The 112,556-nt window shown below is 73.4% G+C and carries 100 protein-coding genes, 4 pseudogenes and 1 riboswitch (1 of these 105 running past the window's edge); of the genes and pseudogenes, 57 read left to right on the plus strand and 47 right to left on the minus strand.

Translation table 11 applies throughout. The features are described from left to right. From ACZ3YO_RS32965 to ACZ3YO_RS32975, 3 genes are all read left to right on the plus strand, one after another. On the plus strand, positions 1-1,194 hold a 1,194-nt coding region (locus ACZ3YO_RS32965; protein WP_465576788.1), incomplete at its 5' end, for an alkaline phosphatase family protein. Positions 1,195-1,350: 156 nt separating this feature from the next. Continuing rightward, positions 1,351-1,824 carry a VOC family protein gene (locus tag ACZ3YO_RS32970; RefSeq protein ID WP_465547118.1) on the plus strand — a complete coding sequence of 158 codons (474 nt, stop codon included), beginning with the start codon at positions 1,351-1,353 and terminating at the stop codon, positions 1,822-1,824. 4 nt (positions 1,825-1,828) lie between these two features. Then, positions 1,829-2,278: an SRPBCC domain-containing protein gene (locus ACZ3YO_RS32975; RefSeq protein WP_465576791.1), complete on the plus strand. Its 450-nt coding sequence runs from the start codon at positions 1,829-1,831 to the stop codon at positions 2,276-2,278. Between the two features lie 65 nt (positions 2,279-2,343). On the opposite strand, the gene ACZ3YO_RS32980 is transcribed toward ACZ3YO_RS32975, so the two are convergent. Beyond that, positions 2,344-3,624 carry an FUSC family protein gene (locus tag ACZ3YO_RS32980; RefSeq protein WP_465576794.1) on the minus strand — a complete coding sequence of 427 codons (1,281 nt, stop codon included), beginning with the start codon at positions 3,622-3,624 and terminating at the stop codon, positions 2,344-2,346. Between the two features lie 92 nt (positions 3,625-3,716). Further along, complete coding sequence (locus tag ACZ3YO_RS32985) at positions 3,717-4,457, minus strand: polyprenol monophosphomannose synthase (protein WP_465576797.1); 741 nt, start codon at positions 4,455-4,457, stop codon at positions 3,717-3,719. Positions 4,458-4,917: 460 nt separating this feature from the next. Here ACZ3YO_RS32985 and ACZ3YO_RS32990 point away from each other — a divergent pair, with 460 nt between their 5' ends. Further along, positions 4,918-6,729, plus strand: coding sequence for an APC family permease (locus ACZ3YO_RS32990; RefSeq protein WP_465547114.1), 1,812 nt, complete (start codon positions 4,918-4,920; stop codon positions 6,727-6,729). Between the two features lie 42 nt (positions 6,730-6,771). Here ACZ3YO_RS32990 and ACZ3YO_RS32995 read toward each other — a convergent pair whose 3' ends face one another. Continuing rightward, positions 6,772-7,041 (minus strand): GlsB/YeaQ/YmgE family stress response membrane protein, encoded by a 270-nt coding sequence (locus ACZ3YO_RS32995; protein ID WP_465547113.1) that lies wholly within the window; start codon positions 7,039-7,041, stop codon positions 6,772-6,774. Between the two features lie 262 nt (positions 7,042-7,303). Between ACZ3YO_RS32995 and ACZ3YO_RS33000 the strand changes: the two genes are divergently transcribed. Together ACZ3YO_RS33000 and ACZ3YO_RS33005 are read left to right on the plus strand one after the other, a co-directional pair. Beyond that, positions 7,304-10,426, plus strand: a complete 3,123-nt coding sequence (locus tag ACZ3YO_RS33000; RefSeq protein ID WP_465576801.1) for a phosphocholine-specific phospholipase C — start codon at positions 7,304-7,306, stop codon at positions 10,424-10,426. Positions 10,427-10,609: 183 nt separating this feature from the next. Continuing rightward, entirely contained in the window at positions 10,610-10,978 is a 369-nt protein-coding gene (locus tag ACZ3YO_RS33005) for a hypothetical protein (RefSeq protein WP_396322255.1), read from the plus strand. Positions 10,979-11,039: 61 nt separating this feature from the next. Here the strand turns inward: ACZ3YO_RS33005 and ACZ3YO_RS33010 are convergent, their stop codons facing one another. Further along, a complete protein-coding gene (locus ACZ3YO_RS33010; RefSeq protein ID WP_465576805.1) occupies positions 11,040-11,840 on the minus strand; it encodes a HEAT repeat domain-containing protein in 801 nt (266 codons plus the stop codon). A gap of 418 nt (positions 11,841-12,258) precedes the next feature. On the opposite strand from ACZ3YO_RS33010, the gene ACZ3YO_RS33015 reads away from it, so the two are divergent. Next, positions 12,259-14,388, plus strand: a complete 2,130-nt coding sequence (locus ACZ3YO_RS33015; RefSeq protein WP_465576808.1) for an MMPL family transporter — start codon at positions 12,259-12,261, stop codon at positions 14,386-14,388. 133 nt (positions 14,389-14,521) lie between these two features. Further along, the gene (locus tag ACZ3YO_RS33020; protein WP_465576810.1) at positions 14,522-14,992 is read left to right on the plus strand and encodes a MarR family winged helix-turn-helix transcriptional regulator; all 471 of its coding nucleotides are present in this window, start codon (positions 14,522-14,524) and stop codon (positions 14,990-14,992) included. 60 nt (positions 14,993-15,052) lie between these two features. Here the strand turns inward: ACZ3YO_RS33020 and ACZ3YO_RS33025 are convergent, their stop codons facing one another. Continuing rightward, on the minus strand, positions 15,053-15,772 hold the full coding sequence (locus ACZ3YO_RS33025) for a TetR/AcrR family transcriptional regulator C-terminal domain-containing protein (protein ID WP_465576813.1): 720 nt from the start codon (positions 15,770-15,772) through the stop codon (positions 15,053-15,055). A 177-nt stretch (positions 15,773-15,949) separates the two neighbouring features. Between ACZ3YO_RS33025 and ACZ3YO_RS33030 the strand changes: the two genes are divergently transcribed. Then, entirely contained in the window at positions 15,950-17,137 is a 1,188-nt protein-coding gene (locus tag ACZ3YO_RS33030) for an FAD-dependent monooxygenase (RefSeq protein WP_465576816.1), read from the plus strand. A 27-nt stretch (positions 17,138-17,164) separates the two neighbouring features. Here the strand turns inward: ACZ3YO_RS33030 and ACZ3YO_RS33035 are convergent, their stop codons facing one another. Next, positions 17,165-19,030, minus strand: coding sequence for a hypothetical protein (locus ACZ3YO_RS33035; protein ID WP_465576819.1), 1,866 nt, complete (start codon positions 19,028-19,030; stop codon positions 17,165-17,167). Positions 19,031-19,384: 354 nt separating this feature from the next. Here ACZ3YO_RS33035 and ACZ3YO_RS33040 point away from each other — a divergent pair, with 354 nt between their 5' ends. Continuing rightward, positions 19,385-20,017 carry a CBS domain-containing protein gene (locus tag ACZ3YO_RS33040; RefSeq protein WP_396322263.1) on the plus strand — a complete coding sequence of 211 codons (633 nt, stop codon included), beginning with the start codon at positions 19,385-19,387 and terminating at the stop codon, positions 20,015-20,017. A gap of 120 nt (positions 20,018-20,137) precedes the next feature. Then, positions 20,138-20,788 carry a LamG domain-containing protein gene (locus ACZ3YO_RS33045; RefSeq protein WP_465576822.1) on the plus strand — a complete coding sequence of 217 codons (651 nt, stop codon included), beginning with the start codon at positions 20,138-20,140 and terminating at the stop codon, positions 20,786-20,788. 57 nt (positions 20,789-20,845) lie between these two features. Here ACZ3YO_RS33045 and ACZ3YO_RS33050 read toward each other — a convergent pair whose 3' ends face one another. Next, positions 20,846-21,217 carry a hypothetical protein gene (locus ACZ3YO_RS33050; protein ID WP_465576825.1) on the minus strand — a complete coding sequence of 124 codons (372 nt, stop codon included), beginning with the start codon at positions 21,215-21,217 and terminating at the stop codon, positions 20,846-20,848. A 178-nt stretch (positions 21,218-21,395) separates the two neighbouring features. On the opposite strand from ACZ3YO_RS33050, the gene ACZ3YO_RS33055 reads away from it, so the two are divergent. Next, positions 21,396-21,749, plus strand: a complete 354-nt coding sequence (locus tag ACZ3YO_RS33055; protein WP_465576827.1) for an SHOCT domain-containing protein — start codon at positions 21,396-21,398, stop codon at positions 21,747-21,749. Between the two features lie 58 nt (positions 21,750-21,807). Here ACZ3YO_RS33055 and ACZ3YO_RS33060 read toward each other — a convergent pair whose 3' ends face one another. Continuing rightward, positions 21,808-22,218: an organic hydroperoxide resistance protein gene (locus ACZ3YO_RS33060; protein WP_396322267.1), complete on the minus strand. Its 411-nt coding sequence runs from the start codon at positions 22,216-22,218 to the stop codon at positions 21,808-21,810. A gap of 137 nt (positions 22,219-22,355) precedes the next feature. Between ACZ3YO_RS33060 and ACZ3YO_RS33065 the strand changes: the two genes are divergently transcribed. Both ACZ3YO_RS33065 and ACZ3YO_RS33070 read left to right on the plus strand, forming a co-directional pair. Further along, positions 22,356-22,868: a MarR family winged helix-turn-helix transcriptional regulator gene (locus ACZ3YO_RS33065; protein WP_465576830.1), complete on the plus strand. Its 513-nt coding sequence runs from the start codon at positions 22,356-22,358 to the stop codon at positions 22,866-22,868. A 180-nt stretch (positions 22,869-23,048) separates the two neighbouring features. Further along, complete coding sequence (locus ACZ3YO_RS33070) at positions 23,049-24,017, plus strand: DUF5996 family protein (protein WP_465576833.1); 969 nt, start codon at positions 23,049-23,051, stop codon at positions 24,015-24,017. Positions 24,018-24,022: 5 nt separating this feature from the next. Here ACZ3YO_RS33070 and ACZ3YO_RS33075 read toward each other — a convergent pair whose 3' ends face one another. Next, positions 24,023-24,382 (minus strand): UBP-type zinc finger domain-containing protein, encoded by a 360-nt coding sequence (locus ACZ3YO_RS33075; RefSeq protein ID WP_465576836.1) that lies wholly within the window; start codon positions 24,380-24,382, stop codon positions 24,023-24,025. A 394-nt stretch (positions 24,383-24,776) separates the two neighbouring features. Here ACZ3YO_RS33075 and ACZ3YO_RS33080 point away from each other — a divergent pair, with 394 nt between their 5' ends. From ACZ3YO_RS33080 to ACZ3YO_RS33105, 6 genes are all read left to right on the plus strand, one after another. Continuing rightward, a complete protein-coding gene (locus ACZ3YO_RS33080; RefSeq protein ID WP_148640780.1) occupies positions 24,777-24,968 on the plus strand; it encodes a hypothetical protein in 192 nt (63 codons plus the stop codon). Positions 24,969-25,381: 413 nt separating this feature from the next. Beyond that, positions 25,382-28,096, plus strand: a complete 2,715-nt coding sequence (locus ACZ3YO_RS33085) for a M4 family metallopeptidase (protein ID WP_465576839.1) — start codon at positions 25,382-25,384, stop codon at positions 28,094-28,096. A 589-nt stretch (positions 28,097-28,685) separates the two neighbouring features. Beyond that, complete coding sequence (locus ACZ3YO_RS33090; RefSeq protein WP_465547096.1) at positions 28,686-29,000, plus strand: hypothetical protein; 315 nt, start codon at positions 28,686-28,688, stop codon at positions 28,998-29,000. A 3-nt stretch (positions 29,001-29,003) separates the two neighbouring features. Then, complete coding sequence (locus tag ACZ3YO_RS33095; protein WP_465576842.1) at positions 29,004-31,133, plus strand: hypothetical protein; 2,130 nt, start codon at positions 29,004-29,006, stop codon at positions 31,131-31,133. Further along, complete coding sequence (locus tag ACZ3YO_RS33100; protein ID WP_465576844.1) at positions 31,133-32,122, plus strand: hypothetical protein; 990 nt, start codon at positions 31,133-31,135, stop codon at positions 32,120-32,122. The genes ACZ3YO_RS33095 and ACZ3YO_RS33100 overlap by 1 nt, the downstream gene beginning before the upstream one ends. Before the next feature lie 95 nt (positions 32,123-32,217). Next, positions 32,218-32,838 carry a 2'-5' RNA ligase family protein gene (locus ACZ3YO_RS33105; protein ID WP_465576846.1) on the plus strand — a complete coding sequence of 207 codons (621 nt, stop codon included), beginning with the start codon at positions 32,218-32,220 and terminating at the stop codon, positions 32,836-32,838. A gap of 54 nt (positions 32,839-32,892) precedes the next feature. On the opposite strand, the gene ACZ3YO_RS33110 is transcribed toward ACZ3YO_RS33105, so the two are convergent. Beyond that, on the minus strand, positions 32,893-33,324 hold the full coding sequence (locus ACZ3YO_RS33110; protein WP_465576849.1) for a helix-turn-helix domain-containing protein: 432 nt from the start codon (positions 33,322-33,324) through the stop codon (positions 32,893-32,895). A 74-nt stretch (positions 33,325-33,398) separates the two neighbouring features. Here ACZ3YO_RS33110 and ACZ3YO_RS33115 point away from each other — a divergent pair, with 74 nt between their 5' ends. Further along, on the plus strand, positions 33,399-34,259 hold the full coding sequence (locus ACZ3YO_RS33115) for a class I SAM-dependent methyltransferase (protein ID WP_465576852.1): 861 nt from the start codon (positions 33,399-33,401) through the stop codon (positions 34,257-34,259). A 96-nt stretch (positions 34,260-34,355) separates the two neighbouring features. Here ACZ3YO_RS33115 and ACZ3YO_RS33120 read toward each other — a convergent pair whose 3' ends face one another. The 11 genes from ACZ3YO_RS33120 to ACZ3YO_RS33170 form a co-directional block, all read right to left on the minus strand. After that, positions 34,356-34,922, minus strand: coding sequence for a DinB family protein (locus ACZ3YO_RS33120; protein WP_465576854.1), 567 nt, complete (start codon positions 34,920-34,922; stop codon positions 34,356-34,358). A gap of 101 nt (positions 34,923-35,023) precedes the next feature. Continuing rightward, on the minus strand, positions 35,024-36,526 hold the full coding sequence (locus tag ACZ3YO_RS33125; protein ID WP_465576857.1) for a serine hydrolase domain-containing protein: 1,503 nt from the start codon (positions 36,524-36,526) through the stop codon (positions 35,024-35,026). Positions 36,527-36,817: 291 nt separating this feature from the next. Continuing rightward, positions 36,818-37,861 carry a hypothetical protein gene (locus tag ACZ3YO_RS33130; RefSeq protein WP_465576860.1) on the minus strand — a complete coding sequence of 348 codons (1,044 nt, stop codon included), beginning with the start codon at positions 37,859-37,861 and terminating at the stop codon, positions 36,818-36,820. Positions 37,862-38,132: 271 nt separating this feature from the next. Beyond that, a complete protein-coding gene (locus ACZ3YO_RS33135) occupies positions 38,133-38,519 on the minus strand; it encodes a VOC family protein (RefSeq protein ID WP_396322279.1) in 387 nt (128 codons plus the stop codon). A 106-nt stretch (positions 38,520-38,625) separates the two neighbouring features. Continuing rightward, positions 38,626-39,711: an STM4011 family radical SAM protein gene (locus ACZ3YO_RS33140; protein ID WP_465576864.1), complete on the minus strand. Its 1,086-nt coding sequence runs from the start codon at positions 39,709-39,711 to the stop codon at positions 38,626-38,628. Then, complete coding sequence (locus ACZ3YO_RS33145) at positions 39,708-41,042, minus strand: STM4012 family radical SAM protein (RefSeq protein WP_465576867.1); 1,335 nt, start codon at positions 41,040-41,042, stop codon at positions 39,708-39,710. Before ACZ3YO_RS33145 ends, ACZ3YO_RS33140 begins: the two co-directional genes overlap by 4 nt. Continuing rightward, positions 41,039-41,968 (minus strand): STM4013/SEN3800 family hydrolase, encoded by a 930-nt coding sequence (locus ACZ3YO_RS33150; protein WP_465576870.1) that lies wholly within the window; start codon positions 41,966-41,968, stop codon positions 41,039-41,041. The genes ACZ3YO_RS33145 and ACZ3YO_RS33150 overlap by 4 nt, the downstream gene beginning before the upstream one ends. Positions 41,969-42,012: 44 nt before the next feature. Further along, positions 42,013-43,161, minus strand: coding sequence for an STM4014 family protein (locus ACZ3YO_RS33155; protein ID WP_465576872.1), 1,149 nt, complete (start codon positions 43,159-43,161; stop codon positions 42,013-42,015). Between the two features lie 30 nt (positions 43,162-43,191). Continuing rightward, entirely contained in the window at positions 43,192-44,145 is a 954-nt protein-coding gene (locus tag ACZ3YO_RS33160; RefSeq protein WP_465576875.1) for an STM4015 family protein, read from the minus strand. A 227-nt stretch (positions 44,146-44,372) separates the two neighbouring features. Next, on the minus strand, positions 44,373-44,582 hold the full coding sequence (locus tag ACZ3YO_RS33165) for a hypothetical protein (protein WP_465576878.1): 210 nt from the start codon (positions 44,580-44,582) through the stop codon (positions 44,373-44,375). Between the two features lie 249 nt (positions 44,583-44,831). Continuing rightward, a complete protein-coding gene (locus ACZ3YO_RS33170; protein WP_465576881.1) occupies positions 44,832-46,313 on the minus strand; it encodes a phosphatase PAP2 family protein in 1,482 nt (493 codons plus the stop codon). A 159-nt stretch (positions 46,314-46,472) separates the two neighbouring features. Between ACZ3YO_RS33170 and ACZ3YO_RS33175 the strand changes: the two genes are divergently transcribed. From ACZ3YO_RS33175 to ACZ3YO_RS33205, 7 genes are all read left to right on the plus strand, one after another. Continuing rightward, a complete protein-coding gene (locus tag ACZ3YO_RS33175; RefSeq protein WP_465576884.1) occupies positions 46,473-47,117 on the plus strand; it encodes a lysophospholipid acyltransferase family protein in 645 nt (214 codons plus the stop codon). A gap of 227 nt (positions 47,118-47,344) precedes the next feature. Then, positions 47,345-48,103, plus strand: a complete 759-nt coding sequence (locus tag ACZ3YO_RS33180) for a class I SAM-dependent methyltransferase (RefSeq protein WP_465576886.1) — start codon at positions 47,345-47,347, stop codon at positions 48,101-48,103. Between the two features lie 283 nt (positions 48,104-48,386). After that, complete coding sequence (locus tag ACZ3YO_RS33185; RefSeq protein WP_396322289.1) at positions 48,387-48,848, plus strand: DUF6325 family protein; 462 nt, start codon at positions 48,387-48,389, stop codon at positions 48,846-48,848. 62 nt (positions 48,849-48,910) lie between these two features. Beyond that, a complete protein-coding gene (locus ACZ3YO_RS33190; protein ID WP_396322290.1) occupies positions 48,911-49,195 on the plus strand; it encodes an SHOCT domain-containing protein in 285 nt (94 codons plus the stop codon). A 233-nt stretch (positions 49,196-49,428) separates the two neighbouring features. Beyond that, the gene (locus ACZ3YO_RS33195) at positions 49,429-50,406 is read left to right on the plus strand and encodes an ATP-grasp domain-containing protein (RefSeq protein ID WP_465576889.1); all 978 of its coding nucleotides are present in this window, start codon (positions 49,429-49,431) and stop codon (positions 50,404-50,406) included. Positions 50,407-50,543: 137 nt separating this feature from the next. Further along, a riboswitch (M-box (ykoK) riboswitch) is annotated at positions 50,544-50,717 on the plus strand. 354 nt (positions 50,718-51,071) lie between these two features. Continuing rightward, positions 51,072-52,244: a magnesium and cobalt transport protein CorA gene (locus ACZ3YO_RS33200; RefSeq protein ID WP_465576892.1), complete on the plus strand. Its 1,173-nt coding sequence runs from the start codon at positions 51,072-51,074 to the stop codon at positions 52,242-52,244. 317 nt (positions 52,245-52,561) lie between these two features. Next, on the plus strand, positions 52,562-54,070 hold the full coding sequence (locus ACZ3YO_RS33205) for a hypothetical protein (protein ID WP_465576894.1): 1,509 nt from the start codon (positions 52,562-52,564) through the stop codon (positions 54,068-54,070). A 132-nt stretch (positions 54,071-54,202) separates the two neighbouring features. Here the strand turns inward: ACZ3YO_RS33205 and ACZ3YO_RS33210 are convergent, their stop codons facing one another. From ACZ3YO_RS33210 to ACZ3YO_RS33220, 3 genes are all read right to left on the minus strand, one after another. Continuing rightward, positions 54,203-54,559, minus strand: a complete 357-nt coding sequence (locus ACZ3YO_RS33210; protein ID WP_465576896.1) for a hypothetical protein — start codon at positions 54,557-54,559, stop codon at positions 54,203-54,205. Positions 54,560-54,735: 176 nt separating this feature from the next. Continuing rightward, positions 54,736-55,185: an NUDIX domain-containing protein gene (locus ACZ3YO_RS33215; RefSeq protein WP_465576898.1), complete on the minus strand. Its 450-nt coding sequence runs from the start codon at positions 55,183-55,185 to the stop codon at positions 54,736-54,738. A 28-nt stretch (positions 55,186-55,213) separates the two neighbouring features. Then, on the minus strand, positions 55,214-55,918 hold the full coding sequence (locus ACZ3YO_RS33220; RefSeq protein ID WP_465576901.1) for an HAD family hydrolase: 705 nt from the start codon (positions 55,916-55,918) through the stop codon (positions 55,214-55,216). Between the two features lie 281 nt (positions 55,919-56,199). Between ACZ3YO_RS33220 and ACZ3YO_RS33225 the strand changes: the two genes are divergently transcribed. The 4 genes from ACZ3YO_RS33225 (at position 56,200) to ACZ3YO_RS33240 (ending at position 59,870) form a co-directional block, all read left to right on the plus strand. Next, the gene (locus ACZ3YO_RS33225) at positions 56,200-56,838 is read left to right on the plus strand and encodes a helix-turn-helix domain-containing protein (RefSeq protein ID WP_465576903.1); all 639 of its coding nucleotides are present in this window, start codon (positions 56,200-56,202) and stop codon (positions 56,836-56,838) included. 54 nt (positions 56,839-56,892) lie between these two features. Then, complete coding sequence (gene lepB / locus ACZ3YO_RS33230; RefSeq protein ID WP_465576905.1) at positions 56,893-57,915, plus strand: signal peptidase I; 1,023 nt, start codon at positions 56,893-56,895, stop codon at positions 57,913-57,915. 302 nt (positions 57,916-58,217) lie between these two features. Further along, positions 58,218-58,481 carry a hypothetical protein gene (locus tag ACZ3YO_RS33235; RefSeq protein WP_465576908.1) on the plus strand — a complete coding sequence of 88 codons (264 nt, stop codon included), beginning with the start codon at positions 58,218-58,220 and terminating at the stop codon, positions 58,479-58,481. A gap of 195 nt (positions 58,482-58,676) precedes the next feature. Further along, positions 58,677-59,870, plus strand: a complete 1,194-nt coding sequence (locus ACZ3YO_RS33240; RefSeq protein WP_396322300.1) for a trans-sulfuration enzyme family protein — start codon at positions 58,677-58,679, stop codon at positions 59,868-59,870. Between the two features lie 236 nt (positions 59,871-60,106). Here the strand turns inward: ACZ3YO_RS33240 and ACZ3YO_RS33245 are convergent, their stop codons facing one another. Beyond that, positions 60,107-60,697 (minus strand): TetR/AcrR family transcriptional regulator, encoded by a 591-nt coding sequence (locus ACZ3YO_RS33245; protein WP_465576911.1) that lies wholly within the window; start codon positions 60,695-60,697, stop codon positions 60,107-60,109. 78 nt (positions 60,698-60,775) lie between these two features. Between ACZ3YO_RS33245 and ACZ3YO_RS33250 the strand changes: the two genes are divergently transcribed. Beyond that, on the plus strand, positions 60,776-61,246 hold the full coding sequence (locus ACZ3YO_RS33250) for a cupin domain-containing protein (protein WP_465576914.1): 471 nt from the start codon (positions 60,776-60,778) through the stop codon (positions 61,244-61,246). Positions 61,247-61,289: 43 nt separating this feature from the next. On the opposite strand, the gene ACZ3YO_RS33255 is transcribed toward ACZ3YO_RS33250, so the two are convergent. Both ACZ3YO_RS33255 and ACZ3YO_RS33260 read right to left on the minus strand, forming a co-directional pair. After that, the gene (locus ACZ3YO_RS33255) at positions 61,290-63,101 is read right to left on the minus strand and encodes a SpoIIE family protein phosphatase (RefSeq protein WP_465576917.1); all 1,812 of its coding nucleotides are present in this window, start codon (positions 63,099-63,101) and stop codon (positions 61,290-61,292) included. Positions 63,102-63,263: 162 nt separating this feature from the next. Beyond that, on the minus strand, positions 63,264-63,734 hold the full coding sequence (locus ACZ3YO_RS33260) for a MarR family winged helix-turn-helix transcriptional regulator (protein WP_465547067.1): 471 nt from the start codon (positions 63,732-63,734) through the stop codon (positions 63,264-63,266). Between the two features lie 87 nt (positions 63,735-63,821). Between ACZ3YO_RS33260 and ACZ3YO_RS33265 the strand changes: the two genes are divergently transcribed. The 3 genes from ACZ3YO_RS33265 (at position 63,822) to ACZ3YO_RS33275 (ending at position 66,311) form a co-directional block, all read left to right on the plus strand. Beyond that, the gene (locus ACZ3YO_RS33265; protein ID WP_465576921.1) at positions 63,822-64,667 is read left to right on the plus strand and encodes an SDR family NAD(P)-dependent oxidoreductase; all 846 of its coding nucleotides are present in this window, start codon (positions 63,822-63,824) and stop codon (positions 64,665-64,667) included. A 138-nt stretch (positions 64,668-64,805) separates the two neighbouring features. Next, positions 64,806-64,943: a hypothetical protein gene (locus ACZ3YO_RS33270; protein ID WP_465576924.1), complete on the plus strand. Its 138-nt coding sequence runs from the start codon at positions 64,806-64,808 to the stop codon at positions 64,941-64,943. Between the two features lie 156 nt (positions 64,944-65,099). Continuing rightward, positions 65,100-66,311, plus strand: a complete 1,212-nt coding sequence (locus ACZ3YO_RS33275) for an ROK family transcriptional regulator (protein WP_465547064.1) — start codon at positions 65,100-65,102, stop codon at positions 66,309-66,311. Positions 66,312-66,469: 158 nt separating this feature from the next. On the opposite strand, the gene ACZ3YO_RS33280 is transcribed toward ACZ3YO_RS33275, so the two are convergent. Continuing rightward, positions 66,470-68,437: a calcium-binding protein gene (locus ACZ3YO_RS33280; RefSeq protein WP_465576927.1), complete on the minus strand. Its 1,968-nt coding sequence runs from the start codon at positions 68,435-68,437 to the stop codon at positions 66,470-66,472. Between the two features lie 485 nt (positions 68,438-68,922). Continuing rightward, positions 68,923-69,237 (minus strand): annotated as a pseudogene (locus tag ACZ3YO_RS33285) (LysR family substrate-binding domain-containing protein); the annotation flags it as partial. On the opposite strand from ACZ3YO_RS33285, the pseudogene ACZ3YO_RS33290 reads away from it, so the two are divergent. From ACZ3YO_RS33290 to ACZ3YO_RS33300, 3 genes and pseudogenes are all read left to right on the plus strand, one after another. Continuing rightward, positions 69,236-69,340 (plus strand): annotated as a pseudogene (locus ACZ3YO_RS33290) (RidA family protein); the annotation flags it as partial. The pseudogenes ACZ3YO_RS33285 and ACZ3YO_RS33290 sit on opposite strands and share 2 nt — an antisense overlap. Before the next feature lie 342 nt (positions 69,341-69,682). After that, a complete protein-coding gene (locus ACZ3YO_RS33295) occupies positions 69,683-70,978 on the plus strand; it encodes a glycosyltransferase 87 family protein (RefSeq protein ID WP_465576930.1) in 1,296 nt (431 codons plus the stop codon). Between the two features lie 981 nt (positions 70,979-71,959). Further along, positions 71,960-74,071 (plus strand): transglycosylase domain-containing protein, encoded by a 2,112-nt coding sequence (locus ACZ3YO_RS33300; RefSeq protein WP_465576933.1) that lies wholly within the window; start codon positions 71,960-71,962, stop codon positions 74,069-74,071. 323 nt (positions 74,072-74,394) lie between these two features. Here ACZ3YO_RS33300 and ACZ3YO_RS33305 read toward each other — a convergent pair whose 3' ends face one another. Beyond that, on the minus strand, positions 74,395-75,387 hold the full coding sequence (locus tag ACZ3YO_RS33305; RefSeq protein WP_465576936.1) for a GlxA family transcriptional regulator: 993 nt from the start codon (positions 75,385-75,387) through the stop codon (positions 74,395-74,397). 52 nt (positions 75,388-75,439) lie between these two features. Between ACZ3YO_RS33305 and ACZ3YO_RS33310 the strand changes: the two genes are divergently transcribed. Next, complete coding sequence (locus ACZ3YO_RS33310) at positions 75,440-75,835, plus strand: cupin domain-containing protein (RefSeq protein WP_465547055.1); 396 nt, start codon at positions 75,440-75,442, stop codon at positions 75,833-75,835. A 108-nt stretch (positions 75,836-75,943) separates the two neighbouring features. On the opposite strand, the gene ACZ3YO_RS33315 is transcribed toward ACZ3YO_RS33310, so the two are convergent. Together ACZ3YO_RS33315 and ACZ3YO_RS33320 are read right to left on the minus strand one after the other, a co-directional pair. Then, positions 75,944-76,153: a DUF397 domain-containing protein gene (locus ACZ3YO_RS33315; RefSeq protein ID WP_465576938.1), complete on the minus strand. Its 210-nt coding sequence runs from the start codon at positions 76,151-76,153 to the stop codon at positions 75,944-75,946. Continuing rightward, a complete protein-coding gene (locus ACZ3YO_RS33320) occupies positions 76,150-77,139 on the minus strand; it encodes a helix-turn-helix domain-containing protein (protein WP_465576940.1) in 990 nt (329 codons plus the stop codon). Before ACZ3YO_RS33320 ends, ACZ3YO_RS33315 begins: the two co-directional genes overlap by 4 nt. Positions 77,140-77,360: 221 nt before the next feature. On the opposite strand from ACZ3YO_RS33320, the gene ACZ3YO_RS33325 reads away from it, so the two are divergent. Both ACZ3YO_RS33325 and ACZ3YO_RS33330 read left to right on the plus strand, forming a co-directional pair. Further along, entirely contained in the window at positions 77,361-77,738 is a 378-nt protein-coding gene (locus ACZ3YO_RS33325) for an ATP-binding protein (RefSeq protein WP_465577033.1), read from the plus strand. Further along, positions 77,735-78,022 carry a hypothetical protein gene (locus ACZ3YO_RS33330; RefSeq protein WP_465576943.1) on the plus strand — a complete coding sequence of 96 codons (288 nt, stop codon included), beginning with the start codon at positions 77,735-77,737 and terminating at the stop codon, positions 78,020-78,022. The genes ACZ3YO_RS33325 and ACZ3YO_RS33330 overlap by 4 nt, the downstream gene beginning before the upstream one ends. A 226-nt stretch (positions 78,023-78,248) precedes the next feature. Here the strand turns inward: ACZ3YO_RS33330 and ACZ3YO_RS33335 are convergent, their stop codons facing one another. After that, positions 78,249-79,679 (minus strand): APC family permease, encoded by a 1,431-nt coding sequence (locus ACZ3YO_RS33335; RefSeq protein WP_465576945.1) that lies wholly within the window; start codon positions 79,677-79,679, stop codon positions 78,249-78,251. 268 nt (positions 79,680-79,947) lie between these two features. Between ACZ3YO_RS33335 and ACZ3YO_RS33340 the strand changes: the two genes are divergently transcribed. The 3 genes from ACZ3YO_RS33340 to ACZ3YO_RS33350 are packed head-to-tail and all read left to right on the plus strand — an operon-like array spanning position 79,948 to position 84,706. Next, complete coding sequence (locus tag ACZ3YO_RS33340) at positions 79,948-80,955, plus strand: chitinase (protein ID WP_465576947.1); 1,008 nt, start codon at positions 79,948-79,950, stop codon at positions 80,953-80,955. Positions 80,956-80,966: 11 nt separating this feature from the next. Further along, entirely contained in the window at positions 80,967-82,622 is a 1,656-nt protein-coding gene (locus ACZ3YO_RS33345; RefSeq protein ID WP_465576950.1) for a glycosyl hydrolase family 8, read from the plus strand. After that, positions 82,622-84,706, plus strand: coding sequence for a PQQ-dependent sugar dehydrogenase (locus ACZ3YO_RS33350; RefSeq protein ID WP_465576953.1), 2,085 nt, complete (start codon positions 82,622-82,624; stop codon positions 84,704-84,706). Before ACZ3YO_RS33345 ends, ACZ3YO_RS33350 begins: the two co-directional genes overlap by 1 nt. An 81-nt stretch (positions 84,707-84,787) precedes the next feature. Here the strand turns inward: ACZ3YO_RS33350 and ACZ3YO_RS33355 are convergent, their stop codons facing one another. Together ACZ3YO_RS33355 and ACZ3YO_RS33360 are read right to left on the minus strand one after the other, a co-directional pair. Continuing rightward, positions 84,788-86,305 (minus strand): MFS transporter, encoded by a 1,518-nt coding sequence (locus tag ACZ3YO_RS33355; RefSeq protein WP_465576955.1) that lies wholly within the window; start codon positions 86,303-86,305, stop codon positions 84,788-84,790. 246 nt (positions 86,306-86,551) lie between these two features. Beyond that, positions 86,552-87,004 (minus strand): nuclear transport factor 2 family protein, encoded by a 453-nt coding sequence (locus ACZ3YO_RS33360; RefSeq protein WP_465576958.1) that lies wholly within the window; start codon positions 87,002-87,004, stop codon positions 86,552-86,554. A gap of 243 nt (positions 87,005-87,247) precedes the next feature. Between ACZ3YO_RS33360 and ACZ3YO_RS33365 the strand changes: the two genes are divergently transcribed. After that, on the plus strand, positions 87,248-87,781 hold the full coding sequence (locus ACZ3YO_RS33365) for a hypothetical protein (protein WP_465576961.1): 534 nt from the start codon (positions 87,248-87,250) through the stop codon (positions 87,779-87,781). 126 nt (positions 87,782-87,907) lie between these two features. On the opposite strand, the gene ACZ3YO_RS33370 is transcribed toward ACZ3YO_RS33365, so the two are convergent. The 5 genes from ACZ3YO_RS33370 to ACZ3YO_RS33390 form a co-directional block, all read right to left on the minus strand. After that, on the minus strand, positions 87,908-88,078 hold the full coding sequence (locus ACZ3YO_RS33370) for a hypothetical protein (protein ID WP_465576963.1): 171 nt from the start codon (positions 88,076-88,078) through the stop codon (positions 87,908-87,910). 236 nt (positions 88,079-88,314) lie between these two features. Further along, positions 88,315-89,337 (minus strand): LacI family DNA-binding transcriptional regulator, encoded by a 1,023-nt coding sequence (locus ACZ3YO_RS33375; protein ID WP_465576966.1) that lies wholly within the window; start codon positions 89,335-89,337, stop codon positions 88,315-88,317. Positions 89,338-89,394: 57 nt separating this feature from the next. Continuing rightward, the gene (locus tag ACZ3YO_RS33380) at positions 89,395-90,222 is read right to left on the minus strand and encodes an ATP-binding cassette domain-containing protein (protein ID WP_465576968.1); all 828 of its coding nucleotides are present in this window, start codon (positions 90,220-90,222) and stop codon (positions 89,395-89,397) included. Next, positions 90,219-91,217 (minus strand): ABC transporter permease, encoded by a 999-nt coding sequence (locus tag ACZ3YO_RS33385; protein ID WP_465576970.1) that lies wholly within the window; start codon positions 91,215-91,217, stop codon positions 90,219-90,221. The genes ACZ3YO_RS33380 and ACZ3YO_RS33385 overlap by 4 nt, the downstream gene beginning before the upstream one ends. Positions 91,218-91,273: 56 nt before the next feature. Next, positions 91,274-92,287 (minus strand): substrate-binding domain-containing protein, encoded by a 1,014-nt coding sequence (locus ACZ3YO_RS33390; protein WP_465576973.1) that lies wholly within the window; start codon positions 92,285-92,287, stop codon positions 91,274-91,276. Positions 92,288-92,498: 211 nt separating this feature from the next. Here ACZ3YO_RS33390 and ACZ3YO_RS33395 point away from each other — a divergent pair, with 211 nt between their 5' ends. Together ACZ3YO_RS33395 and ACZ3YO_RS33400 are read left to right on the plus strand one after the other, a co-directional pair. Next, entirely contained in the window at positions 92,499-93,509 is a 1,011-nt protein-coding gene (locus ACZ3YO_RS33395) for a carbohydrate kinase family protein (protein ID WP_405366092.1), read from the plus strand. 91 nt (positions 93,510-93,600) lie between these two features. Continuing rightward, a complete protein-coding gene (locus ACZ3YO_RS33400; protein WP_465576976.1) occupies positions 93,601-96,186 on the plus strand; it encodes a GH32 C-terminal domain-containing protein in 2,586 nt (861 codons plus the stop codon). Between the two features lie 590 nt (positions 96,187-96,776). Here the strand turns inward: ACZ3YO_RS33400 and ACZ3YO_RS33405 are convergent. Continuing rightward, a complete protein-coding gene (locus ACZ3YO_RS33405) occupies positions 96,777-97,697 on the minus strand; it encodes an NADP-dependent oxidoreductase (RefSeq protein WP_465576978.1) in 921 nt (306 codons plus the stop codon). Positions 97,698-97,991: 294 nt separating this feature from the next. Between ACZ3YO_RS33405 and ACZ3YO_RS33410 the strand changes: the two genes are divergently transcribed. Together ACZ3YO_RS33410 and ACZ3YO_RS33415 are read left to right on the plus strand one after the other, a co-directional pair. Next, positions 97,992-98,522, plus strand: coding sequence for a hypothetical protein (locus tag ACZ3YO_RS33410; RefSeq protein ID WP_465576981.1), 531 nt, complete (start codon positions 97,992-97,994; stop codon positions 98,520-98,522). A 282-nt stretch (positions 98,523-98,804) separates the two neighbouring features. Next, positions 98,805-100,067, plus strand: a complete 1,263-nt coding sequence (locus ACZ3YO_RS33415) for a hypothetical protein (RefSeq protein WP_465576983.1) — start codon at positions 98,805-98,807, stop codon at positions 100,065-100,067. A gap of 68 nt (positions 100,068-100,135) precedes the next feature. Here the strand turns inward: ACZ3YO_RS33415 and ACZ3YO_RS33420 are convergent, their stop codons facing one another. Further along, entirely contained in the window at positions 100,136-101,044 is a 909-nt protein-coding gene (locus ACZ3YO_RS33420; RefSeq protein ID WP_465576986.1) for a LysR substrate-binding domain-containing protein, read from the minus strand. A gap of 269 nt (positions 101,045-101,313) precedes the next feature. On the opposite strand from ACZ3YO_RS33420, the gene ACZ3YO_RS33425 reads away from it, so the two are divergent. The 5 genes from ACZ3YO_RS33425 to aspA all read left to right on the plus strand — a co-directional run bounded on the left by ACZ3YO_RS33425 (position 101,314) and on the right by aspA (position 106,874). Further along, positions 101,314-102,102, plus strand: coding sequence for a gamma-glutamyl-gamma-aminobutyrate hydrolase family protein (locus ACZ3YO_RS33425; protein WP_465576989.1), 789 nt, complete (start codon positions 101,314-101,316; stop codon positions 102,100-102,102). A gap of 86 nt (positions 102,103-102,188) precedes the next feature. Next, entirely contained in the window at positions 102,189-102,866 is a 678-nt protein-coding gene (locus tag ACZ3YO_RS33430; RefSeq protein ID WP_465577036.1) for a FadR/GntR family transcriptional regulator, read from the plus strand. Continuing rightward, positions 102,863-104,302 carry an amino acid permease gene (locus ACZ3YO_RS33435; protein WP_465576992.1) on the plus strand — a complete coding sequence of 480 codons (1,440 nt, stop codon included), beginning with the start codon at positions 102,863-102,865 and terminating at the stop codon, positions 104,300-104,302. Before ACZ3YO_RS33430 ends, ACZ3YO_RS33435 begins: the two co-directional genes overlap by 4 nt. 108 nt (positions 104,303-104,410) lie before the next feature. Continuing rightward, complete coding sequence (locus ACZ3YO_RS33440; protein WP_465576995.1) at positions 104,411-105,427, plus strand: asparaginase; 1,017 nt, start codon at positions 104,411-104,413, stop codon at positions 105,425-105,427. Positions 105,428-105,464: 37 nt separating this feature from the next. Beyond that, positions 105,465-106,874 (plus strand): aspartate ammonia-lyase, encoded by a 1,410-nt coding sequence (gene aspA, locus ACZ3YO_RS33445; protein ID WP_465576997.1) that lies wholly within the window; start codon positions 105,465-105,467, stop codon positions 106,872-106,874. Between the two features lie 46 nt (positions 106,875-106,920). Here aspA and ACZ3YO_RS33450 read toward each other — a convergent pair whose 3' ends face one another. Next, entirely contained in the window at positions 106,921-107,382 is a 462-nt protein-coding gene (locus ACZ3YO_RS33450) for a MarR family winged helix-turn-helix transcriptional regulator (protein ID WP_465576999.1), read from the minus strand. Positions 107,383-107,463: 81 nt separating this feature from the next. Here ACZ3YO_RS33450 and ACZ3YO_RS33455 point away from each other — a divergent pair, with 81 nt between their 5' ends. Continuing rightward, positions 107,464-107,835, plus strand: coding sequence for a VOC family protein (locus tag ACZ3YO_RS33455; RefSeq protein ID WP_465577002.1), 372 nt, complete (start codon positions 107,464-107,466; stop codon positions 107,833-107,835). A gap of 115 nt (positions 107,836-107,950) precedes the next feature. Here the strand turns inward: ACZ3YO_RS33455 and ACZ3YO_RS33460 are convergent, their stop codons facing one another. Together ACZ3YO_RS33460 and ACZ3YO_RS33465 are read right to left on the minus strand one after the other, a co-directional pair. Beyond that, complete coding sequence (locus ACZ3YO_RS33460) at positions 107,951-108,169, minus strand: putative PEP-binding protein (protein WP_465577004.1); 219 nt, start codon at positions 108,167-108,169, stop codon at positions 107,951-107,953. Between the two features lie 53 nt (positions 108,170-108,222). Continuing rightward, positions 108,223-108,402: pseudogene (locus ACZ3YO_RS33465) on the minus strand (putative PEP-binding protein); the annotation flags it as partial. A gap of 283 nt (positions 108,403-108,685) precedes the next feature. Between ACZ3YO_RS33465 and ACZ3YO_RS33470 the strand changes: the two are divergent. Continuing rightward, positions 108,686-109,579, plus strand: a pseudogene (locus tag ACZ3YO_RS33470) (ribulokinase); the annotation flags it as partial. On the opposite strand, the gene ACZ3YO_RS33475 reads toward ACZ3YO_RS33470, so the two are convergent. Both ACZ3YO_RS33475 and xylA read right to left on the minus strand, forming a co-directional pair. Further along, positions 109,470-111,533: a beta-galactosidase gene (locus ACZ3YO_RS33475; RefSeq protein WP_465577007.1), complete on the minus strand. Its 2,064-nt coding sequence runs from the start codon at positions 111,531-111,533 to the stop codon at positions 109,470-109,472. The pseudogene ACZ3YO_RS33470 and the gene ACZ3YO_RS33475 overlap by 110 nt on opposite strands. A 181-nt stretch (positions 111,534-111,714) precedes the next feature. Further along, a protein-coding gene (gene xylA / locus ACZ3YO_RS33480; protein WP_465577010.1) for a xylose isomerase crosses the window boundary here: on the minus strand, positions 111,715-112,556 show its 3' portion. 331 nt of this gene lie beyond the right edge of the window; 842 of the gene's 1,173 nt are visible here — the last part of the coding sequence; the start codon falls outside the window, past its right edge; the stop codon is at positions 111,715-111,717.

A 112,556-nucleotide genomic window follows, 5' to 3' on the forward strand; every position in this document is an offset into this window, starting at 1 on the left:
ATGACCAAGTTCGACCCGGCCGCGTTCGACGCCCACTGCAAGGACGGCACCCTGCCGACCATCTCCTGGCTGGTCGCGCCCTACCTGTTCTCCGAGCACCCGGAGGCCGGGCCGGCGTACGGGGCGCACTGGGTCAACACGGCGCTGCAGTCGCTGATGTCCAACCCGGCGGTCTGGCAGCACACCGTCTTCCTCGTGATGTACGACGAGAACGACGGCTACTTCGACCACATGGTCCCGCCCACCCCGGAGGCGGGCACGCCCGAGGAGTTCACCCAGGGGCGGGCGATCGGCCTCGGCAACCGGGTGCCGCTCTGGGCCATCTCGCCCTGGTCACGCGGCGGATACGTCAACTCCCAGGTGTTCGACCACACCTCCGTGCTGCGCTTCATGGAGCAGGTCACCGGCGTCGCAGAGCCCAACATCTCCGCGTGGCGGCGGGCCGTCTGCGGCGACCTCACCAGCTGCTTCGACTTCGCCGCCCCGGACCTCTCGATACCGCGGCTGCCGGACACCAACGCCCTGATGGCCAAGGCCGACGCGGGCACCAAGCTCCCGGGCGTCCAACTCCCGGCCGTCGGCGCCCAGTCGATGCCCGTCCAGGAACGCGGCGAGCGCCCGCACCGCCACCTTCCCTACCAGCCCTGGGCCGACGTCGACGTGGACCGGAAGACCGGCAAGGTCACCTGCACCATGACCAACGACGGCACGGTCGCCTTCCCGTACACCGTCTACCCGAACATCGTGCTCCCGTTCGCCGGCACGCCCTACACGGTGGCCCCCGGTGCCACCGCCACCTACGTCTGGGAGGCCGCCGCGACCCACGGCCGCTACGACTTCACCGTCCACGGCCCCGACGGCTTCGTCCGCCGCTTCGCCGGCACCGTCGTCCGTGACGGCCGGAACGCCCCGGACGGCCCGGACGGCCAGAACGACGTCGGCGTGCCGATCGTGACGGCCGACCTGAGCAACTCCTCCCGGCTCACCCTCCAACTGGTCAACGACGGCATGACCGACGTCGCCTTCACCGCCGCGCCCAACGACTTCGCGGGCACCGCGCAGACCGTCTGGGTCAAGCCCGGCAAGCAGGTCAACCTGGCCTGGCCGCTGGACAAGCAGGGCCGCTACGACGTCGTCGTGACGGCCGCCACCGGCCTGCGGTTCACCCAGCGCTACGCGGGCTGGGTCCACTGACCACCCCTTGAGCGCGACCGCCCGCTGAACGCGGCCGCCTGCAGAGCGCGATCACCCGCCCCAAGCCCGGCCGCACCACCGTCCGGGGGCTCCGAACCGGTGACCCCCGGACGTGGCGCGGCCGCCCGGCCGGGCCACGCGGCTACCGTCGGGCGCATGCAGAAAATCATCACCTTCCTCTGGTTCGACGACCAGGCCGAAGAGGCCGCCCGCTTCTACACCTCGCTGTTCGCCAACTCCCGGATCACCGTCATCACGCACTACGGCGCGGACGGCCCCGGCAAGCAGGGCTCCGTCATGACGGTCGAGTTCGAGCTCGACGGCCAGCGCTTCGCCGCCCTCAACGGCGGTCCCACGTTCCACTTCACCGAGGCCATCTCGCTCCAGGTGGAGTGCGCCGACCAGCAGGAGGTGGACCGGCTCTGGACCGGGCTCCTCGCCGACGGCGGCGAGGAGAGCGCCTGCGGCTGGCTCAAGGACCGCTACGGCCTCTCCTGGCAGATCACCCCCCGCGTTCTGATCGACCTGATCGCCGATCCGGACCGGGCCAAGGTCGACCGCGTCATGGCGGCCATGATGCGGATGCGGAAGCTGGAGATCCAGCCGCTCCTCGACGCGGCGCGGGGGTGAGGCCGTGAGTGCCGCGCCCTACCGCTGCATCCTCTACCTCAGGGCCACCCCCGAGCACGTCTGGCACGCGCTCACCAACGCGGACGAGTCCGCCGTCTACTGGGGCCACCGCAACGTCTCGACCTGGCTGCCCGGCGCCCGCTGGGAGCACCGGCGCGCCGACGACTCCGGCACCGCCGACGTGGCCGGCACCGTCGAGACCGCCGAACGCCCGCACCTGCTGGTCACCACCTGGGCCGGTCCGGACGAGCAGCGCCCGGCCGGGCCCTCCTGGGTCACCTTCGAGCTCCAGGGGCACCTGGACCTCACCCGGCTCACCGTCACGCACGACCGGCTCGCCGACGAGGCCGAGCGCGCCGACGCCGAAGCCGGCTGGTCGGCCGTCCTGTCCAACCTGAAGACCTACCTGGAGAGTGGCCGGCCGCTCCCGCAGGAACCCTGGTCGATGCCCTGACACCCGGCCGCGGGGCGTGTCCGACCGTTCCCGCCCGGCGCACGACGCTCCCCAGGTCAGAACACCTAGGCCCGCTCGCCCGCCCGGTTGCCGCGCCAGAGCCGGGCCAGCCGGGCGGGCCGCAGCCGCCCGGAGCGCAGCCGCTCGCCGCGGGCGAGCCGGCGCAGCCACGCGAAGCGGGAGAACCGCTCCCGGTTCGCCACCGAGGCCCGGTCCAGCTCCTCCATCAGCCGCCGGCTGCGGTGTTCGAGGTCCAGCTCGTCCAGGATCCGGTCCACCTCGGCCAGCAGCGCGCCGTGCAGCTGCCACGCCTCCGGGTGCAGCTGCACCTGCCGCAGCAGCAGCTCCGCGACGTTCTCGCGGCTGGCCCAGGCGGCGGCCAGCTCCGAGGTGAGCCGCCGTTCGGCCTCCTCGGCGTTACTGCTCACCTGGGTGGTGACCAGCACCGCGAAGCTCACCAGGGCCCCGCCGACGTGCGCCAGCAGCTCCTCCAGCGCCACCGCGACGTCGGCCGGGAGGAGCCGCTCGCCCGGTGCGCGCCGCTTGGCCAGGTCGGTCAGCGAGCGGGCCAGCACCCGGATCACCACCACGCAGATCTCCAGCGTGTCCAGCCCCGTGCGCAGCACCAGCCGGGAGAGCAGGCCCTCGCTGATCCGCGGGTTGAGCCGCAGGCTGTCCTCGGCCTGCCGCAGCGCCCCGTCCACGTCGGCGATGGCCTGGTCCAGCCGCCGGGCCTCGTGCAGGCGCTCGGCCGCGCGCTCGACCGGAGTGGGCCGGCCGAGCTCCTCGGCGATGCCGTTCAGCAGGTGACGGGCGCGCCGGGCGAGGTCCTCGATCGACTCGCCGGCCGTGTCCACCCAGACCGGCGGCGCGAACACCAGGTTGAACAGCAGCCCGACGACGGCGCCGATCAGGGTCTCCAGCACCCGGTCCCAGGCCTGTGAGGTCACCTGCGAGACGCCCAGGATGAGCATCGCGCTGATCGCCACCTCCTGGACGAACTCGTCCACCCGGACGAACCGGCCGATCGTCAGCGAGGCCAGGATGATCAGCCCGAGGCTCCACCAGGAGAGCCCGACCACCGAGCTGAACCCGATCGCGATCAGCACCCCGACGACCACCGAGTTGACCCGGCGGATGCTGGTGGTCAGCGTCGAGTAGACGGTGACCTGGACCACCAGCAGCGCCGTCAGCGGCGCGGTCAGCGGGGCCGGCTCACTGCTCAGCTGGGTGGCCACCGCGTACGACAGGGTGGCGGCCACCGTCGCCCGGATCGTCTGGACGACGAAGGGTTCTCGGGCGCCGCGGCGCAGTGCGGTCGCGAAGGACTCCGGTAGTAGGGCCATGCCGCCCTTCTTCCCCCGTGACGCGGCCTCCACCGCCGAACCGCCGGACCGCTACCCGAAAGAGCCGCCCGCCGGCGCGGCCGGGGGTGGTGCTACGGCTGCTTGCGCTGGTCGCGGAGCAGCTTCCACGGCGCCATCGCCGACTCGACCTGCACCCCGAGGCTCATCTTCGACGCGCCCTTGATCCGCTCCTCGAAGCGGATCGGCACCTCCCGGATGGTCAGCCCGCGCTTGACGACGCGGTAGTTCAGCTCGACCTGGAACGAGTACCCGTTGCTGTTCACCGAGGGCAGGTCGATCGCCCGCAGGGTCTCCGCCCGCCAGGCCTTGAAACCGGCGGTGGCGTCGCGGACCCCGAGGCTGAGGATCGTGTTGACGTAGAAGTTCGCCCAGGCCGACAGGGCCTTGCGGTGCCACGGCCACTCCTCGGCGGTCGAGCCGCCGGGCACGTAGCGGGAGCCGATGACGACGGCGGTGTCGTCCGCCAGCAGCGTCTCCACCATCACCGGGAGCACCGACGCGGGGTGCGAGAGGTCGGCGTCCATCTGGATCACCACGTCCGCGCCCTCCTCCAGGGCCCGGGTCATGCCCGCGATGTACGCCCGCCCGAGGCCGTCCTTCTCGGTGCGGTGCAGCACGCCGACCGTGCCGGGGGAGTCCGCCGCGAGCTTGTCCGCGACGTCCCCGGTGCCGTCGGGGGAGTTGTCGTCGACCACCAGCAGGTTCAGGCCGGGCAGCTTGAGGTCCGCGAGCAGCCCGGCGAGGACCGGGAGGTTCTCCCGCTCGTTGTACGTGGGTACGACGACAACGACCTTGGGGGAGTCCTCGACCATGTTCTATCCCTCGCGCGATCCCCGGCCCGTGGCGCGCCGTCGGCGCCTGCACCCGGCCGGACAGTTGTTCATTTCGGTCGGGCGAGTCTAGCCGCGTGGGGATCGGCGGGTTCCACCGCGGGTGCCCGGTGGTAGACCCGGGGGCGCCGAGCGGGCGACGCGCGGGGGCGCGCCCGCCGCGTTCCCGGGTACCGGTGACCAGGTCACATAGCCTGACCGGGCCGTCCGTCCGGCGGCCAGTGGTCGGGAGCCGCACGAGGGTGGGCGGCCGGCGTCGTGGACAGGGGAGTACGTGGGCTCGTCAGCTTCGGCCGATCCGGGGGCCGCTCGGGGGCCCGCCCCGTCGGTACGACAGCGAATTCGCGCGTGGCTGCTCCAAGGCGCCGAGACGGCGACACAGCACCCGGGCCCCCACGCCCAGGCCCCCGTCGAGCACAAGGGCCAGCGCTGGTGGCGGGTGATGTGCCTGACCGGCTTGGACTACTTCTCCACGCTCGGCTACCAGCCCGGGATCGCCGCGCTGGCGGCCGGCCTGCTGTCGCCGGTGGCGACCATCGTGCTGGTGCTGGTCACGCTGTTCGGTGCGCTGCCGGTGTACCGGCGGGTGGCACAGGAGTCCCCGCACGGCGAGGGCTCGATCGCGATGCTGGAGCGGCTGCTGTCGTTCTGGAAGGGCAAGCTCTTCGTCCTGACGCTGCTGGGCTTCGCCGCGACCGACTTCATGATCACCATCACCCTGTCCGCCGCCGACGCCACCGCGCACCTGGTGGAGAACCCGCACCTGCACAGCGCGCTGAGCGGCCGGCAGGTGCTGATCACGCTGATCCTGGTGGCCCTGCTCGGTGGCGTCTTCCTGAAGGGGTTCAGTGAGGCGATCGGCCTGGCCGTGGTGCTGGTCGCGGTCTACCTGAGCCTGAACGTGGTCGTCGTCATCACCGGTCTCTGGGAGGTCCTCCGGGCCCCGCACCTGGTCACCGACTGGAAGGACGCGCTGATCGCCGAGCACGGCAACGCGATCGCGATGATCGGAGTCGCGCTGATCACGTTCCCCAAGCTGGCGCTCGGCCTGTCCGGCTTCGAGACCGGCGTCGCCGTGATGCCGCACATCGAGGGCGACCCGGACGACACCGAGGAGAAACCGACCGGCCGGATCCGCGGCGCCCGCAAGCTGCTGACCACGGCGGCGCTGATCATGAGCGTCTTCCTGATCACCACCAGCTTCATCACCACGCTGCTCATCCCCAAGCCGGCCTTCCAGCCCGGCGGCGCGGCCAACGGACGCGCCCTCGCTTACCTGGCCCACGAGTACCTCGGCAACACCTTCGGCAGCATCTACGACCTCTCCACCATCCTCATCCTCTGGTTCGCCGGCGCCTCCGCGATGGCCGGGCTGCTCAACCTGATGCCCCGCTACCTGCCCCGCTACGGCATGGCTCCGGACTGGGCCCGCGCGGTGCGCCCGACCGTCCTGGTGCTGACCGCCATCGGCTTCCTGGTGACGTGGCTCTTCGACGCCAGCGTGGACGCCCAGGGCGGCGCGTACGCCACCGGGGTGCTGGTGCTGATCAGCTCCGCCGCCATCGCCGTCACCATCGCCGCCCACAAGGCGAGGGAACGCAACTGGACGATCGGCTTCGCGGTGATCGCGGCGGTCTTCCTCTACACCACGGCGGTGAACATCGCCGAGCGGCCGGACGGCGTCAAGATCGGCGCCTGCTTCATCGCCGGCATCATGCTGCTGTCGCTGCTCTCCCGGCTCAAGCGTGCCTTCGAACTGCGGGTCACCGACGTCGTCCTGGACGAGGCGGCGGAACGTTTCGTCCGCGACTACACCCACCGGCCGCTGCGGCTGATCGCCAACGAGCCCAACAACCGCGACCTCGTGGAGTACCAGGAGAAGAAGCGGCAGATCCGGGCGGACAACGACATCCCGGCCGAGGACGACCTGGTCTTCGTGGAGGTCACCGTACGCGACCCCTCGGAGTTCGAGGCCGTGCTGCGCGTCCACGGCGAGGTGCTGCACGACCGCTACCGGGTGCTCTCGCTGGAGAGTTCCAGCGTGTCGAACGCGCTGGCGGCGCTGCTGCTGACGGTCCGCGACCGGACGGGGCAGCAGCCGCACATCTACTTCGAGTGGACGGAGGGCAATCCGTTCGCGCAGTTCCTGCGGTTCTTCCTGTTCGGCCATGGCGAGGTCGCCCCGGTCACCCGCGAGGTGCTCCGGGAGGCCGAGCCGGACCGGCGCCGCCGCCCCCGCGTCCACGTCGGCTGAGGCCTCGGCCGCTCCCGAGCGGCCCGCCCGGGCCCGGGGCCGTCACCTGCTGGGGCGGGACCTGCTCCAGGCGGGGGCGACGAGGGCGATCAGGGCGACGGCGAAGACGAGCTGGAGGAGGTGACGGATCCAGTCGATGCCGGAGGTGTGGCGGACGCCGACCCAGCCGGCCACCGCGTTGCCGAGCAAGGCACCGGCGGCGCCGAGCAGCATCGTCAGCCACCACGGGATCGCCTGCGGGCCGCGCAGGATCAACTTGGCGATCACGCCCAGCACGAAGCCGATGAGCAGAATCCACAGGAGCTGGAACATCGCATTCCACCTTTCGAGGCGCGTCGTCACATGATCGCCCGGATCGCCGGGCCCGGCACGTCGGAGCGGTGCGTGGCGGCCGCGCGCCCGGTGTCGGCAGGCCCGGAATCTGCGTCGAGTTGTCTGGACAGCTTGGGGTCGACGGGTCGTCACCGAGCCGACATGCGGCACTCTGGCGCCGTCCATCTGGGGCACGTAGACATAACGGGTCTGGGCCGAAACCAGCCCCCGCCCAGCGCCCGTGACAAGGAGCAAGCTCCCGATGAGTCCGATGCCCGAACTCTCGCGCCGCACGATCCTCGGCGGTGCGGCGGCGGCCGCCGTGCTGTCCGCCCTCCCGCTCAGCGTGCGCGAGGCGCTGGCCGCGCCGGCGAAGCCCGGCAAGCTGGCGGACATCCGGCATGTCGTGGTGTTCATGCAGGAGAACCGCGCGTTCGACCACTACTTCGGCACGCTGGCCGGGGTGCGCGGCTTCGGCGACCGGACGGCGGTGCGCGGGGTCAACGGGCGCACGGTGTTCCACCAGCCCGACCCGAGCCGCAAGGAGGGCCACCTGCTGCCCTTCCCGATGAACGCCGCGCACACCAACGCCTACCAGCAGGGTGCGCCGGCCTTCGGCTTCGTCGACTCGATGAACGCCTGGAAGGACGGCCTCGCCGACGGCTCGGTCACCCGCCGCTCCGGCGGCTGGCTCGGCCAGGGCTACTACGAGCCCGCCGACATGCCGTTCTACAACGCGCTCGCCTCCGTCTTCACCACCTGTGACGCCTACTACGCGTCCGTGCAGTGCAACACCAACACCAACCGCGACCACCTGATGACCGGTACCAGCGGCGGCACCGTGCGGGACACCCCGGTGACCGACAACACCGAGATCCCCGGCGGCTACGAGTGGACCACCTACGCCGAGCGGCTGGAGCGGGCCGGCGTCAGCTGGAGGACGTACCAGGCACTGGACAACTTCGACGACAACGCCCTCGCCTGGTTCGCGCCCTTCGTCAAGGCCAAGCCCGGCGAGCCGCTGTACGAGCGCGGCATGCGCGCGGTCGGCGACCCGGCGAGGAAGAACGACCCCTTCGCGATGGGCGACGCGCTGGTCGAGGCCTTCTCCGCCGACGTCCAGGCCGACCGGCTGCCGCAGGTCTCCTGGCTGGTCGCGCCCGCGGCGCTCTCCGAGCACGCCAACTACGCGCCGCCGAACGGCGAGCACCTGACGGCCAGGCTGCTGGCCGCGCTGGCGGCCAAGCCGGAGGTCTGGGAGAAGACCGTCTTCATCCTCAACTACGACGAGCACGGCGGCTTCTTCGACCACCAGCTGCCGCCCGTACCGCCGCTCGCCGCCGGGGGCGGCAAGTCGACCGTTCCGGTGGACGGCGAGGTCGTGGTCCGGGTGAGCAAGGGCGGCTCGACCTACCACCGGGTGGTGAGCCAGGACGGAACGTACCGGGTAAAGGCCGCCGACGGCTCGCCGGCCTGGTCCGACACCCTGCCGGCCGGGGAGACGCTGGTCTCCGGCCCGTACCCGATGGGCCTCGGCGTCCGGGTGCCGATGATCGTCGTCTCGCCGTGGACCCGCGGCGGCGTGGTCGACTCCACCGTCTACGACCACACCTCGGTGCTGCGGTTCCTGGAGCAGTGCTTCGGCGTCCAGGAGCCCAACATCAGCCCCTGGCGGCGCGCGATCTGCGGCGACCTCACCAACGTGTTCGACTTCTCCGGCCGCAATCCGGTCTGGCCGCAGCTGCCGGACACCAGCGGCAACCGGCAGAAGGTGGTCGACACCGGCAAGCTGCCCGCCCCGACCGTGCCCAGCCCGCAGACCTTCCCGCAGCAGCAGCGCGGCACCCGCACCGCGCGCCCGCTGCCGTACGACCTGCTGGTCAAGCCACGGCTGAAGGGCGACGAGCTGACGCTGGACCTCATCAACCAGGGCCGCCAGGGCGCCGTCCTCGCCGTCTACCCGGCGCCGGGCACTGCGCCGCGCCACTACACGGTGGGCGCGAAGTCCCGCCTCTCCGACGTCTGGACGGTCGGCCCGGACGGTTACGACCTGCGGGTGCACGGCCCGAACGGCGCGCTCTGGCACCTGCGCGGGGACGCCGCCTCCGCGTACGAGATCTCGCTCTCCGAGGAGCAGAACGGCAAGGTGCTGGAGGTGGACGTGATCAACCGCTCGCGGACCGCCCAGACCTTCCTGGTGGGCGACCTCGCCTACGGCGACGGGCTGCGCGAGGTCCGGGTCGCGGCCGGCGACGACAGGACCGTCAACGTCAAGGTCGGCCCCGAGGGCTGGTACGACGTCGCGGTCGGCGTCCGTGGAGACCTCGCCTTCCGCCGCCGGATCGCCGGGCGCTTCCCCTGGGACGGCGAGCACCTGCAGACCGACCCGGCGATGGGCCTGGCCGACCCGCTCTCCCTCGACGTCACCCTCAAGGCGGCCTCCGCCACCATCGACGAGGCGATCCTGCTGCCCGGCCGCCCGGCCCGGATCTCCGCCCGGTTCACCACCACCGCCGCGCTCACCGCGATCGAGGCGCAGCCGGTCGTCCCGGCCGGCTGGACGGTCGCCGCCGTCACCGCCCCGCCCGCCGCCCTGGCCGCGGGCGCCGTGGCGACGGCGGAGTGGGACGTCACCCCGCCCGCCCGGCTGCCCGACGGCGCCACCCACCGCATCCTGGTGACCGCCCGCGCCCTGGCCGGTGACCGCTTCGCCCTCGCCGACGGCGAACTCGCGGCCCGCACCGCCCCGGTGATGGCCGGCCACCTGCTCGGTGAGGACTTCGAGTCGCTGGCCGGCGCACTCCGGCCACTGGACGGCGTGCTCGGCTGGACGCAGCAGGCGCCGCAGGGCTGGTCGGTGGTCAACGCCCCCGCCATGCCGCAGGGCACCGTCCGCCTCCAGGGCTGGACCTTCCACACCAAACGCGCCTGGTCCACGCCGGCCGGCCAGGACCGCGGCAACTTCACCCGCGGCCTCGGCATCCTCGCCGTCGCCGACCCGGACGACTGGGACGACACCGGCGCTCCGTCCCGCAAGGGCGTCTTCGACTCCACCCTCGTCTCGCCCGCCGTCCCGATCCCGGCAGGCACGGGCACCCTGCACCTCGCCTTCGACTCCCACTACCGCCAGGAGGCCCCGCAGAAGGCGACGGTCACCGCCGTCTTCGACGACGGCACCGAGACCCGCCTGCTCGCCTACGGCAGCGACGCGACCGGAAACGACAACGCCGGCAAGGACGTCCAGAACACCTTCGTCACCAAGCAGTTCGCCGTCCCCGCCGGCGCCCGCACGGTGACCCTGAAGTTCCGGATGTACGACGCCGGCAACAACTGGTACTGGGCCGTCGACCACATCCGCCTCGCCCCCAGGCCCATCACCGCCTGACGCCTCGGCTGGCCCCGGCCCGCGCACCCCGCCCGCCCGGGGAGCGCGGGCCGCGCGCGTGGGGAGCGGATTCGCGCCGGGTGATCGCCGGATCGGGCCGGAAAGTCGCTGTGCGTCAATGCGGCGTCACGTCAGGATGTCATGGACGCGGACACGCCGCGTCGACGAGAGGAGCCGAGAGCCGTGATCCGTCTTAGGGCTGCCGCCCTGACCCTGGGCTGTACCGCTGCTGCGCTGACCCTGACGATGTCCACCGCGCACGCCGCGCCGGGGGACACCACCAACGTCTGCGGGTCCGTGCTCACCCCGAGCGGGTTCGTCGACGTGCAGTGGTGGAACAGCGCCGGCTGCGGGGCGGGCACCTTCAGCCCCAACTCCAAGAAGATCATGCAGCTCACCGGCTACCCGGTGGGCACCGTGGTCAACGCCTGCGCCTCCACCTGGCCGCCGGCGGGCTGGGTGCAGGTCAGCGACTTCTACAGCTCCAGCTGCAACTACTCCGCGGTGCCCAGCTTCAGCAAGAACTCCTGGCAGCTGAAGCGCGTCTCCTGACGCCCCGCCGCCAGGTCCTGTCCGGCCGGTCGTGCCGGGCGCGCGATCGACCGGACAGGACCTACTCCTCGCGGACGGCCGCCACCGCCTCGCGGACGTCCGGGTCGGCGTCGTCGGCGAGCCCGTCCAGCACCTCGGCCACGCCCGGGGTGGACCAGCGGGCGATGGTCCAGACCAGTTCCTCGCGTACGGCGGCCTCCGGGTGACCGGCCAGCCCGGCGAGCCGGTCCACCGGGCCGCGGCGGCGCAGGGAGAACCAGTGCAGGGCCTCGCGCAGCACCGCCGGATCGCCCGGATCGCCCGCCGCGGCGATCCGGGCGAGCAGGACGCGCACCGGCGGTGGCGGGCCGTCCAGCGGGTGCGGACGGCGCTCGCGCAGGCGGCGCCCGCCGTACTCGCCGCGGATCCGGCAGCCGGCACAGGTGCAGGGGCGGGTGCCGTGCGCATCCGGCCGGTAGCGCCAGCCCGCCACCTGCGGCGCGCTGCGGATCCGGTGCACCTCACGGGCCGTCACCGCGCGGGGCAGGAAGACCTCCCAGCCGCGCGGGTCGTCCAGGGCGGCGACCCGCCGGACCGCCTCGGCAGCCGGTACCAGCTGCTGGGTGCCCCGGGCGCGGTGCCCGTAGTGGCCGACCAGCACGGGCTGCTCGTCGTCCAGCCGGACGTGCACCGCGACCAGGCCGCCCCTCGTCCCGAACCCGGCCAGCTCGCGCAGCCACTGGTGGGTCAGCGTGTACGAGGGGAGCACCGGGAAGCAGTACACGCCGCGCGCCCCGCCCTGCCCCCGGCTGTCGGCCCGGATGCCGGCCCGCCGGATCCGGGCCGCGCTCGCCGCCGAGGCCAGATGTACGAAGATCGCCATGGAGCGGGATGCTAGCGCGCTGCCCAGGGCAGGGGGCTAGGGCAGGAGCGAGGGGACGAGGGGCCGGAAGTTCCGGAACGAATTCCTCCGGACGTGTCGAATCCGGCGGAGGAACCGCGCCGTACAGGGTGAGGCCGCGGACGCGTGCCGGGAGGCGATCCGGCCGACCGCCAACAGGGTCGAGCGGGCCGCACTCGCGCGGCGGCTGGGCGCCCTGCCGGGCTGACCGTGCCCGGCCCGCGCGGTCGGGCCTCGCGGCCGGTCAGGGCACCCGACCGGGCAGGCCGTCCGGCCGGGCACGACACCCGACCGGAGGGCCTCGCGGCAGGTCGGGTCTCTCGACCGGTCAAGTCTCTCGATCATTGAGATATATGATGCGACCGACCGTCACCGGCCCCGGCACGAAGGGCGCTTCACGATGCTCACCGGCAGCCCCACCGCCCGGCGCCGAGCCCGGCTGCTGATCCCGTTCGCCCTGCTGATCGTCTGGCTGGGCCTCGGCGGGGCGTTCGGCTCGTACGCGGGCAGGCTCTCCGAGGTCGCCACCAACGACCGGGCCGCCTTCCTGCCGCGCAGCGCGGAGTCGACCGAGGTGGCCCGGCTCGGGCAGGAGTTCCAGACCGCCGCCACGCTGCCGGTGATCGTGGTCTGGGAGAGCCGCACCGGGGCCGTCGGCGAGGCGCAGCGCGCCGCCGCCGAGCGCGCCCTGGCCGCGGCCGCCGGCGTCCCCGGCGCCACCGGGCGGGTGTCGCCCGCCGTGCCCGCCGGGGACGGCCGCGCCCTGCAGGGCGTCGTCCAGCTCCGTGCCGACCTCGGGCGGCAGACCGGCGACAGCGTCCGCGCGGTGCGCGAACTCGCCGCCCGGGTACCGGACACCACCGTCGGCCTGGCCGGCCCGGCCGCGGTCGCGGCCGACCTCGGCGCCGCCTTCGCCGGCATCGACGGACTGCTGCTCGGCGTCGCCCTCGGTGTGGTGCTGCTGATCCTGCTCGCGGTCTACCGGGCCGTCCTGCTGCCCCTGCTGGTCATCCTCGGCGCGGTGTTCGCCCTCGGGATCGCCTGCGCCCTGGTCTACCTGCTCGCCGGCCACGGCCTGGTCCGGGTGGACGGCCAGGTGCAGGGCCTGCTCTCGATCCTGGTGATCGGTGCGGCCACCGACTACGGGCTGCTGCTCTCCGCCCGCTTCCGGGAGGAACTGCACCTGCACGGCGACCGGTTCGCCGCGATGCGCACCGCCTGGCGGCGGTCGGTCGAGCCGATCGCCGCCTCCGGCGCGACCGTCGCCCTCGGGCTGCTCGTCCTGCTGCTCTCCGACCTGACCAACAACCGGGCGCTCGGGCCGGTCGGCGCGGTCGGGATCGGCTGTGCGGTGCTCTCCGCGCTCACCTTTCTGCCCGCCGCCCTCGCCCTGCTCGGCCGCGCCGCCTACTGGCCGGCCCGGCCGGCCGCCGACGGACGGGCTCCGGTGCACGCCGTCTGGGAGCGGGTGGCCGCCCTGGTCGGCCGCCGGCCGCGCGCCACCTGGGCGGCGAGCCTGGCGGTGCTCGCCGCCCTGGCCGCGTTCGCGCCCACCCTGGACTCCGGCGGCGTGCCGCAGAGCGAGCTGTTCGTCAAGGCCCAGTCCTCGGCGGCCGGCCAGCGGCTGCTCTCGGCGCACTTCGCGGGCGGCTCGGGCAACCCGGCCGTCGTCCTCGCCGAGGCCGGGCAGGCCGAGGCGGTGGCCGCCGCGGCCGCCGTCCCCGGGACGGCCGGCGTCCGGCCGTACACGGGTGGGGCGCCGGGAGGGGTGCCGGGGGGCGGTCCCAAGGTGGTGGACGGGCGGGTCCGGCTGGACGTGACGCTCGCCGACCCGGCCGACAGCGACGAGGCCATCGCCACCGTTCGCCGCCTGCGGCAGGCGGTGCACGCGGTGCCGGGCGCGGACGCGCTGGTCGGCGGGTACACCGCGCAGCAGTACGACACCCGGGTCACGGCGGAGCACGACCGGTCGTTCATCATGCCGGTGGTGCTGCTCTGCATCCTCGCCGTGCTCGTCCTGCTGCTGCGCTCGCTGCTGGCACCCGTCCTGCTGGCCGCCACCGTCGCGCTCTCCTACCTGGCCACGCTCGGCGTCAGCGCGCTGGTCTTCCCGCACGTCTTCGGCTTCACCGCCACCGACCCCTCGGTGCCGCTGTACGGGTTCGTGTTCCTGGTCGCGCTGGGCGTGGACTACAACATCTTCCTGATGACCCGGGTGCGCGAGGAGGCGCAGCGGGTCGGCACCCGGGAGGGGGTGCTGCGCGGGCTGACCGCGACCGGCGGGGTGATCACCTCGGCCGGGGTGGTGCTCGCCGCGACCTTCGCCGCGCTCGGCGTGATCCCGCTCGCGTTCCTTGCCCAGATCGCCTTCATCGTGGCCTTCGGAGTGCTGCTGGACACGCTGCTGGTGCGGTCTCTGCTGGTGCCCGCGCTGGTCCGCGACCTCGGGGAGGGGGTCTGGTGGCCCGCCCGGCCGGGCCGGGTGACGGCTCGTCCGGCGGTGCCGGAGCAGGTCGGCGAGCGGGTCTGACGGCGCCCGTCGGCGGGTGCCGTCGGCGCGCGCCGCGGGTGAGCGCCGCCCGTTAGGCTGAACGGGTCAGCACGCCGTACACGACCCGGAGCGGATGATCTTGTCGGAGCAGGAGCCGAGCACGCCCCCGACGATGCCCGTAGCGGCCGACACGCCGGCTCTCGGGCGGCTCCTCCAGGACCTCGCCTCCGAGCTGCACCTGCTCGGCCACGGCTTCGCCGCCGCGAGCGGCCTGCACGCCACCGACGTCCAGGCGCTGCTGGCCGTCATGCGGGCGGCGCCCGGGCAGGACGGCGGCCCCGGCGGGGTCACCCCCGGCCGGCTGCGCGAGGAGCTGGCCCTCACCTCGGGCGCCGTCACCGCGGTGCTGGACCGCCTGGAGCGCGCCGGGCACATCCGGCGCACCCGGGACGCCGCCGACCGCCGGCAGGTGCTGGTGCACTACCTGCCGGGTGCCGGGCTGATGGCCGCCGAGTGGTTCGCGCCGGTCGCGCGGCGCACGGAGGTGGTGCGCGGGGAGTTCACGGCGGCGGAGCTGGCCGCGGTGGCCCGCTTCCTCGGCCGGCTCACCGGCGAGCTGGAGGAACTGCGGCACACGCGCTGATCGCGCCACCCGCGCTGACCGCGCCACCCGCGCCCGCGCTGACCGTGCCCCCCGCGAGCTCTATCGGCCGAGCCGACGGGTGATCAGCGCGTCCAGACCGTCGAGGATGCGCTCCAGGCCGAACGCCAGGGCCTGGTCGTGGCCGTCCTGTGCCGTCATCGCCACCGCGAGCGCGGGGAAGCGGTCGGCGTGCTCCTGGACCAACCCGCCGAGGACGGCCAGCATCTGCGACTCGGGTTCGCCGCCCGGCCCGGCGGCCCGGGCCTGCTCGGCGATGCCGCGGACGTGGCCGGCCAGCAGGACGGCGGCGTCCATCCGCTCGGGCCCGGTCAACCCGTTGCCGTCCAGTGCGGCCACCACCCGCTCCAGCCAGGCGAGTTCCCTCGGGCCCATCACCCGGGGGCCGACGGGGGCGTCCAGCAGCCAGGGGTGGGCGCCGAAGACATCGGTCAACTGTGCGGACCAGTCGCGGAGTTGCTCGCGCCAGTCGGGTGCGCCGGTGGCCGCGGCGGGTTCGCCGACCGCCTCCTCGACCATCAGCGCGACCAGCTCCGCCTTGCCCGGCACATACCGGTAGAGCGACATCTTCGTGTAGTCGAGCCGTCCGGCCACCCGCTGCATCGAGACGGCGCCGAGCCCCTCCGCGTCCGCGATCTCGATGCCGGCCCGGGCGATCCGCTCCAGGGTGAGCGCCGGCTTGGGCCCCCGGGTCGGTTTCGGGTGGGGGCCCCAGAGCAGTCGTGCCGTGTCGGCCGCCCCGCTGCCGGATCCGCTGCTCAATTCCCGCTCCCGTCCTGCCTCCGGCGCCGGCTCCTTGCCGAACCGGCCCCACTGTGTCTACCGTACACAGCAGCAATCAGTGTCTGGCGGACACAGTTTCTGGCGGGCGACGGACCGCGCCGCGCCCCGCCGGCTTGCGGCGGGCCGCGGCGATCTCATCGGATGGAGCGGTTTCTCATGGGCACGAAGGTCCTCATCTCGGGGGCGAGCATCGCCGGGCCCGCGCTGGCCCACTGGCTGGGGCGGTACGGCTTCGAACCGACCGTCGTCGAGCTGGCCCCCGCCCTGCGCGGCGGCGGCCAGGCCGTCGACTTCCGCGGCGAGACCCACCTGACGGTGCTGGAACGGATGGGCGTGCTGGACGAGCTTCGCCGGATGGGCACCGGCGGCAGCCCGATGAGCTTCGTCGACCGGCGCGGCCGTCAGCTGCTCCACCTGCCGGCCGACTTCGCCGGAGGCGACGTCGAGGTGCCGCGCGGCGAGCTGGCCCAGGTGCTGTACCGGCACAGCCTGCCCACCACCGAGTACGTCTTCGGCGACTCGATCACCGCGCTGGAGGAGACGCCCACCGGCGTCCGGGCGGAGTTCCGGCACGGCGCGCCGCGCGCGTTCGACCTGGTGATCGGCGCCGACGGGCTGCACTCCAACGTCCGCCGGCTGGCCCTCGGGCCCGAGCGGCGCTACGTCCGCCACCTCGGCTACTACGCCGCCACCTGGCAGCTTCCCAACGACCTGGGCCTCGCGCCCGGTTCGGTCGGCCTCAATGTGCCGGGCCGGCTCGCCTCCGTCGGCGCGGACCACCGTGACCCGGCCAGGGCCGGCGCCTTCTTCCTCTTCGCCTCGCCCGAACTCGCCTACGACCGGCACGACGTCGAACAGCAGAAGACGCTGGTCAGGGACGCCTTCGCCGGCCTCGGCTGGGAGGTGCCCCGGCTGCTGGAGAGCCTGCGCGAGGCCCCGGAGCTGTACTTCGACTCGATCAGCCGGGCGGACGTGCCCGTCTGGTCCACCGGCCGGATCGCCCTGGTCGGCGACGCCGCCTGCGGCGCCACCATCGGCGGCATGGGCACCGGCACCGCCGTGGTCGCCGCGTACGTCCTGGCCGGTGAACTCGCCCGCGCCCGCGGTGACCACCGCGCCGCCTTCGCCCGGTACGAGAACACCGTCCGCGGCTACGCCGAGGGCTGCCAGAAGGGCGGCGACCGCACCGGCCCGTTCCTCGCCCCGGGGACGGCGGCCGGCCTGCGGGTGCGCAACGGGCTGCTGGGGCGGCGGTGGATCCTCAACCGGATGCTGGAGCTGGGCAGGAAGGTCGGCAGCACCATCGAACTGCCCGACTACGAAGCGGAGTCGGCGGCACACTGACCGGTGCGGCCCCGCCGTCCGGCGGGTTCATCTCATGGGCGTGATCCGGGTGCCGCCGTCCAGCACGGCCTCCACCGAGACGGTGGCCCGCGCCGGCCGTTCGACGGCGAGGGTGTGGTCGGGCGCGGGCCGGTCGGCCGTCCAGTCGGGGCCCTTGGCGGTGATCCGGGCGACCCGGCGGCTGCCCGCCGCCAGCAGGAACTCGGTGCCCTGCGGGGAGCGCCACCACGTCCAGCCGACGGTGTCCTGCTCGAACCGGCTGCACGCCCGCCCGGGCCCGCCCCCGGTGTGCTGCGGGCTGCGCGCCCCCGGCAGCAGGACGGCGGTCGCGGCGCTGCCCTCGCCGTTCCACCGGTCCGCCCGCAGACAGACCCAGGACGCCGCGCCCGCGTTCTGCGGCAGCTGCTGCACCGCGAACGCCCAGAGGTCCAGCTGCTTGACCCCCGGCGTGGCGTCCGGCACCGCGCAGCCGCCGTGCGCCCAGGCCTGGAGCGCCTCCGGGGTGACCGCCTCGCGGGGCTCGCGGTCCGGCTGGGTGCGGTCCGGCGGCGGGGTGTAGCTGAGATGGGCGGGGACGAGCCCGCCGAGGTCGGCCAGCAGGAAGGCGTGCTTCTCGGCGATCACGGGGGAGGAGTGCAGCTGGAGCACGGTGGCGCCCCGGCAGTCCGCGAGCGGCCCGGGGGAGCTGATGGCCGCCGGGGCCCCCGGGGCCGCGGCCGTCACCCCGTCCGCGCGGTCCAGCGGCTTGGCGGGAGCGTCCGGCTGGTCGATCCGCCGGGTTTCGGCCGCGTCGATCCAGGGGGCGAGCAGGTAGCGGGCGGAGGTGCCCTGGCGGCGCAGCGCCACCGCGCCCGCAGTGGTGACGGAGGAGTCGTCGGCCCGGGCGAGGTCGAGCCCGCCGCCGCGCCCGTCGCTGTAGCGGGCCAGCCGCCCGCCGTCGTACAGCACCACCACGGCCGTGCCGTCGACCGTGCCGGCGAACAGCAGGTGCGGCGTCCTGGTGGGCGGGGCGGTGTCCGTGCCCGGCTCGGCCCTGGTCTGCGGGCCGGGCCGGTCGGCCTGCGCCCAGGCGGTGAGCGCCCGCCCGAGCAGGGTGGTGTCGTCGCGGCGGTCGCCACGGGCGGGCCACGCGGAGAAGTCGAGCCGTGCGGTGTGCTGCCACTGGTCCGGCGCGACCCGGACCAGCCGGGCCGGGTCGGGCGCCGCCCCGGCCGGCGGCGCGGGGAGCGGGTGGCCGGCGGCCGGGCCGCCGCCGGCGGAGGATCCGGACAGCACGGCGGCCGTGGTGGTGAGCGCCAGCGCGGCCACCGCGAGCGAGGCGCCCACGCTGCGGCGGCGGCGCAGCAGGTCGGTCGGCTGGACACGGACGGCGCAGGGGTCGAAGGCGGGCAGTTCCGGCGTGGCGGTGGGGAGTCCGGCCGCCCGGTCGACGGCCCGGTCCGGCTCGGCGGCCCCGGCCGCTCGCAGCACCTCGGCGGCCTGCCCGGGCGTCAGGCCCTCGACCGCCAGCAGCGCGAACGCCGCCCGCGCGGACGCGTCCAGACCGGCCAGCTCCCGGTCGAGCGCCGCGTCTTCCTCCCCGCCGCCCGGGGTGAACAGCCGCACCCCCCAGACCCGTGGCGCGAGCAGCCGGTCCACGGGCCGCGGCCGCAGGGCGGCGCGGAGCACCCGCAGCCGGAGCGCGGCGTACACCTGGTCCTCGTCCGGGCCGGCCGGGGCGCCCGGGCCGGCGGGGCGGCGCCAGCGGGAGGGCAGGGCGCACTGGACGGCCGCGTGCGCGGCGAGGACGCGGCTGTGGCGGTCCCGGTCGGCGGGCAGGGCCAGGTACGCCAGCCGCACCAGCCGGCGGTAGTGGCGTACCAGGGCCGCCTCGGCCCGTGCCACCGGGCGCACGGAGGCGCCTTGCGGCGATGGTCCGGCTGTCCGTCCTGCCAACGCGTCCTCCCCGGAGCCGTGCGTGGTCGTGGTGGACGGTCCAACGAGTCGATCATGTGATGGTTGCGCCGTCCGGGGCGGGTCTTCGCGGTGCGGGCGGTGGCGGATCAGTGGCGGGGCCGGGCCGCGGGCCGTGAGGGGGGTGTTCGGCGGGCAGGGCCGTTGGTCCCCGATTTTCAGCCCGTTGGCCTCTGGCGGTGTGCCTGGGCAGGGGCGATGCTCCAGGTGTACCCGGCCGGACGACGGTCGTCCGGCCGACATCGTTCGCGGACGAGGTGAACCGGCGTGCGGCATGCCACCGTCGAATCTGTGATGACCAGCCCTGTGGTCCGGGTCGCGCCCGAGACCGGCTTCCGGGAGATCGTCGCGCTGCTGGCCGAGTACGACATCACCGGTGTGCCGGTGGTGGACGCGCAGGGGCGGCCGCTGGGCATCGTCTCGGAGGCGGACCTCCTGCTCACCCTGGCCGCGCAGGAGGACCCGGGCAGTCTCCTGCCGGCCCCCGAACTGCCCCGGACCGGGCCGGGCGGCGCCGTCACCGCCGCCGACCTGATGACCGGCCCGGCGGTCTGCACCACGCCGGGCACCAGCGTGGTCGCGGCGGCGCGGCAGATGCGCCGGCACGGGGTGAAGCGCCTGCCGGTGCTGGACGCGGAGGGCCGGGTGTTCGGCATGGTCAGCCGGGGCGACCTGCTGCGGGTCTTCCTGCGCGAGGACCGGGTGATCCGGCGGGAGATCGTCGAGGAGGTGCTCGGCCGGATCGAGGGCGTCAGCCCCGCCGAGGTGGGCGTGGAGGTGGACCAGGGCCGGGTGGTGCTCAGCGGCACCGTCCCGGAGCCGCACCTCGTCCCGATCGTGCTGAACCTGTGCCGTTCGGTGGACGGTGTCGTCTCGGTCACCGACCGGCTCGGCAGCAGCGGCGCGGCGCCGGCCCCGGTCGGCTGAGGGCTGCCGGTCGCGGCCCCGGAGGATCCGCTTCGCATATTGCGGAGCGTATCGGGTAAGTCACTCTGTGTACCGGTCGGCATCGGGCCGCCGGTATGCAGGGGCACCGGGGAGGCGGCCGTGGCAGTCGTGTTCGATGCGGACTTCACTTCGACCAGGCAGTGGACGGCGGGCCGCAGCAGCGCCTATCCCCGGATGGGGCCGACCAACCGGGGCGACCACAAGCTCGACTTCCTCGGCCGCGCCTACTGCCCGGGCGGGGTGTTCACCGCCACCCGGCGGCACGGCGGGGAGCTGTGGACGTGCAGCCTGCTCACCACCGAGGGGAGCGCGGAGGGCTTCCAGGTCCGCACCGGCGACGTGATGGCCGCGCGGGTCACTCTCCCGGTCGAGCTGGGTGCCTGGCCGGCCATCTGGACCTGGCGGGACGGCGGCAACGAGGTGGACGCCTTCGAGTACCACCCCGACCACCCGGACCTGCTGGAGATCTCCAACCACGTCCGCGGCGGCTTCCGGTACTGGCACGGCGGCGCCGCCGGCATAGCCCCGGGCGCGACCTTCGACCTGCGGACCGTGCTCGGGGCGTACTCGGTCGACTGGTTCGTCGACGGCACCCTGGTGCATGCGGACCGCCGCGGGGTCGGGCCGGACTGGCACGCGTACCTGATCGTCAACATGTCGGTGGCGGACGGCACCTACCACGACCGCCCGCCGGCCGACGGGCCGGACCGGCTCAGCTGGGTCTGCCACAGCCTGCGGGTCGAGCGCTGAGGCCGGAACCCGCGGGTCGAGCGCCGAAGCCGGCGCCCGCGGCAGGGCCGCCCGGCCTCAGGCGTCCGGCGGGAAGGTCGCGGTGATCAGGCCGCGCGGGCCGGAGCGCTGGAACCAGACCACCCGGCGGTGCGGACCGATGAACGCGGGGTGCGTCACGTAGAGGTCGTCGCGCGGGGCCTGCTCGTTGCCGGGGGCGAGGGCGGCGTCACGCGCGTCGTCGGCGATGGCGCGCAGCAGCGCGTGGGCGGTCGCGGTCGCCGCGGACGGGGCGATGGCGAGGGCGGTGAGCTCGTCCCAGAGGCGGGTCGAGACGTAGGCGATCGGCGAGCGGCCGAGGGCCGGGTGCGGGCGACCGTCCTCGTAGCGGCGCAGCACCCCGGCCGCGACGAGCCGCTCGCGGTCGTCCGCCGGCGGATGGTGGTCCATGGGTCGCAACGCTACCCGGTGGGCCTGACCGGCGGGGCGGGGAGCATTTCCGCGCATTCTCAGACAATCCTCACGTCCGCCCGGTCGCTTGCGGGCGCACGATGGTGGGTGGGGTGCCGCGGTGGACGGGGCGCCGGACACCTCGGCGGGCCCGGGCGGGCCGGAAGAGGAGGTCGTCATGAGGCACTGGTACGGACACGGGCACGGACACGCCCTCGGTGGCTGGGGCCTGGGGCTGATGGCGATCGCGATGCTGCTGGTCCTGGCGGTGCTGGTGCTGGCCGTCGTCGCGCTCGTCCGCCATCTGTCGCGGACGCCGCGGACGGTGCCGCCCGGCGCGTGGGGGCCGGGCGGGGTCGGGCCGGGCGGGGCGTCGGCGGAGCCGCCCGGGCGGGCGGCTCCGCCGACGGCGGAGCAGTTGCTCGCCGAGCGGTTCGCCCGCGGGGAGATCGATGCGCCGGAGTACCGCCACCGGTTGGACACGCTGCGCGCCGCCGAGGGGCCGGGGCCCGGCACGGGCGGCGGAGGGTGAACGGGCGGAGGGCCGCCGCGTCTCTGCGCGGCGGCCCTCCGGTCTGTATCAGGTGCTGTTACTCGACGACCAGCTCGACCGGGATGTTGCCGCGGGTGGCCCGGGAGTACGGGCAGACCTCGTGCGCCTGCTTGACGAGCAGCTCGCCGCTCTCGCCGGCGAGGGCGTCCGGCAGCTCGACGCGCAGGACCACCGCGAGGCCGAAGCCGGCGCCGTCCTTGCCGATGGAGACCTCGGCGGTGACCGAGATCTCGCCGGTGTCGACCCGCGCCTGCCGGCCGACCAGGCTCAGGGCGCTCGCGAAGCAGGCCGCGTAGCCGGCGGCGAACAACTGCTCCGGGTTGGTGCCCTGTCCGCTGCCGCCGAGAGCGGGCGGCATCGCCAGGGCGAGGTCCAGCTGTCCGTCGGAGCTGACGGTGCGGCCCTCCCGGCCGTTCGCGGTGGCCACTGCGGTGTAGAGCGCGTCCATGGGTCCGTTCCCTTCCGTCCTGCGTCGGTCGTGCTTCTGTCCTCGGCGGCCGGGTGGGCCGCCTTCCGGGTTCAAGTAGAGCACGCAATTCAATTGCGCACAACTGAATCGCGCATGCGGCCGGTACGATGGGGTTCATGGCCACGATCCCCGAGACCGATCGCTCCGACCCGACCGACGCGGACCTGCTCCGCGACGAGGAGCTGCTCCGTCTCGACCAGCAGATCTGCTTCTCGCTGAACGCCGCCTCGCGCGCCTTCGGCGGCGTCTACCGGGTGCTGCTCAAGGACCTCGGCCTCACCTACCCCCAGTACCTGGTCATGCTCGTGCTCTGGGAGCACGGCGACCTGCCCGTGAAGCGGATCGGCGAACGCCTGCGACTGGACTCCGGCACCCTCTCCCCGCTGCTCAAGCGGCTGGAGGCGGCGGGCCTGGTCCGCCGCGAGCGCAGCCCCGAGGACGAGCGGTCGGTGAACGTCAGCCTCACCGACGCCGGGCTGGTCCTGCGCGAGCGGGCGGGCCAGGTGCCGCGCCGGCTCCTCGCCGCGACCAGCCTCCCGGTCGAGGACCTCGCCGCCCTGCGCTCCCTGCTGGACCGGGTCACGGGCGCGCTCGACTCGGCCGTCCTCGCGGGCGGCGACGGCGCCTGACGCCGGCGACGTCGGCGGACCTGTGGAAACGGCGGCGGACCCCGGCTGACGCCGGCGGACCTGTGGCGACGGCTCAGGGCGTGTTGGCGGGGGAGCGGCGGTGAGTTGTGATCGGCTTGGCGGCGTGCTCGGGGCCCGCGCCCTGAGCGGACCTCGCCGGATGGATCAGAAGGGCCTGCGATGGAGCTGTTCCCGCCGATGCCGCTCGCCGGGTGGCAGGACACGAAGGAGACGCTGCACCGCTTCGCGCAGATCGTCGGCAAGATCCGGCTCGCGGCGAGTGTGCGGCGCAACCACTGGTGGAACGTGCCGTTCCACCTCACCGGGCGCGGGATGACCACCCGCCCGATGGGCCGGATCGACGGCATTCCGGCCGCCGGCGCGGTCTCCGGTCCGATCTTCACGATCGACTTCGACTTCGTCGAGCACCGGCTGGTCGTCGCCACGGTGGACGGCCGGACGGTCTCCTTCCCGCTGGCCGGCCAGTCCGTGGCGTCGTTCCACCGCGCGACCCTGGACGCCCTGGCGGCCCTGGGCGTCCAGGTCGAGATCCGGATCCCCCGCCCGTACGCCCTGCCCGACGCCGCCCGGCCGTTCGCCGAGGACGTCGAGCACGCGTCGTACGATCCCGACTGGGCCAACCGGTACTGGCGGGTCCTCGGCCAGGTGGCACTGGTGCTGGAGGAGTTCGCGGCCCGGTTCTCCGGCAAGGCCAGCCCGGTGCACCATTTCTGGCACAGCCTGGACATCGCCCACACGCGCTTCTCCGGGCGGATCGTCCAGCAGCCCCCGCAGGTGGACCCGGTCACCCGGGAGGCGTACTCGCGTGAGCTGATCAGCTTCGGGTTCTGGTTCGGTGACGCCGACCTGGGCGAGCCGGCCTTCTACTCGTACACGGCCCCCGAGCCGGCCGGGCTCGCCGAGGAGCCGCTCACGCCGGCCTCTGCGCGGTGGCTCGCCCGCAACGGCGGCCACCTGGCCGTCCTGCCCTACGACGCGGCGCGTGCCGAGGCCGATCCGGTGTCGGCCGTCCTGGCCTTCTACGAGAGCGCCTACCAGGCCGGGGCCGCGCGTGCCGGCTGGGACGCCGACGGCCTCGCCTGCCCCGGTGGCATCACGGACCCGCACCTGCCGGGTCCCTCGCTCTGAGGCGGTCAGTGCAGGTGGAGCTGCCAGTCGGCGGGCACCTTGCCGCGCGGTCCCGGCGTCGGCTGGGAGAGCGGGTGTGCGGCGGGCGGGGCCAGCTGCGGGCCCTCGTAGTACTCCTCGGTCTCGACGTTCCAGAACCACGTCTCGCCGGGTTCGAAGCTCGCCAGGAAGGGGTGCCCCGCCGCCCGGGCGTGCTTCGTGGCGTGCTGGGAGGGCGAGGAGTCGCAGCAGCCGATGTGGCCGCACGCGGTGCAGCGCCGCAGGTGCAGCCACCACCCCGGTCCGTCGTCCGTCAGGCACTCCACGCATCCGTCACCGCTCGGCCGCGCGGTGGGGTCGATGCCCGGGATGTCGTCATCGCTCATGTCGCATGCCTCCCTGGTCGGGCGCGGGCTCGGCTGCTGCGGCGCTCGCGGGCACTCCGGCGGCCCCGGGCACTCCTGCACTCCGGCCCCACGGCGGTCCGGCGCCGGGTGTACCGGGCCGTACTTGCATCGTAACGGCGGGAGGGGCTGGCCGGCGGACCCGTTCGGACGCAGTGCCCGAGCACCGCCGTCGGGGCGGGAGCGCGCCGCGCCGAGCGGCCGGGGCGGTCCCGCCGGGGTGGCGAGGCGCACCGTGTCCGGCACGCCGAAGTCCGGCGCGTTGGCACCGGAGGCGGTTCGAAGTGTCCGGTACGGGCGATATGGGTCCACACTCTAGGGAAGAGCTTGTCGCCCGTCCGGCGGCAGGCCCGCACTCCTCTCCCGGAGGTACTTCATGTCCAGGATCAGTGACAGCGACTCCATGCCCACGCCGGACCACCTGCTCCACACGGGGGCCGAGCACCCCGTCGACCCCGAGGACATGGTGCGCGCCTCGGGGCGCGAGCCCACTCCCGCGCTGATCGAGAAGGCCCGGCAGGACCTCGCCAAGTACGGAGCCGCAGCGGTGGAGCGCCTGCTCCCCTGACCCGCCACCTGCGGGAATGCCGGCCACCCCCCGAACGCCGGCACCCGCGCGAAGAGCCGGCACCCCCAGAAGGCCCCGCAGCGAAGCGGGGCCTTCTGGCATGTCCGGGGCCGTCGCCGGTGGAGCGCGTGAGGGCGATCGGCGCCACCTTCCGCGGGTGCCGCGGGTCTGCATATGCAGGTAGTCGACATATCTTGTCTGATGACTTATGGTCCTCATGTGGCGGCCCGTCAGCTACGGGCGTCCAGCGGCCCCGTGCCCGCCGACGCCCCTGCTCGCCGACCTCCGTGACCGCTGCCCCGGCGTGCTGGTCCGGCAGGTCGGGCGGACCGGCCACGACCGAACGCGAAGTGACCGTTCATCAGATGCCTGCGTGTCGCCGGCACAGATCCGTGTTCCACGAGAGGAGCGCAGTGCACCACCGTTCCCGCACGCCCAGGGTGTTCGGCGTCGGCATAACCGCCGCCCTGAGCCTGGCCCTGGCCGCGCCACCCGCGCTGGCCGGACCGGCCACGGACCCCGATCCCGTCCCCGGCCTGGTGGCCGGCCAGGGCACCGCCGCCCCGCAGCTGGTCACCGGCCTGGCCGAGCCGGCCTCCGGCAGCCCGGCCGACGCCGCCCGGGCCCATCTCGCGGCCCATCCGGACCGCTACCGGATCGATCCCGCTGAGCTGGCCGAAACCGGTACCGAGCGCAGCGCCGACGGCCGACGTACCGTCAGGTTCCAGCAGCACCACGGCGGTGTGCCGGTGCTCGGCGCGCAGTACCTGGTCCACCTCACCGGCGACGGTGCCGGGCAGAAGGTCGAGTCGGCCGGCGGCAAGTACTTCACCGGCCTCACCGCGCCGACCACCCCGGCCGTCCCGGCCGCGACGCTGCGCGACCTCGCGCTCGGCTCGCTCACGGACCCGCGCGTCCGCGCCGCGGCCACCGCCGAGGACGCCGGACTGGTGATCCTGCCCGGCGGTGCCGGCCGGCTGGCCCAGCACTTCACCCTGCGCGGCACCGACCCGGCCACCGGCGGGCGGCTGCTCCGCGAGGTCTTCGTGGACGCCACCGCCGGAGCGATCGCCCTGGCCTTCGACGCCCACGCCCCGTACGACGTCGGGGGCAACACGACGACGCGCGCCGCGGCGGCCGCCGTCGAACCCGCCACGGGCACCGCCCCGGACGCGTTCGGGCGCTCCGCCAAGGTGAACATCGGCCGCCTCCCGGACGGGAGTTACCAGCTGACCGACCTCACCCGGCCCGCCACCATCACCACCTACGACGCGGCCGGGCGGGACGCCGAGGACTTCCGGGGCACCATCCCCGCCGACGCCCTCCCGGCCCACTCCCCGACCCCGGACTTCCCGGCGGCCAGCGGCACCAGCGGCGCCACCGACGCCCACCTCAACGCCGCCACGGTGTACGACTTCTACCACGACCGCCTCGGCCGGGACGGTCTGGACGGAAAGGGCGGCCCGATCACCTCGGTGGTCAACGTGACGGCCGGCGGCGATCCGTTCCCGAACGCCTACTGGGACGGGAAGAAGATGGTGTACGGCGCCGCCGACGCGAAGTACCAGCCGTTCTCCGTCGCGCTCGACATCGCCGGGCACGAGATGACCCACGGCGTCGTCCAGAACACCGCCAACCTGATCTACGCGGGCCAGTCCGGCGCGATGGACGAGGCGCTGGCCGACTACTTCGGGAACGCCATCGAGGTGACCGCCCGCGGCCTGCAGATGAACGACCCGAAGGCCGCGCTGCTCGGCGAGAGCAAGTGCCGCACCGGTACCCCGGAGGCCTGCGCGGACCGCCGGCTGGACGACCGCCGCACCACCGGGGACGACTACGTCGGTGCGGGGCGCGGGCTCGACGGCGGCGGGGTGCACCTCAACTCGACGATCTTCTCCGGCGCGTTGTGGGACATCCGGCGCACCCTCGACCCGCTCACCGCCGACCGGCTCGTCTACCGTGCGCTCGCCGACTACCTCACCCCGCTCGACGACTTCGTGGACGGGCGCAACGCCGTGCTCGCCGCCGGGCGTGCGCTCGACCTCAGCCCGTCCCAGCTCCGTTCGGTGGCGCATGCGTTCGACGGGCACGGGATCCGGGCCGGCTGGCAGTCCCGGATCGGCCTGGACAGCCGCACCGTGCTGCCCGAGGTGAACAGCATGCTCGCCGCCCCGGCCGCCGCCAACGGCCGCTGGGTGATGTCCAACAGCGATAGGCTGGGTAAGACCGTGCCAGCCCTGTACACCGGGTCCGTCACCGGCGGCGGTGCCCCCACCCGGCTCAGCCCGGACGACGGCCGTTACCACATCGCGGCCGCCACCGACGGCACGTCCGCCGCGTGGCAGGTCCAAGGACTCGACTCCGAGCACCGGTGGGGGGCGGAGGTGCTGACCCGCTCGCTGTCCGGCGGCGAGATCCGCAGCCTGTTCCGCTCCTCGACCCAGCAGCCCAGCGAGGTCCGGATCTCCGGCAACGACATCGCCTTCATGGTGTCCGACTCCAACGGACAGTCCCGGGTCCACCTCTCCCACAACGGCGCCCCGGCGGTGGAACTCCCGCTGCCCGACGGTCACGCGCCGATGGGCCTCACCCTCAAGGACGGAACCCTCGGCTGGACCGAGTACTGGACGGCCGGGGAGGACCGCGTCTACGCGCCGACCGTCTACTCGATCGCCGCCGGCAAGGTCACCGCCCAGTACCTGCCGCAGGATGGGAAGGCGCGCATCGCCTCCACCGTGCTCGCGGGAGGACGGCTGCTCTGGGTGGAGACGCCCGGTGACCCGACCAAGCACACCTCCATCCGGTCCGGTGCTCTGGACGGATCCGGGGTGACCGATGTGCTGCCCGGAAACGCGCCGTATGCCGCGCCGAGCGCCACCATCACCGCCTCGGACCGGGCCGTCACCTACGAGTCCCCGAGCAGCAAGCCGAGCACCGGCTGGTCCAACGCCGCGCTGCCCAAGCTCTGGCAGATCCCGGTCACCGGCGGCACGCCCCAGCGGCTCTCCTGCAACCGGGGCGGCCAGTACCAGGCCGCGGCCGACCAGGGCACCCGGGTGATCTGGCTGGACGCCACCCCCGGCCGCACCGACCTGGTGGTCCGCGACCGTCCGGCCGGGGGCTGCTGATCCCTCCTGCTCCACGGCCGGCCGGCCGCCGAACCTTCGGCGGTCGGTCGGCCGACCGTCCGTCAGGCCGACCGACCGGCCGACCGCTGCCGTGCGATGCGCGCACCCCGATGCCGCCGCGAACCCGGCCGCCACGGTGTTCCGTCATGTGAGCGTCCCGGACCCCGAACCGGCCGACCGGTCAGCGCCGTGCTGCCCGCCCGTTGTGGTCGTGCAATCCGTGAATCCCCAGGTCAGGTGGATAGTAAGGGATGCTGCGCCGACGGCCGGTCGAGCGTCCGGGGGCGGGCGCGGGCGGGGCGGTGACTCCCGGGGCCCTCTGCGGTGAACCGGGCCGACGAACCGTCACCGAACCGTCACCGAGCCGTCGGTGCCCGCCGGTTGCTGCCGGCCCGCACCCCGCCGGTGCATCGCGAGCAGGGCCGAGTACGATCTCCGGCACGACTGAGTCGGGCACCCGCTCCGTGGACGAGGGGAGCGGCCGCCGCATGCGGTGGCACCCCGGGCAGGACTCCGGCCGTGCGTTGCGGCCGGGCTTCCCAGCGGGTGGCCGGCACTACGCACGGTTCGAACGGGGGAGCGAGCGGATATGACCACACCGGCAGGTAACGAACAGTTCAGCTTCAACAGCCAGGCCATGAACGGCGCGCAGTCGGCGCTGAACGGCATGGCACTGGACAGCAAGACGATCGGCGCGCTGGCGGACGAGTCGACCAACGCGGCCGCCGCGGCGCACAAGGGCTGGGAGACGGCGGGGGCGCTGCGGGCGGCGCTGACCGAGTGGCACGAGCAGGTGGACCAGCTGACCGCCCGTCTGCACCAGAACAGCGCGGCGATGCAGCAGACCACGTTCAACTACCACACCACCAACCAGTCCATCGCCGACGCGTTCAAGGTGAAGTGACCCATGCTCGGATATGAGGACGTCCTCAACGCCAACCCCGCCACCCTCTCCACCGCCGCCGTGAAGTGGCGGGAGATGGCCCAGAAGTTCCACACCATGGAAACCGACTTCGACCGCGACGTGCTGTCGGTGACCCGCAACGGGCTCTGGACCGGTGGCACGGCCGGCCTGGCCGACTTCCAGCTGATGATGACCAAGGGCCAGATCGCGGCCGCCCAGGTCGAGGCGAACGCCATGGCCTCGCTGCTGGACGACGCGCACGGGGACTTCGAGGCCGCGCAGAAGGAGGTTCGCGCGGCCGCGGAGGGCGCGGTCAAGGCCGGGTTCAAGGTCACCGGCACCGGGGTCGCCGTGCTCGACCCCAGCACGCTCGACCCGGGCACGCGCAACGACCTCCACCACGACGCCGACACCCAGCGGGCGTACCAGGAGGCCGCGGGCAAGTGGACCGAGGCCATCGAGGCCGGCATCCAGAAGGCCACCGACGCCGACCAGCGCGCCGCGCGCGCCCTGCGCAGCGCCTCGAAGGCGGGCAGCTCCGACAACACCTTCAACGCCCAGGCGGTGGGCGGCGGCGACAAGGCCGACGCGCAGCGGGCCGCCGACCTCGCCACCCGGATCGACAGCCTGAACGACGACGAGCGCGGGCAACTGGCGAACCTGATGAAGGCCAACGCGGACAGTCCCGAGTTCTCCCAGACGCTGCTGGACAAGCTCGGCCCCGAGAACACCCTCAAGCTCGCGGAGAAGCTCAACAACCCGGGCAAGGACGACGGGAAGAAGGGTACCTACCCGGGCCTGCAGACCGATCTCACCCGGGCCATCGCCTCCGCCACCCAGGACCCGAACACCGAGTTCTACAAGAAGTGGCGCGAGGGGCTGAAGGAGAACGGCACCAAGAACTTCGGCTCCAACACCGAGCCGGTCTACGGTTACCAGATCCTCAGCACCCTGATGACCAAGGGCGACGCGAAGTACTCCACGCCCTTCCTCACCGACCTAGCCGACGACATCGTCGACAGCGAGAAGAAGCACCCGGGCCTGTGGAGCTACCGCGCATCGCACGACGGCACCTCACTGGGCGCCGACCCGCTGGACGAGGTCCTCGGGGTGATGGGCCGCCAGCCCGAGGCGGCGACCTCCTACCTGGACCCGGGCGCGGACGCCTCCAACAAGCGGCTGCACTACCTGTTGAAGGAACGGGACTGGCCCGAGGGCTACCTCACCGGCTACACCGGCATGATCAAGATGGAGGACCCGCTCTCCCAGAGCGGCCTGGCCGCCGCGATCGAGGCCGCCTCCACCGGTGAGCGGGCCGGTACCGCCCACGACGGCAAGCACACCGAGGCGCAGGCCCGCGTCATGCACGACACCATCGTCACCATGGACGAGGGGCACGGTGGCGACAAGATCAAGGGCACCCTGCGCCAGCCGCTCGCCAACGCCCTCGCCGACTACGTCGGTGACACCCACGAGCTGCTGAACGGCCGCAACGACGCCTACAACGGCCACACCGGCCACGACTCGGTCTGGAAGGACGGAGACACCACCCGGATGGCCGTCGGCCAGGACAGCCTGGTCCGGTTCATGCGCGGTCTCTCCGAGGATCCGGCGGCGTACGGCACCCTGCACCAGGCGGAGACCGGGAAGATCGCCCAGGAGCTGGCGGCCATCGGGCCCAACCCCACCGAGTCCCAGATGAAGGACCCGATGGGCAAGGGCGCTGCCGCGCTCGGTGTCTTCGACGCCATCCGGGCCGACGCCGCGATGGACATGCGCGACGACAAGAACGCCCAGGCCGACTGGAAGGCCAAGGTCCTCTACCACACCATCGGCGCGCCGATCACCCCGATCGCCCCGCTCGGCGACGCCGCCCAGCGCATGGTGGACACCTGGACGTACGCCGTCAGCCTGGAGGAGAAGGACCAGAACAACACCGAGGCCAACGCGAAGATCTCGGACACCTACCTGGGCGCCAACCGCGAGATGTCCGACCTGGTCGGCATCTGGGCGCGGGACCGCGGCCAGAACCCGGACAGCCCCGAGATCAACTCGCTCCAGGACGACATGCTCAACAGCCGCAACCGCAGCAACGACGTCGCGAGCCGCTACCTCGGCCGGGGCAACGCCTGATGGTGTCCGCCCCCGTCTCCCGCCGCACCGCGGCCGCCGCCACCGCCCTGGTGGTGGTGGCCGCGGTCGGCGCGGGTCTGTGGTGGTCCGCCGGGCGTGACGACCCCGACCGCGACTGCGCCGGACTGCGCGGCGACGACCGCGTCCGCGCCGTGCTCGGCGCCTCCTGGCGGTCCGATCTGCCGTGCGGCGAACTCGCCGAGGGCCTGCGCCGGGCCACCGTCGGCGGCGACCCCGGCAGCCACACCCTGGAACAGGCCCACGCCCTGCGGACCGTCCTGCTGGCGGTCGCGGGCCGGGCGGACCACCGCGTCCACCCCGACGTCCGCAGGCCGCTCGCCGAGGCGCTCGCCGACTACGCCCCCGACACGCACGCCGTGCTCACCGGGATCAACGACGTCTACACGGCCCACGACGGGCCCGGCGCGGACGCCTGGCAGGACGGGAACGGCGTCCACGTCGCGGTGGAGAAGAGCCAACTGGTCCACGTGCTACGGGGCTTGTCGCAGGACCCGGCGGCCTACGCGGTCCTGCGGGCCGCCGACCTGCGGCAGGGGGCCCTCGGGATCGCCGCCATCGGCGCCGAGCCGTCCGGGCCCGCGATCGAGGACCCACTGGCCCGAGCCGCCGCACCCGCCGGAGTCTTCGACGGCATCGCCGACGCCGCCGTGCGGGACCGCGACGCCAAGGCCCGTACCGCCTGGCAGGACGCCGTCCTGACCGGCCTGGCCCCGGCCGCGGCGGTCCCGGCCTTCGCCACCGACCCCGCCGGCCACCTCACCCAGAGCTGGCTCCAGCAGGTGGCCGCCGCTCCCGACCGCTTCGCCCGCCTCCACGACCAGGCCGCGGGCCTCCTCGCCCTCTGGGTCGACGCCACCAACCGGGACAAGGAGAAGACCGGCCTGCCCGCACTCCAGGACCGGGCCCGCACCACCACCGACCGTGAACGGGCGGACACCGTCAAGCAGTTCGACCAGGGCAGCGCCTGACGCCCGGTCTCCCGGGTCAGCGTGGATAGCACCGGCGCCCGGACGACCGGCGCGCGGGCTACCGGGGCGGGCCGCAGAGGTGGGACTCTTCGGGTATGGACCGGGAGCCCGAGTACGGCGGAGCCGGGCCGGCCGGGGTGCTCGATGTCGCGCCGACGGCCCGTACGGCGCTCGCGTGGCTTCCGCCCGAGCAGTTGTGGCCGCCGATCCAGGACATCCGCTGGGAGCACGACCCACAGGTCCGCCGGTGGCCGCCGCACGTCAACCTGCTGTTCGGGTTCGTCCCGGAGTCCGAGTTCCGGCGGGCGGTCCCGGCCGTCGCCGCCGCGGTGGTGCGGACGCAGCCCTTCACGGCCCGCCTGCACGGGGTGCGCAGCTTCCGGCACCGGGCGTATGCGACGGTCTGGCTCGACCCGGCCGCGGCCGGTGCGGCACCGTGGACCGCGCTGTACCGGCTGCTGCTGGAACGGTTCCCGCGCTGCGGCGGCCGGCGCCCGGGGTTCACCCCGCATCTGTCCCTGGGCCGGACCCGGGATCCGCAGGGCCTCGCCGCCGAGTGCGCGGCCCGGCTCGGGACGGCGTCCGCGGAGGTGCGGGAGGTGGTGCTGCTCTCCCGCCGCGGCGGCGACGATCCGATGCTGCCCCGCGCGACCGTCGCCCTGGGCAGCGGCGAGGTCCGCTGGGCGCCCGGCCCCTCCCCGCCCGGAGCCGGCTGAGCGGCCCGGGCGACGCCGGCCGGGCTGCCCGTTGGCCCACGGCATCGGGCCGGCTCACGGCGGCAGCGGGGCCCTCCTGCCCTCCGCCCGGAGCCAGCCGGCCGAGGCGGCCCGCAGGACGCGGCGGAATTTCGGGCACTCCCGGTGGCTGGGCGCGGGGCAGTCGGCGGCGTGCTGCAGGGAGTCGCGCAGGGCGCTGAGTCTGCGGATCGTCGCATCCAGCTCCTGCGCCTTGGCGGCGAGCATCAGCCGGTCGAGGCGCGGCTGTCCGTCGGGCGCGAGCATGCCGGCGATCTCGTCGAGGGAGAACCCGGCGGCGCGGGCCAGGGCGATCAGTCCCAGCTGTTCGATGACGCCGGGATCGAACTGGCGGCGCAGGCCGCGCCGGCCGGTGGAGGCGATCAGCCCTTTCTCCTCGTAGAAGCGCAGGGTGGAGACGGGCACTCCGGTGCGCCGCACCACCTCGGCGATGTCCAGGTCTGTCATCTGTTGACCTCAAGTCGGCTTGAGGTGGAACGGTGTCATCCCCGGCCCGCGAAGGCAACCGACAGGAGACGGCCATGGAGAACACGCAGAACACGCAGAACACGCAGGACACCGCCGAGGACCAGGCGGCACGGTGGAACGGCCCCGGCGGCCGCGCCTGGGTCGAGGCCCAGTCCGTGCTGGACGCCATGCTCAAACCGTTCGGGGACCTGCTCCTGGAAGCGGTCTCCGTCGGAGCCGGAGACCGGGTGCTCGACGTCGGCTGCGGCACCGGCGGCACGACGGTGGCAATCGCCGGGCCGGCCGGCGCGCAGGGCCGCTGTGTCGGCGTCGACATCTCCGAGCCCATGGTCGCCGCCGCCCGGGCGCGCGCCGAGCGGGAGGGCTCGCAGGCCCGCTTCGTCTGCGCCGACGCGCAGGAGTACGCGTTCGAGCCCGCCGCCTTCGACGCGGTCGTTTCCCGTTTCGGCGTGATGTTCTTCGACGACCCCGTCCGGGCCTTCGCCAACCTGCGGCGCGCCGCGCGGGACGGCGCCGAGCTGCGGTTCCTCTGCTGGCGTGGCCTCGAGGAGAACCCGTTCATGACGACGGCCGAGCGCGCCGCGGCGCCGCTCCTGCCGGACCTCCCCCCGCGCCGGCCGGACGCGCCGGGGCAGTTCGGCCTCGCGGATCCGGACCGGATCCGCCGGGTGCTGGCGGAGAGCGGCTGGGCCGGGATCGACCTCCGGCCGGTCGACGTGGTCTGCACCCTGCCCGAGCGGGAGCTGGTCCCGTACTTCACCCGGTTCGGCGCGCTCGGTCCGGTACTGCCCGGGGTCGACGAGCGGACCCGCGCCCAGGTCGTCGAAACGGTCCGCGCGGCCTTCAGCCCCTTCGTGCACGGCCCGGAGGTCCGCTTCACCGCGGCCTGCTGGCTGGTCGGTGCCCGCGCCTAGCCGGCCTCCGGCGTCGGTCATGCGCCGCCCCCAGCGTCGGAGTGTGCAGGGGACGGCGCATGACCCGGGACGTCTCGCGGCCGGTCGCCGGCGGGGTCAGCCCATGGTCTTGGCGCCGTCCAGGGCCTCGCGGATGATGTCGGCGTGGCCGGCGTGCTGGGCGGTTTCGGCGCTGATGTGCAGCAGGACACGGCGGGCGGACCAGCGGGCGCCGGGTTCGAACCACGGGGCCTTGGGCAGCGGGTGGGAGGCGTCGAGGTCGGGGAGGACGGCGACGAGTTCGTCGGTGCGGCGGGCGGTGTCGGCGTAGTCGGCCAGTACGCCGGCGAGGGTGTCGCCCGGGAGCATCCGGAACTCGTCGGCGCGCCGGGCGAAGTCGGCTTCGGTCATGGCGCTGAAGTCGCCCATGGCCGTGGGGCCTTCGAGGATGAAGTCCACCCATCCGCGCTCGACCGAGGTGACGTGCTTGATGAGGCCGCCCAGGCAGAGCTCGCTGGCGGTGGTGCGGAGTCCGGCCTGCTCGTCGGTGAGGTCGCGGGTGGTGAAGCGCAGGAATCGGCGGTGCTGGCCCAGCACGGCCAGCAGGTCGGCGCGCTCCCCACCGACCGCGACGCCGCTCTGCTCGGGGGTGGTCGACTCGGGGGTGGTCGTGGTGTCGGTCATGGTCTCCGCCTTCGTTGGTCCTGTTCCGTGGCCAGGAACTACGGTAGGGGCCATGTGGGTCAGATCATGTCCTAGTTGACGAGTGATCGGGAGTCGGTTGCCTACGCCGGCCCGACCGTCCGGCGCACCGTCTCCAGCCCGACCAGCTCGATGTGCGGCGTGCCGTCGGCGTCCCGCCCCAGCCGGACGGGGTTCTGCACCAGCAGGCCACCGGTCATGACGTAGCCGCCGTCCTGCAGCGCGCCCAGCGGGAAGGTCCGCGGGCCGAGACGCAGGTTCAGCACGGGGCCGTCCTGGGTGAGCGTGTATCCGCCTTCGTAGTGGCCCAGGTACGGGGCCGTGACCGCCGGGTCGGCCGGGCTGGTCCGCTCGCCGAGTGCGCGCAGGGCCTGGACGGCGGCCCGGTGGTCGGCGCGGACCTTGGCCGGGACGCCCTTGTTCAGCCCGAACCGCTCGCTGAGCAGGAGGTTGAGAACGTACAGGTAGAAGTACTGGCCGGTCGGGGACGGGTTCATGGCGTTGAGCACGACCAGCCCGATGTCGCGTTCGGGCAGGAACCCGATGTACGAGGTGAAGCCGTCGATGCCGCCGTTGTGCCAGATGAGCGAGGTCCCGTCGCAGAACCGGTTGTGGATCCAGCCCATGCCGTAACCGGACTCCGCGACGTCGGGATCGAGCTCCGGCGACACCGGGACCGGGATGTGCGGCTTCCAGCATTCGGCGAGGTTCTCGGCCGACACCACCCGCCGCCCGTCCACCGAGACGCCGCGACGCAGTTGCAGGCGGACGTAGGCCGCCATGTCGTCCAACGATGCCAGCGTCCCGCCGGCCGGGGCGTAGCTGCCGACCGGCCCGTAGGCCAGCGGGGTGCTCGCACCCGTGAGGTCGGGCCCGTTGCCGCGGACGAACTCGGCGACCAGGCCGCGGGGGTCGTCCGCGACGAGGGCCCCGGTCATGCCGGCCGGCTCGTACACCCGGTGCCGCAGGTCGTCGGCGAACGCGCCGGTCAGCCGGTCGCCGGTGACGCCGGAGCGCAGCAGCGGGAGGTACCCGCCGGCGCAGTACACGGTGTTGTTGTAGATCCAGGTGGTGTTCGGCGGGGCCTGCACCGGCAGGTTGACGAGGGACTGGAGGAGTTGCGTGGCCGTGGGGTCGCCCTCGTGGAGTCCGGACAGGGCCGGGGGCTCGTCGATTCCCGAGGCCATGCCCAGGAGGTCACGAACCTTCAGGGTGTGTGTCAGGTCGTCCGTGGGGGCCCGGAAGCCCGGCCAGGCGTCGACGACCCGCTGGTCCCACGCCAGCTGCCCCTGGTCGACGTAGGTGGCCACCGACAGGGACGACATCGACTTCGTGGTCGAGGCCACCAGGAACCGTGCCGAGGACGTGACCGGCTCGCCGGTCCCTGGATCCCGGAGACCGAGCGGCAGGCTGAGCAGTACCTCGTCCCTGCTGACCACGGCCACGGCCGCACCGACCATGCCCATGGCCGTGAACTCCTCCCGGACCCGCCCTGCGAACTCCGCCCAACCGCCGGCGGCCGCCGCCGCCCGCGCCGAGGTCGCCGCCCGGCCGCCGAGCCCCGCCGCCAGCCCTCCCGCCGCCACCGCCCGCAAGACGGCCCGTCGCGTCGGTCCGCCCGGCATGGTTGTTCCGGCCGCGCTGAGATCCATCACTGTCCCTGGGGTGAGGTCCGGGGCGTCGGGGGGCCGGGGGTCGTCGGGCGACCGGCCTCGGCCGCCGACCACGGGCCCTCGAACGCCGGGGTGCTGATCGTCAGTATCAGGGGGCTGCCGTGAGCAAAACGAGAGGCCGGCGTGACGGCGTGTCTCCTACCGTCCGATCATCGGCCCGTGTGCGTGAGCGGTCCCGCTCCGGACGGTCGGCCGGGGCACGCCTCAGGAGAGGAAGCCGGCGTGGACGTGGTCGCGGTGGGTGGGGTCGGAGAAGAACTGGTTGGCGGTCCGGCCGCCGCTCAACTGCCGGGGCCCGCCCACGTTGTAGGAACCCGCGGCGGCCGCCGCACGCATGAAGCCGTCGACGAGTTCGGCCGGGGTGGCCGGATCGACGACCGGATGGCCGTCGATCTGCCAGGTGTCGAAGGCCCGGCCCTGCGGGTGGTCGCTGGGGCGGGTGGTGCCGAAGACGTCCAGCGGGTGGCCGGAGCGCACCACGCTGACCTGGAAGGTGTAGTCACGGGCGAGGGCCAGCATCGCCTGCAGCACCCTGTCGTGGACGGTGCCGCTGCGCAGGTCCGCGACGGCCGCCGGCGGCAGCTGGATGCGTTGCTCGGCGAGCACCTGCGCGGCGGCCGTCGGCAGGACGGCCGCGGCCTGCCCGGGCTCGGCCGGGTGCAGGGCGGTGACCGTCCAGAGCGGCTCGGCCCGGCTGAGCCGTACGTCCACCGTGGTGCCGCCCGGGGTGAGCGTGCCGTCGGCGGCCAGGGTCCACTGCCGGCAGACCACCAGCACGCTCGCCGAATCGGTGAGGATGCCGCCGTACTGGGCGTCGACCACCTGGAGTGCGGCCTGGGGCGCGGCGGGCAGCAGGGCCCCGGCCTGGTCCGCGAGGGCCGCCGGCAGCCCGAGTGCCGCCCCCCGCTGCTGCGCCGCCGCTACGCCCTGGCCGCCGGGGCCCCACGCGCCGAGCGCCTGGACGACCTCGACGGCACGGCGTTTGACCTCCGGACTGACCTCGCCCGGGCCGGGCTCCCAGGGCGTGGTGGCGGGAAGTGCCGCCGTGGCGGAGGGGGACGTGGAAGCAGCGGCGGGGGATGCGGAGGCATCGGGGGCCGCGGTGCCGGACGGGGCCGACGGGGCGGCCGGGGTGGCCGACGGGGCTGCGGAGTGGCCGCCGCTGCCGCAGCCGGCCGCGCCGAGCAGCACCGCCAGCCCGCCGGCCAGCACCGTCCGCCGCCCGGGGGTGCGGGGGAGGTCGCTCACGCCCCCACTATGGGCAAGAGGGCGCCCGCTGCGCGAGCGGACGCGGCCGGTGCCGCGCCGGCCGCGTCCGCGCGACGGGGTGGCCGGGGTGGCGGACGGGCTGCGGAGTGGCCGCCGCTGCCGCTGCCGGCATGCGGCCGGTGCCGGGCCGGCCGGCGCGGTTCCCCCGCCGTGGCAGGGCTGCCGCGCCCGGAGAGCAGGAGGCCGCCGGGGCGGTCCCGCGGTGGGCGGGACGGCCCGGCGGCCGGGTGCCGCGTGGGGCGGGCGGGGGTTACGTGGCGGTCCGCTCGTTCACGCAGAGGATGTTCCCTTCGCTGTCCTTGAACCAGGCCGCGCGCATGCCCTCGGCCTCCGCGACGCCGTTGACGGTCTTCAGCCCCGGCATGTCGTACTCCTCGAACGTGATGCCGCGGCCGCGCAGCGTCGCCATCTCGGCGTCGAGGTCCGAGACCTTGAAGCTCGCCAGCGTGTGGGCGGCCTGCCCGGCGCTCGGCGTCTCGTAGAGGCCGAACTCCGTCCCGCCGCACTCGAATGTGAGGTCCTGCGGGCTCTCCTCGCTGACCTTCAGGCCGAGAGTGTCCGTGTAGAACCTCCTCGCCCGGGCAATATCGGCGGCCGGGATGATGGCCACCAGCGGTGCGTCTCCAAGCATTGCCATCGCCTCCTCCTCCTTCCAGGCTAGGGACCTCGGCGCGGTGGCGCGCGGTGCCGGTGCGGAAGCCGTGGCGGGGCGGTCCGTGGGGCCCGGGTGTCCGGCTCGGGTGTCAGGCCATGGAGCCCGGCCGGGGAGAGGCGCCAGGGGGAGGACACCCCGGCGGTGCAGGCCGCCCGCGGAGGGCCCAGCCCCGCGGTACCCGTTCCAGCACACCCCCGGCGAAGACCTCGTAGAGCGGCAGCGTCTCCAGGTGCACATAGCCGATGTGGCAGTCGCAGACCGGCAACGGGCACTCCCGGGGCAGGAGTCGGGCGCGGTACGAGCCGTCGTAGAGGTTGCCGAGCACGTCGCGGACGAAGTGGCAGCGGCGGACGGTGCCCTCGCCGTCGACCGAGAGCACCGACTCGCCGGTGCGGCAGGGCCGGCCGGCGCTCGGGTGTGCGTGCCGGCTGTAGCCGAAGTGCGGGTCGAGCGCGTGCCAGTCGGCGGCCTCGGCGTCGGTGTAGGTGCGCCCCTCCTCGGCGTTGATCCAGAGGTAGACGGCGGGGGAGAGCGCGGCGCGCAGCCGGCGGGCCTCGGCGAGGTGCTCGGGCCGGCCGACCACGCCGACGCTGTAGCGCACGCCGAGCCGGTCGAGCTCGCGGCACTTGGCGAGGAAGCGGTCGTGGCCGACCTGCCCGGGGTGGTAGGTCACCCAGAGCGCCAGGGTGGCGAGGTCGGCCTCGGCGAGCCAGTCGGTGCGGCAGCTGAGGTTGGTCTGGATCGCGACCCGCCGTACGTGCGGCATCCGGCTCAGTTCGACCAGCGCCCGCCGGTACCAGGACCGCACCAGCCCCTCGCCCCAGGGCGTGAACAGCAGTGACAGCGTGTCGCCGGTGCCGGCCCGGCCGGCGGCCCAGCCGGTGAAGCGGTCCAGCGCGGCGCGGTCGGCCCGCAGCTGCCCGGGTGTGTCGCGCCGCTTGGCGAAGGGGCAGTAGGGGCAGTCGTAGTCGCAGGAGGCGAGCGGGCCCCGGTAGAGCAGGGTCAGGCCGAGCCCGCCGTCCGGGACCGGGGGAACGGCCGGGGCCGGGCCGTTGACCGGAGCCGGGCGGACGGGCGGGGCCGGGGGAACGGCCGGGGCCGTACGCGCGCCTGGGGCCGCGGTGACGGCGTCGTCCCCGTCAGGGCCGGTCGCGGGCATGCCGAGGAAGGTCATTTCACCTCGTATTCGGCCATCAGGCGGTGCACCTCGGGTGAGAACAGCATCGGACCGGCGAGGTCCGAGTGCGCCAGGCCCTCGGGGGAGAGCACCAGCCGCAGCGGGTCGGCGGCCAGCCAGCCCCGCGCCTCGAACTCGGCCAGCTCGGCGGGGAAGTCCTCGGCGGGTGTGGAGCCGAACCGGTCCCGGTACTCCGCCAGCGGCATTCCCTCGGCCTGGAGCAGCGACTGGACGAGGTGGCGCCGCCGCGCCTCCTCGGGCGTCGTGTACCGGCCCACCTCGGCGCGGTGGAAGTCCTCGGTGGCCACGTAGTCGTCGATGATGCCGCGCACCTCGGTGGCGTTGACCGCGTAGTCGAAGGAGTAGTGCAGCCGCGAGGTGTACGAGCGGGCGCCGCAGCCGAGGCCGACCATGCCGTCGGTCTGGCACGCGTACTCGCCGCTGCCGGCCTGCGGGGAGGCGGCGCGCCGGAACATCCGCATCGACACCTGCTGGTAGCCGTTCGCGAGCAGGTGGTCGCGGCCCGCCCGGTAGAGGGCGAGCCGCCGGGCGTCCCAGTCGGCCGGGCTCTCCTGCTCGCCGCGCCTGGCCAGCCCGGTCAGCGGCCGGACGTACAGCGGGTAGAGGTACAGCTCCTCGGGCCGCCAGGCCAGGGCGGCGTCCAGTGAGCGCAGCCAGCCGGCCTCGGTCTGGCCGTCGATGCCGTAGATCAGGTCGATGTTGAGCACGGGGAAGCCGGCGGCGCGGATCCGGCCGAGGGCGGCCTCGACCTCGGCGCGCTTCTGGGGGCGGACGGCCGAGCGGGCCTCCCGGTCGTCGAAGGACTGCACGCCCAGGCTCAGCCGGGTGGTGCCCCGGGCGGCCAGCACCTCCAGCCGGTCGGTGGTGGCGGTGGCGGGCGAGGCCTCCACGGAGAGCGGGACCGCCTGAAGGTCGGCGCCCATCCGCCGCTCGGTGATGTCGCAGAGCCGCTCCAGCTCGGCGGCGGTCAGGTACGTGGGCGTGCCGCCGCCGAACGCGGCCAGCGCGAACCGGGCGCCGCCGTCCATCGATCGGCGGACTGCGGCGGCCTGGCGGTCGAGCGCGTCCAGGTAGGCGGTGGTCAGGCCGTCAGGGCTGCCGATCCGGGTGAACAGGTTGCAGAAACCGCAGCGGACCTCGCAGAACGGGATGTGGAGGTAGAGAGAGAGCGCGTGCTGCGGCTCGCCGGCCCACAGCTCGCGCAGCGCCGGGCGCTCCGGCAGCGGCCGGTACGCGGTCTTGTGCGGATAGGCGTAGACGTACGAGCGGTAGGGGGACTCGGCCGGTCGGGCGGGCACCGTGGTCATGAGGTCTCCTCGGCGGTGGCCGTCGGGCGGGGCGGCTCGGCACCGCCGGCGGTGTCGGAGGGGCCGGTGCCGACGGGAACGGCGCGTACGGAGGCCGAGCGGGCCGCGCCGGAGGGGCCGGTGCCGGCGGGTATGGTGAAATGCGCGTACGGGACCGTCCAGACCACCTCGTGGCCGATCCGGTGGCCCGTGTAGCCGTCCTCGCCGTACGCCGTGCCGTGGTCGGAGCAGACGATCGCGAAACACGGCCGGCGGGCGCTCATCGCCGCGAAGAGCCGGCCGATGTGCGCGTCCACGTACACCAGGGCGGCCGCATGGCTCTCCCGGGAGTCCCCGTGCTCGCGCGTGGCGCCGGGCAGGTGGAACCAGTTGGGCTGGTGCAGCGCCGAGACGTTGACGAAGAGGAAGAGCGGTTGCCCGTCCGGCTGTGCGGCGGCGACCTGCTCGGCCCGGGCCACCTGAGTCTCGAAGGAGACGGGGGAGGGGACCCCCATCTCGGGCGCCCAGTGGCTCTCCTGGAAGAGCCCGGGCAGCACCGAACCGAGCGGCCCCTGCTTGTTGAAGAAGCCGACGCCGCCGATGCAGACCGTCCGGTACCCGGCCGTGGCGAGCGCGCCGGGCAGGTCGGGCGCGTCGAAGACCCAGGTCCGCGGCGCGGTGGTCTCCGAGCCGGCGAACCGGGCGGCGAACAGGCGCGGGTGCGGCCCGTCCGGGGAGGCCGGGGTCGGCAGGAACCCTGCCAGGATCGCCTGGTGCGCGGCGTAGGTGAAGCTGCCGGGGGAGTGCCGGCGCTCCCACCGGCCGCCGGGGAGAAAAGCGGCGAGGTTCGGGATCCGCCCGGCCGCCGCCAGCTCCTCGGCGACGTCGAACCGCAGCGTGTCGAGCGTGACGAGGAGCAGGTCGTGGCTGCCCACGACGGCGTTCATGTCGGGTGACGGTGCCGGAGGCGTGGGCCCGGGGTTCTGGTGGTTCATCGGATCGGGTCCCTGGGTGCGTTGTTCGCCGGCGCCGGAGGGCCGTCGAGGTGGTGGCGGCGGAGGAGGGCGGCGAGCTGGGCGCCGTACGTGTCGAGGCCCTCGGCGGGGCCGCCGGGCAGGCCGGTCAGGTTGCGCAGGAGGTCGCCGAAGGCGTTCACCTCGCCGACCAGCGCGCGGCGCCAGCCGGCGGTGGGCAGCACGTCGACGCCGACCATCGGGGAGTTCGGGAAGCAGGCCGCTGCCCGCTCCGCCGTCTCCAACAGCGCCGGCCAGGCGGCCCCGGCGGACTCCCGGGCCGATGCGAGGCTGCCGCGGGCGCCGCCGAGGTGGAGGTTGGTCATCGGCTGGGAGCTGGTGCGCACCACCGCGTGGGTGGCCCGCCCGGCGACCACCACCACGCGGAGGTCCGCCGAGCGGCCGGACTGCGAGGCCTTCGGAATCCACTGCTCGACGTGCAGGCCGTCCGGTGCGAGCCGGTCGACCAGCTCGGCCACCTGCCGCTCGCTCCGGTGACGCCGGACCCGCAGCGAGTTGTGCAGCTGCCCGCCCGCCGTCTCGGCCGACGTGGTGGCCAGGACCTGCCCGCGCGGGCCGAACTCCAGCGCCACCACGCCGGAGGCCGAAGAGCCGTGCGCGGGCTTGACGAACACCCGGCGCAGCCCGGCGGCGCGCAGCCGCTCCCGGAGGTCGTCCCAGCCGTCGACGGCCGCGCCGCCGAGCGCCCGGGGCACCGGCACCCCGGCGGCCGTCAGCAGGGCGTGCGCCCGGCGTTTGTCGAACATCACGGCGATCTCCTCCGGATCGCCGAGCAGCCGCACCCCCGGCAGCCGGGCCAGTCCGCGCAGGGCGGCCATCACCCCGGCGTACCAGGCCGCCCCGCCCTCCACCCTGGTCGGCGCGTAGGAGGGGCCGAGCGCGGGGCCGCGCAGCAGCTCGTCCACGGCCGCGTCCTCGCCGGGCGACTCGATCCGCACCACGCTCCCCTCGGGCAGGTGGTACGCGCCGCGCAGCACGTCGATCCAGGGCAGGACGGCGGGCTCGGGCAGCCCCGCCGCCCGGGCCGCGGCGGCGAACAGCGTGACCCGCCGGTTCCCGGGGTTGCCGAGCACCGTCAGGAGCGGACGTGCCGGCTGTGTGGTCATGTGCGGTACGGACATCAGGACTCCGCCCGGTTACTCGGCGACGGCGACGTACCGCCACTGGTCGTCCGGCTTGCCGGCCTCGGAGAGGTCGGTCGCGACCCCGGGCAGCGCTTGGCGCAGCCGCTGCTGCACGGCCTCCGTGAGGTAGTGGTGGTGCAGGTCGAGGGCCTTCAGATGGGTGAGCGGCTGCCCCTCCAGGAGGGCGGTGGCGCCCTGGTCGGTGAGCACGCCCATGGAGAGGCTGAGTGACTCCAGCCGGGCCACCACCGGGGCGTGGGCGACGGCGGCGGCGATGTCGTCCTGCCTCTCGCTGTCCTGCAGGCCGAGGTGGCGCAGCGCGGGGAACCGGGAGCCGTCGAGGAACGGCGCCAAGTCCTCCAGGGTGGAGTCGCCGCCGTAGTTCTCCACGCCCAGCCAGAACTCCAGCCGCTCCAGCGCCGGGAGCTCGCTGTCCGCGACCGCCCGCAGTACCGCGGCCGGCAGGCCGCCCGACTCGAACCGCAGCGCCCGCAGGCTCTCGTGCCGCACCGGCTTCAGGGAGAGGCCGTCACCCTCCACCATGTCCCCCGCGGCGCCGCGCACCACCAGCTCCTCCAGCAGCGGGAACGTCGTCAGCACCGGGGTGACGTCGACCATGTCGATCCAGGAGATCTCGCACTCCTCGTACGTGAGGTCCCCGAGGAAGAGGGCGCGCAGCGCCGGCAGGCGGCCGGCCGCGGCGAGGATGGCCGTCAGCGGCTCGGCGAAGCTCTCCGGCCCCTCCTGCGACCACTCGCCGACGACGACGGCGGTGACCCGCTCGGTGTCGACGGTGCCGAGGAAGTGCTGCCATTGCTCGACGAAGCCCTTCGGCGAGTCGTACTCGATGCCGATCTTCCAGGCGACCGCCGCCGCATCGGGCAGCGCGGCACCCTGCCCGACGGCCGGGACGAAGTCGAGGACGGGGAGGCCGTGGAACTGTTCGATGTGCTTGCCGACGGTCATGCGCTGCTCCTCCGGGGGGTCGGGACCGGTCAACTGTCTACCAGTCGGGTCCGACAATCCGGCGGCCGGGGCACATACCGGGCGCGCTCCCGGGCGGGTCGGCGAGGCGGTCGCGAGGCGGCCGGTGATCCACCACCCGGCGGCGTTCCGGCACAGCGGTGAGCTCCGCACGTGCGACACCGCCCGCGCCGGAGGGGGCGCGGGCGGTGGGTGGGTGCAACGCGTCGTCAGGAGGCCCCGTTGCCGTTGAAGGAGCCGACCACGTGGTCGCCGCCGGTGTTGGAGATGTCGGCGCCGGCGAGCTGGTTGGCGGTGCCGATGACGGTGATGGTCGTGGTGGTAACGGTCGGGCCGTCGGCGAAGGCCTGGGCCGGGACGGCCGCAGCGGCGCCGACGGCGGTGAGGAGGACGGCGAGGGTGCGGACGGTGCGGTACATGGCGTAATCCCTTCGTGGGCCAACTTGCCCCGCACACTAGGGACTCGTGTCGCGAACCCGGGGGGAATGTCACTCGGACGGGGTGTCTCGCGTGTCGTCCGCCGAGCGGCCGCCGCCACGGCGAGGAGGGTGGTGACGCCGGTGGGGCGGGGGCGGATCGGCGGCGGCCTCCGCCGCCCCGGCAGCCCCGGCCGCCCGGCGGCATCACCACCGCCGCGGAGCGGCCCGAGCGAGGCCCGGAAGCATGGTCTACAGGCCCGAAGGCCGGTACACCGTCAGGCCGTTGGGTGTTTTGGCGAGCCGGAGTGCGCCGGCCGCCGGGACGCTCTCGCCGTCGACGGCGATCCGGTCCGCGGTGCCGAGCGAGTCGAGGTCGAGCGCGGTCAGCCGGGCGGCGTGGTAGACGCGGGAACGGGAGAGGGTGCCGGAGAGGAAGGCGGCGGTGAGCCTGGTGCGGGCGAACGGGCTGCCGCCGTCGACCACCCGGATGTCGAGCAGGCCGTCGGCCAGGCCGGTCCGGCGGGTGGGGGCGAACCCGGGCGGGTCGTACGCGCCGTTGCCCGCGAACAGCAGCCAGACGCGGCGGGTGCGGCCGCCGGCCTCGACGGTGACCGGTTCGGCGACGGCCAGGGCTCGGGCGACGGCCACCGCCAGGGCCGGCCACTTGCCGAGGCGGTCCTCCAACGACTCGCGCAGCCGGACGAGTTCGGGGTAGACGCCGAGGCTGAAGGTGTTCAGGAAGACCCGCCGCCCGGTGTCGTCCACGGCCAGCCCGAGATCGACCCCGCACGCCGAACCGGTCGCCACCGCCTCCGCCGTCGCCTCGGGCGTGTCGATTCCGAGGTCCAGCGCGAAGTGGTTGAGCGTGCCGCCGGGGAAGACGGCCAGCGGCAGGTTGCGTTCCGCGGCCAGCGACGCGGCGAGGTTGACGGTGCCGTCGCCGCCGCAGACCCCGAGCGCGCCGCCGGCCGCGGCTGCCCGGTCGGCGGCCTCGGCGAGCAGCGCGGGCAGGTCGTCGTCCGGGCCGCAGAGCCGTACGTCGGCCCGCGGGAGCAGGGCGCGCAGCTCGGCCGCCGTCTCGTCCGGGTCGGCCGGCAGCAGCGCTCCGCTGCCGGAGCCGCTGTTCACCACCACCGACAGGCCCGCTCCCTCGGGCAGGGCCGGGGCCGAGCGGCGAGGCGGGCCGGCGGGCGGCGGACGGTCGTTCGACCGGGGCCACCAGCGCACGGTCACCGCCGCCAGGGCCGCACCGAGCCCGAGCCCGGCCAGCACGTCACCCGGGTAGTGCGCCCCGGTGTAGACCCGGGACGCCCCGACGGCGGCCGCCACCGGTGCCAGCGCGGCGCCCAGCAGCGGCGCCTCGATCGCGACGCCGGTCACGAAGGCCGCCGCCGAGGCCGAGTGCCCGGACGGGAAGGAGGTCGTCACCGGCTGCCGCAGCAGCCGCCGGACGGCAGGCACCTGGTCGAGCACCGGGCGGGGCCGCCGGGTCAGCTGCTTGGCGGCGATGTTGGCCGCCGTGGAGGCCAGCGCCAGCGAGCCGATCCCGCGCAAGGCCGCCCGCCGTCCCTCCCGCCCGCCGACCGCGCCGAGCACCGCCGCCGCGCCCAGCCAGAGCACCCCGTGGTCGGCGGCATGGCTCAGCCCGCGCAGCCACGGCCGGGTACCGCGCAGCCGTGCGAGCGCCACCCGGTCGAACAGGGCCCGGTCCACCGCATCGAGTCGCCTCATAGGGCGAGCCTAGGGCCGAGCGGCGCGCGTCGGCAGGTGCGGCGCCCTCCGGGGCCCGGGACGAGTACCCGGTTGAGTACGGGTACTCAGGTGCGGCGCGGTGGTGCGGCGGAGACTGGTCGGCAGCTCGCCCGCCCATCGGAGGATCACGTCACCGCCATGCTCAGCCGCACCGCATCCCTCCTCGTCCCCGCCGTCGGCACCCTGCGGGTCACCGTCGACCCGGGGGCCGACCTCCGGCCGGGGAGCATCGTCGCGGCGAACCACACCGCGCTCACCGACCCGGCGATCGTGCTCGCCGCCCTGCACCGCCTCGACGCGCGGCCGGTGGTGCTCGCGGCGGCCGGTCTCTGGCGGGTGCCGGTGCTCGGCCGGCTGCTGCGGCGGGACGGCCACATTCCCGTCCACCGTGGCACCGAGCGCGCGGCCGAGGCGCTCGACGCGGCCGCCGACGCGCTCGCCGCCGGGCGCGTGGTGCTGATCTACGGCGAGGGCGGGCTGCCGCGGCGCCGCGACTCCGGCGAGCGCCCGCCCGGCCCCTTCCGCAGCGGCGTCGCCCGCCTCGCGGCGGCCACCGGCGCGCCCGTCGTCCCCCTCGGCCAGGCCGGCGCCCGCCGGGTCGCGTCCGGCGGCCCGCTGAAGCAGCTGGCCGGCCTCGCTACCGCCCCCGCCCGCCGGCCGTCCCTGCACGTCCACCTCGGCGCGCCGCTGCGCCTCGGTGGCGACCCGGTCGCCGCGACGAGGGCGGCGCACGATGCGGTGACGGCGGCCTGGCGCGTGGCGGCGGGGGCCGCGGCCCGCTGAGGGGGCGGGCGGGAGGCGGTGCGGGCACTCGGGCGGCCACGCTGTCGCATCGCCGCGGGGCCGCACCGTTGCATCGCCGTATCGCCGTATCGCCGCATCGCCGCATCGCGGACACTGCGGACAGCGCGGCCGCGCCCCGTACACCGCTGCCGGGCCGCCGCCCGGCCGGCCCCGGCCGGGGCGAAAGCCGGTTGGCCGGGGCCTCCGGGTGCCGGGATGATGCGGGCATGTCGCGTACGTTCGAAGAGCTGATTGCCGAGGCCGAGGCCGTGTCCGTGGACGGCTGGGACTTCTCCTGGCTGGACGGGAGGGCCACCGAGCAGCGGCCGTCCTGGGGGTACCAGCGGCTGCTGGGGGAGCGGCTGGGGGCGGCCGCGGCGGCGTTGGACATCCAGACCGGCGGCGGCGAGGTGCTGGCGGGGGCCGGGAGCTTCCCGCCGGCCATGGTCGCCACCGAGTCGTGGCCGCCGAACATCGCCAGGGCGACGAAGCTATTGCACCCGCGGGGCGCGATCGTCGTCGCGGACCCGGACGAGCCGCCGCTGCCCTTCGCCGACGCGGCGTTCGACCTGGTGACCAGCCGGCACCCCGCGACGGTCTGGTGGGCGGAGATCGCCCGTGTGCTGCAGCCCGGCGGCACCTACTTCGCACAGCACGTCGGGCCGGCGTCGGTGTTCGAGCTGGTCGAGTACTTCCTCGGGCCGCAGCCCGAGGCGCGCGTGGGCAGGCACCCCGACGGCGAGAGCGCCGACGCACGGGCGGCCGGGCTGGAGGTGGTGGACCTGCGGTCGGAGCGGCTGCGCATCGAGTTCCACGACATCGGGGCGGTGGTCTACTTCCTGCGGAAGGTGATCTGGATGGTTCCCGGCTTCACCGTCGACTCCCACCGTGACCGGTTGCGCGAACTCGACGCGCTGATCCGGGCGGAGGGGCCGTTCGTCGCGTACTCCGCCCGCTTCCTGATCGAGGCCCGTAAGCCGGTCTGAGCCGGAACCCCCGGTGCCCCGGCGCCCGGGCGGGCCGGGTTCGGGTCGGCGGGCTAGCCTGGTGGGAGGGGCTGGCCTGACGGGTGGGTCCGTGTGGTTCCCGGCCCCCGGCCCGAACCGGTCGAGGCCGCCGGTCCGGGCAGTGGCGTGCGGATCAAGGGCGGGTGACCGAGGGCCCGCGGATGCGCCGGCCGCCCGCCACCGCGTGCCGCCCTTCGGCGGGGCCGCTCGCGCCCCCGGACCAGATCACCCGGCCTCACCGCTCAGGATTCCAGGAGCTGTTGTGAGCAACGAACCCAACGGATCGGGCGAGCTGGACGAACCCGGCCCCATCGACTACGTGGTCATCGAATTCCCCGGCAGCCGGTTGACCGGTGAAGGGATGCCGCTCCTGGTCGACCTGGTCGATCGCGGCATCATTCGTATCCTCGACCTGACGTTCGTCACCAAGCAGGACGACGGCACGGTGACCGGGCTCGAACTGGCCGACGTGACCGGCGACGGGAAGCTCGATCTCACCGTTTTCGAAGGTGCCTCCTCGGGACTGTTCGACGAGGGCGACCTCACCGAAGCCGGGTCCCTCCTCGCGCCCGGTGACTCCGCCGCCGTCCTCCTCTACGAGAACCTGTGGGCCGCGCCCCTGGCGGCGGCCCTGCGCCGCGCCGGCGCCCGCATGATCGCGGGTGGCCGTGTTCCCGTCCAGGACGTCATCGAGGCGCTGGAGGTGCTCGACTCCACGACCTGACCGGACCGAGACGACAGGTCCGATGCTCGTACCGTCCCCCTTCTCACCACTGGCAGGATGCCATGCCCGGACTACTTCGGGGAGTCGCCCGAACCGCGGTCGTCGCCGGAACGGCCACCGCGGTCTCCAACCGCGTCTCCCGCCGCCAGGCCGGCCGCTGGGCCCAGCAGGAACCGGCCGCGGCCCAGCAGCAGGCCTACAGCGAGCCGCCGCCTCCGGAGGCTGCGGCGCCCCCGTCCATGGACGACAAGATCGGCCAGCTCAAGGAACTCGCCGCCCTCAAGGAGCAGGGCGTCCTCACGGAGGACGAGTTCGCCGCCCAGAAGGCCCGCATACTCGGCGGCTGACACGGGGCGGGCAGAGCCGCCGGCCCGAGCCCCGCAGCACGTAGGGCCGGCGGCACCCGGCGGGCCCGCTCCGCGGAATCCGGCGCACCCGCCGCCCGCGGAACTCGCGTGCGGCCGGGCGCCGGACAGGGTGGTTTCGGCCAGCGGGAGGTGAACCGGCGGGATAGGCGGTCTTGCCGGGGCGGGCGGGGCGGCGCTTCCATGACGGCATGGGTCCACGCGAGCTCGTTCTGATGACCGATCACAGCTCGACCGAGGGTAGCCGGGAGACCCTGTCCGCCGCGGTACGGCTGCTCACCGGCCGAGCGCCCGTCGAGCTCGACGCGCGGCATTTCATGACCGGCGGTACCGGCCGCATCACCCGGGCGGGGCGGGGCGGCACCGGGGCGGACGGCACGGACGGCGGGGCGGACGCTGCCGGGCCGGACGGTGCCGGGCACGCCGGCGCGGTCCGTCTGGAGGTGCCCGCGGAGGGCATCGCGGTGACGGCGGAGGCGGTGCTCGTCTACGAGATCCCGCCGCACCGGCGCCGCGAATTCGAGTCGTGCCAGCGTCAGTTGCTTCAGTGCGGCGCCCGATCGCTCGGCACGGACACCGACGCCTGGCGGGCGGCCACCGAGAAAGACCGCACGGTCGAGCGGTTCGCCCGCGACGGCATCCCGCAGATGCCCACCATCGCGCTCTCCCGGCCGAGCCCCGAGGCTGCCGCCGAGGCGTTCGAGCGGCTCGGCGGCGACGTCTGGGCCCGCCCGACCGTTGGCATGGGCGGCAACGACGTCTTCCACGTCACCACCCGCGCCCAACTCGCTGCCGCCGCGCGTCACTACGCCGCGGCGGGTGCCGACTGGCTGCTCGCCCGTGACGCCGGGAACTTCACCGCGGACGGCCGGCGCCACCAGTACCGGGTGGTGGTGCTCGGCGGGCGGGTCGTCCGCGCGGTGGAGCATGTGCAGCCGGACCCGGACGCGCCCTGCAACGAGTGCCAGGGCGCCGTCTCCACCTTGCTGAAGGAGTCCGAACTCCCGGCCGGACTTGCCGAGTTGGCAGTATCCGCGACCAAGTCGCTGGGCCTTCCGCTGGCCGGGGTGGACCTCGCGGCGGAGAACGGCGGGGTGGTCTTCGAGGTCAACGTCCACCCGGTCTTCGGCACCGTCGGCGGCCTGGAGACCGTCGCCGTTCCGTACGCCGCCGCCCACCTCGCGCCGCGGTAGCAGGCCGGCCGCGAGGCGGAGTGCCGGGCCGGCCCGCCCCCGGCCGCGAGGCGGAGTGCCGGGCCTGCCCGGCTGCCGGCCGGAGGGAGGATGGTCGGAGGGAGGCCCGGGAGGGTACTAGACTCGGTGAGGTTGTGAAGGCACCTCGTTCGGTGAGGCGTCGCCACGGACACAGGCCACTGACCCCACGACGTCGAGAGACGCCCAGGTTCAGGACAGGTCTCCCCGGCCTAAGGGGTGACCCCAAGTGGCTGCACCTCCGGGTGCTACGCCGTGGCGTGCCAAAGCTCTGACGAGATCAGGGGTGCCCACCCGTCCCGCGGGCCCGCGTGCCCGTGGCCGCGCGGGGTGGATCCTCCTGATGGCCCGGTAACGGCGACCCGGTGTGCGGGCGCCCGACGGCGAGGAGGTGAGAGCTGTGGAGTCCAGTAGTCCGGGCCGAAGTCGGCCCCGTCCCAGGATGTCCCCCTCATCTCCTGGCACCCGGCAACCCTCCTCCCGTACCGCTCCCACCCCCTGCCGCCGCGCCGCCCGCTGACACCGACGGGCACCGCCGCGCGGCCGGGCGCCGTGCGCGGTGGAGGACGGCCGGGCGTCTCCCCTTCCTGCCCCGCCCGGCGACCGCGGTCCCCGGCGGCGGACACCGAACCGTGGAGGTACCCGCCATGTCCGACTGGCGTGTGCGCGCCGTGCGCGCGAGCAAGCGTCCGTTCTCCCGTCCCGTCACCGCCACCGCCGGCAGCGGTGACGGCCAGCCGGCACCCGAGCAGTCGATGGACCCGCGGCACGAGCAGCCCACCGAGCCGGTGACGCTGGAGCGTTCCGTCGTGGACGCCGCGGTCTACCGCGAGGGCCGCCGGGCCGGCGAGCCGGCCGGCCTGGCCGACGTCTACCGCCAGCTGCCCGGCAAGCCCGGCACGATGGCCTGGATCGGGCTGTACCGGCCCGCCGAGGCCCAGCTGCTGGAGGCCGCCGAGCGGTTCGGCCTGCACGAACTGGCCGTCGAGGACGCGATCGTCGCCCACCAGCGGCCCAAGCTGGAGCGCTACGGCGACACCCTCTTCGTCGTGCTGCGCGCCGCCCGGTACCTGGACGACGTGGAGGAGGTCGACTTCGGCGAGATCCACCTCTTCGTCGGCCCCGACTTCGTCCTCACCGTGCGCCACTCGCAGGCGCCCGACCTGTCCGCCGTCCGCAGCCGGCTGGAGGCCGACCCGGAGCTGCTCGCGCTCGGCCCCGAGGCCGTGCTCTACGCGGTGCTGGACGCGGTCGTCGACGGCTACGCGCCGGTGATCGCCGGGCTCCAGCACGACATCGACGAGATCGAGACCGAGGTGTTCGGCGGCGACCCGCAGGTCTCCCGGCGCATCTACGAGCTCTCCCGCGAGGTCATCGAGCTCCAGCGGGCCACCCGGCCGCTGCTGGAGATCATGAAGAGCCTGGAAGCCGGCTTCGGCAAGTACGGCACCGACGACGAGCTCCAGCGCTACCTGCGCGACGTGGCCGACCACGCCACGTATGCCGCCGAGCGGGTGGACGGCTTCCGGCAGATGTTGCAGAACATCCTCACCGTCAACGCGACCCTGGTCTCGCAGCGGCAGAACGAGGAGATGAAGCAGCTCGCCGAGGCCGGGCATGTGCAGAACGACGAGATCAAGAAGATCTCCTCGTGGGCCGCCATCCTGTTCGCACCCACGCTGGTGGGGACGATCTACGGCATGAACTTCGACAACATGCCGGAGCTGCACTGGGCGGCCGGGTACCCGTTCGCCATCCTGCTGATGGCGGCGGTCTGCACGAGTCTGTACGTGATCTTCAAGAAGCGGGACTGGCTGTAGGCGGCGGGGCGCCCGGCGGACCGGGCGCCCCGCGGGCTGTGGCACGTCGTCACCGACCGGAGCGCGTCCAGGGTCCGGCTCGCGTCAAGAAGGCGTCAAGAGGGGTGGCCGACGGCGTCAAGGAGGCGTCAGGGGCGGCCCGTCCCCCGATCACCGCGGCATAGCGTCGGCGGTGAGGAAACGGTTCCGCTTCTGCTTCGTGGGGAGTACGGGCGGGTCCGCTCTACGGGGGAGGGGGACGCGCGGCCATGGCCACGGCGGGCTCGGGTACATCGGGTTCAGGTGCGGCGGGTTCGGTCGCAGCGGGTGCGGGCACGGTGGCCGCCGGCCCGGGCAGGACGGGCTCGCCGGGGGAGGCGGGGCCCGGACCGACCGCCCCGGGGCCGCGGGCCGCGACCATCGCGCGCGCCCTGCGGCGGCGCGCCGGCCGGCCGCTGCCCTGGACCACCCCGCGCCTGGTCCGCGCCCTCACCGCGCTCTGCCTGGCCGCCCTGCTCGGCACGGGCGCCGCGGCCGCCGCCGTGCTGACCGGTGCCCGCGCCGACACCGACGCCATCGGCCACCGCGACGCCCCGCAGGCGGCCCGCGCCGCCGACCTCTACTTCGCGCTCAGCGACATGGACGCCCAGGCCGCCAACCTCCTGCTGCTCGGCGCCGACCCGGACTTCGCGCCGCTGCGCCGTCAGACGCTCGACACCTACGAACAGCGCCGCACCCAGGCCGACGCGGACCTCCAACAGGCCGCCGAGGCCGCCACCGGAGACCCGGCCGGACAGCGCGCGGTGCAGACCGTACTCGGCCAACTCGGCGGATACGAAGCGCTGGTGGCCCGCGCCGAACTGCTGGAGGAGCAGGCCGGCGCCCCGGCCGGGCAGCCTTCCCCGGCGGCGCTGGACGCCTACCGCCAAGCCACCGACCTGTTGCGGCAGCGGCTGCTGCCCGCCGCCGACGAGGTGGGCGCGGCGAGCGGCGCCACCGTGGACCGCGTATACGGCGGGGGCCGCGCCCACCTCGCCACCGGCCGCTGGTGGATCCTCGGGACCGGCCTGCTCGCGCTGGCCGCCCTCGCCGGGCTCCAGCGGCTGCTGGCGGTGCGCTACCGCCGCCTGGTCAACCCGCCGCTCGCCGCCGTCACCCTGTTGACCGTCGTCGCCCTGACGGTCGGGCTCCACCTGGTGACCCGGGCCGACGAGCATCTGGTGGTCGCCAAGAGCAGTGCCTACGACTCCGTGATCGCTCTCAGCCGGGCCCGCGCGGTCGCGTACGACCTGAACGCCGACGAGAGCCGCTACCTCACCGACCCGGCCCGCGCCGCCGCGTACCAGCAGAGCTTCCTGGACAAGACCCAGGCCGTCGCCCGGGTCGACGGTGCCACGCTCGCGGACTACAACGCCCGGCTGGCCACCGTCGCGGGCCGCCACCGCGCCGACCACGCGGCCGTCCCGTTCGGCGGCTTCCTCGGCACCGAGCTGCGCAACATCACCTTCCCCGGCGAGCAGGAGGCCGCAGAGCGCGTGCTCGCGGCGTTCCAGGCGTACCAGCTGGAGGACCGGCGGATCCGCGAACTGCGCGACGCCGGGCGGCTGAAGGAGGCGGTCACGCTCAACACCGGCCTGGCGCCCGGGCAGTCCAACTACGACTTCGAGCGGCTGGCCCGCGCGATCGGGGACACCCTCGATGTCAACGCGCGGGCGATGGACGAGGCGGTCGCGGAGACCGACTCGGACCTCGACACCACCACGGCCGCCCTCGGTGCGCTGACGCTGGCGGCGTCGCTCGCCCTCACGGCGTTGGGCGTCCGGCCGCGGCTCCGGGAGTACCGATAGGGGCCGACGGGTGGTCGGTAGGGAGCCGCCGGATGGTCGGTAGGGAGCCGACGGGTGGTCGGAGGGGAGTCGGACACCTCGAGCCGGAGGACGAGGGCGCGTTCCGCCGCGACCTCCCGCGCCCCTGGCTCGTCACCGGCATCCACCCAGGCGCGCGTACTCGGCCTCCGGATCGAGCTGGGCCCGGTAGCCGAAGTGCAGCCGTAGGGTGCCGTCCGGACCGGCGTGGGTGGTGAGCGGGGTCCGGCCGGCCGGGAGCAGGCGCGGCGCCGCCCACTGCTGGGCCAGGACGGCGAGCGGCGTGGCGTCGCCGGCCGTGGCGATCCAGGTGGCCCGCCCGCCGGCGACGGTGGCGAGGTAGCCGGCGGACAGGATCCCGTCGAGGAGCGACCGGACGGAGGTGTCGTCCGGCACGTCCCGCGTCCCGGCGTGTGGCGCCGCGACGTCGTCGCCCATCGCGACACTGTCCCGGGTCAGTTGGACTCGCACACCCGGCAGCCTAACCGGTCGTTCCGGATGAGACCGGGGCAATCGACGTCGAGTCGGCTGAGTTCCTGCGTGGAGTCACCGGAGCCGGACAGGCCGGCGAGCACCCGGGTCGCGCTGTCGGTGCTCGCCGGCCCGCCACCGGCCACGCGGCGGCGATGCCGCTGATCGTGCCGCGGTCAGCGGGCGGCAGCGAAGTGGGCGAGCGTCTCCGCGAGTTGGGAGTGCTGGGGCTGGGGCAGGTCCTCGAGGCCGAACCAGTCGAGGGCGTCGAACTTGTGGGGCTCGCCGATGACGACCTGAGCAGGGTCCACCTCGACGGCGAACAGGACCGCGACCCAGTGCGAGACCGGGGTGCCGCGCAGGATGTTGCGTACGCCCAGGGTCTCGACGGCCAGGGCCTCGGCGCCGTACTCCTCGCGGACCTCGCGCCGCACGGCCGACTCGAAGGACTCGCCGTGCTCCAGCGCCCCCGCTCCGGTGTCCCAGGTGCCCGGCTCGTCCCGGGCGCCGGCGCTGCGCCGGGCCAGCAGGATGCGGCCGTTGCCGTCGTGGCAGACGAAGACGCAGGACACCGTGGGGGCGGTGAGTGCCCTTTCGGCGGGGCGTTCGATCGAGGTGGGGTTCATGCGGTGGTGCCTCCGGTGGCGAGGACGGTCAGAAGTGGTCGAGGAGCTCACGGAAGGTGCGAAGCCGCAGGACGGCGTCGTCGGCCGGGTCCAGCTCGCTGTGCTCCAGCACCCAGGTGTGGTCGTTGGGGATGAAGACGGCGTTCATGCCTGCTGCCCGCGCCGGCAGGATGTCGGACTTCGGCGAGTTGCCGATCATCCAGCTGGTGGCGGGGGTGAGGCCGTGCTCCGCCACGAAGCCGCGGTAGGTCGCGGCGTCCTTCTCGTCGACGATGTCGATCGCCTTGAAGTGGTGCGCCAGTCGGGAGCCGTCGATCTTGCGCTGCTGCTCCTCCCGGTTGCCCTTGGTGAGCATCAGCAGCGTGTGCCGGCCGCTGAGGACGGAGAGGGTCTCGGCGACGTCGGCGATGAGTTCCACCCGGTAGCCGACCAGGACGGCGGCCAACTCCTCGATCTCGGAGAGCTCCTGGGCCGTGGCGGGCCTGCCGCGCAGCTTCTCGACGCAGTCACCGAGGCTGCGCAGCAGCATCCGGCTGCCGTACCCGTGGGTGACGGCGTTGGCCCTCTGGACGTCGTCGAGGACGGCCCGCAGCTGGGCCTGGTCGAGCGTGGGGTGCCGGAGCCAGTTCAGGTAGTCGTGGATCACGCGCTCGAACAGCACGTTGTTCTCCCACAGTGTGTCGTCCGCGTCGAAGACGAGTACCTGCCCGGTGTGCGGCATCAAGACCCCCAAGATCATTACACTGACTACCCGGTGACCCTAACCGGAATCGCGCCGGCCTGCCCGGATTTTCGGGAAGGGCTCCCCGGGCCGAACGGCCCTGCTCACCCCTCGGGTACGGGAGGAGCCGGCAGGCTCGGCCGGGCACCCGGCATCGCCGGGCCCGCCGGCGGATCCCAGCCGGACACCCCGCCCGCGGGCCCCGCCCACGGCCCCGCACTGCGGATGCGCCGCGCCTCGCCCAGGTGCTGCCCGTTTGACAAACCCGGTTGCCGGACCGGCAGATAGAAGGCATGGCCCATTCCCACCGCACCGACGATGCCGCGGACGGACCCGGTGTCACCGAGGAGCTCTCCACCGTCCTGGACGCGGTGGGTCCGCGGCTGCGGGCGCTGCGGCGTGAACGGGGGACCACGCTGGGCCGGTTGAGCGAGGCCACCGGGATCTCCCTGAGCACCCTCTCCCGCCTGGAGTCCGGTGGGCGCAAGCCCACCCTGGAACTGCTGCTGCCGTTGGCCCGGGAGTACCGCGTCCCGCTGGACGAGCTGGTCGGCGCCCCGGCCACCGGGGACCCGCGGGTCCACGCCCGCCCGTTCACCCGGGGTGGCCAGACCTTCGTCCCGCTCACTCGCCACCTCGGCGGGCTGCACGCCTACAAGCAGATCATGCCCCCGGGCTTCCGGGCCGGCCCCGAGGTGGAGCCCAAGGTGCACGAGGGCCACGAGTGGGTGTACGTCCTGGCGGGCCGGCTGCGCCTGCTGCTCGGCTCGCAGGACCTGGTGCTCACGGCCGGCGAGGCGGCCGAGTTCGACACCCGGATCCCGCACGCCTTCGGCAACGCCGGGCCGAACGCAGTCGAGTTCCTGAGCCTGTTCGGCGCCCAGGGCGAGCGCATGCACGTCCGGGCGCGACCGGGAACCTCCGATCGTTAGCTGACAAGCGGGGGTTCCGTCCGGGCCCCGCAGGCCGTCGGGAGGGGCCCAGGGATGAGTGGCGAGAACACTGCGGAGACCGGCGGGACGGCTGGGGCATCGGATGCGGGTGATGCGGCCGGCCGGAGCGAGGTGATCGTCACCGACGACCTGGCGCGCGGCGCCGCGGAGTCCGGGAGTACGGACGGGTCCGACGCCGGCGGGGAGCCTAAGCGCGGCCGGGCGGAGCGCAGGAAGCGCCCGTTCTGGCAGGAGCTGCCGATCCTGGTGGTGGTCGCCCTGCTGCTCTCACTGGGCATCAAGACCTTCTTCGTGCAGGCGTTCTCGATCCCCTCCGGCTCGATGCAGCACACCCTGGAGGAGGGTGACCGGGTCCTGGTCGACAAGCTGACCCCGTGGTTCGGCGCCACGCCCGAGCGCGGCGAGGTGGTGGTCTTCCGCGACCCGGGCGGCTGGCTGGAGACGGGGCCGGAGGAGTCCGGCAACTCCGTCGTCCGGGGCATCAGGAAGGCGCTCAGCGTGATCGGCCTGATGCCCTCGCAGGACGAGAAGGACCTGATCAAGCGAGTGATCGCGGTCGGCGGCGACACCGTCGAGTGCAATGCCGGCAGCCCGGTGAAGGTGAACGGCGTGGCACTGGACGAGCCGTACATCTACCCGGGGGCGACGCCCTGCGGCGAGGCGCCGGTCGGGACGGTCAAGGTTCCCAAGGACCGGATCTGGGTCATGGGCGACCACCGCAATGCCTCCCGCGACTCCCGCTACCACGTCAACGAGCCCGGTGGCGGCTTCGTGCCGGTGGACAACGTGATCGGGCGCGCCTTCGTCGTCGCCTGGCCGGTCGGTCACTGGGACACCCTGTCCGTCCCCGGCACCTTCGACCAGGAGGCCCTCGACAACCAGCAGGCACAGGCCGGTGCGGCTGCGGCGACCGGCGTCGGCGGCGCCGACCCGCTGGAGGAGTTGCCGGCCCCGGAGGCCGCCGCGCTCGCCGCCGTCGTTCCGCCGGCCCTCTGGCAGCGCCGCCGGGCCGCCCGGCGGACGGGTGCCCAGGAGGTGGACGGCGCGTCGTCCTGAGCTCCTCCGAGGGGTGGGGCGAACGGTTCTGCCCCGCCCCCACCGGCCGGTCCACACGGCGCACGCCGCCACCTGGTCCTGGTCCCTGGGCCGGGCGGACGGGGTGGGGCGCGGTGGGACGGGGCCGGGCGTGAGGGTGTGGCAGCTTGTGTCGCGTTCCGTCCCGCTGAGATCTACACCGCTGTGTTCCGTCCCGCTGAGATCTACACCGCTGTAGAGTCTGGCGGGTGAGCTGTACGTCCGGTCGCGCGGCCGTCCCGTTGCGGGGGCCGGCGGCCCGGTCCGGAACGGGAGGCGGAACCGTGGTGGAGAGTCGGCGCAGTCCGGTGCGGGACGGCGGGCACGGCGGTCCGGCGGTCGCGGAGGCGGACGTCGAGTGGGTCTACCAGCCGGTCGAGGTGCACTTCGGCGACGGCAGTTGGGCGCTCGGCCGGGTCAGCGGGTGGTGGCAGGACGCGGCCGGGCTGCGCTGGTGCCGGCTGCGGGTGGCCCGCAGCGGTTCCCCGGCGTGCTGGGAGCCGTTCGACCCGGCCCGGGTGGTGCTGCTGCCGGGAGGCGGTCTCTGAGCCGGGCGTTCTGATTCAGGCGTTCCGATCCCGGCGTTCTGAGCCGGGCGTTCCGGCTGGAACCGTGGCCGAGTCGGGGCCGAGCACGTGGCCGGGCCGGTCGCCGAACCCTGGCCGAGCCGGGGCCGCCGCCCGGTCCACTTGGCCGGGATTGGCCCTGGCCGCCGCGCCCCGCGTCCGCCGAGGATGGGCGGCATGAGTGACTTCCCCGGCGCGCTGCGCCCCGAGAGCCGGACCGTCCACCCTCCCGTCCAGGAGGTGACCGGCAGCCGCCCGCTGGGGGTGCCGCTGCACCAGGGACACCTGTTCGCCTTCGAGGACTCCGACTCGCTGGTCGAGGCCTTCGCCGCCCCGGACCAGGCCTTTTTCTACAACCGGTTCGGCAACCCGACCGTCCGTTCGCTGGAGGCCGCGGTCGCCGGTCTGGAGGGCGGCACCGGCGCGATCGCCACCGCCTCCGGCATGGGGGCGATCAACACCGTCCTGCTCGCCCTGCTGCGCTCCGGCGACCACGTCATCGCCCAGCAGAGCCTCTACGGCGGCACCTTCGCGATGCTCGCCGACCTGACCCGGCGCTGGGGCATCGAGGTCACCCACGTCCGCGGCGACGACCCCGCCGAGGTTCGGGCCGCGCTGCGCCCCAACACCCGGCTCCTGCACCTGGAGACCATCTCCAACCCGACCACCCGGGTCACCGACCTGCCCGCCCTGCTCGCGGTCGCCCGCGAGGCCGGGGTGGTCGGCGTGGTCGACAACACCTTCGCCAGCCCGCTGCTCTGCCGGCCCATCGAGCACGGCGCCGACATCGTGATCCACTCCGCCACCAAGTACCTCGGCGGCCACGGCGACGTCCTGGCCGGCGTCGCCGTCTTCGCCGAACCCGAACTGCACCGCACCGTCTGGCACTACGCCACCGAACTGGGCGCCTCGGCCGACCCGTACGCCGCCTGGCTGACCCTGCGCGGCATGCAGACGCTGGCGCTGCGGATGCGCCGCCACTGCGACACCGCGCTCGACCTGGCCGGCCGGCTCGCCGCGCACCCGGCCGTCACCGCCGTCCACTACCCGGGCCTGCCCGCCCACCCCGACCACGAGCTGGCCCGCCGACTGCTGCCCGAGGGCCACGGCGGCGTCCTCGCCTTCGACCTGGCCGGCGGCCGCGAGGCGGCCCGCGCACTCACCGAGTCCGTGCGGCTCGCCTCCCTCGCCCCCTCGCTCGGTGGCGTGCACACCCTGATCATCCACCCGGCCAGCACCTCGCACCGTCAGCTGGACGACGCCGAACTGGCCGCCGCCGGCATCGGCCCCGGCACCGTCCGCCTCGCGGTGGGCATCGAGCACCCCGAGGACCTCTGGACCGACCTCGACCAGGCACTCGCCAAGCTCTGAGCAGGCGTCAGCACGCCGAACCGATCGTCGCCGCGCCGCGCCGCGCGGGCGAGGCGCCGATCGCCGAGGCGACGATCATCGGCAGCGCCGGCCGGCCGGCCGGGTGAGCCGGTCCGGAGACACCCGAGCGGGGGCGGCGGGCGCCGTCCGGGCCCCACGGCGTCCGCTCCCGCTCGGGGGACTCGTGGTCGGGGGACTCGTGGTCGGGCGTCGCCGTCCCGGGTGGCGCATCCGCCTCAGGCGTCCCCGCGCGGGCGGATGCCGTCGAGGGCGAGTTCGATGAAGCGTCGCCAGTCGCCGTGGCCGGTGCGGATGACTCCGGACGTGCAGCCCACCAGGGTGTAGACATCCGCCACGGTGAGATCGTGCCGGAGGGTGCCGCTCGCGCGTCCCTGGTCGATCAGTGCCCCGACCGCGCTCTCGAGTCGGGTGAGCATCTCGCCCCTGGGCGCCGACGAGCCCACTGCCGCCGCGAGGGCCACGGACAGCCCCCGGTCCTCGGCGAGCAGCCGGCCGACATGGTGGAGGTACCGGACCAGCCCCTGTCCGGACTCGGGGTCGGACAGGCCTTCGGTGCGGGCGAACTCCAGGATCTCGGCGAACCGGTGCTCCGCCGCGGCCTCGACCAGGGCCTGCCGGGTCGGGAAGTGCCGGTACACGGTGCCCATGCCGACCCCGGCGGCGCGTGCCACCTCCGGCATCTGGACCTCGTCGCCGCGTTCCTCGAACAGGGCGCGCGCCGCTGCCAGGACGCGGGCGCGGTTGCGCTCGGCGTCGGCACGCGGCTTGCGGGCACCGGGTGTTGACGGCGTTGGCGGCGTTGACAACGCGACCACTCTCCTGCCTGAATGTAAACGGAAGCGGATTCCGGTTCCGATTATGCCATGCGAAGAGAGGCTGAGCTCATGTCCGAAGGCCGTTTCATCCTGCTCGGGCCGGGGGCCGCCCGCCCGGGGCGGGTCCCGCTGCCGCCCGCGTTCGCCGTCAAGGCGTCGACCGCCGACACCGAGGGCCGGCTCTCCCTCCTGGAGGTGACTCTCGCGAAGGACATCCCGCGGCACACCCACCACCAGGCGGACGAGTGCATCTACGTGCTGGACGGCGTCCTCGCGATCGAGTTCGACGACGTGACGCACTCGGCGCCGGAGGGCACGTTCGCCCTGCTGCCGCGCGGCGTCCCGCACGCGCTCCGCCGCGCCTCCGACCCGCCCCCGCGCGTCCTGCAGATCTCCTCGCCCGGCGGCTGGGAGCAGTACGTCGAGGACCTGATCGAGGCCGGGCCCACCGTCCTGACCGACGGCGAGCTGGATCCGGCGAAGATCAACCCGATCGCGGCCCGGCACCACATCGCCTACGACGAGGGCGGGCAGGACTGACCGCCCCGTACGAGGGCGGCCACCGTCGGTGCCCCGCAGGCGGTCAGCGCAGTGCGGCCGCCGCGGGCCCCGGCCGCGCCCGCGGGCGCGGCCGGGCCGCCAGGACGGCGATGTCGTCCTCGGCGGCCGGGGCGGTCGGCCCGGTGGGGGCGAGGGCGTGCAGGACGGCGTCCAGCAGGTCGTCCAGCTCACCGCCGGCGGGCAGGCGGAGGGCGGCGAGGCGGGCGAGGGAGGCGTCGATGTCCTCGTCCCGTCGTTCGACCAGGCCGTCGGTGTAGAGCAACAGCGTTTCGCCGGGCAGCAGTTCGCGGGTGGTCTGCTCGTAGCCGCCGAAGCCGGTGCCGAGGGGCGGGCCGGTGGGGATCTGCAGCAGTTCGGTCGGGCGGCCGGGGGAGATCAGGGCGGGCGGGAGGTGGCCGGCGCTGGAGAGGGTCCAGCGGCCCCGGCCCGGGTCGGCGAGGGCGAGCAGGCAGGTCGCCGGGCGGGCGGACTCGTTGGCGGCGATGACGGTGTCGAGCTGGCGCAGGATCCGGTGTGGCGGCAGGTCCATGCCCGCCACGTCGCGCAGGGTGGAGCGGTAGGTGCTCATGTCGACGGCCGCCTCGACGCCGTGGCCCATGACGTCGCCCATCACCAGCAGGGTCCGCCCGAACGGCAGCCGGACCGTCTCGTACCAGTCGCCGCCGACCACCGAACTGGAGCCGGAGGGCAGGTAGCGGGAGGCGAGTTCGAGGTTCTGGTGCGGGCTGCCGGGTTCGCTGAGCAGGGCCCGCTGGAGTTCGAGGGCGATGCCCTGGGAGCGGGTGTAGCGGCGGGCGTTGTCGATGCCGGTGGCGGCGCGGGCGGCGACGTCGCCGATGAGGGTGGCCTCGTCCGGGGTGAAACCGGGCGAGGCGGCGGTGCGGGCCAGGGTCAGCAGGCCGACCAGCCGGCCGCGGGCGGACAACGGCACCGCGAGCAGCGAGGTCAGCCCGGCGGCCCGGTGGGCGGCCAGGGCGGCCGGATCGGGCGCGGCATGGGCGAGTTCCTCGTCCGCGGGCCCGTTCACGAGTACCGCGACGCCCGCGGTCAGGGCGCGCGCGGCGGCCGATCCCTCCCGGTACCGCACGGTCTCGCCGGGCCCCGCGGGTGCCGCCGCCGCCTCGCTGAGGCGCCCGGTGCACTGGACGGCGGCGCGGTGGAGCCGCAGGCCGCCGGCCCGGCCGGTGTGGGCGGTGGAGTCGGGTGGCAGGACGTCGACGGTCACCAGCTCGGCGAGCCGGGGCACGGCGAAGGAGGCCAGTTCGGCGCAGGTGGTGCCGACGTCGAGCGTGGTGCCGATCCGCTCGGCGGCCGCGTCCAGCAGCGCCAGCCTGGCCCGGGCCTGCGCGAGTTCGCGCCGCAGCTCCTGCTCCGGACCGGGGTCGTCCAGCACGACGACCACCACGCCGGTGATGCGCCCGCCGGCCTCCAGCGGCCGGTAGCGGACCCGCAGGCCGGCCGGCACCGGGGCGCCCGCGCCGTCCGGCCCGCCGGTGGTCTGCTCGCGGCCCCGGCCGTCGGCCAGGACGTGGTGCAGTGTGCCGGCCGCGGCCGCGAAGGCCGTGCTCTCGACCGGCCGGCCGAGCAGGTCGGCGCGGCGCAGCCCGGTGGCGGTGGTGAACGCGGCGTTGAGGTACTGCCAGCGAAGCCGCTCGTCCAGCAGTGCGACCCCGACGGGGGCGGCGGCGAGCATCTCGCGGAGCAGATCCGGGTTGTCACCCACCGTGACGGACTCGCCGCTCGCGGCCAGGGCCGCCGCTGCCGCCGCGCGTGACCGGCTGTCCGGACCCGCGGGCGCGGCACCCTCTCCTCCGTTGCCGTACCGGAACCGCATACGCCCATGATCACGCGCCGGGCCGCGGCACGCCCACGGACCGGTGAAACTTTGACTCACCGGTGGCGATGTTGTAACCGGCCCGGGCCCGGTGTCAGGTCCGTTTCCGGAGCGCGGTGTCGCCGGTTCGGGCCTCGCCCGGCCGCCGGTCGGAGAGCGGGCTCAGGCTCCGCGCCCCGTGGGCGGCCGCTTCAGTTTGGCCCAGACGGTTTCCAGCGCGGCGATGTCCGCGTCGTCCAGCCGGTCGTCGAAGGCCTCGGCGAGCGTCGCGCGCCGGGTGGCGTCGGCCTCGGCGAAGAGCCGGTGCCCCTCCGTGGTGAGCGCGATGCGGACGGAGCGGGCGTCGGTGGGGGAGGGAGCTCGTTCGACCAGACCGCGGGCCTGGAGCGAGTCGGCGACCCGGGAGACCTGGCTGCGGCTGAGCAGGGTCTTCGCGCCGAGGTCGGAGGCGGCGACCGGCTCGTCCTGGCCGTGCAGCCAGAGCATCACCTCGAACCAGGAGAGCGGCAGGTCGTGGGCCTTGGCCAGGGCCTGGTCGACGCGCGCGCTGAGCGTGGCACCGGCCCAGACCAGGCCGTAGAAGGCGTGGTCGCGGGCGGTGAGGTCTCCCAGAGTGAGGTCGGTGCGCGCCATGCCCGGCACTCTACCTGTTTGCGTGTGCGCGCACACAGTGCCTATGGTGTGTGTGCACGCACATACCTGTCCCTGGGAGCGCTCCGCATGACCACCACCCGCACCGTCCTGATCACCGGCACCTCCTCCGGCATCGGCCTCGCCGCCGCCGTGGCCGCCGCCCGCGCCGGCTACCACGTCGTCGCGACCATGCGTGACCCCGGCCGTTCCGACGCCCTGCGCGCGGCCGCCGCCGAGGCCGGCGTGGCCGACCGGGTCGAGGTCGCCCGGCTGGACGTCACCGACCCCGCCTCCGTGGCCGACTGCCTGGCCGGAGTCCTCGGCCGGCACGGCCGCCTCGACGCCGTGGTGAACAACGCGGGTGCCGGCTACGTCGGCACCGTCGAACAGGACGGCCTCGACCCCGTCCGCGCCGCGATGGAGGTCAACTTCTTCGGCGTCGTCGACGTCACCCGGGCCGCGCTGCCGCACCTGCGGGCCACCGGCGGCCGGGTCGTCACCGTCACCAGCGTGGGCGGCGTCGTCGGCCAGCCCTTCAACGAGGCCTACTGCGCGGCCAAGTTCGCCGTCGAGGGCTTCATGGAGTCGCTCGCCCCGGTCGCCGCGACCGTCGGCGTCCACGTCACCGTGGTCGAACCGGGCGCCGTCGCCAGCGAGTTCGTCGCCAGCCAGGGCATCGACCTCCCCGCCCTGCTGACCGCCGCCGGCCCCTACGCCCCCGCGCTGAGCGCTTACGTCGAGCGCACCCGGGCCGCCTTCGACCAGGCCCAGACCTCCGCCGAGGCCGCCGAGACGGTACTCGACGCCCTGACCGCCGAGCAGCCGCCGTTCCGGATGCAGACCTCCGACCGGGCGCGCGCCTTCGTCGGTGCCAAGCTCGCCGACCTGGACGGCGCGGCCGTCCAACAGCTCACCGGCACCTGGGTCCGCTGACCGCAGACGGCTGCCCGCCGCGGGCTGACCGCTGCCGGCTGACCACCGCGGCCTGACCACCGCCGGCTGACGGCCGGTCACGTCCGGAGCCTCCGGCCTGCTCGGGCCGGCGTTGCTCCGGGCGGCAGTGGCCCCGGCATGACAGGCGATCACCGGCCGGGGCGCGCGGCCGACACCGTCGCCGCGATCGTCGACCACGCCGAACCGGCCGGGAGCATCCCGTCGGCCGCGCCGTCCCGGCTCACCGTCAACGGTGCCCCCCAACCCGGCGGCTGACGCGAGCGGCAGGTGTCCCACCCTGTGGGCCACCTGCCCCGCAGCCCGGTGGCCCGGCCGGTCACCGGTCATACTTGGGCGGCGGCGCCCGAGCCCGAGCGCCGCTGCGAGCCGCCACCACCGGGCCCGCGGAGCACGCCGAGCCCGGAGGACCCGATGAGCCGCCACCTGCCGACCACAGTTCCGCCGGGCGGGGCGCCGGCGCAGCCGTGGAACCGGCAGCGGCTGCGCAGCAACAACGAATGGCTGCTGCTCGAACTGCTGCGCACCGGCGGCCCGTCCTCGCGCGCCCAGCTCGCCCGCGACACCGGTCTCTCCAAGCCCACCGTCTCCACCGCACTCGCCGCGCTGGAACAGGCCGGACTGGCCCGGGAGGCCGGCCGCTTCGTCCCCGAACGCGGCCGGACCGCCGTGCTGTACGAGCCCGACCCGACCGCCGGCCACGTGCTCGGCGTGGACATCGGCCGGGCCCGGCTACGCGTCGCGGTGGCCGACCTCGCCGGGCGGATCGTCGCCCGCCGGGACGTCCCCAACAAGGGCCGCACCGCCAACGCGGTGGCCGACGCCGTGGTGGCCGCCGCCCGCGAGACCACCGCCGAGGCGGGCCTGGCCGCCGCCGAGATCGTCCACGCGGTGATCGGCACGCCCGGCGTCTGGGACGAGCAGCGGCGCGGCGTCCGGTACGCCACCAACCTGCCCGGCTGGGGCAGACGCGGGCTGTTCGACCGGATCGGGGAGGGCCTGGAGACCAGGATCACCGTCGCCAACGACGCCAACCTCGCCGCCCTCGGCGAGTACACCCTCGGCGCCGGCCGCGGCAGCCGGATGTTCGCCTACCTGCTGATCGGCACCGGCCTCGGTGTGGGTGTCCTGAAGGACGGCGAGCTCCTCTCGGGTGCCCACGGCGCGGCCGGTGAGGTCGGCCTGGTGCCGCTGCCCGCCCGGCCCGACGGCGAACCGGGCGGGACGATCGAGCAGGCGGCCGCGGCGGACGCGGTGGTCCGGACGGCACTGGAGCTGGGCATGCGCGGCCCGCTGACGGCCAAGCAGGTCTTCGAGGCGGCCCGGTCCGGCGACCCCCTCGCCGTGGAGGCGGTGCACCGCGAGGCCGAGCAGCTCGCCTATGCCGTCGCCGTCCTGTCGGCCGTGCTCGACCCGGACCTGGTCGTCCTCGGCGGCGGCCTCGGCAACAGCGCCGACCTGCTGCTGGAACCCCTGGAGCGCGCACTGCAGCGCCTCACCCCCCTGCGGCCGAAGCTCGCCCCGAGCGAGCTGGGCGAGGAGGCGGTCTTGCTGGGCGCCGTCGCAACGGCGCTGGAGACCGCCCGCCCCGAGGTCTTCGAACGGCGCTCGGCTCCGGTGGGCTGAGGTCCGTTCCACGCCTCCCGCGCGAGGCCGAGCGGCCTCTGGCGACCGACCGGGCCCGGTCGAGGCGGTGAACCCGGGCGACCGCCCCTGCCTGCGGGAGGAGGGGCGGTCGGCTCTCGGACGGGGCCCTGCGGCGTTCGTCTCCCCGCTGCTGGCGGCTACGGGCAGCTGACGACGGTGTCGCCGGGGGTGGTGGTGCAGGTGTCGACGCCGGACCCGCCGTTCAGGACGTCGTTGCCGGGTCCGCCGTCGAGCGAGTCGTTGCCGAGGCCTCCGTTCAGGGTGTCGGCCCCGGGCCCGCCGATCAGCGTGTCGTTGCCGGCGCCGCCGTCGACCGTGTCGTTCCCGGAACCGGCGTAGACGGTGTCGTTGCCGCCGCCCGCGCTGACGGAGTCGTTGCCGCCGAGGGCGCAGATCACGTCGTTGCCGCCGGTGCCGAAGAGGTTGTCGGCGTTGCTGGTGCCGATGATCGTGCAGCCGTGGGCGTTGTTGACGCTGGTGCTCGCGGTGGCGGTGTTGTTGGCGGGGACGGGGTCGGACTGGGTGGCGCTGACGGTGGCGGTGTCGGAGACGGTGCCCGTGGCCCTGGGTTCGACGGTGACGGTCACCGTGGTGGAGGCGCCGGCGGCGAGGGTGCCGAGGGCGCAGCCGGCGCTGGTGGAGGTGGTGGTGCAGGTGCCCTGGCCGGGGGTGGCCGAGACCATCGTGGCCGGTCCGGTGAGGTTGTCGGCGAGGGCGACGCCGGTGGCGGCCGCGGTGCTGTTGTTGGTGACCGTCACCGTGTAGGAGGGGGTGTCGCCCACGCTGGTCGTGGCCGGCCCGGTCTTGGTGACCGAGAGGTCCACCCCGGCGGGGGCCGTGCCACCGCCCTCGTAGCGGGCCAGCGCGAAGTCCTCGCCGCTGTGGCCCGCGGCGACGATCCTGCCGTCCGTCTGAAGGGCCATGCCGAGGGCATGGTCGAGGCCGCCGCCGAAGTCGGTGGTCGCCTTCCCGTCGCCGCTGAAGCCGGTGTCGAGGCTGCCGTCGGTGTTGTAGCGGGCCAGCGCGAAGTCGCTGAAGTCCACGGCCACGGTGTCGCCGGCGGCGATGATCCGGCCGTCGGGCTGGACCGCCACCCCGTAGGCGATCTCGCTGCGCCCGAAGTCGGTGGTGACCTTGCCGTCGCCGCTGAAGCCGGTGTCGAGGCTGCCGTCGGTGTTGTAGCGGGCCAGCGCGAAATCGGTGCCGGTGTAGCCGGCGGCCACGATGCGTCCGTCGGACTGCAGGGCCAGCGCGTGCCCGAACTCCACGCCGCCGAAGTCGGTGGTGACCTTGCCGTCGGTGTCGAAGCCGGTGTCGAGGGTGCCGTTGGTGTTGTAGCGGGCCAGCGCGAAGTCGTAGTTGCCCACGTTGTTGCCGGTGTAGCCGGCGGCGACGATCCTCCCGTCCGACTGCAGAGCCACCCCGCGTGCCGCGTCGGCCCCGTTGGTGAAGTCGGTGGTCACCTTGCCGCCGGTGCCGAAGCCGCCGTCCGGGGCGCCGGTGGCCGTGAGGCGGGCCAGCGCGAAGTCCCCGGCCGTGGTGCCGGCGGCGACGATCTTGCCATCGGCCTGCACCGCGACCCCGTAGGCGTCGTCGGCGCCGCCGCTGCCGAAGTCGACGAGCACCTTGCCGCCGGTGCCGAACCCGGTGTCGAGGCTGCCGTCGGTGTTGTAGCGGGCCAGCGAGAACCAGCCGAACCCGCCCTCCGGCACCTCGGTGCGGCCGACCACGACGATCTTCCCGTCGCCCTGCACCGCCACCCCGCGCGCCTCGTCCGAGCCGCCGTTGAAGTCGGTGGTCACCTTGCCGCCGGTGCCGAACGCGGTGTCGAGGCTGCCGTCGGCGTTGTAGCGGGCCAGCGCGAAGTCGTCGAAGGCACTCGCGTAGCCGACGGCGACGATCTTCCCGTCGGCCTGCACCGCCACGGCGCGCGCCTCGTCCGAGCCACCGCCGAAGTCCGTCGTGACCTTCCCGCCCGCGCCGAACCCGGCGTCCAGGTCGCCCGGCGCGGCCACCGCGACCGCGGGCAGGGACAGTGCGAGCACCAGGCCGACGGCCGCCGCCACCCCGGCCCGGCCGGCCGGTGACCGGCGTCGGTGTGGCACGGCTCGCGCGGATCCTGGTCGCGGACCGGAAACGGACATGGGCATGGACATACGGTCCACTCTGCCTCTCATCGTCATGCAGCCGGCCACAGCGTCCGGTGGCCGTCACGGCGGCGGAATCTCCTCGCGGGTACCCCACGCACCCGCCGCCCCGGGCCGGACCTTCGGCTGACGATCGCCCTGCCCCGAGCGTTGGCCGACATGCTTCTGGCCGCCCCTGTCGCGGACTCCCACGGCCGGGCCGCGCTGCGCCCACTGGCGGCCGGATTCCACCCGCGCGAGTGAGGACGGCCCACGTCGCGGGGCGAGCGGACCGGGCGTCAGGGCGTGCCGCGCCTGAGGACGGCCCACGTCGCGGGGCGAGCGGACCGGCAGTCAGGGCGTGCCGCGCCTGAGGACGGCCCACGTCGCGGGGCGAGCGGACCGGCAGTCAGGGCGTGCCGCGCCTGAGGACCGCCGACGTCGCGGGGCGAGCGGACCGGCAGTCAGGGCGTGCCGCGCCGGGGCCCGTGCGGTGGATCCTGGAGGACGGCCGCCAGAAGGTTGGTGACGAGCGGGCTCCGGTCGTTCCTGCGCCAGGCGACGGCGACGCGGGTGCGGACCGTGTCGGGTTCGATCCGGCGGAAGGCCACTCCCTTGAGCCTGATCCGCCGGATGCTCGCCGGGGCCAGGGAGACACCGAGCCCGGTTTCCACCAGTGCGCAGACGGTCTGCCACTCCGTCGCGTGCTGGACCACCCGGGGGGAGAAGCCGGCGGCGACGCACAGACCGGTGATCTGGTCGTGCAGCCGCGGCCGCACCACCGGATTCGACTACGCCACCATGACGATCTCCGAGGACGTGGTGGAGCAGGCCGAGCAGTGCCTGCGCAACACCGGAGCGGCACTCGCCGAGGCGGGGTGCGGCCGGACGGGGTGGGTCGGCTGCCGGAAGGACAATGCCCGATCGGACACGAAATACTGCGCTTTCCGCTGGCTTGTGGATCTTGCAGTACCGCGGCGGTGCCGGTAGACATGAGTCTTTGGGCCCGGTCCGGAGACACCGCCGCGCAGGCACCCGCCGGACGCCGCGATCAAGGCGGGAACCGGCGAGCCGGGGGCGGCAGTCCTAGGGACGGGGACCTCGGCCCGGAAGGCCGCGCGAGCGTCCGCGGCCTGGACGAGGCGGTGGCCGGATCCGCGGCGGGCCCTCCCCTCTTCCCGCGCACGTCACAGGGGGCGTCGCGCCCCGACCGAATGGAGTCCGATGTCCGAGATAACCGCCGAGGAGCCGCGCCGGGGTGCGGCCGACCCGACGGTCTTGGCTCTGGCCGCGATATCCGCAGTGATGGCCGCGCTCCTGGTCAGAGTGCTCCTGCTGGACAGTGAGTCGTCGGACTACTACTACTTCCTCGGCCCCTGGTACCAGTACATCTCGGAGCACGGCGGGTTCGGCGCCCTCAGGAACGCGGACTTCTCGGACTACAACGTTCCCTACCTCTACCTCATGGCAGCGCTCACCTACCTGCCGGTGCCGGCGCTGGCGGGCATCAAGTGGATCTCGATCCTCTTCGACCTGGCGCTGGCCTCCTACGCGTTCCGCATCGTCTCCCTGCGGCGGCCGCAGCAGCCCTGGCACGCCGTCGGCGCGGCGGTGGTCGTCCTCTTCCTGCCCACGGTCGTGACCAACAGCGGCTGGTGGGGCCAGGCCGACGCGATCTTCACCACCTTCCTGGTCGGCGGCGTCTACCACATGCTCCGCGACCGGCCCTGGTGGGCTTGCGCGTTCTTCGGGATCGCGCTGGGGTTCAAACTCCAGGCGGTCTTCCTCTTCCCACTCCTGCTGGTGCTGGTGCTGGTGAAGCGGATCCCCTGGTCGAGCCTGCTGGCCGTCCCGGCGGCGTACGTGGCGCTTGACCTCCCCGCCTTCCTGCTCGGCGCCGACCCGTGGCAGTTGCTGACGGTGTACACCCGCCAGCCGGACACGTACAAGCAGCTCACGCTCAACGCGCCGTCCGTCTACCAGTTCGTCTCCGTGCCGCAGGGTGAGGAGGATGCCGTGCGCGGCGCCGGCGTGCTGGTCGCGGGAGCGGTGGTCCTGGTGCTGATCGGGCTGGCCGTATGGGCCGTCCGGCGGGCCGGTGGCGTGGCGGGACGGGGTGGGAAGCCGGTGCTCACGGACACGCAGGTCCTGCTGCTGGCCACCGCCTCCGCGATCGCGGTGCCGTTCCTGCTGCCGTCCATGCACGAGCGCTACTTCTACGTCGCCGACGTGCTCAGTGTGATCGTCGCCTTCCAGCGCCCCCGGCAACTCTGGTACGTGCCGGTCCTGGTGCAGCTGTCGTCCCTCGGCAGCTACCTCAAGTTCATCGCCCCCGACGTGTCACCGTACCTGTCGATGCCGGCCCACGGCGTGCTGATGCTGCTCGCGCTGCTCGCCGTACTGCGGGCCACGGCGGCGGAGTTCCGCGCAGTGCCGGCGGCGGCCGCCCCCCGATCCGTCGAGCCGGGAGACGCCCGGCCGCCTGCTGCGCGCGTTCCGGCGCCGCAGTACGAGCGCTGAGGCGGCGTCGGGCCCTTCACGTCGGCGTCGGGCCGTGCGGTCCCTCCCGGGCCGGCGCGGGGTCGGCCGACCTGATCGACGCCGACCTCCGGCCGTGGTCGGTACACCCGCCACGGTGGTTGGCTGCCTTCGGATGATCCCGGGCGGTCGAGGCTTCGCCGCTCGACCGCCCGGACCGCTTCCCGCCGGGACTGCTTCTCGTCCGGACCGACCGGCGTTTCCGAGTGGCTGACCGGTCTCGCGGTCACTTCGGATTTGCCCTTGGGCTGTTCCGGCCCGAACGGGAGCGGTTGTCGCGGATATCGGCACTCCTGTGGAATTGGACCGGTCGGGGCTGAGTGGTGGATCTCTGTCCCCATATGTCTTGTCTTTCCGAATTCTCTCCCGGAGGCAATCGCCGTGCGGTGTCGAGCAATGGCGCCGGCAGCCGCAGGCGGGTGGGTGCTCGGCGGGTGGCTGGGCCGAGGGGTGGCGCACGGGCGGCAAGGCCCCGTGCAGGCGGGTGGGCGCCGCGCAGCCCGAAGTCGGCTACGGGGGTTCCCGGGTGTATGCAACCTTTCGCCCCGCTCACCGCATCCACGTGATGTGAGGGGTGTGGGAGGAGAAGGGGGGCCGTAGGCGAAGCCACGGATGCGGGGGTGCATGGCAGGGTCGGCGTGCATTGGCCGACGGCGGCTCCCTCGGGCGGATTCATCCGGGGTCGTGTCACTGATGGGGGATGAATGAGTGCAGGTGTTCCATGTTTCTTCGCGGCCATTCAGTACGTATGCGATTTACCTGGTCGGAGTCAGTCTCCCGTATCTGTTGCACGGCTGTGACAGCCCCGTACGACAAACCGTTCGATTCGCGGGGTGCGCGGGCTAGCATTCTGGCATGGAATCGAATCGCCCTCCGATATGGAATTCATCCGATAGCGCGTCGTCCCGCCCGTCGCGAAATACGCCGCTTCGGCTGGCCCGCTACGGTGCGACCTTCCTCGGTGTGAGCGTGGTGTCCGGTGCGCTGCTGGCCGGCATGGCCCTGCCCGCCGCCGGGGCGCTCGGACTTGCCGCGAAGGACACGGCGGAGGGCTTCGACGACATCCCGGACGACTTCAAGACCCCGCCGCTGACCCAGGCCACCCAGGTCTTCGACGCCAAGGGCGGGCTGATCGCCAAGGTCTACGAGCGGGACCGAACGGTGCTGGCCGCCGACCAGATGTCGCCGTTCATGCGGCAGGCGCAGGTGGACATCGAGGACGCCCGCTTCTACGAGCACGGCGCCGTCGACCTCAAGGGCGTGCTCCGCGCGATCGGCAAGAACGCGGAGAGCGGCAGCGCCTCGCAGGGCGCCTCGACGCTGACCCAGCAGTACGTGAAGAACGTCAACGTCGAGAAGGCCGGCGAGGACCTGGCCGCCGTCCGGGAGGCCCAGCGCAAGACCCTGGGCCGCAAGATCCAGGAGCTGAAGGTCGCGATCAAGCTGGAGGAGGAGCTGACCAAGGAGCAGATCCTCACCAACTACCTCAACATCACGTACTACGGGAACGGCGCCTACGGCGTGGAGGCCGCCTCCCAGCGGTACTTCAGCAAGAGCAACAAGGATCTGACGATCGCCGAGGCCGCCACTCTTGCCGGGTTGGTGCAGAACCCGTCGGCCTACGACCCGAAGCTGCACCCGCAGGCCGCGCAGACCCGCCGCGACGTGGTGATCGACAAGCTGCTGGAGAACAAGCACATCACCGCGGACCAGGCCGGGGAGGCCAAGGCCGCCCCGCTGGGCCTGCGTTACAAGGAGCCGCAGCACGGCTGCATCACCGCCAACGCCGGGATGGGCTTCTTCTGCGACTACGTGCGCCATGTGGTCAAGCAGGACCCGGTGTTCGGCAAGACCGCCGCCGACCGGCAGAAGTTCTGGGACCAGGGCGGCCTGAACATCTACACCACCCTCGACCCCGCCAAGCAGGCCGCCGCCCAGAGCGCTGTGAGCGACAACGTGCGGATCACCGACAGCGTCTCGGCCGCCGCCACCATGGTCGAGCCGGGCAGCGGCAAGATATTGGCCATGGCCCAGACCCGCCCGTACGGCCTTGCGACGAGCAAGAACGAGACCGTCGTCAACCTCAACGTCGACGCGGCGATGGGCGGCGGCAACGGCTTCCAGCCCGGGTCCACCTTCAAGCCGGTCGTCGCGGCCGCGGCGCTGGAGGCGGGGCTGCCGGCGACCCGGGAGTACTCGTCCCCGAACAGGCTCGAGTACCCGACGATGAAGACCTGTGAGGGGACCTGGAAGAACGAGGCCCGGCCCAAGACGGTCGTGCCCAACGAATCCGCGAACGAGAAGGGCCCGTACCAGCTGAAGCAGGCGATGGCGCTCTCGGTCAACACCTACTTCGTGCAGATGGAGCAGGAGATCGGCCTCTGCTCGGTCAAGCAGATGGCCAACAAGCTCGGCGTCACCGCCAAGGCCAGCGGCAAGCCCCTGGAGGAGGTCCCCGCGATGGCCCTGGGCGTCGAGGAGATGAGCCCGCTGACCATGGCCAACGTCTACGCGACCTTCGCCGCCCAAGGCACGCACTGCGCCCCGATCGCCATCAACAAGATCACCACGGTGGACGGCAAGGACGTCCCCGCCCCGGCCGGTCACTGCGAGAAGGTGTTCTCCGAGGAAACGGCAGAGGCGCTGAACACCGTCCTGAACGGCGTGACCGAGAACAACGGCACCGGCGCGGCGCTCAGCCTGGAGGGCGGCCGGCAGATCGCCGGCAAGACCGGCACCTCGGACCACAAGAAGGCCGCCTGGTTCAACGGCTACACCCCGCAACTCGCCACCGCGGTCTGGCTCGGCGGCCCCGACGGCGGCGTCGAGATGCGCGGCATCACCATCAACGGGAAGTACCGCACCGAGGTGTTCGGCGCCGACGGCCCCGGACCGATCTGGCGGGACGCCATGAACCAGGCCCTGCGGGGCACGCCCAAGCTGCCGCTGCCGATGGCCGACATCCCCGACCCGGCCCCCAAGCCCGACCCGAACGCCACCCAGACCGGCACGGGCTCACCGGCAACCCCGCCGGCCACCCCGCCGGGCACCAACCCGGCCGCACCGGAGCACTGACAGCGGTGATCCCCCGGGGCCGGCGGCGGCGCCGCTGTCCGCGGTCCTGGGACCGGTCCCGCGCGGGCTGTCCCCGCCGCGCCCCGGCTCCACGCCCGCTCGGCGGACGTGGAGCCGGGGCGCGGCCAACCGGCCGGAGCGCGGTCGTTCTCGGGGGTGCGGAGACGGCCGATGCCTTCAGAGCCGCCGCGCAGTGTGCTGCCGGGCGGGTGGCACCGCACCGGCACCCGGTGGTTCGGTTTGGCTCACCAGCCTCCTTGCCCCAGGCGGCAGTCGGCGATGAGACACATTCCTGCGCCGCATGGGAGGAGGATGCCTCGCAATCAGTTCATCTCCGGCCCGAACCGCTCCTTGTATGCCGATGGAGTGATGCCGGTCTCGCGGCGCATCAGCGTGCGCAGATTGGCAGCGGTGCCAAGCCCGCTGCGCCGCGCGACCACCTCGAAGCGGTACTCACCTCGCTCGATCAACCGGCAGGCCAAGGCGAGTCGTTCCCCCGTGAGCCACGTCAACGGTGTCGTTCCCAGTTGTGCCCGGAAGCGGCGGTGCAGCGTCGCCGGACTGACCGCCGCACGTGCCGCAAGGTCGGAGACCGTGAGCGGCGAGTCCAATCGCTCCTGGGCCCAGGCCAGGAGGGGCGCCAGGGACTCGTCCGGCACGTCGGGCATGGGGCGCTCCACGAACTGCTGCTGTCCGCCGTCCCGGTGTGCGGCGAAGACCAGCCGCCTGCTCACCGAGTTGGCGACCTCCGCGCCGTAGTCGCGGCGGACCACATGCAGCCCGAGGTCGAGTGCGGCCGCGCTCCCCGCGGCGGTGAGGATGTCGCCGTCGTCGACGAAAAGCACGTCCGATTCGAGGTGCACGGAAGGGAAGCGGGCGCGGAAGGAGTCCGCCCACTGCCAGTGCGCGGTGGCCCGCCGGCCGTCGAGGACTCCCGCCTCGGCCAGTGTGAAGGCGCCGCTGCAGAAGCCGATCAGGCGCGCACCACGTGCGTGCGCCCGTCGGACGGCATCGAGCACGGCGGGGCGGCGGGGCACCTCGGTGTCCGGGCGGTTGGGGACGATCAGGGTGTCCGCCGCGTCGGCAGCTTCCAGATCGGCGACTCCCGTGAGCGTGAAGAACCCGTCTCGCATCAGGGTGCGGGGCTTGGGGGAGCAGAGCCTGAAGTCGTAGAGATCACGACCGAGCTCCGGCCTGCGCAGACCGAAGACCTCGGTCGCGCAGCCGAGCTCGAAGGGGTTCGAGTTCTCGTCCACGATCACGACGACCCGGTGTACGCCCGCGGCCTGCACTGCGTGAGAGGATTCTTTCGTCACATGCAATTCCTAGCACTCACACCGACCGTGTGGAACGGCTCAGGATGAGCTCATGAGCAACGAACCCATCCCCCTCGGCAAGGCTCTGGCCTCCTTCGATGCGCTGTGGAGCCCCCGCATCGTCACGCGCGTCAACGACTATGACGTCCGCATCGCCAAGGTCGAGGGCGAACACATCTGGCACGCCCACGACGACACCGACGAGTTCTTCCTGGTGCTCGACGGAGAACTGCACATCTCCTTGCGCGAGCCCGGTGGCGAGCGCACGGTCCTGCTCCCACAGGGGGCGGTCTTCACCGTCCCCCGAGGTACGGAGCACAAGCCGTATGCCCCGTCCGGCGCCGCAATCCTCATGTTCGAGCCCGCCGGGACACTGACCGTAGGCGATCGTCACGACGAGATCCCGGACCACGTGGACTCGACGACCGGACATGCACTCAACGCCTGAGCCGACAGGCTTCGGGCGTCCCCGCTCGGCCGCCGGTGCAACGGAGTCGGGGACAGCCGAGCAGCCCCGCGCCGATGCGGCGCGGGGCTGCTGGAGGTCCGCGGTGGGTCAGCTGTTGGTGGGGAAGTCCCCGGCACGGATTCCTGCGATGAAGGCATCCCATGCGTGGGCACGGAACTGGAGCATCGGGCCCTCTACGTCCTTGCTGTCCCGGACGGCCTGGCCACCATCAACGAGGCCCGCCACCTCGACACACTCACCGCCCTGCTGGGAGTACGACGACTTCTTGAACGGAGTTGCCAGCTCGATCCTGTTCACTCTTCCTCTTCCTTACCTTCTTCGTGTGGGAGCTCTCGAAGCACTCGGCGGACGAAGGCCAGGCTTGCGTCCGGGGCCCACGCGGCGGACCTCAGTGTTTCCAATGCATAGGCATAGCCGGTCAGTTCCTCCGAAGACTCCACAACGACCACATTCGTGAAGCCTTCGAAGGATACGGCTTCCAACGTGGGGTCGGACCCGAACGACATCCCGGTGAACGGGCCTGCGACTCTGGCGGCGTTCCCCGAATTCAGAGGCAAAACCTGAAGCGTCACGTTGGGTAGCCTGGCCACCTTGATGAGGTGCTGGAGCTGCTCCCGGTGGACCTCCTCCGTGCCCATGGGTGCGACGACGGCAGGCTCCCACATGATGGCCGTAAATCTGACGCTACCGTCCTCGATGCGCTTCTGCCGAGCCTGGCGCACCTTGATGAACTCGTCCCTGTTCGCCGCCGGCACGACGGTGGGGTTTGCGTTGTGCATCTCCGCTGCAAATGCCGATGTCTGAAGCAGCCCGGGGATGAGACCGAGTTGCCACGTCACTATGTGCGTCGCGTCGCTCTCAAGCTCGATGTAGGCGGCGTAGTTCTCACCGACGCCCTTGTAGTCGAGCCACCATCCGCGGCGATTGCTCTCACGGGCAAGCAATTCGAGGCGTGCCCGTTCGTCCGGATCACGGACTTCATACAGGTCAAGAAGCAGGCGAACGTCCAGGGGGCGGGAGGTCACCTTCCCCGACTCAAGGCGGGAGATCTTCGCCACCGATGACACCAGGGCCTCTGCGGCGTGAGATTGATCGAGGCCGGCCCCCAGACGGTGCTTGCGCAGGGCCGCACCAAGTCGACGGCTGCGTACGGTCGGCCTCCCGCCTGCTGGCATCTCTCCGCCTCTCGATCTGAAGTCATCAGTCTGCCTGTCGGGCGGAGTTGAAGCTAGCAGGGACTGACTCTGCGATCGAGTGCAAATTTGCATGAGTGCCACTTGCATGTGACCCGTCGCACAGCGCACACTGACGGTGAGTAGTTCGACGGATCGATTGAGTGATCATGGCGGCTGGTCCTCGGGCATTCCTTTGCTCGCTCACGGCGTGGCCGGCCCTTCGTCGCTTCCTGCGACGTTTCGACTCCCTGCTTCCGGAAGGTGGCTCCGCCATGCTCGAAAACTCTGATCGCCATCTCAGTCCTGTTGCTGGGAGCAGCTGTTGGTTGGTGCGCAGCAAGCGATCGCCCGGTGAGGCGCGTCGTCTGCTCGAAAAGCTGCTCGCGGAGATTCCTGACGGTCAACGCTTCGCCGATGTCGGGTTGTTGCTCGTCTCCGAGCTGGTGACCAATTCCGTGATCCACGGGACGTCCAGCGGCAACCGCATCCGCCTGGAGCTCTCCGTCAACCGCGTCCGCCTGCGGATCGAGGTGCACGACGCGCGGGCGGAGCGGGAGCCCGTGCTCCGCCCCAGCTCCGCCGATGACGAAAACGGGCGCGGGCTCATCCTCGTCAAGTCCCTCTCGCGGCGATGGGGTTGCTGCCCGCGTCAGGGGATCGGGAAGATCGTGTGGGCGGAGATCGACCCCCAGGAGCGTGCCGCGTGAGGGACGACCGCTCGGTCACCGTCGAGATCACCGGCGACATCATGCCGCCGACGACCTACCCGCTCCTTCCCAGCGCCCTGGACTCCCTTTGGTCCGCCTTGCAGTTCCGTCCGCTGAGCAGGCCGCAGTGGCTGTGGTTCGAGCGCTACCTCACCGGCCCCTGCGCCGAGCGCGTCGTCGCCGAATACCTCAACTACACCGGCCCGTTGTCCCTCCCGGTCATCCTTCCCGAGGGCGTCCACCACCTGCGCGTCGACTGGGCGCCCCTGGGAGGCGCCCGGTGATCCGTCTCCTCTACCCCTTGTGGTTCGTCCACTGCTCCCGAGCCCCCGCCGCGCGCCTCCTTCGCCTCGAACGCCGACGCCTCGACGCGGAGTTGGCACGCTGGCGGCCGGAAGCCGCCGGCCGAGCCAGGCGGCGCGTCGAGCAGGCCCTCGCCGACCGACACCACTGACGCGCGCAGCCTCGGAGCCGTCGCCCCGAGGCCGCGCCATTCGCGATCGCGAGGCCTCAGGCCGACGCGAACTCCTCTCGTACCTCCCGCGGCCCGAACGGCCAGGTGCGTTCCGCCCGCGCCCAGAGCAGGAACGCCCCGCACCCCGCCGCCACCCACGCCAGCGACCACTCGATGGGGTGGAAGCCGGGCGCGTTCCGGTCGGCGTAGCCGTAGATCACCAGCCAGCCGACCGCGGCGATGACGCCCGGCGCCGGGTAGAGCCACATCCGGTACGGCCGCAGCAGCCCCGGCTGGCGCCGCCGCAGGACGCTCACCGCGAGTATCTGGGCGAGCGCCTGGACGATCACCATCACCGTCGTCAGCAGGTTGATCAGCACCGTGAGCGGCGGGTGCGCCGCACTGCTGCCCAGGTGGCGGCCGAGCAGGAAGCCCGCGGCCGTGAGCGCGCCCATCGCGGCGAGCCCGTACACCGGGAACCCGTGCTTCGCGTGCAGCTTGCCGAAGGCGCGGAAGAACACCCCGTCGCGCGCCGCGTCGTACGGGACCCGGGAGCCGCCGAGCAGCCCGGCCAGTACGGAGGCGAACGCGGTGATCAGGATGAGGACGGTGACGACGTCCGCCGCGCCCTTGCCCCAGGTGCTCTCCAGCACCGCCGAGGCGACCGACTTCGACGCCACCGAGTCCGGGTCCAGCATCGCGTGCCAGTCCATCGCCCCCAGCACGCCCACCTGCAGCAGCAGGTAGATCGCCATGATGCCGACGATGGAGAGCACGATGGCGCGCGGCAGTACCCGGCCGGGCTGCCGGACCTCGGCGCCCAGGTAGGCGGCGGTGTTGTACCCGAGGTAGTCGTAGATGCCGATCGTCAGGCCTGCCGCGAAGCCGAGCCAGAACTGCCCGTGTGTGAGTTCGATCGCGTGGGCGGGCCAGTCGAAGGCGCGGCTCGGGCTGAAGTGGGTGTAGCAGGCCAGGATCACGGCCGCCACGGAGGCGATCATGACCACCCACATCACGGTGGTGAGCTTGGCGATGTTCTCGACCCGGCGCCAGAGCAGGAGGACCACCAGTGCGCAGAACGCAAGGCCGACCGCGTCACCCTGCCCGTCCGTCATCCCGGGCCACAGGTAGCCGAGGTACTGGACGAAGCCGACCACGCCGGTGGACATGATCAGCGGGATGAAGAGCATCGCCGTCCAGACGAAGAGGAACGGCATCAGCCGGCCCGTCCGGTACTGGAAGGCCTCGCGCAGGTAGACGTACGTGCCGCCGGAGCCGGGGAGCGAGGCGCCGAGCTCGGCCCAGACGAGGCCGTCGGCGAGGGCGAGCACGGCGCCGGCGATCCAGCCGATCACCGCCTGGGGGCCGCCGAACGCGGCGACCATGAGGGGGATGGTGACGAACGGTCCGATGCCGCACATCTGGCTCATGTTGATGGCGGTGGCCTGGAAGAGGCCGATTCTTCGGGACAGACCTGGGGACGACACCGTGGGCCTCCGGAGTGGGGGAGTGGGCGCCCGGCGGGGCGCGGGGGTTCAAGTTAGGGAGCTTTACTAGATTCGTCAAGGCTGGCCGCAGGTGGCGGAGTTGACGGGGGTTAACGGATCGACCATTGGGAAACTTTCCTAACGAAAGTCATTGACCGCGCGGCCCGGTGCCTCGATTCTGGTGGCGCCCGCCGTGGCTGCCGCGGCGCTCTCCCGTCCTCCCCCTGGTCCGTCGCCCCGGGCGACCGGCCGACGAAAGTGAGTTGGCATGCACAAGGCTATCGGAGTCCGTCTCGCCGCCCCGTTGCTGGCCGCCGCTCTGGGCCCGGCCGCCCTGCTGCTGGCGCCCGTGAACACCGCGTCGGCCGCCCCCGCCGCCGCGAGCGCCGTACCCGGGATGGCCGCCGCGCCGTACGAGTACCTCGGCTGGGGCAGCCCGCAGAAGCCGACCGACGTGATGAAGGCGACCGGGGTCAAGTGGTTCACCCTGGCCTTCATCCTCTCCGACGGCGGCTGCAACCCGAAGTGGGACGGCAGCCGGCCGCTGGCCGGCGGCTCCGACGAGGCCGCGATCAAGTCGATCCGGGCGGCCGGCGGCGACGTCATGGTCTCGGTCGGGGGCTGGAGCGGCAACAAGCTGGGCGAGAAGTGTTCGAGCGCGAGCGCGCTGGCCGGCGCCTACCAGAAGGTGATCGACGCCTACGGGCTGAAGGCGCTGGACATCGACATCGAGAACACCGAGTTCTCCAACGCGACGGTCCGTCAGCGGGTGGTCGACGCCCTGAAGATCGTCAAGACCAGGAACCCCGGCATCGTCACCTACGTCACCATGGGCACCACGCCGACCGGCCCGGACGCCGCCGGCAAGGACCTGATCAAGCGCGGTGCCGCGGCCGGGCTGGCCAACGACGGCTGGGTCGTCATGCCGTTCGACTTCGGCGGCCACAGCGGCACCATGGGCCAGGCCACGGTGAGCGCCCTGGACGGGCTCAAGACGGCGGTCAAGAGCGCCTACGGCTACAGCGACGACGCCGCGTACCGGCACATAGGCGTGTCGTCCATGAACGGGAAGACCGACGAGGCCGGCGAGACCGTCACCACCGCCGACTTCCGCACCATCCTCGGCTACGCGAAGCAGCACCACCTCGCCCGGTTCGCCTTCTGGTCGGTCAACCGCGACCGCGCCTGCGGCTCCGGCGCGGACGCCGACGCGTGCAGCGGCATCGCGCAGTCCCCGTACGAGTTCACCAAGATCGTCGTCCAGTACCAGGGCTGAGGAGCACCCCGATGGCACAGCTGATCACCAGAAACCGTGCCCGCGCCGCCGCCCTGCTCGCGGGGGCGGGCCTGGCGGCAGGGCTGCTCGCGGCCCCGCCGGCCTCGGCCGCGCCGGTCCGCCAGGAGGCGGAGAGCGCGACGCTCTCGCAAGGCGTGGTGGAGTCCAACCACACCGGCTACTCCGGCACCGGCTTCGTCAACGGCGACAACGTCACCGGCAGCTGGGTGGAGTTCACCGTCAACGCGGCGGGCGCCGGCAGCGCCACGCTCGGCATCCGCTACTCCAACGGGACCACCGCCGACCGCCCGGCGGCCGTGGCCGTCAACGGCGCCACGGTCGAGGCCGCCCGTGCCTTCCCGGGCACCGGGAGCTGGGACGCCTGGGCGACCTCGACGCTCACCGTCCGGCTCGCCGCCGGGGCCAACCGGATCCGGCTCACCTCCACCGCCGCCGGCGGCCTGCCCAACCTGGACTACCTGGACGCCGACCTCGGCGGCGGCCCGCCCCCCGGCGGGCCGGCGGTGCCGTTCGGCAGCCACCGCTACCCGTACGCGGCGGGAACCCTCAGGCCGTCCGGCGCGCAGTCCGTGACCGACCAGCAGGTGATCGACAAGTACAACGCCTGGAAGGCCGCCTTCGTCCGGCAGAACTGCGGCAACGGCTGGTACGAGACCATCTCCCCGGACGCCGACCACCCGTACGTCGCGGAGGGCCAGGGCTACGGCATGGTGATCACCGCGCTGATGGCCGGCGCGGACGCCAACGCGAAGACGGCCTTCGACGGCATGGTCAAGTTCGTGCTCGCCCACCCGTCGGTGAACAACCCCCACCTCCTCGCCGCCGAACAGGATTCCTCCTGCAAGAGCGTCAACGGCTCCGACTCGGCGACCGACGGCGACCTGGACGTCGCGTACGGGCTGCTGCTCGCGGACCGGCAGTGGGGCAGCGGCGGGACGTACGACTACAAGGACCTGGCCGTCAAGCACATCAACGCGATCAAGGCCGGCGAGGTCAACCCGAGCACCCACCTGATGCGCCTCGGCGACTGGTCCACCTCGGACGACAAGACCTACTACGTCACCCGCTCCTCGGACTGGCTGATCGACCACTTCCGCGCCTTCCGGGCGGCGACCGGTGACGCCGCCTGGGACACCATCCGCACCGCGCACCAGAACCTGATCACCTCGCAGCAGTCCACGTACGCCTCCGGCACCGGCCTGCTCGCGGACTTCGTGGTCAACACCAACGGCACGGCCAAGCCCGCCGCCGGCAAGGTGCTGGAGAGCGTCAACGACGGCGACTACGGCTGGAACGCCTGCCGTGACCCGTGGCGGATCGGCACCGACGCGGTGACCAGCGGCGACACCGCCTCGCTGGCCTCGGCACGCAAGCTCAACGCCTGGATCAAGGGCAAGGCCGGCGGCAACCCGGCGAACATCGTGACCGGTTACCACCTGAACGGCTCGGCCTTCGACAGCGGGCACGACATGGCGTTCACCGCGCCGTTCGTGGTCACCGCGATGACCGACCCGGGCTCGCAGGCCTGGCTGGACGCGCTCTGGAACAAGCTCGCCGCCACCGCCGTGGACCCGTCGCTCTACTACGGCAGCAGCGTGCAGCTGCAATCGATGATCGTCGTCTCCGGAAACTACTGGGTGCCGTGATGACAGACCGAGCACACCCGCGCCGCCCGCGAACGGCACTCGCCAGGGCCGGCGGCGCCGCACTCGCCGCCGCCGGCCTGATCCTCGGGCTGACGGTGGCGCCGTCGGCGACCGCCGCCCCGGCGGTCACGGCGAGCACCGACTACCAGGCCGAGGACGCCCTGCTGATGCAGGCCAAGACGGCCGCCAACCACACCGGGTACACCGGCACCGGCTTCGTCGACTACACCAACACCACCGGCTCCGCCGTCGAGTTCACGGTCAGCGCCACCGCGGCCGGCACCACCTCGCTGGCCTTCCGGTACGCCAACGCCGGCACGGCGAACCGTCCGATGGACATCGCGGTCAACGGGAAGGTCGTCGCAGCCGGTGTCGCCTTCCCGCCCACCGCCGACTGGGACACCTGGGCGGAGAAGACCGTCGCCGTCGGCCTCGGCGCCGGCACCAACCGGATCCGGGCCACCGCCACCACCGCCGACGGCGGGCCCAACCTGGACCGCCTGCGGGTGGGCGCCGCGGCCGACACCACCCCGCCCGGCCGTCCCGGCCCGCCGAGTTGCTCCGGCATCGGGCCGAACGGCCTGACGCTCGGCTGGGGTGCCGCCACCGACAACGTCGGCGTCACCGCCTACGACCTTTACGAACACGGCAACAAGCTCGCCGAGGCGCCGGGGACGGCGACGTCCTGGAAGCTCACCGGGCTGACCCCCGCCACCACCTACAACCTCACGGTGATCGCCCGCGACGCCTCCGGCAACGCCTCACCGGCCAGCGTCGCCGTGGACTGCACCACCGCGGCGAGCACCGACCCGCCGCCCAGCCGGCCGGGCACGCCGGTCGTCTCGGCGGTCACCGCCACCGGCGCCACCCTCAAGTGGGCTGCCAGCACGGACGACAAGGGCGTGGTCGGGTACGAGATCCGCAGCGGATCCGCCGTCGTGAAGACCGTGACCGGTACCCCGCCGGCCACCACGGCGACGGTCACCGGGCTCGCCTGCGACGCCCCGTTCACCCTGGCCGTCGTGGCCCGGGACACCGCGGGAGGCTACTCGGCGCCGTCCGGCACCGTGTCGTTCACCACCGGCGCCTGCCCGGCCGACGGCGGCGTCCCGGGCTCTCCGACCGCCTTCTCCACCGGGTGGACGGTCCCCTGGGGCATCGGCTGGCTGCCGGACGGCACCAGTGCGCTGGTCACCGAGCGTGACAGCTTCAAGGTCTTCCGGCTCACCACCGCAGGCACCAGGACAGAGGTCGGCACCGTGCCCAACGCCGTCACCACCGACGGCGAGGGCGGTCTGCTCGGCACCGCCGTCGACCCCAACTGGTCGGCCAACCACTACGTGTACTTCATGCACACCGCGGCCGAGGGCAACCGGATCGTGCGGATGACGTACAACGGCAGCAGCCTGGGCGGCTACACGCTGCTGCTCCAGGGGATCAAGAAGAACCGCTACCACAACGGCGGGCGGCTGGCCTTCGGCCCCGACGGGTACCTGTACGCGTCGACCGGCGACGCCCAGACGTCCTCCCTGGCCCAGGACAAGAACACGCTCAACGGGAAGATCCTGCGGCTGACCACCGACGGAAAGCCCGCCCCCGGCAATCCGTTCGGCAACTACGTCTACAGCTACGGCCACCGCAACCCGCAGGGCCTGGCCTTCGACCGCAACGGGCGGCTCTGGGAGGCGGAGTTCGGCGACTCCAAGCGGGACGAGCTGAACCTCATCAAGCCCGGGGCCAACTACGGGTGGCCCACGTGCGAAGGCTCGTGCAGCGTGGCCGGGATGACCAATCCCAAGGCGAGCTGGCCGGTCGACCAGGCCTCGCCGAGCGGCATCGCGATCGTCCGCAACGTCGTCTACATGGCCGCGCTGCGGGGCGAGCGGATGTGGCGCATCCCGATCGACGGGGACACCGAGAACGTGTCCACTCCCACCTCCTACTACGTCGGCACCTACGGCCGGCTGCGGACGGTGTCCAAGGTGCCCGGGGCCGACCGGCTCTGGCTCACCACCACCAACGCCGACAACAACGGCGGGGCGGGCGACGGCGCGGACAAGATCTTCACGATCGCCATCGGCTAGCCCACCGGGCGCCGGGGGCTCCGGCGCCGGAATGGTGCGGGCCCGGAGACCGGGTCTCCGGGCCCGCACCGGCTCCGGTGCCTAGGCTTCGGTGCGGTCGATCTCGTTCTCCCGGACCAGCCAGAGCGCGAGCGCCGCGCCGGTCAGGCTGACCAGGCCGCCGAGCAGCAGCACCGTGTTGAGGCCGTCGAGGAAGCCCGCGCGGGCGGCGTCCTGGACGGCCTGCCGGGCGGGCTCGGGGACGGCGGCCAGGGCCTGCTGCAGGCTGCCGGAGGAGGAGGCCTCGATCAGTTCGCGTGGGTGGGCACCCTCCGCGGTCGGTGTGCCCGCGGTGAGTTCGCGGACCTTGTCGGCGCCCCGGCCGACGAAGATCGCCCCCCAGACGGCGATGCCGACCGCGATGCCGACCTGCCGGAAGGTGTCGTTGATGCCGGCCGCCATGCCGCTCTTCTCCTTCGGCACCACGCTCACCGCCACGTCCGCGATCACCGGGTTGATCAGGCCGACGCCCGCGCCGGCGACGAGGAAGCCGGCCAGCAGGCCCGTCCAGTCGTCGTCGGGCTGGACGTCGCCCATCAGCAGCATGCCCGCGCCGATCGCGACGAGGCCGACGCAGAGCATCAGCCGGGCCGGCACCCGGGAGAGCATCACGCCGGCCACGGGGGCGACGAGGAAGCTGAGCGCCGTGATCGGCAGGTAGCGCACGCCCGCCGCGAACGGGGAGAGCCCGAGGTAGTTCTGCAGGTACAGCGTCAGGTAGAGGAACAGGGCGAAGAGCGAGCTGGACACCGCGAACGCGGCCAGCTGTACGCCGGTGAACGCGTGGCGGCGGAACAGCCCCAGCGGCAGCATCGGCTCGGGGACGCGGAGTTCGATCACCACGAAGGCGGCGAGCACCACGGCCGAGCCGATGAACAGCGACACGATCAGCGTGCTGCCCCAGCCCTCGGCATTACCGCGTACCAGCGCCAGGACGAGCAGGAAGAGCCCGGTGCTGAACGTCACCACTCCCGCCCAGTCGACCCGGGTGGCGTTCGGGTCGCGGCTCTCGGCCAGCTTGAGGTAGGTGACCACCAGGGCGGCCGCCCCGATCGGCACGTTGAGGTAGAAGATCCACTCCCAGCCGAGCGCGTCGGTGAGCGCCCCGCCGACCAGTGGGCCGACAGCCACCGCAACGCCGATGGTCGCCCCGTACGCGCCCATCGCGGTGCCGCGCTCGCGGCCGGGCGGGAACTCCTGGGCCACGAGCGCGAGCGAGACCGCGAACATCACGGCGCCGCCGACGCCCTGGACGGCCCGGGACACGTTGAGGAAGGTCGGGTTCGGCGCCAGGGCGCAGAGCAGCGAGGCGCCGGAGAAGATCACCAGGCCGACGGCGAACGCCCGGCGGCGGCCGCGCCGGTCGGCGAGCGAACCGGCCGTCAGCACCAGTGCGGCCAGGGAGAGCGCGTAGGCGTCGAACACCCACTGGAGGTCGGTGAAGCTGGCGCCGAGATCCTTGCGGATCGACGGTAGGGCGACGTTGACCACCGTGATGTCGAGCAGCAGCATGAACGTCGCGACCGAGACGGCGATGAGGGTCCACCACTTGCGTTGCACGGCAGCCGGTCTCCTTGGCCTGCCGACCGGGGTTCGGTCGGGACGGCACCGACCGTATGCAACGGGATGGCGTAAGCCCGGGCAAACGCGGCCGATCGGGGGTTTTAGGCCCTGTCCGGCGGAGGGGGAGACGGCTGCCCGGCGGCGGGCGGCCCGGCTCGGCTATCGTTCCGGCCCTGCTCCGTCACCGCGCGGGGCCCGCTCCCGCGGCCCCCGTCTGCCGACCCCGGCCGCGCAACCCCGTGGTCAGCTCCCGGCGGCGCCGAGGGCGGCGGCCACGGCCGGGAGGCGGCCCATGGTGTGGGCGACGGTCAGGCCGTCCATGTAGTCGCGGGCGTGGACGATCAGGCCGTCCCGGACCCGCAGCACCAGCAGGCCGGGGAAGCTGAACGATTGGCCCGTGGTGGTGAGTTCGCCGCGGACGAGCTGCTCGGCGACGATCACCTCGGGGTCGGCGCCCTCGTGCGTGGCGACCTCGCGGATCTCCAGCGGCTTCGCGGGGCTGGCGCTCCAGGCCGCGTGGTAGGCGGCGCGCACCTCCTCGCGGCCGTGGTAGGCGGCGGGCATCCCCGGGAAGAGGAAGGGGAGTTCGTGGACGCCGTCCTCCGCGTAGAGGCTGGCGAGGTCGTCGGCGGACTTGTCGAGGATGGCCTGGCGATAGCGGGCCAGGACGCTGCGGGCAGAGGTGCTGTCCGGCATGGCGCGGACTCCTTCCGGTCGGCTGCTGTGGTCGGCGGGCCGATCCTGCCAGAGGCGCCCGGCGTCCGGGGGCGGAATCACGGCGCCGGCGATCACTGCCGGGGCGATCGCCGACGCTCCGTAGTCGGGAGGTCTCGATCTGCCAACAAGTGCGCGAACCGTGTGGGCACCGTGTCGCTGATCTGATGGAATCACGATCCTCTTTCAAGTGGAACGGAGTGTTCTCCCCTCATGGATTCACGGATGCGCGGCGGCCGTCGCGGACTGGCCTCCGTCGCCGGACTCGTCCTCACCATCGGCCTGGCCCTGACCGGTTGCGACCCGGAGACCGGTGGCGCCGCGGCGCCCGCGGCCGCCTCGGCGCCCGCCGTGACGGCGCAGGTCACGCCCAGCACCACGGCCCCCGTGCCGACCGCTCCCGCACCGGCCGTCCCGACCCCGCCCGCGTCGGCCCCGGCCGCCCCGACGCCGCCCCCGGCGGCCACCGCGCCCGCGTCACAGCCGCCCGCGCCGGCCGCCCCCAAGCCGCAGGCGCCCGTCACCAAAGCCGCGCCGGAGCCGAAGGCGACCACCGTCAAGCCCCCGGCCGACCCCGAGCCCGAGGCCGCCCAGACCAAGGCCGCCGCCGGCGACTGCGAGATCCGCTCCAACGCCGGCAACTGCTACCAGGCCGGGCAGTTCTGCCGTAACGCCGACCTCGGCAAGAGCACCCACGAGGCCGGCGGCCGGGTGATCTACTGCCGGATGGTCAGCGGTAAACCGCACTGGCAGGCGTGACCATCGCCGTCGGCGGACCGTCCAGGACGCCCGTGGACCACATGGCTCAGCTGAAGAGCATGTCCGTCATCGTGCCTGACCAAGTGGCCCGCACCCGTCCGCGGCGTGCGGGCCGCCGCCCGGACGTCAGGCCTGGAACTGCGGGACGACGCGGAGCGAGCGCAGGACGAGTTCTCCGATGACGGGCTGGTCGACGCCATCGACATGAACAAGGGAGGTGAGCTTGCCCGGGAAGGCGTCGATGACGGCCCAGGTCACCGACGGGGCGAGGGACTCGTCCAGCAGTGCGACCGTCACGTCCTTCTTCCGGCAGATCCGCTTGACGCCCCAGTGGACCCTGGGATGACACCGCGTGCGCGATGGTAGGACCCTGGCGACCGCCCGTCGGGGTCCCGCCAGATCTGCCGCCTCGGATGGGTTGATGCCGGCCCCGGCCCCGGCCCCGGTCGGGGCCCCGGTCGGGGCTCTTGGCGGCCGTCGGGCCGCTCGGCGGAGGCCCTCGCCGAGCGCCCGATCCGACCGGCCACGCCGGGTCAGCGGCGGGGTGGGGGGAGTTCGCCGGAGCCGCGGGGGATGAGGCGGGTGGTGACCACGGCGGTGCGGGCGCGGCCGCGGTCGCCGTCGAGGCGGGCGAGCGCGGTGCGCGCGGCGGCGGCGCCGAGTTCGGCCGGGTCCTGGGCGACGACGGTGAGTGCGGGCTCCAGGATGTCGGCGAGGGGGATGTCGTCGAAGGCGACCAGGGCGACCTCGCGCCGTCCGGCGTGGGCGAGGGCGGAGACGGTGCCCATGGCGGCGAAGTTGTTGGCGGCGAACAGCGCGGTGGGCGGTTCCGGGAGGGAGAGCAGCCGGTGGGTGGTGGTGGCCGCGTCCGGCTGGCCGTGCGCGCCGGCCACCAGCGCGCGGTCGTACGGGAGGCCGGCGGCGGCGAGTGCGTCCTTGTAGCCGGCCAGGCGTTCGCGGCGGGTGTACAGGGTGGTCGGCAGGTCGCCGATGAAGCCGATCCGCTGGTGACCCTGGGCGATGAGGTGGGCGACGCCGACCCGGGCGCCGTCGCGGTTGGAGGAGACCACGCAGTCGGCGGCGAGGCCGGCGCCGGGGCGGTCCAGGAAGACGACCGGCAGCCCGGCGGCGCGGGCGGACTTGAGGTGGGCGTGGTCCGAACCGTCGGCCGGGACGACCATGAGCGCGCTGACCCGGCGGGCCAGGAAGGTGGAGATCAGGTCGCGTTCGCGGGCCGGGTCGTCGCCGGAGGAGCCGAGCAGCAGGGTGAGCCCGCGTTCGCGGACGGCGGACTCGATCCCGCCGGCGACCGTGCCGAAGAAGGGGTTTCCCATGTCGGGGACGACCAGGCCGATGGTGGTGTCCGGGCCGCCGGTACGGATGTTGCGGGCCATCAGGTTGGGCTGGAAGCCGAGCCGGGCGACGGCAGCGAGGACCTTCTCCCGGGTCGCGGCGGAGGTCGGTCCGTCGTTGTTGAGCACGCGGGAGACGGTCTTGGCGCTCACGCCGACCTCCTGGGCGACGTCGTGCAGCGTCGGACGACGGGTCGCGGCCATGGATCACCGTTTCTGTCGGGTGGCGGCCCGGCCCCGGCCCGGGCCGCCCTGGACTGCTCAGCTGGTGCGGACCCCGGCGGCCTGGGCGGCGTCCGCGTCCGCGACGACAGTACCGCTGCCGTCCTCGGCGACGGTGAGCGCACCGGTCATGATGGCCACCACCTCGGACATCGAGTGGTCACCGGGCCGGATAAGCGCGGCCCGCCGCCCGAGCCGGTGGACGTGGATCCGGTCGGCGATCTCGAAGACGTGCGGCATGTTGTGGCTGATCAGCACGACCGGCAGGCCGCGGTCGCGCACCCGCCGGATCAGGTCGAGCACCTGCCCGGACTCCTTGACCCCGAGCGCCGCGGTCGGCTCGTCCATCACCACCACGCTGCGCGCCCAGGCGACCGCGCGGGCCACCGCGACGGCCTGCCGCTGGCCGCCGGAGAGGGTCTCCACCGGCTGGGTGAGCGAGCGCAGACCGATCTTCAGGTCGGCCATGTGGGCGGCCGCCTCGTCGCGCATCCGCGCGCGGTCCAGGCTGCGGAACACCGTGCCGAGGACGCCCGGCCGGCGCAGCTCCCGGCCGAGGAACATGTTGGCGGCGATGTCCATGGACGGTGCGACGGCGAGGTCCTGGTAGACCGTCTCGATGCCGGCCGCCCGGGCGTCCTGCGGGCCGGCGAACCGGACCGGCTCCCCGTTCAGCCGGATCTCGCCCTCGTCCGGGGTGATCGCGCCGGTGAGCGCCTTGATCAGGCTGGACTTGCCCGCGCCGTTGTCGCCGATGACGGCCAGCACCTCGCCGGGCATGAGGTCGAAGTCGGCGCCGTCGATCGCGGTGACGTGGCCGTAGCGCTTGACCAGGCCGCGGGCCTGGAGGACGGGGGTCGTGGTCATCGGCTGGTTCGCTTCCGGGAGATCTGGTCGACGGTCACGGCGAGGATCACCAGCACGCCGGTGATCAGGGTCTGGTAGATCGAGGCGACGCCCATCAGCTGCAGCCCGTTGCGGAAGACCCCGACGATCAACGCGCCGATCAGCGAGCCGAGCACGCTGCCGCGGCCGCCGAACAGGCTGGTGCCGCCGAGCACCACGGCGGTGATGGAGTCCAGGTTGTCGGTCTGTCCGGCCTGCGGGTCGCCGACGCCGGTGCGCGAGACCAGCAGCAGGGAGGCGACGCCGTAGACCAGGCCGGCCAGGGCGTAGAGGCCGATGGTCAGACGGCCGGTGCGGATGCCGTTGAGGCGGGCGGCGTCGCGGCCGTTGCCGAGGGCGTAGACGTGCCGGCCCCAGGCGGTGCGGGAGAGGAGGTAGGCGAAGAGTGCGAACAGCGCCAGGGCGAGCACCGAACCGTACGTCACGTCGGTGTTGCCGAGCGGGAAGGTGCCGCCGAGGAAGGTGAGCGGGCCGGGCAGGTCGGTGACGGTCTGCTCGTCCGAGTAGACGTGGGTGAGCGCGAAGGCGACGTTCAGCATGCCGAGGGTGACGATGAACGGCGGCAGCGGGATGAGCTGCACCAGCAGGCCGTTGGCCAGGCCGAAGGCCGCGCAGACCGCCAGGCCGAGGGCGATGGCGACCAGCGGCGGCACGGTGCCCTCGGCGGCGAGCTTGGCCATGGTGATCGAGCCGAAGGCCATCACCGCACCGCAGGAGAGGTCGATGCCGGCGGTCAGGATGATCAGGGTCTGCCCGATCGCCAGCGCCCCGACCACCATCACCTGCTGGATGATCAGCGAGAAGTTGCCGCCGGAGAGGAAGGTGTCGGTGGTCAGGGTGAAGAAGGCGCAGGCCAGCACCAGCGCGGCCAGCGGTCCGGCGGTGGGCGCGGCGAGCAGGCGGCGGGCGAGCGGTGGCGGCTGGAGTTCCGCGTACGGGGCGGTGGTCGTGGTCATCGGCGGATCCTCGGGGGAGCGGGGGAGCGGAGGCGGGGTGTTGAGGGGCGGGCCGGTCAGCCCCAGCAGTTCTCCAGGCCGTAGGCGGTGTCCTTGGCGTCCACGCCGGCCTGCGGCTGGTCGGTGATCAGGGTGACGCCGGTGTCGGTGTAGCCGGTGGGCTTGGCGCCGCCCTTGGCGTAGTCGGCCACCGCTTTGACGCCCTTGGCGGCCATGACCAGCGGGTACTGCTGCGAAGTGGCGGCGATCTTCCCGCCCTTGACGGCCTGGGTGCCGGTGCAGCCGCCGTCGACCGAGACGACGAGGACGTCCTTCTCCCGGCCTTTGGCCTTGAGCGCGGTGTACGCGCCCAGCGCGGCGGGCTCGTTGATGGTGTAGACGACGTTGAGGTCGGGCGCCTTCTGCAGGCAGTTCTCCATCGCGGTCTGGGCCTTGGCCTGGTCGCCGCCGGTGTCCTGCGAGCAGACCAGGGCGGGGTCGTCGGCGGCGACGCCGAAGCCCTGCAGGAAGCCGTCGTGGCGCAGCCGGCCGACGGCGACGCCGGGGGCGAGGTCCAGGGTGGCGATCTTCGCGGTCCGGCCCGCCATGGCGGCCTTGGCGTACTGGCCGATCAGCACGCCGGCCTGCTTGTTGTCGGTGGCGAACAGGGCGTCGGTGCCCTCCTGCGGGTCGGTCGGGCTGTCCAGGGCGATCACCAGCACGCCCTTGTCCCGGGCCTTCTTGATCGCGGGCAGGATCGCCTTGGAGTCGCTGGGGGTGATCAGGACGCCCTTGACCCCGGTGGCGACCATGTTCTCCAGGGCGGCGATCTGGCCGGCGTTGTCACCGTCGAACTTCCCGGCGGCGGTGACCAGGGTGGCGCCGTTCTCCTTGGCGGACTTCTCGGCGCCCTGCTTCATCTTGACGAAGAAGGGGTTGGTGTCGGTCTTGGTGATCAGGCCGACCTTGACGGCGCCGCCCGACGCGCCGGCGCCGGACGAGCCCTTGGAGCCGGAGCCGCAAGCGGTGAGGGCGAGTGCCGCGACGGTGGCGCAGGCGGCGACGCGGGCGAGGGCGGGGATACGGGGCATGCGGTGGCTCCCTGAGCGGTGTGCGGAGGTCCGGGGCGGTGTCAGGTCTCGCCGGCCGAGGTCGACGCGCCGACTGTCAACGTTGACTGTCAACGTTGACATCGCCTTGCCGAGGATGATGAAGTCAGCCCGGCGCGGCGGGCAAGCCCCCCGGGCGTAACAACTGGGTAACGCGGTCGAAATGCCACGTGACAGCCGCGAGTTGACGACCATGCCGCGCGACATTCCTCCACCGATCCGCGAGAGGCGGTCCTTCGTGTCCCAGCGATTTGTCGCGGTCCTCGGCGAGTGCGTCGCCGACACCTTCGCCGATCCGGCCGGCGCCCGTCCGGGCGAGCTGGCCCTGCGCGTGCTGCCCGGCGGCGGGCCGGCCAACACCGCCGTCGCGCTGGCCCGGCTCGGCACGCCCACCCGCTTCCTCGGCCGGATCTCCGACGACGCCTTCGGGGGCCTGTTCCGCGCCCACCTCGGCAGCGCCGGGGTCGACCTGGGCGCGGTGGTGGCGGCCCCCGAGCCCAGCACGCTCGCCATCGCCACCGTGGACGACCTCGGCCAGGCGCGCTACGCGTTCCACGCCGACCGCGCCGCCGACTGGCAGTGGAGCGGGGCCGAGCTCGCCGCCCTGCCGCTCGCCGACGCGAGCTGCCTGCACACCGGCTCGCTCGCGCTGGTCCGCGAGCCCGGGGGCGCTCTGGTCGAGCACCTCGTCGAGCGGGCGCGGGCCGGGCTCACCGTCTCGATCGATCCCAACGTCCGCCCGCAGCTGGTCGATCCGGCGGTCTACCGGGCCCGGCTCGACCGGTGGTGCGAGCTGGCGGACATCCTGCGGCTCAGCTCGGACGACCTGGAGCTGCTGCTGCCCGGCGTCCCGCCGGAGCGGGCCTGCGACGGTTGGCACGCGGCCGGCGCCCGGCTGGTGGTGATCACCCTCGGCGGCGCGGGGGCGCTGGTCTCGCTGGACGGCGAGCGGGTCCGGGTGCCGGCGCCCGAGGTCGCGGTGGTGGACACCGTCGGTGCGGGCGACTCGTTCACCGCCGGGCTGCTGCACCGCCTCGCGCACCTGGGCCGGCTCGGCGGGCGGCTCGGCGGGCTGAGCCTCGCCGAGGCCGCCGCGGCCTGCCGCTTCGCCGCCGAGGTCGCGGCCCTGACCTGCTCGGTTCCCGGCCCCAACCCGCCGTGGGCGGAGCAGCTCGGCACGCCCCGTCAGCGCCAGGGCTCTTGACGGCACGTCGGCGGCCGCCCATCATCCTCCGCAGCAGCTGTCATCGATGACATGAGTCAACGATGACACCCTCCCGGAGGAGCACCCCACCATGCCTGTTCCCCCCGCGCCCGTTTCCCGTGCCCGCCGACTGCTCGCCGTACTCGCCGCCACCGCCCTCGCAGCCCTCACCGCTCTGCCGTCGACTCCGGCCGCGGCCGCCGCCGGCGACCAGGCTGCGGGCGCCTACCAGGAGCCCTACCGCCCGCAGTTCCACTTCTCGCCTGCCCGGAACTGGATGAACGATCCCAACGGCCCGATCTACCACCACGGCGCCTACCACCTGTTCTTCCAGTACAACCCGGCCGGCACCACCTGGGGCAACATGTCCTGGGGCCATGCCACCAGCCCCGACCTGGTGCACTGGACCGAGCAGCCGCTCGCCATCCCGCAGGACGACACCGCGATGATCTTCTCCGGCGCGGTGGTGGACGACCGCGCCAACTCCAGCGGCCTGGGCACCGCCGCCGACCCGCCGCTGGTCGCGGTCTACACCAGCGCCGCCCGGACCCCGGACGGCCGCCAGACGCAGTCGCTCGCCTACTCCCTCGACCACGGCACCACCTGGACGAAGTACCGGGGCAACCCCGTCCTGGACATCGGCTCCTCCGACTTCCGCGACCCCAAGGTGTTCTGGAACGACCGGACCGGCAGCTGGCTGATGGCCGTCGCGCTCTCGGACCGGCACCGGATCCGCTTCTACGCCTCCCACGACCTCAAGTCCTGGACCGAGCTCAGCGAGTTCGGCCCGGCCGGGGCCACCGGCGGTGTCTGGGAGTGCCCGGACCTCTTCCCCCTCGCCGTGGACGGCGACCCCGCGCGGACCAAGTGGGTGCTGACCGTCTCCACCAACGGCGGCCCCCAGAACTCCACGGCCGTCCAATACTTCATCGGCGACTTCGACGGCACCCGCTTCACCGCCGACGACCCGGCCGGCACCTACACCCCGCCCACCGGCACCCTGCTGAGCGGTTTCGACGGCGGCGGCTACGGCGGCTGGACGTCCACCGGGACGGCCTTCGGCTCCGCCCCCGCCACCGGCACCCTGCCCGGGCAGCAGCCCGTCTCCGGATTCACCGGACCGGGCCTGGTCAACACGTTCCTCGGCGGCGACGCCGCCACCGGCGACCTCCTCTCGCCGCCCTTCACCGTCACCCGCCGCTACCTCGACTTCCAGGTGGGCGGCGGCAACCACCCGTACGTCCCGGGCGCCGGGAACAGCTCGGCGCCGCCCGGCACCACCCTCGCCGACTTCGAGGGCCGCGCCCTCCCGCCCGGCTGGACCGCCACCGCCGACCTCACCGGGATCGCCCCCACCGAGGAGCACCTGGACGGCGGCCTCGGCGCCGGCGTGCTCGACACCTTCACCCCCGCCGCCGGGGACGCGGCCACCGGCACGGTGAGCTCACCCGAGTTCACCATCGACCACCGCTACCTCGACCTCCTGATCGGCGGCGGCAACCACCCGGCCGGCGCCGACGGCGAGACCACCGTCAACCTCGTGGTGGACGGCCGGGTGGTCCGCACCGCCACCGGCCGTGACAGCGGTGAGCTGAACTGGACCGGCTGGGACGTCGGCGAGTTCGCCGGCCGCCGGGCCACCGTCCGGATCGTCGACAACGCCACCGGCGGCTGGGGGCACCTGATGGTCGACGACCTCCAGCTGTCCGACCAGCAGGCCCGGCCCACGGACCGGCAGACCGCCGTCAACCTGCTGCTGGACGGCCAGGTGGTCCGAAGCGCCACCGGCGGCAACAGCGAGGCCCTGGACTGGACCGCCTGGGACCTCGGCGATCTGATCGGCCGACAGGTACAGCTGCAGATCGCCGACCACGCCACCGGGGGCTGGGGGCACGTGCTCGCCGACCAGTTCACGCTCGCCGACGCCCCGGCCCTCACCATGGTCCAACGCGCCCGCTGGCTCGACCACGGCGCCGACTTCTACGCCGCCACCAGCGTCAACGACGAGCCGCACGGCCGCCGGGTGGTGATCGGCTGGATGAACGACTGGGCCTACGCCGACAAGATCCCCACCTCGCCCTGGCGCGGTGCCGACAGCTTCCCGCGCGAACTCGCCCTCACCACGCGGGGCGGCCGCACCGTGCTCGTCCAGCGCCCGGTACGCGAACTGGACGAACTGCGCGATGGACGCCCCTGGCACGGCTCCGACCTGCCGGTGCGCGACACCACGCTCCCGCTCCCGGCGAGCGGCGCCACCCTGGAGGTCGACGCCCGGCTACGGGCCGGCACCGCCCGCGAGTTCGGCCTCGCGGTGCACACCGGCGGCGGGCACCGTACCCGGATCGGCTACGACACCGCGACCGGCGAGCTGTACGTCGACCGTACGGCGTCCGGCAACACCGACTTCCACGAGTCCTTCGCGGCCGTGCACCGGGCGAAGCTGCCGTTGGACGCGAAGGGCGGGCTCGACCTGCGCGTCCTGGTCGACACCTCCTCGGTCGAGGTCTACGCGGGCGACGGCACGCTCGTCCTCACCGACCAGGTGTTCCCCGACCCGGCCGACACCGGCGTCGCCCTCTACGCCGCCGGGGGCGTGGCGCGGGCGGAGACGGTCGCGGTCCATCACCTGAGGTCGGCTGTCGTCGGTCCGGTCCCGAGGGGTGCCGGTCGGACGTGAACGGGCAGCGGTCCGGGAGCTGTTGCCGGTCGGGTGGTCCGCCGAGGGGCCCGACCCCCGGCGGACCGGGTGCCGGCCGTCAGTCGTCGGCAGTCGGTATCGACGACGGTGGTCGCGGTGCCGCGCGGCAGGAGGGTGTGCGACCATGTCGCCCCTCTGACGGACAGGAGGGGTTGTGGCGGGTCACCTACCGATGGGGCGGTGGCTCGGCTCGGACGACACTCCGCACCTGGTGCGAGGTCTCGGCTTCCTCGGGATCGGGGCGGTGCTGCTGGCGACGCTGTGGCCGTCGTTCGTGCGGGACATGGGCTGGAGCGGCCGGTCCGGCACGCTCACCGTGAGCTCCTGCACGCTCGGCGCCGGCGCCCACCCGGTCGACACCTGCGGGAGTGCGTACGCCGCACGATCTTCGGGACCCGCACGGACGCCGACCCGGCGCTGTTCGCCTACATCGACGGCTTCTGCAACCCCCGCCGCATCCAAAAGCGCCTCGGCTGGCCAGGGGCCGTCGAACCGCCTGAACCCATCTATGGTCCGAGCGTCCTGGCAGGAGCGTGGGCCGGCGGCAGCGGGTGGTGAGCCGTCGGGGGTCAGGGGACGATGACCAGCTTCCCGCGGGTGTGGCCGGTGCGGCTGGCGTCGAAGGCCTCGCCCGTCCGGTCCAGTGGGAAGGTCCGGGCGACTTCGACGGTCAGGGCGCCCCGGTCGACCAGCGCCGCCAGTTCGGCCAGCTTGGCGCCGTCCGGGCGGACCCAGATCCAGTGACCGCCGTGCTGTTCCACGGTCGGGTCGGCGACGGAGACGTGCCGCCCGCCGTCGGCGAGTACGGCCAGCGTCGTCTCCAGCTGGCCGCCGACGAAGTCCGCCACCGCCGACACCCCGTCGGGCGCCAGCGCGCGCACCCGCTCGGCCAGGCCGTCCCGGTAGTCCACCGGCTCGGCGCCCAGCCCGCGGACGAACGCGTGGTTGCGCTCCGAGGCGGTGCCGATCACCCGGGCCCCGCGGTCGCGGCCGAGCTGAACCGCCAGGCTGCCGACGCCGCCCGCGGCGCCGTGCACCAGCAGCACGTCGGCGGGGCCGACGGCGAGCCGGTCCAGGCTGCGCAGCGCCGTGAGGCCGGCCAGCGGGAGTCCGGCCGCCTGGGCCCAGTCGAGCGCGACGGGCTTGCGCGCCACCGCGGGCGCGGCGACCGCGACGTACTCGGCGAAGGTGCCGGCCTGCACCGCGTCCTTGCGGGCGTAGGCCATCACCTCGTCGCCGGGCGCGAACTCGGGCGTGTCGGGGCCGGTCCTGGCGACCACGCCCGCCACGTCCCAGCCGGGGACGACGGGGAAGACCGTGTCCATCATGCCGTCCAGACCGCCCGCCATGACCTTCCAGTCGACCGGATTGACGGAGGCCGCCCGTACCTCGATCAGCACCTGCCCGGGGCCGACCTTCGGGTCGGGCACCTCGCCGTACTTCAGCCGGGAGTTGTCCTGGGCGTAGGAGTCGTAAGTCACGGCGCGCATGAACTGACCTCCAGGAGAGCGGTGTTGCGACCTCATGCGCCGCATGGCGGGGACGCGGGTGCCACCGGCAATGCTATGCCGGGGGTGGGCGCCCGGCATCCCCGCACCGCCATCCGAGCACTGCGGAGAACACCTGATAACGCTCACAGAACTCTTTGCCGAAGCCTGGGGCTGAGGGATAAAACTGCAGGTTAGAGGCGATGTGACTGATCGTCGGCCGTGTTGACGCTCACATAATTCACTCATGCGCTCCGGGTACCGGATCCCCGTGGCCGTACTCCGATCGGAGCGCTGATGTCCAAGCCCCGCCCCCGCCACCCCTTCCTCCGCTCCGCGCTCGTGGGCGCGCTCGGTGTGGCCACGGCGCTGGGCGGCCTGATCGGTGCGCCGGTCGCGCAAGCCGCTGCCGATGCGCCGGTCGCGCAAGCCGCTGCCGATGCGCCGGTCGTGCAAGTCACTGCCGGGGGAGGGTCGTTCACCGCGCTGACGTACAACGTGGCCGGTCTGCCGCAGGTGCTGTCCAGCGCCTCGACCGACCGGCAGAGCAGCACCACCGCCATCGGCAGCCGGCTCGCGCCGTACGACGTGGTGAACGTCCAGGAGGACGGCTCGCCGCTGCTGGCCGACGTGCCGCGCGCCAACGTGCGCTGCTGCGTGCGGGTCACCACCCGGCGCACCGCGGCGCAGGCCCGGGGGCCTTCATCTACGACCGTCAGCACCAGGGTTACGCCGTCATCGCCGGCACCGGGCCGCGCGGCGTTGGCCGCGCGGTCACCGGCCCGGCATCGCCGCCCTCCGTGGCCGGCTTGCTGCCGGAGGACGTGATCGTGACGGGCCGTGAATCACACTGCCTGTCTTACTGTCTGACAGGTTCACGGGTCGATCATGCGACGCCCGACGGCGCCGCGTCAAGGTCCGGTTCGTGCCCCGTCGCGCCGGCGAGGAGCAGCGGCGTTCCGGGATCGCCTGTCGTCGGCTCCGCTCGTGCGCGGAACCCCAGGGGGCGGCAAGTCCACAAGTGATCGGATTTGATCGTACGGCTCTCGCAGGGCAGGCTCGGTGCCGCACAGTGGCGGAACCGCCACGGTCCGGCACGGAGGGAGCCGCATGTCCGGGACCGAGCACAGCAAACCGGCAGCACACGTCGTCGTCGGGTACAGCCCGCAGGACGGGTTCGTCGCCGTCCAACTCAACCCGCCCCCAGTGGAATACGTGTGGCACGACCGGCAGGCCGAGCACCGCGAGGAGCGGTTCGGGCCGGGTAACGGTTACCAGCAGTGGCTCGCCGTCGACGCGGCCACCGGCGCGGTGTGGTTCGGGGACACCGACTGGCGGACCCGGAGCGAGGACGCCCCCTCCTGGCTCCCGGGTCACCGCCGGGCCACGGTCGGCGAGGGCGCTCTGCCGTCCCCGGCGGTGTTCGCGATCCTGCTCACCCACCGCGCCGTCGACGACCGGGACTCCGAGACCTGGCGGTTCTTCACGGCCGAGGAGCTCTACGCACTGGTCCGACGGGTACTGCCCCTGGTCCAGGGGTTGATCGGCTCGCTGCATCGGGTGGGTCCGGACGGGGATCTGGAATGGTCCGCCGAAGCCGCCACGGCATGGGTCGATCTCGAACAGGCCTGCCGGTACACGCTCGACGCCGGGGGAGCGGTGGCCTGGGCCGAACCGCGCATGAGCCCGGTTCCCGCCTGGCGGGTCGAAGTGGCGGACTTCCTGGCCCGGAATCCGGAGCTGTGCGACCCGGCGTGGGCGACCGCCACCGACGCCGAACTGGACGGGTATGCCGCGTACGAGCCCGATTCCGGTTACGGCGGCGTTCCGGGACGGATGTGCGCTCCGGCGGGCGTCCGGATCGGGGAGGGCTACACCTTCTACGGTCACCGTGCGGCCCTGTACGCCTACCGCGCGGCCGCCTGCGGCGACCGCGCCCCGGTCGAAGCCGGGCTCTGGCTGCGGACCAGTGATGCCGGACGGAGCAGCTGGGAGGGCGCGAAGGTGGTGGGAGCGAGTCTCGCCGACGCCCCCGACTGCGTGTTGGACCACCTCGCCGAGACGTTCCGCAGTGCTGCGGCCGACGACGGCGTCGTCCTCACCGGCCTGACGGCCTACCTGCGGCAGCAGCGGGCCGAGGAAAGGGCGGCGGTCGACGACGCGCTGGCGGCCAGCGGGGAGGAACTGAAGCGCTTGGAGGAGTTGCTGAAGGAGGTCCGCCTGGTCCGGAACACCGTCCTGACCCGGGTCCTCAGCTGGACCGACGGGCGGGACGACGAGGTGATCGCCGGTCTCGCGGCGATGTCCCCCGTCGCCGTGGCCGAGTGGCGCGAGCGGCTCACCGCCGATCGGAGTGTCCGAGCGGAGGGGTGAGAGGCTGCCCGGAGAGCCGGCCCGCGGGCGGGCCGGCGACGCTGCGAACCGTCAGGCGTCGCCCCCGGTCATGAGAGGGCGGCCAGCGCCTGCGCGGCGAGCATCCGCTCCAGGGCCAGGAGGGCGCGCGGGGCGTGCCGGGTGTCGATGCGGACGGTGTAGATGAAGCGTGTCAGCTCCGGGTCGGCGAGGGGACGCGCCACGACCTGGGTGCTACCCGGGGGGAGGGCCAGCCGGGGCATGACGGCGACGCACAGGCCGGCGGCCACGAAGCCGAGCACGGTGTTGAAGTCGTCGCCGTCGTATTCCAGGCGGGCCTGGAAGCCCGGTGTCTTGGCCATCTGAGCGAGCAGTTCCAGGCGAAGGGCGGCCTCCGGGGCGGCGATCCACGTCTCGGACGCGAGGTCGGCGAGGTCGATGACGTCCCGGTGGGCGAGGTGGTGGTCGGCCGGGACGACCGCCACGACCGGGTCCCGGGCGACCAGCGTTCGGCGCAGCGTCCGGGGCGGTGGCATCGGGATGAAGTCGTAGTCGTAACTGAGGGCCAGGTCCATGTCTCCCCGCTTGAGCCGGCTGTAGCCGGCTTCGGGCTCCACCTGGGAGAGGCTGACCTGCACATCGGGGTAGGTCGCGTGAAGCTCGGCCAGCGCCTGCGGGACGATGCCGGCGGCGGCGGAGGCGAAGGCGCCGAGCCTGATCCGTCCGGCCGTACCCGCACGCATGGCGTCGAGTTCCACGGACGCCGCCGCCAGTGCGCTTCGGACGCGCTGTTCGGCGTCGAGGAGGACCATGCCGCCCGGGGTGGCGCGCACCGGGCGGCGCTCGATCAGGATGAGGCCGGCGCGGCGTTCGAGTTCGGCGATCTGTTGCGAGACGGCGGGCGCGCTGTAGCCCAGCTCGCGTGCGGCGGCGTTGAAGGAGCGGTGGCGGACCACCGCTTCGAGGGTGGCGAGCAACCGGGGGTCGAGTCTCTGCACGGAGTTAACGCTCACTTATCTGTCGCGAAGATGTCTTTTCTTGTGCTTAAGCATGAACGGCAGCAGGATTCTTGCTCGGGGCCCGGATGCGCAAGTCTCCGCCCCCGGGGTCCGCGACCCACCATTTCCCTCGTCGGACGCGTTCGTGCGCCCGCGGGGGCCGTGCACCCCCTCTTCCGCAGCCCTCCTGACCCCGCGTCCGCGGGGGCGGGTGGGCCGCGGAGGAGACGGCCGTCGACGAGCGACTCCCGCCCCTGAAAGGAAGTGGTATGCCCAAGCCACTCATCGGACTGACCACCTACCTCGCCGACGCCCAGTGGGGGGAGTGGGAGCTGCCCGCCGCGCTGCTGCCCGCGGCGTACATCAGCTGTCTCCGGGCGGCGGGCGGCCGCGTGGTCCTGCTGCCGCCGGACGCGCCGGAAGCCGCTGCCGATGTCGTCGCGCGCCTGGACGCCATCGTCCTGACCAGCGGCGAGGACGTGGATCCCGCGCTGTACGGGGCGACGCCGCACCCGTGCACGGGGCCGCCGGTGCACGAGCGCGACCGGTGGGAGTGGGCCGTGCTGGCCGAGGCTCTCACGCGTGACATGCCGGTGCTGGGAGTGTGTCGCGGAATGCAATTGATGAACGTGCACGCAGGCGGAACCCTGATCCAGCACCTCCCCGAAACCGTGGGTCACCACGGGCACAACCTGCACGGCGGCCACTTCTCCCCCCATGCCGTCACCACGGTGCCGGGGACGCGGATCGGCGCGCTCCTTCCGGGGACCCGCCAGGTCGCCACGCACCATCATCAGGCGGTGGAGTCCCTCGGGGCCGGCTTGATCGTGGGCGCCCGCACGGCGGACGGCACCATCGAGGCGATCGAGAGCACCCGGCACCGCTTCGTGGTCGGCGTGCAGTGGCACCCCGAGATGGCCTTCGACTCGACGGTGGTGCACGCTCTGGTGGCGGCCGCCGGGTCGACTCCGAACCCCGCTGCGGGTCGGGTCGGCGAGCAGAAGGAGCGGGTCCGGCGGAGTTCGCCGGATGTGCGTACGGCGACCCGGGTGTCTTGACACCGCTGCGCTCCAGCCCCCAGGATCAGCCTGTGAACCTGTCAGACAGCCAGACAGGTGGTGGGATCCCGCGGCGCGTCAGCGCGATGGAAGCGGTGTTCGGCCACCTGCGCAGCGCCATCGAGCGCGGTGAGTACGCCGTGGGGGACAAGCTCCCCTCGGAAGCAGAGCTGTGCCGGACCCTGGAGGTCAGCCGGCCCGTGCTGCGGGAGGCACTCCGTGCCCTGCAAGCCATGGGCCTGACGGTCTCGAAGACCGGCAAGGGCACCTTCGTCGTGGCGAACACGGTCGAGGACCCCACCTTCGGCGACTACGCGGCCAGCGACCTCCTGGAGGTGCGCCGGCACGTCGAGATCCCGGTCGCCGGCTACGCGGCGCTGCGCCGGACCCCGGAGGACCTGGACCACCTGTCCCACCTGCTCGACCGGATGGAGCGGGAGACCGACACCACCGCGTGGGTCGCCCTGGACACCGTGTTCCACCTGGCGGTGGCCGAGGCCTCCGGCAACCCGGTGTTCCGCCGGGTGATCGAGGAGATCCGTGACGCACTGGCGCGTCAGTCGACCCTCCTCAACGAACTCGGCGGTCGGCGCGAGCAGTCCAACTGCGAGCACCGGGCGATCGTCGAGGCCCTGATCGACGGTTCCGAGCCCGACGCCGTCGAGGCGATGTCCCACCACCTCCACCGCGTGGAGGCCACTCTCACCGACATCGTGCGCCCCCAGCGCGCGGACACCTCAAGAGAAGGTAGAGCCGAGGCGTGAGCGAGCAGTTCCTCAAAGACGAGAAGCGCCCCACGACCCGTCACGTCGACGCCGGTGACACCGGCTACAGCAAGTCCCTGAAAGCCCGGCACGTCAACATGATCGCCATCGGCGGTGCCATCGGCACCGGGCTGTTCCTCGGCGCGGGCGGCCGGCTCGCCGATGCCGGGCCCTCCCTGTTCGTCGCGTACGCCGTCTGCGGCGTCTTCGCGTTCCTCGTCGTGCGAGCGCTCGGCGAGCTCGTCCTGTACCGCCCGTCCTCCGGTGCCTTCGTGTCCTACGCCCGGGAGTTCCTGGGAGAGAAGGGCGCGTACACCGCCGGCTGGATGTACTTCCTCAACTGGGCGACCACCGGCATCGCCGACATCACCGCGGTGGCCACGTACACCCACTACTGGCACCTGTTCTCCGACGTCCCGCAGTGGGTGATCGCGCTCATAGCCCTGGCCGTGGTCGTCACCGTGAACCTCATCTCGGTGCGGATCTTCGGCGAACTGGAGTTCTGGTTCGCCATCGTCAAGGTCAGCGCCCTGGTGGTCTTCATGGGCATCGGAATCTTCCTGCTCGTCACCCAGCACCCGGTCGACGGCGTCGTACCCGGTCCGTCCCTGATCACCGACAACGGCGGAATGTTCCCCAACGGCCTGCTGCCGATGCTGCTGATCATCCAGGGCGTCGTCTTCGCCTACGCCTCCGTCGAACTGGTCGGCGTGACGGCCGGGGAGACCGAGAACCCCGAGAAGATCATGCCGAAGGCGATCAACTCGATCATGTGGCGGGTGGGCCTGTTCTACGTCGGCTCGGTCGTCCTGCTGTCGATGCTGATGCCGTGGAACGAGTACACCTCCGGCCAGAGTCCCTTCGTGACGGTGCTCTCCCACATCGGTGTCCCGGCGGCGGGCAGTGTGATGAACCTGGTCGTCCTCACCGCGGCCATGTCCTCGCTCAACTCGGGCCTCTACTCCACCGGCCGCATCCTGCGCTCCATGGCCGTCAACGGATCGGCCCCCCGCTTCACCGCCAGGATGAGCCGCACCCAGGTGCCCTACGGCGGCATCCTGCTCACCAGCGGCATGTGCGTCCTCGGTGTCGGCCTCAACTTCGTCGTCCCCGCCGACGCGTTCGAGATCGTGCTTAACCTCGCCGCCATCGGCATCATCGCCACCTGGGGCATGATCATGGTCTGCCACCTCCTGTTCTGGCGGAAGACCACGGCGGGCGAACTGACCCGCCCCGCCTACCGGCTGCCCGGCTCGCCCTGGACCGAACTCCTGACGCTGGCCTTCCTCGCCGTCGTCCTGGTCCTCATGTACGCCGACGGCGGCGCCGGACGAACCACGGTGCTGTGCGTACCGCTCATCGCCGCCGCACTCGTCGCCGGCTGGTACGCGATCCGCGGGCGCATCGCGCGCGCCGCCGCCGGAACCGACGACTGAACCCGGGCGGCCCGGGGACCCGCAGAGCCACCGCGCGTCCGCCCGGGCCGGCCCACTGCCACCAGGCACACAGGTCAGCAGCCCCAAGCCACTTCGATCGAGGCAGTCATGCTCACCCTCCCCCTCGCGGACGCGCCCGCGATCCGCGAGCCCCGCCACGTGCCCGTCGCCCACGTCACCCGTGGCGGTGTGGTCGAGGGCACCCACTACGGTTCCGTCGTCGTCCTCGACGGCGACGGCAAGGTCCGGTTCCGCCTCGGTGACGCGGAGGCCGCGTGCTTCCCGCGATCGGCGCTCAAGCCCCTCCAGGCCGTCGCCATGGTCCGGGCGGGACTGCCGCTCGACGGCGAACTGCTCGCCCTCGCGATGGGCAGCCATTCCGGCGAGGAACGCCACCTCGCCGGCGCCCGGCGGATCCTGGCGCTCGTCGGCCTCACCGAGGACGACCTGCGCAACGTCCCCGACCTGCCGTACGACCCGGCCGTCCGCGACACCTGGATCCGGGAGGACCGCCCGCCCTCCCGGCTCGCCCAGAACTGCTCGGGCAAGCACGCCGCGATGCTCCACCTCTGCAAGCTCAACGGGTGGCCGCTGCAGGACTACGACGCGCCTGAGCACCCGCTCCAACGGATGATCGCGGAAGTCGTGGAGGACCTCACGGGCCAGCGCATCGCGCGCGCCACGGTGGACGGCTGCGGCACCCCCCTGTTCGCCGTCTCCCTGCACGGCCTGGCCCGTGCCGCCGCGCGCATCGCCACCGGCGCGCCCGGGACCCCTGAATTCCGGGTGGCGGACGCGTTGCGCAGCCACCCGGAGATGGCCTCCGGCGCAGGGCGGGACGTGGCCGAGCTGATGCGCGCGGTACCCGGGCTGCTCGCCAAGGACGGATTCGAGGGCGTCCAGGTCGCCGCGCTGCCGGACGGCCGCGCCGTCGCCCTGAAGATCGCGGACGGGGCGAACCGGGCGCGCATCCCGGTGGCGGCGGCCGCCCTGGCACTGGCAGGAGTCGACAAGCGGCTGCTGACCGGGTTCGCGGGGGAGCCGGTGGTCGGCGGTGGCCGGCCGGTCGGTGGCGTGCGGCCGGTGGCCGCCCTGGACCCGGAGGCCCTGCTCGCCCACGCGTGACCCGACCCACCACTCCGAGAAGAGGAACCGCACACCCATGACCGTCGCCACCCGCAGCGAACACGACCTGCTCGGGGACCGTGACGTCCCTGCCGACGTCTACTGGGGCGTCCACACACTGCGCGCCACCGAGAACTTCCCCATCACCGGCACCCCCATCTCCGCCTACCCGCACCTGATCGACGCACTGGCCGCCGTGAAGGAGGCCGCCGCCCTCGCCAACGAGGAACTCGGCCTGCTGGAACCCGCGAAGGCCGCCGCGATCGTCGCCGCCTGCCGCGAGATCCGGGGCGGGAAGCTGCACGACCAGTTCGTCGTGGACGTCATCCAGGGCGGCGCCGGCACCTCGACCAACATGAACGCCAACGAGGTCGTCGCGAACCGGGCGCTGGAACTGCTGGGGCACGCCAAGGGCGAGTACTCCCACCTGCACCCCAACGAGGACGTCAACCTCGGCCAGTCCACCAACGACGTCTACCCGACCGCGGTCCGGGTCGCGACGGTGTCCGCTGTGCGCGGCCTGCTCGACGCGATGGCCGTCCTCCAGGACGCCTTCGCCCGCAAGGCCGTCGAGTTCCGCGACGTCCTGAAGATGGGCCGCACCCAGCTGCAGGACGCTGTGCCGATGACGCTCGGCCAGGAGTTCTCCGCCTTCGCCGTCATGCTCGACGAGGACCGCAGCCGGCTCGCGGAAGCCGCCGAGCTGATCCACGAGATCAACCTCGGCGCGACCGCGATCGGCACCGGCCTCAACGCCCCCGCCGGGTACGCCGAATACGCCCGGCGCCATCTCGCCGACATCACCGGACTGCCCCTGGTGACCGCGGCCAACCTGGTCGAAGCCACCCAGGACTGCGGCGCGTTCGTCCAGATGTCCGGCGTCCTCAAGCGCATAGCCGTCAAACTGTCCAAGACCTGCAACGACCTTCGGTTGCTGTCCTCCGGGCCGCGTGCGGGCCTCGGCGAGATCAACCTGCCGCCGGTGCAGGCCGGTTCGAGCATCATGCCCGGCAAGGTCAACCCGGTGATCCCCGAAGTCGTCAACCAGGTCGCCTTCGAGGTGATCGGCAACGACATCGCGATCACCATGGCCGCCGAGGCGGGTCAGCTCCAGCTCAACGCCTTCGAACCGATCATCCTGCACTCGCTGTCGAAGTCCATCACCCACCTGCGGGCCGCATGCCACACCCTCGCCGAGCGTTGCGTCGTCGGCATCACCGCCAACACCGAGGTGCTGCGCGCGACCGTCGAGAACTCCATCGGCCTGGTGACCGCCCTGAACCCGCACATCGGGTACACGGCAGCCACCGACATCGCCAAGGAGGCCCTTGCCAGCGGCCGGGGTGTCGCCGAACTCGTGCTGGAGAGGGGCCTGCTCCCGGCGGAGCGGCTCGCGGCCCTGCTGCGGCCCGAGGTCATCGCCGGCAGCGGCGTGGCCGTGGCCTGAGGACGGGGCCCCGGGCGGCTCCCGGGGCGGTGATCCTGACGGGTGGTCACTGTTCCAGAGCCGCCGCCATGCGGTCGAGGTCGGCGAGCAGCACGGCGATGCGCTCGGGCGGGATCGACCCCACCATGTGCCGCTCGATGGCGTAGACGGCGTCCTGGACGGCGACCAGGCGCGCCCGGCCCTCCTCGGTGAGGTGGGCGGGGCGGGCCCGGCCGTGGTCGGCGGTGGCCGGGCGGGTGATCAGCCCCGCTTCCTGCAGGCCCTGCAGCACGACGTTGCCGGACTGGCGGGTGACGAAGGTCGCGCGCGCGAGGTCGGCGTTGGACATGCCGGGGTTCAGGGCCAGGAGTTCGAGGGTGGCGTACTGCGGAACGGTCAGTTCGTGCTCTCGCAGAGCCCGGTCCATGGCGCCGCGCAGGGCGGCCTGGGCGCGCTTGAGCGCGTACCCCACGTGTCGGGTGACGTCTTTCGCATCGTGCGGCGGCTCCGCCGGCGGCTTCTCCATCATGTCAGCATTTTGACACGCTCGGGGTGAGGTTCTAGTCTCCCCTATGTCAAAGTCCTGACATTCGAGACCGAGGAGAACCCCATGCCCGTCACCATCGACGGCCCCGACTTCGTCGCCCTGCAGGTCCGCGACGTGGCGGCCGCGACCGCCTTCTGCGAAGAGCACCTGGGGCTGCGCCGGGCCGCGGTCTCACCGCCCGGCGCGGTCGTGTTCGACACCAAGCCGACCCCGTTCGCGGTCCGCGAGGTCCTCCCGGGCGTCGACCTCGCCGACACCGCGCGGCCCGGCCTTGGTGTGGCGCTCTGGTTCCGGACGCAGGACGCCCACCAGCTCCGTGACCAGCTCACCGCCGCCGGGGTCACGATCCTGACCCCCACGGTGGACACCCCGTTCGGGCCGACCTTCTCCTTCGAAGGCCCCGAGGGCTACACCCTCACCGTGCACGGGGGCTGACCGATCGCACGCCGGTCGCCGGCCGATCGCGGACAGGCCCTGGGTGCGCCGAGCTCGCCGCCGCCCGCCCGATCGCGGCCGCCGGCGACCGGGCCCGGCGTACCGAAGGAGTTGATCAGCCTCCGGCGATCCGCGAGCGGACCTTGCCGCGGGCGTCGGCGGCGTCGTCGGCTTGCAGGGCCAGCTCGGCGAGTTCGCGGCACTGCGCGAGGGTGTGGGAGGCCAGCGCCGCCCGTACCTCGGGGAGCGAGGCGGGTGCGGCCGACAGGCTGGTGATCCCGAGGCCGACCAGCACCAGGGCGAGTGCTGGGTCGGCGGCGGCTTCGCCGCACACACCGATCGGACGGCCGTGCTCGGCCGACCCGAGCGGGCGGTGTCCGCGACCAGCGCGAGCAGGGCCGGCTGCCACGGGTCGAGCAGTTCGGCGAGGGAGCCGAGCGTGCGGTCGGCCGCGAAGGTGTACTGGGCCAGGTCGTTGGTGCTGGTGCTGCGCCGAAGCGTCGGGCCGGCCGCCCGGTGGTGAAGCGCCGGCGGTTCGCGGTGCCCTGAGTCGCCCGGTTTTCGCAGTGGTCTACCAGGTGATCTCCCTTGACACCGCGAATGTTAGCGCTAACAATTCCTGTGAGCGCTAACAAGAAGCGCTCCTCCGAACTCCGCCGGCCGGGCGCTGCCATCGCGCTTCGGGCGCCCGGCCGGTGGCCCCTCGTTCCGCCCTTCATGAGGGAGAGGTAGCGGAACGGAGCCTGTCGCCGGTGCGCTCCCCCTGCCCCGGGCCACGGACCGCGCCGGCGACAGGCGACCCAGGTTGCTCACGGCTCCAACGCCGTTCCCCTGTACGAAGGATGAGCACGTGACCGTCAGTTCCGTTGCCTCCGACGCTGTCTCCGATCCGGACCGGTACGTGGTCGGGATCGACTTCGGCACCCTCTCCGGCCGCGCCGTGGTGGTCCGCGTGCGCGACGGGGAGGAGGTCGGCACCGCCGTCCACGAGTACCCGCATGCTGTCATCGAGCGCGAACTGCCCGGCACGGGAGGGCTGTTGCCGCCCGATTGGGCGCTGCAGCACCCCGCGGACTGGCGCGAGGTGCTGCGCACCGCCGTCCCGGCCGCGCTCGCCGCCGCCGGCGTCGATCCGGCGGACGTCATCGGGATCGCCACCGACTTCACGGCCTGCACCGTCCTGCCGGTGCTCGTCGACGGTACGCCGCTGGCCGAGACGGCCGCGTGGGCGTCCCGCCCGCACGCCTGGCCCAAGCTCTGGAAGCACCACGCCGCCCAGGCCCAGGCGGACCGCATCAACGCCCTGGCCCACGCCCGGGGTGAGAAGTGGATCTCCCGCTACGGCGGGCGGATCTCCGCGGAGTGGCAGTACGCCAAGGCGTTGCAGGTCCTGGAGGAGGACCCGGCCGTCTACGGCGCGACCGAGCGCTGGATCGAGGCCGCCGACTGGATCGTCTGGCAGCTCACCGGTGCCGAGAGCCGCAACACCTGCACCGCCGGGTACAAGGGCATCCACCAGGACGGGAGTTACCCGAGCGAGGACTACCTCGCCGCGCTCCACCCCGGGTTCGCCGACTTCGCCCGCACCCGCCTGGAGCACCCGCTCTCCCCGCTGGGATCCCGGGTCGGCTCGCTCACCGCGCAGGCCGCCGAGTGGACCGGCCTGCCGGAGGGGATCGCGGTCGCCGCCGGACGGGCTGCCAGCTCCAGTTGTGCACCACGTGGACGCGTCGCCCGTCGGGGGCCGTACCGGTGGTCGCGGTGACGGAGGCGGGCAGATCGCGCCAGCCGCTCGCGGGGGCGGGCGCCAGCCACGCGGCCAGCGCCCTGGCCAGGTCGCGTCCGGGCACCGCGCCGACGCAGGTCACCCGGCCCGCGCCGTGGGCACGGGTGGTGACGGCGGACCAGCGACCGAAGTGGGGGTGGTCGTACCCGGCCAGCACCGTCGCGTCGGTGACCGTCAGGCCCTCGACCCACCGGTTCACGGTCGCGCCGGCCGGGAGCCCCAGCGAACTGCCGGGGACGGCGCGCAGCGGCAGGTCCGAGGACAGGTTGCTGAACTCGTCGTACCACGCGCCCGCGGCGGCGGCCAGCCGCGGCGGAGCGGCCTCGTGGCGCGCCCGGGCCTCCTGGTCGGCGTAGCCGGTGCGGGGGCCGAGCACGAGGTGGCCGCCGGCCTCCGCGTAGGCCACCAGCCAGTCCAGCAGCGCGTCCTCGGCGAGGTAGAGCGCCGGGACGACCAGCACGGGGTGGCGCCGCGCGGCCTCGTCGGGTGCCGGACCCCGGCGCCCGCCCCGGGCGTCGTGCAGCTGCCGGGCGTGCAGGATCCGCACCTGGCGGCCGGCCTCGAAGGCGCCGCGGTAGAACGGGTCGAAGAAGCGCTGGTAGGAGGCCGGGTCCGGGCGGCCGTCCGGGGTCGCCAGCGGCGGGTACTTCTGCATCAGCCACTTGCTGGGCATCGAGTGGACCACCGCGAGGTCGGCATCGGGCTCGATCCCGGCGACCAGCGCGCCCGCGGTCTCGAACTCGGCTCCGAGCCGGGCGAGTTCGGCGTAGACCCGGCCGGGCCTGCCGCTGTGCGGGAGGACACCGCCCCAGTAGGTCTCGGTGCCGAAGTGCAGGGTGTGCCAGTGCCAGTACTCGATCATCCGCGCACCGCGCGAGACGAGGGCCCAGGCGGCCTGCCGCCACTGGCCGTCGAAGGCGGGCCGGTTGTCCTCGGTGCCGCTGATCGCCTGGGCGTTGGTCTCGGTGACCAGGAAGGGCTCCTGGCGGGAGGAGAAGATCCGGTCGGCGCTCTGGTACAGGGCCCAGACGCCGGTGGTCTTCCACTGCTGCTCGTGGTCCTCGGGCGTGGGGTCGGGCAGCGTGAGGGCGTCCTGCATGTCGTAGTAGGGGTTGCCCGCGGTGACGTCGAGGGCGTCGGTGATCTCGTCGTCCTCCATTGCGGGGTGCTGGTAGGCGAGGCAGGTGGTGACGAACTGGTCGGGCCGGGCGTACTCGCGGGCGATGGCGGCCTGCCAGGCGACGAACTCGGTGGTCTGGCGGGCCTGGAACGCCCGCCAGGCGACGTCGTACTGCGGTTGCCGGTTGTCGTCGGGCCGCCAGAGGTCGGCCCAGGTGGAGAGCCGGTGCGACCAGTAGACCAGGCCCCACTCGCGGTTGAGGGTCTCCACGTCGCCGTAGGTGTGCCGCAGGTGGTCGACGAAGCGCTGGAAGACGCCGTGGTTGTGGGGCAGGCGCAGTCCGGGCTCGTTGTCGACTTGGAAGCCGATGACGGCCGGGTGCGAGGCGTAGCGGCCGAGGATGGCCCGGGTGACGCGTTCGGCGTGGTGGCGGAAGGCGGGGTGGGAGAAGTCGGCCTCCTGGCGGGCGCCCCAGCCCGTCCGCCGGCCGGTCTCCGGCTCGGTGGCGATCTCCGGGTACTGCCGGGCCAGCCACGGCGGCACGGCGTAGGTGGGGGTGCCGAGGACGACGGCGATGCCGCGTTCCTGGGCGCCGTCGAGGACGGGGGTGAGCCAGTCGAGGTCGAAGCGGCCGTTCTCGGGCTCCCAGGTGGACCAGACCGACTCACCGACCCGGATGACGGTGAACTTCGCCCCGGCCATCAGGTCGAGGTCTTCCTTCAGCCGCTCGTACGGCTGGTACTCGGGGTAGTAGGCGGCGCCGAACAGCACGCGCGGGGGCAGCGGGAACACGGGTGCACCTCGGAACGTGGCGGGCCCCGGCTGCCGGGGCGGGGAGGAACTGCGGTGTCAGGAGGTGGTTCCGGTCACCGTGCCACAGGACCGGGCGACCGTGTGAGCGGCGGTGGAGCGACCGGCATGTGTCGGGGCCGGGTCGCGCCGGTGGCACGACCCGGCCCGGTCGGCCGTCCGCTCAGCGGGCGCCGAGGAGGTGTTCGAGGGCCAGCTGGTCCAGCTGCTCGAAGGCCATGCCGCGGCGCGCGGCGGCGTCGACGTCGAACTCCTCGAAGGCGGAGCGGTCCGCCAGCAGCCCGGCCAGGCCGTCCCCGGCCGTGGGTAGGGCCAGTTCGGGCAGCCGGGAGGCGGCGAGCGCGGCGCTGACCTCCGGGTCGGCCCGGAAGGCGCGGGAACGCTCGGCCAGCAGCAGGTAGTTGCGCATGCAGCCGGCCGCCGATGCCCAGACGCCGTCGAAGTCCTCGGTGCGCGGCGGCTTGAAGTCGAAGTGCTTGGGGCCGTCGTAGCCGGCCGTTTCCAGCAGGTCGACCAGCCAGAAGGCCTGCCGCAGGTCGCCCGCGCCGAAGCGGAGGTCCTGGTCGTACTTGATGCCGGACTGGCCGTTGAGGTCGATGTGGAACAGCTTGTCGTGCCACAGCGCCTGGGCGATGCCGTGCGGGAAGTTGAGCCCGGCCATCTGCTCGTGACCGACCTCCGGGTTGAGGCCGACGCGCTCGGGGCGCTCCAGCTCGTTGATGAACGCCAGGGCGTGGCCGACGGTGGGGAGCAGGATGTCGCCGCGCGGCTCGTTGGGCTTGGGCTCGATCGCGAAGCGCAGGTCGTAGCCCTGCTGCTCGACGTACTCGCCGAGCAGGTCGAAGGCCTCCTTGAGCCGGTCGAGCGCGGTGCGCACGTCCTTGGCCGCGCCGGACTCGGCGCCCTCGCGGCCGCCCCAGGCGACGTAGACGGAGGCGCCGAGTTCGGCGGCCAGGTCGATGTTGCGGATGGTCTTGCGCAGTGCGTAGCGCCGTACGTCGCGGT

The organism is Kitasatospora sp. NPDC022785 (genome assembly GCF_055561295.1).

Coding starts and splice junctions, on each gene's coding strand:
- ACZ3YO_RS32970 (WP_465547118.1), top strand. CDS start 1,351: ATGCAGAAAATCATCACCTTCCTCTGGTTCGACGACCAGGCCGAAGAG.
- ACZ3YO_RS32980 (WP_465576794.1), bottom strand. CDS start 3,624: ATGGCCCTACTACCGGAGTCCTTCGCGACCGCACTGCGCCGCGGCGCC.
- ACZ3YO_RS32985 (WP_465576797.1), bottom strand. CDS start 4,457: ATGGTCGAGGACTCCCCCAAGGTCGTTGTCGTCGTACCCACGTACAAC.
- ACZ3YO_RS32990 (WP_465547114.1), top strand. CDS start 4,918: ATGTGCCTGACCGGCTTGGACTACTTCTCCACGCTCGGCTACCAGCCC.
- ACZ3YO_RS32995 (WP_465547113.1), bottom strand. CDS start 7,041: ATGTTCCAGCTCCTGTGGATTCTGCTCATCGGCTTCGTGCTGGGCGTG.
- ACZ3YO_RS33000 (WP_465576801.1), top strand. CDS start 7,304: ATGAGTCCGATGCCCGAACTCTCGCGCCGCACGATCCTCGGCGGTGCG.
- ACZ3YO_RS33010 (WP_465576805.1), bottom strand. CDS start 11,840: ATGGCGATCTTCGTACATCTGGCCTCGGCGGCGAGCGCGGCCCGGATC.
- ACZ3YO_RS33015 (WP_465576808.1), top strand. CDS start 12,259: ATGCTCACCGGCAGCCCCACCGCCCGGCGCCGAGCCCGGCTGCTGATC.
- ACZ3YO_RS33020 (WP_465576810.1), top strand. CDS start 14,522: ATGCCCGTAGCGGCCGACACGCCGGCTCTCGGGCGGCTCCTCCAGGAC.
- ACZ3YO_RS33030 (WP_465576816.1), top strand. CDS start 15,950: ATGGGCACGAAGGTCCTCATCTCGGGGGCGAGCATCGCCGGGCCCGCG.
- ACZ3YO_RS33040 (WP_396322263.1), top strand. CDS start 19,385: ATGACCAGCCCTGTGGTCCGGGTCGCGCCCGAGACCGGCTTCCGGGAG.
- ACZ3YO_RS33050 (WP_465576825.1), bottom strand. CDS start 21,217: ATGGACCACCATCCGCCGGCGGACGACCGCGAGCGGCTCGTCGCGGCC.
- ACZ3YO_RS33055 (WP_465576827.1), top strand. CDS start 21,396: ATGAGGCACTGGTACGGACACGGGCACGGACACGCCCTCGGTGGCTGG.
- ACZ3YO_RS33060 (WP_396322267.1), bottom strand. CDS start 22,218: ATGGACGCGCTCTACACCGCAGTGGCCACCGCGAACGGCCGGGAGGGC.
- ACZ3YO_RS33065 (WP_465576830.1), top strand. CDS start 22,356: ATGGCCACGATCCCCGAGACCGATCGCTCCGACCCGACCGACGCGGAC.
- ACZ3YO_RS33070 (WP_465576833.1), top strand. CDS start 23,049: ATGGAGCTGTTCCCGCCGATGCCGCTCGCCGGGTGGCAGGACACGAAG.
- ACZ3YO_RS33075 (WP_465576836.1), bottom strand. CDS start 24,382: ATGAGCGATGACGACATCCCGGGCATCGACCCCACCGCGCGGCCGAGC.
- ACZ3YO_RS33080 (WP_148640780.1), top strand. CDS start 24,777: ATGTCCAGGATCAGTGACAGCGACTCCATGCCCACGCCGGACCACCTG.
- ACZ3YO_RS33090 (WP_465547096.1), top strand. CDS start 28,686: ATGACCACACCGGCAGGTAACGAACAGTTCAGCTTCAACAGCCAGGCC.
- ACZ3YO_RS33095 (WP_465576842.1), top strand. CDS start 29,004: ATGCTCGGATATGAGGACGTCCTCAACGCCAACCCCGCCACCCTCTCC.
- ACZ3YO_RS33100 (WP_465576844.1), top strand. CDS start 31,133: ATGGTGTCCGCCCCCGTCTCCCGCCGCACCGCGGCCGCCGCCACCGCC.
- ACZ3YO_RS33105 (WP_465576846.1), top strand. CDS start 32,218: ATGGACCGGGAGCCCGAGTACGGCGGAGCCGGGCCGGCCGGGGTGCTC.
- ACZ3YO_RS33110 (WP_465576849.1), bottom strand. CDS start 33,324: ATGACAGACCTGGACATCGCCGAGGTGGTGCGGCGCACCGGAGTGCCC.
- ACZ3YO_RS33115 (WP_465576852.1), top strand. CDS start 33,399: ATGGAGAACACGCAGAACACGCAGAACACGCAGGACACCGCCGAGGAC.
- ACZ3YO_RS33120 (WP_465576854.1), bottom strand. CDS start 34,922: ATGACCGACACCACGACCACCCCCGAGTCGACCACCCCCGAGCAGAGC.
- ACZ3YO_RS33135 (WP_396322279.1), bottom strand. CDS start 38,519: ATGGCAATGCTTGGAGACGCACCGCTGGTGGCCATCATCCCGGCCGCC.
- ACZ3YO_RS33140 (WP_465576864.1), bottom strand. CDS start 39,711: ATGACCTTCCTCGGCATGCCCGCGACCGGCCCTGACGGGGACGACGCC.
- ACZ3YO_RS33145 (WP_465576867.1), bottom strand. CDS start 41,042: ATGACCACGGTGCCCGCCCGACCGGCCGAGTCCCCCTACCGCTCGTAC.
- ACZ3YO_RS33150 (WP_465576870.1), bottom strand. CDS start 41,968: ATGAACGCCGTCGTGGGCAGCCACGACCTGCTCCTCGTCACGCTCGAC.
- ACZ3YO_RS33155 (WP_465576872.1), bottom strand. CDS start 43,161: ATGACCACACAGCCGGCACGTCCGCTCCTGACGGTGCTCGGCAACCCC.
- ACZ3YO_RS33160 (WP_465576875.1), bottom strand. CDS start 44,145: ATGACCGTCGGCAAGCACATCGAACAGTTCCACGGCCTCCCCGTCCTC.
- ACZ3YO_RS33165 (WP_465576878.1), bottom strand. CDS start 44,582: ATGTACCGCACCGTCCGCACCCTCGCCGTCCTCCTCACCGCCGTCGGC.
- ACZ3YO_RS33170 (WP_465576881.1), bottom strand. CDS start 46,313: ATGAGGCGACTCGATGCGGTGGACCGGGCCCTGTTCGACCGGGTGGCG.
- ACZ3YO_RS33175 (WP_465576884.1), top strand. CDS start 46,473: ATGCTCAGCCGCACCGCATCCCTCCTCGTCCCCGCCGTCGGCACCCTG.
- ACZ3YO_RS33180 (WP_465576886.1), top strand. CDS start 47,345: ATGTCGCGTACGTTCGAAGAGCTGATTGCCGAGGCCGAGGCCGTGTCC.
- ACZ3YO_RS33190 (WP_396322290.1), top strand. CDS start 48,911: ATGCCCGGACTACTTCGGGGAGTCGCCCGAACCGCGGTCGTCGCCGGA.
- ACZ3YO_RS33195 (WP_465576889.1), top strand. CDS start 49,429: ATGACCGATCACAGCTCGACCGAGGGTAGCCGGGAGACCCTGTCCGCC.
- ACZ3YO_RS33200 (WP_465576892.1), top strand. CDS start 51,072: ATGTCCGACTGGCGTGTGCGCGCCGTGCGCGCGAGCAAGCGTCCGTTC.
- ACZ3YO_RS33215 (WP_465576898.1), bottom strand. CDS start 55,185: ATGAACCCCACCTCGATCGAACGCCCCGCCGAAAGGGCACTCACCGCC.
- ACZ3YO_RS33225 (WP_465576903.1), top strand. CDS start 56,200: ATGGCCCATTCCCACCGCACCGACGATGCCGCGGACGGACCCGGTGTC.
- lepB (WP_465576905.1), top strand. CDS start 56,893: ATGAGTGGCGAGAACACTGCGGAGACCGGCGGGACGGCTGGGGCATCG.
- ACZ3YO_RS33240 (WP_396322300.1), top strand. CDS start 58,677: ATGAGTGACTTCCCCGGCGCGCTGCGCCCCGAGAGCCGGACCGTCCAC.
- ACZ3YO_RS33250 (WP_465576914.1), top strand. CDS start 60,776: ATGTCCGAAGGCCGTTTCATCCTGCTCGGGCCGGGGGCCGCCCGCCCG.
- ACZ3YO_RS33255 (WP_465576917.1), bottom strand. CDS start 63,101: ATGCGGTTCCGGTACGGCAACGGAGGAGAGGGTGCCGCGCCCGCGGGT.
- ACZ3YO_RS33260 (WP_465547067.1), bottom strand. CDS start 63,734: ATGGCGCGCACCGACCTCACTCTGGGAGACCTCACCGCCCGCGACCAC.
- ACZ3YO_RS33265 (WP_465576921.1), top strand. CDS start 63,822: ATGACCACCACCCGCACCGTCCTGATCACCGGCACCTCCTCCGGCATC.
- ACZ3YO_RS33270 (WP_465576924.1), top strand. CDS start 64,806: ATGACAGGCGATCACCGGCCGGGGCGCGCGGCCGACACCGTCGCCGCG.
- ACZ3YO_RS33275 (WP_465547064.1), top strand. CDS start 65,100: ATGAGCCGCCACCTGCCGACCACAGTTCCGCCGGGCGGGGCGCCGGCG.
- ACZ3YO_RS33295 (WP_465576930.1), top strand. CDS start 69,683: ATGTCCGAGATAACCGCCGAGGAGCCGCGCCGGGGTGCGGCCGACCCG.
- ACZ3YO_RS33310 (WP_465547055.1), top strand. CDS start 75,440: ATGAGCAACGAACCCATCCCCCTCGGCAAGGCTCTGGCCTCCTTCGAT.
- ACZ3YO_RS33320 (WP_465576940.1), bottom strand. CDS start 77,139: ATGCAAGTGGCACTCATGCAAATTTGCACTCGATCGCAGAGTCAGTCC.
- ACZ3YO_RS33340 (WP_465576947.1), top strand. CDS start 79,948: ATGCACAAGGCTATCGGAGTCCGTCTCGCCGCCCCGTTGCTGGCCGCC.
- ACZ3YO_RS33345 (WP_465576950.1), top strand. CDS start 80,967: ATGGCACAGCTGATCACCAGAAACCGTGCCCGCGCCGCCGCCCTGCTC.
- ACZ3YO_RS33350 (WP_465576953.1), top strand. CDS start 82,622: ATGACAGACCGAGCACACCCGCGCCGCCCGCGAACGGCACTCGCCAGG.
- ACZ3YO_RS33360 (WP_465576958.1), bottom strand. CDS start 87,004: ATGCCGGACAGCACCTCTGCCCGCAGCGTCCTGGCCCGCTATCGCCAG.
- ACZ3YO_RS33365 (WP_465576961.1), top strand. CDS start 87,248: ATGCGCGGCGGCCGTCGCGGACTGGCCTCCGTCGCCGGACTCGTCCTC.
- ACZ3YO_RS33375 (WP_465576966.1), bottom strand. CDS start 89,337: ATGGCCGCGACCCGTCGTCCGACGCTGCACGACGTCGCCCAGGAGGTC.
- ACZ3YO_RS33380 (WP_465576968.1), bottom strand. CDS start 90,222: ATGACCACGACCCCCGTCCTCCAGGCCCGCGGCCTGGTCAAGCGCTAC.
- ACZ3YO_RS33385 (WP_465576970.1), bottom strand. CDS start 91,217: ATGACCACGACCACCGCCCCGTACGCGGAACTCCAGCCGCCACCGCTC.
- ACZ3YO_RS33390 (WP_465576973.1), bottom strand. CDS start 92,287: ATGCCCCGTATCCCCGCCCTCGCCCGCGTCGCCGCCTGCGCCACCGTC.
- ACZ3YO_RS33395 (WP_405366092.1), top strand. CDS start 92,499: ATGCCGCGCGACATTCCTCCACCGATCCGCGAGAGGCGGTCCTTCGTG.
- ACZ3YO_RS33400 (WP_465576976.1), top strand. CDS start 93,601: ATGCCTGTTCCCCCCGCGCCCGTTTCCCGTGCCCGCCGACTGCTCGCC.
- ACZ3YO_RS33405 (WP_465576978.1), bottom strand. CDS start 97,697: ATGCGCGCCGTGACTTACGACTCCTACGCCCAGGACAACTCCCGGCTG.
- ACZ3YO_RS33410 (WP_465576981.1), top strand. CDS start 97,992: ATGTCCAAGCCCCGCCCCCGCCACCCCTTCCTCCGCTCCGCGCTCGTG.
- ACZ3YO_RS33415 (WP_465576983.1), top strand. CDS start 98,805: ATGTCCGGGACCGAGCACAGCAAACCGGCAGCACACGTCGTCGTCGGG.
- ACZ3YO_RS33425 (WP_465576989.1), top strand. CDS start 101,314: ATGCCCAAGCCACTCATCGGACTGACCACCTACCTCGCCGACGCCCAG.
- ACZ3YO_RS33430 (WP_465577036.1), top strand. CDS start 102,189: ATGGAAGCGGTGTTCGGCCACCTGCGCAGCGCCATCGAGCGCGGTGAG.
- ACZ3YO_RS33440 (WP_465576995.1), top strand. CDS start 104,411: ATGCTCACCCTCCCCCTCGCGGACGCGCCCGCGATCCGCGAGCCCCGC.
- aspA (WP_465576997.1), top strand. CDS start 105,465: ATGACCGTCGCCACCCGCAGCGAACACGACCTGCTCGGGGACCGTGAC.
- ACZ3YO_RS33450 (WP_465576999.1), bottom strand. CDS start 107,382: ATGATGGAGAAGCCGCCGGCGGAGCCGCCGCACGATGCGAAAGACGTC.
- ACZ3YO_RS33455 (WP_465577002.1), top strand. CDS start 107,464: ATGCCCGTCACCATCGACGGCCCCGACTTCGTCGCCCTGCAGGTCCGC.